This is a genomic window from Bacillus sp. FMQ74, assembly GCF_001875785.1.
In the GTDB taxonomy this organism is placed as follows: domain Bacteria; phylum Bacillota; class Bacilli; order Bacillales; family Bacillaceae; genus Bacillus; species Bacillus stercoris.
The window spans coordinates 173,014-261,273 of the sequence record NZ_MOEO01000006.1 but is presented as its reverse complement, the minus strand read 5'-3'; the positions used below and the strand labels follow the sequence as shown (position 1 = coordinate 261,273).

The following is an 88,260-nucleotide window of genomic DNA, read 5'->3' as shown; positions in this document are numbered from 1 at the left end:
TTTTACATTATTCCACTCATGTAATTTAATCATATTAAAGGTGATTTTTTCGGGATAATTACTGCTAATTAGAAAAATATATATTTAATGTTTTGCTTATATTTTATTTTTTAGAAGGGGGACAAGTTATATACAATCTTATTATTTAATAAAATGCATAAAGGAAATAGAGTATAAAAGAAGAATTTGGATGGTTTCCATATTTGTAATTGTATCCAGTCAGCCTATAAGCTCTCACGCTGAAGAATCAAATTATGTTGAAGATAATACACAAGACTTATATGGGTGACGATATGTAACGTAATTAATTTAAGTTTATCTACTTTCTTATCAAAAAAAGATAAAGGGAGATCGCTAAGAAAGTCACTAGGCTTTCAAAAGGGATATGAACCTACTTTAGGACAGAATACTACTACGAAAAATACGGAGAGGAGCCAATTCGTAAGGTTGAAGAAAACTTATACCAGAACACAGACCACGTTGATAAATAAAAAAGATTACTAGACGAGAATGATGATGAACTAGAGATGAGATAAAACCATATGTACGAGATATTGAGAATAACTAAACAAACCGAACCCCTATTTTCATACTTTTTCTGTTCAAAATTGACTGTTTTCCCCCCGCTTTCAACACGTTTTTTCAACTCTTTTCGTCAGTTAAAATAAAGATCTCCGAGAAAAGAAGGAAGATAAAATTGAGGAAAGACAGTCAGAACAAGGGCTACACATGAAAAAGACCCGGAAATCGGCAATGTTCATTCTACCGAAATCCAGATCTGATTAGGACTTAATGAGACGATTTTAATACAAGCCTCGCCACTGCTTCAACATGAGCCGTCTGCGGAAACATATCGACAGGCTGAATATAGTCCACGCGATAGTCCTTCGACAGCGTCTGCAAATCCTTCGCAAGCGTGGACGGATTGCAGGAAACGTAGACGAAGCGTTTCGGTTTGACTTTTTTGATCGTGTCCAGGAACGTGCTGTCACAGCCGGTTCTTGGCGGGTCTACGATGACGACGTCCGGGCGGAAGCCTTCTTTCGTCCATTTCGGGAGCCAGTGCTCGGCTGTTCCTGTTACATATGTGGCATTTGCCATGCCGTGTTTTTTGGCGTTTTTCTTGGCATCGTCAATTGATTCCTTGATGACGTCCATGCCGCGGACTTCCTTTGCTCCGTCCGCAACCCACATGCCGATAGTGCCGACGCCGCAATACGCATCAACGACTTTTTCTTTTCCGGTCAACTGCGCCGCTTTTTTCACTTCATCATACAGCTTGACGGTCTGTTCCGGGTTGAGCTGGAAGAAAGCGCGGGCGCTCAATTCAAAAGATACGTCGCCGAGCACTTCTTGAATTACTGTCTTTCCGGCGAGCGGTTTTGTTTTCTCACCAAAAATCACTGAGGTTTTCGCTCCATTTACATTCTGAATAATGGATTTGACCTCTGGCAATCGCTTTTGAATCGCTTTGACGATTTCTTCCTTGTGCGGAAGCGTTTCCTTTGCTGTTACAAGCACGACCTGTACTTCACCTGTTTCAAAGCCGACTCTTGTCACGATCGTGCGAACGTCGCCTTTTCGTTTTCTTTCATTATAAACAGACACATTGAAGTCCTCTAAAATGCGGCGGACGATGCCTGTTGTTTTGTTGGTTGCCGGATGCTGAACAATACAGTCTTTAATCGGCACAATGTCATGAGAATCAAGGCCGTATAAGCCGGCGATAATGCTGCCGCTTTGAGAGCGCCCGATCTGGAATTGGCTTTTGTTGCGGTAATTCCACGGGTTGTCCATGCCAATCGTTTCTTTGATTTCCATGTTCTCTACTTTAAACTTCGTATGGCGTTCAAGAGACTGAATGACGATGTCGCGTTTTTCCCGAAGCTGCTGGCTGTATGCAAGGTGCTGAAGCTGACAGCCGCCGCATTGTTCGTACACAGGGCAAGGCGGTGCCACCCGGTGCTCAGACGCTTTGCGGATTTTCTTAATGCGGCCCTCCGAAAACTTCGGCTGGACCTTTGTGGCCTGCACAACAACCTCTTCGCCAGGAAGCGCGCCGGGCACGAAGACGACTTTTTTCTTAAAATAGCCGACACCTTCTCCGTTAATGCCGAGACGCTTAATCGTCAGCGGAAAAGTTTGTCCGACCTTCAGTTCGACGGGCGCCTGTTTCTTTTGTTGGTTCACGTTGTTCTCTCCGTTTCTATATGAAGCTTTCTGCGGATGGCAGAAAGTGAAATGTTTTTTCACATCTAACTAGTATAACACGCTTCCCGGTATTCCTTCATATTTTTCAAAAACATTTCCATTTATGCTCAATAATCTAGCAAGTCAGCCGATACAGTTTATGACTATTTCATAAAAGAGGGATAAAATGAAGAAATTTCTAACCGCCGTCTGCGCATTAGGATTATTACTCAGTGCGGCAGGATGCGGAAACAGCAGCAGCGCAAACTCTGCAAAAACAGAAAAAGCATCAGAAGATGAAAGCAAAAATCTGGATTTGCTGAAAAAGAACTTTAACAGCATCACCAAAGAAGATTGGGAAAAAATCCACATTTCCAAAAAGGATCTGAACGGCGCGTTTGAAAAAATGACTGAAACCAATTCCAATGGAGAAAAAGTGATTAAAAATGTGGAGGTCAAAAACAATACGGTTGTGATCACCTTTAACAACTCGGACGGCAAATCGATGGAAAACGGTCTCTTGGCCATTGTCTTTGATCAGTTTCTTCGCGCATTGTATAAGCATTCGTCATATTATGACGGCAGCGAACCGACCATTCGATTTGTTGATTTGGACAACCAGCTGGTTCAGGATAGCAATAAACCGTTAGATACCGACAATGAAACAGATGACTCAAGCCAAGACAGCGGGAAAAAAATTCTCTCTAAGCCCGGAGAAACATCTACCGAGGACAATGGAGAGATTGTTACACTAGACAAAATTGCTGATGTCCAGAAACAAGCAGCTCTGAAGCCCTTAATGATCACTGTCGATCAAGTCAAATTGCTATCGCGCACAAATATCAGCCCTTTCCATCTGAAACTCTTTAAAAGAATGACAGATCAAAAAGTGTCTGAGCCGCTTCGTTATATTCAAATCACATATAAAGCCGAGAATACCGGAGACGCTCAAATTGATTGGCAGGGTATCGAATCTATAGAAACGGACGACGGACAAAAGCTGCATATTGCCGATAATAATATTCTAAAAGACAATGATCATGCTTTCGCCCCGCACACAGAAAACGAAGGTGTGATAGGAGCTGTATACAGCGGAAAAGCGGAAGATCTTCACCAATTGAAGATTACGTTTTCTCCTGTTAAAAACGGTACTTCAGGCCAAAGTATGACAGTGAAGCTTGATTAATCTCAGCGGCTGCCGAAAAGGCAGCCGTTTTTCTATTCTATACTCCTCCACAAATATAAAGACGCATAGCTTAAATAAGGCTCCCACTCCTTACTCATCGCCAGCATGACATCCTTTGCCGGCTTATCGTCCAGCTGAAAATGGCGTTTGATGGCATTCTGGAGGCCGATATCGGCAAGCGGGAATAAATTGGGACGGCCCAGTCCGAACATGAGGACGTTTTGCACGGTCCACGGACCGATACCCCTGATTTTGATCAGTTTTTTCATAATGTCTTCATCCGCCATATGCGGCAGCTCTGACAAGCTGAGTGTGCCTTCTGCGATCATCCTTGATGTATCAATAGTATATTCCGCTTTTCTCATGCTGAATTGCAGATCACGCAGATCCTGATAATCGAGTTCTGCAATCGTTTCCGGCTTTGGATAGCACCACACGCCATCCTTCTGCTCCCCAAACGCATGAACAAACCGTTCTGTTAGCGTGTAAGCGAAGGACAGATTGAGCTGCTGGTGGATAATGCATTTCATCATGCAGTTGTACACGCTGTAGTCCAGAACAAGCGGCGTCCCAGCATGCTCTTCAAAAATGGCGGACAGGCTCGTTTTTGAAAAATGATCCAGAACGTGCTGCAAATGATGTTCCCATTGAAAAATCCGCTTGATTTCCTTCATCATTTCTTCCTGATCCCTTTCCCCGCTGACGAGGAACTCAGGCTCGCCCGCATGGCCTAATGCCTGTACCTTTACAATACATACGTCCCCCGCTTGATTTCTGATCGGCACACGGACTTCCCTCGCCTCTCGATCAACAGCATTGAGGGGGTCTAAAGACAGCCTGTCCAGCACGCGGTCAAAATGATACGGAGGCGTGACAGATACTTTTTCCTTCCACATGTGATCCACCCTTTTTCCGTTTTTGTTTAGTATAACATGGCGCTGGAAACAGGCAGAGAGTACCGTATACTTTTCTCATAAAGACCGCATGATATAATGGCAGGTGGAGGGTTGTTTATGATCAACATTACCGCAATCACAACAGAGCATCAGCTGCTGAAAAATATACCGATTGAACGAGTGGAACAGCCTGATATTGCATGGTACTGGGTTGATTTTTACGGCCCGGAGGATACGGAAACGGCGTTATTGAGAGATTTTTTTCATTTTCATCCGCTTGCCATTGAGGATTGCTTCCAGCACATGCAGCGGCCGAAGCTTGACCATTATGACGGCTATCGTTTTTACGTGATACATGCGCTGAATAAGGAAACACTTGAGACAGAGGAAGTCGATATCTTTCAAGGCGAACAATTTGTCGTCACCTTTCATTTACACGAAACGCCCGGTATCGCTAAAGTCCGGGAGCGTTTGTATGCTTCACCGGACATATTGAAAAAAGGGCCCGGGCATATTTCTTATATGATTATGGATCAGCTTGTTGATGAATATTTTCCTCTCGTGTATAAAATTGAAGACCGGCTGAATGAAATCGAAGAAAGCCGTCCCCACAAAACGTATGGAACGCTGATGAACGAGGTGTTTGAGCTCAGAACAGACCTATTGCATTTAAGACGGACGATTATCCCGATGCGTGATTTGCTCTACCGGATTTTAAGCCTTGACCATGTGAAAGAGCAGCGGGAAACAAAAGCCTATTTCAGCGACATATATGATCATTTGTTAAAGTTGTCTGAAATTGTGGAATCCAACCGGGATATGACGTCCGACTTGCGTGACAGCTACGTGACGCTAAACTCAAACCGGATGAATGCGATTATGATGACACTGACGATCGTATCAACCATTTTCATCCCGCTCACCTTTATTGCCGGTGTATACGGTATGAACTTCGACTTTATGCCGGAGCTGCATTGGAAATACGGATATTTCGCTGTACTTGGCCTGATGGCCGCGCTTGTGATTGGAATGCTGATTTGGTTTTTACATAAAGGATGGTTCAATATTTTTAAATGAGGACAGCGAGCAGCTGTTCTTTTTTGTTGTAAGCCGATTGCTATGCATATTCTGTTCATATTGTTTATAATGGAAAAAATATTCAGGGAGTGATCAGATTGAAAATTGCTGTCATCGGACTCGGCAATATGGGACAGCCCATTGCCCGAAATGTTCTTCAGGCAGGCTACGAATTGACTGTCTATAACCGGACGAAACAAAAGACGGAAGAACTTGTCACAGAAGGCGCACAGGCAGCTGATACGCCGCGGCTGGCGGCAAAGTCCGCTGATATTGTCATGACAATGCTTGCAGATGATGATTCTGTAAGCGCCGTGACATTTGGAGAAGACGGGCTGCTTGAAGGATTAGCAGAGAATGGCATTCACATCTCGATGAGCACGATCAGTGTTGAATTCTCAGAAAAGCTCGCAGCGGCTCATGCAGAGAAAGGACAATCCTTTCTCGCCGCTCCTGTCCTTGGCAGACCGGATGCCGCAGCCAAAGCCGCGCTTCGCATCATAACAGCAGGTCCGGCGGAAGCGAAGCAAACCGCCAAGCCTCTGCTCGACAGCCTGAGCCAGCAGGTATTTGACGTCGGCGAAGAAAGCAAGATAGCAAATGCAGCGAAAATCAGCATCAATTTCTTGCTCGTGTCCATGCTGGAGGCGTTATCTGAATCTTTCTTAATGATGGAGAAGTACGGCTTAGAACAAAAACAATTTTTAGAAATTGCCAGCGCGCTTTTCGGCTCCCCTGTCTACCAAAATTACGGAACCATCATGGCCGAGCAGAAATTTGAGCCTGCCGGTTTCAAAATGTCATTAGGGCTGAAGGATACCAATTTGGCACTTGCCGCCGCAAAAAAGGTTTCTGCAAATCTTCCTCTTGCCGAGCTGGCCAAGAACCATTTTGAAAGCGGGATTGAGAAAGGCTTCGGGGATCTGGACTGGGCCGCACTGATTAAATGTATAAAATAAAGAAAAGCCTCTCCGTTTCAGGAGAGGCTCTTCTCATTACAAAGACGGCATCTTCATTTCTTTCTCAAACATCAGATCATCAATGCTTTTAAAAGTGTAGCCTTGTTTTTTCAGATCTGTGATCGCATCATCCAGTGCTTCAGCATTGTCTCTTGATACAGTGTGAAGCAGGTAAATAGCTCCTGGGTGTGCCTGCTTGATCATATGATCGTAGGCATATTTCTTCCCCTTCTGGTTATTGATTTTCCAATCAACAAAAGCGACCGACCAGAAAACGGTTTGATAGCCGAGGCGTTTCGTTTCTTTCAGTACGTACTCACTGAACACGCCGCGCGGCGGGCGCAAGTACAGGTTGTCCTGCTTTCCCGTAATTTTATAAACCTCTTCGTTGACTGAATCAAGTTCATCTTGAATCTGATCAGCTGTTTTCGTCGTTAAATCCGGATGGTGAAAGGAATGGTTGCCGATAATATGGCCCTCATCTGACATTCGTTTAATCAGCTGAGGCTGGTCCTTTACGAAATGCCCGGTGACAAAAAATGTTCCTGTTACGCGATGTTTTTTTAAGACATCAAGCACTTTTGGCGTATAGCCATTTTCATACCCGTTATCAAACGTTAAGTAAATCGTTTTTTCCTTTGTATTCCCTAAATAAAACGCATCATATTTTTCAATTAAACGGTTCAGCTGCTTCCCGGCATCTGGCGGCTGATGATTGACACTTCGTTTAAAGCCCCAATTAATCGGCTCATTCGGCACCGCTTCCGCCTGTGCTGCACCTCCGGCAAGCAATACGGCGGCGCAGCATATTGAACACATCCACTTCATGGCCAGCGCTCCTTCTGCATTTTTTCTTATTTTACAGATAGGGGCTTTGTTTTATACTGTTGCTTTATGCCAATATAAAAAACCGCGCGGGCGCGCGGTTTTATTCCCAATCTTTTTTAAAACGTTCGTATTTGGCTTCCAGGTCATCAAGCATGCTGATGAGCCTGTCTATATCTTCAACGTCGGTTGCTTCAGGGTCTAATGAATCGATGACGTTCATAAACATGTCAAGTCTGTTCTTTAAATAATCAATCTGCTGATCTTTATTGTTTACGGCGTTCCCCATGCTGTTCCTCCATTCATTTTTTATTATGGTAGCTCATTTTTTGCGGTTTTTCAATCGCCGCGCTACTTGCGATCTTGGCAAATCAGGTCTAAAATTAACTGTTGGCAGCGTTAGTATGCCCATTTATAAAGGAGTTAGATAGTCATGACACAAAACACGAAGCTGCGTCCGATTACGCCTGAGTTTGACCCTTGGGAAGCCTATATGGATGTTGAACAATACGGAGACATGCAGCTGACAAACGTTGAATTCACAACGACGACACTTTGCAATATGAGATGCGAGCATTGTGCTGTAGGCTATACATTGCAGCCTAAAGACCCGAATGCTCTGCCAATAGATCTTCTGTTAAAACGGCTGGAGGAAATCCCTCGCCTGCGCTCCATCAGCATTACAGGCGGAGAGCCGATGCTTTCGTTGAAATCAGTAAAGGAATATGTTGTTCCTTTATTGAAATACGCCCATGAACGGGGTGTGCGGACGCAAATTAATTCAAACCTGACCCTCGACATCGAGCGGTACGAATGGATCATTCCGTATCTCGATGTGCTACATATTTCTCATAACTGGGGTACAGTTGAAGATTTTGCTGAAATCGGCTTTGCCATGATGGACAGAAAACCGACCTTCGAACAGCGGGCGCGCTATTTTGAAAAAATGATTGAAAACAGCCGCACGCTCGTGGATGCCGGAGTAATGGTATCTGCAGAAACGATGCTGAACAAACGAACTCTTCCGCATATTGAGCATATTCACCGCCAAATCACAGAAGATATGAAATGTCAGCGTCATGAGGTTCACCCAATGTATCCAAGCGATTTCGCAAGCGCTCTTGAATCCCTCAGCCTGAAAGAGATGAGACAGGCCATTCACCGCTTGCTGGATATTCGTGATGAAAATACGTGGATGCTGTTCGGAACGCTGCCGTTTTATGCCTGCAGTCCGGACGAAGACGACCAAAAGCTGCTTCGCCGGCTTCGCGCGGCAAAAAACGTTACCGTGCGAAATGACCCTGACGGCCGTTCCCGCCTGAATGTAAACATTTTCGACGGAAACATTATCGTGACCGATTTCGGCGATACTCCGCCGCTTGGCAATATTCAGACGGACAGCCTCCCTTCCGCCTATGAAAAATGGAGAGAGACCAAGCTTGCGAAAGAACTGAGTTGCCACTGCCCGAATGTCCGGTGCCTCGGACCGAATGTTCTTGTCAAAAACAGTTATTATCAGGATACAGATTTCACAAAACGTCAAGCCAGGAGTTAGATGCGGATGGAAGAAACACTTACGGAGATTTTCCAGAATAAAATCGTCGATATTCTCCTCGTTGCCGTTATCCTTTGGATTGGTGTCTTTATCATCAACCGGCTGGTACAGCTGTTTTTTAAACGGACAGACTTTATTGAAGAAAAAAAGGAAAAAACGATTGAAAGCCTTGTCCGTTCTGTCACCCAATATACGGCGACGATTGGTTTTATCTTTTACGTTATTTCTTTATTTGTGCATGATTTCGGCAAGATATTAGCCGGAGCGGGCGTAGCAGGTATCGTGATCGGTTTTGGCGCCCAATCTCTGATCAAAGATGTGCTGGCCGGTGTCTTCTTAATATATGAACGCCAGCTGCACAAAGGCGATTATGTCACCGTCAACAACTTGTTTAACGGGACAGTGGAGGAGATCGGCCTTCGCTCGCTGCAAATTCGGGAATGGAGCGGCAAACTGCTCACCATCAGCAACGGCGAGGTCAGACAGATAGAGAACTATAATATCAATTTTATGCGGATTATCGAATCCTTTCTCATCAGCTTTAAAGAAGATCCAGACCGCGTGTACAGCGTGTTGGAAGAGGCATGTGACATGCTGAATGAAGAGCTTCGTGATTCATTGAAGCGGGATGAATTCGGCAATCCGACAGAACCGTTTCAAATCCACGGCATCACCGCTTTGAATAAAATCAATCGCGGCGTCGAATTTACGGTTAAAGGCATGGTGAAGGATGATGATTATTTCAGCGCCAGCCTTGCAGTAAGACGAATTCTCGTTCGCCAGCTCTACCAAAACAATGTGCAAATGCTTGAGGAAGCGGTCCGAATTGAGAGAACCCAATAAACAAAAAAACTGATTCCGAGTCGGAATCAGTCTTTTATTTATCTTAGCAGTGAGGAAAGCTGAAAGCCAAACGTGACATGATCTTGAACCGGAATCCATGCGCCGATTCCCTGTGACGTGACATTTTTCACGACGAGTTTTCGTTTATTTCCTTTCAGCACTAAGTACACTTCTCCGTAAGTCACTTTTCCTTTTTCATTCACAGCCGGTGCATATGCATGTAGATAACCGATTTTTTTAGGAGCGACTTTATAAATCTGATCCCGTTTTGTGCCAGCCCCGATGACCGTCTCAAATGCTAGCGGAAGGTTCGTTTTCTTCATCGCTTTTTGCATCATCATGCTTTTGACATCTTCAGCATTCGGAACTTTAGCTGTCAGGCCGCCCTTCACTTTGTACTGCTGTTCCTGGGCATAATGCATTTCAGCCGTTTCTTTCCCGCCGCGGTTATCTGCACGGTTTGTATTGATTTTTTTATATTCCCAGTTTGCGACTGTTTCATTTGATTCATAGCCGAGCGCCCATTTCCCGAGAAATATTGTCGCTCGGTACCCTACTGCAAGCGGTGTGCCGGATATGTTGGATTCATTCAGCATTTTGATGAGATGCGGGTTTTCAATCTCCACCTCAGAATGATCGAGCAATTCCTTTGCCAGCTTGCTTGGCTGAAGCATTGGCTGATCCTGTGAAGCATTCGGATACGTGTTTTCCTTTGAAATGCTTGCGACAGAATTAGGAACCTTAAACTGCTTTTTCGCGTGGATGGGCTGAACGCCGAAAAAACTAAAGAATAACAACACGATAAGTGTGGAATGAAATAGCTTTTTCATCATATCACTCTTTCTATGGCATTTTCCCTTAGTCTTTTCATCCCGCTTTGTTGTTATCCATCATTTTTTCAGGTTAAAGAAGGAAAAAGCCGATCGCCATAATGACATATGCGGCAAGCAGTGTAGCCCCTTCAAACCAGTTGGAATCCCCGTCATTTGATATCGCGATCATCAAGAGAACCGCTGATACCATCGCGACGAGCTCCGGCAATGTAAATACAAGCGGCATGCTTGTCGGAAAAAAGATAGAACAGATGACGAGCACCGGTGCGACAAACATAGCGATCTGCAGCGTGGAGCCGACTGCGATTTCAACCGCAACGTCCATTTTATTTTTGAAAGCCATAATAATCGCTGACGCGTGCTCCGCCGCATTTCCTACAATCGCCACGATGATGACCCCGATAAACAGCTCGCTCCAGCCGAACTGCTCAGCCACAGAGTGGAAGGTGTGGACAAGGTTTTCGGATATGTATGCCACGACAATTGTTGCCGCAAACAAAACAATCGTCGCAACCTTCCCAGACCATTCCGGCTCTTCCTCCTCTTCATGCTGGGCGGCATTGTTTGGCTGATAAACTCCGCGGTGCGTGACGAGTTTGAAATACAGCGCCGCGACATATAACAGAATCATAATGATGCTGATGCCGATGCTTAAATTGAGCTTGCTCGCGTCTCCCATTCCAATAGAAAATACTTCGGGAATCACGAAGGCGACAATGACGGCAAAAATCAAAAGCCCTGAGTTATGGCGCGCATCATGAATATTAAACTCTTGGCGCTTATACTTTAAACCGCCGACAAAAAACGATAGGCCCGCAACCAGCAGCAGGTTTCCCAGCACTGAACCGGTTAAAGAGGCAAGCACGATTCCTGTCAGGCCTTCCTTTAATGCAAAAAGGGAAATAATCAGTTCAACCGCATTCCCGAAGGTGGCGTTCAACAAACCGCCTATCCGTGGTCCTGCAATAATGGACAGTGATTCTGTCGCTCTCCCCATATAGCTTGCAAGCGCGATAATCGTCACACAGTAAACGGCAAAAAGAACCGCGGAAGGCCAATGCATCAAACTGCCAATCACAGAAAGCGGAACACCGGCCGCCACTAAAATAAAAAAGATACGATTCATGGTGAAATGGCTCCTTTTTTATGACTTGTTTTATTTTTATTCTTCTCAAAAACCTTCATGATTACACGAGGGCAAATGTTTAGCGTGATATAGGCTTTTTTCAGGTTGCCTGCTTTTGGAAAACGTTGTACGATCAACATAGATTCCACATAAGGAGAACGACACGATGTCACGATTTCATTTCTTTATCCTTGTCTTGCTTGTTTCCATTTCCGGGTTTTCACAAGGCATGCTGCTGCCTGTCATTTCAATCATTTTTGAAACAAATGGAGAATCCGCTGCTGTCAACGGCCTGCACGCGACCGGACTGTATATCGGCGTGCTTTTGGCTTCGCCGTTTATGGAAGCGCCGCTCAGAAAACTCGGATTCAAGCCGCTGATCGTCATGGGCGGAAGCATTGTTATTTTAAGCTTATTCGGATTTATTTGGCTTCAGTCTGTTTGGATCTGGTTCCTGCTTCGCCTGTTTATTGGAATCGGCGACCATATGCTTCACTTTTCTACGCAAACATGGGTAACCTCCCTGTCATCAAAACAAAATCGCGGAAGAAACCTGTCAATTTACGGGCTTTCCTTTGGCCTTGGATTTGCCGCGGGTCCGTTCATGGTGCCTCTTGTCAAGCTGAGCCCGTCGCTTCCTTTTATCGTGTCCGGCTGCATCAGTCTGTTTGCGTGGCTTTTTGTTTTCTTTCTACAAAATGCATACCCGCAAACCAGTCCTCATGAAACCAAATCAGACAATAGTTTCAGGCGGTTTTATCAGGCCATGCTGTTTGGATGGGTTGCCTTTATGCCTACATTTGGCTACGGCTTTCTGGAGACTGCGCTGAACGGAAGCTTTCCCGTTTACGCGCTCCGTTTGGGGATATCAGTAGACGCAGTAGCGATCATCCTTCCCGCATTTGCGATTGGAAGCATTATCTTTCAGTTTCCGCTCGGCATCCTCAGCGATAAATACGGCAGGCGGAATGTGCTGCTGGTGATTTTACTGACTGGGGCTCTTTGCTTTTTGATCGCCGGTGTATTCCCTTTGCCTTACGTGATCGGCTGCTGCTTTTTTATTGCGGGAATGGCTGTCGGATCAACCTTTACACTTGGCATCAGCTATATGACAGATCTTCTTCCGCCTCATCTCCTGCCGGCGGGAAACCTGCTTTGCGGCATTACATTCAGTCTTGGCAGCATTCTCGGCCCGATTGCCGGCGGCTGGTATATGCAGACCTTTGAAAGCGCAAACTTGTTCTACTTCATTACTCTCACGCTTAGTATTGTGTGGCTGGCCCTTGTGCTGGGCAAACCGAAAAGCTGGTCACCGGCTGAAACTTATTCTTCATCTTCTTAATCAAAAAGCCTCCCGACATGATGTCAGGAGGCTTTTATGCTAATGGTAGCCGTTTTGTCCGTTGGCGCTTCCGCTTGTTTTATGGCTCGATTTGCTTTTCGAATTTTGTTTGTTGTGGCTTCCGCCTTTTTTCGTATGCTTGGTCATCACGATATCCCTCCGACTTCTTTTTGAACCGAAGTTCGTTTATAGGGTGCGCTAATGGTAGGGATTTTCATCAGGAAGCTTTTTACGTTTATGTAAAAGAGCGTTGATTTCTCCGCCTAGGATAATTAAAATGCCGCTCAAGTAAAACCAAATCATCAAAACGATGATTCCCCCGATGCTCCCGTAAGTGGCGCTATAGTTAGCAAACGTGCTGACGTAAAACGAAAACAATGTGCTGACAATGATCCAGCCGAGGGTAGCAAAGACCGCACCCGGCATGACAAACCGGAGAGACAGCCTTTTGTTCGGTGCAATCACATACAGCGCGGAAAAAACAATCAGAAGCACAAGCGGGCTGACACCCCAGCGAATGGCGGCCCAGACGGATAAAAACAGATCCGACGCGCCGACAAAGTCAGAAGCGAGCCTTCCTATCTCCCTGCCAAATACCGGCAGAAGCAAAGCCACTAAAATCGTAAATACCATGGCAATCGTCAAAAAAATCGAGGTTAGACGAACAATGATAAAAGAACGGTTTTCTTCCACATCATACGCGTGGTTTAACGACCGGACGATCGCGTTCATTCCATTAGACGCAGACCATAATGCGGCGATAATCCCGAAGGACAGCAAACCGCCATTTCGATTATTTAAGGTTTGATGGGTAATGGATTCAACGAGAGACATCGCACTGGCGGGAGCATATTGTTCTATGACTCCTAAAACATCATCGGTAGAAAGCGGAAGATACGCGGTGAGCGTCAGCATAAAAATCAAAAACGGAAACAGTGACAATAGAAAAAAATACGCCAGCTCCGCTGATTTACTTTGTCCTTCGTGAAGGGTGTATCTGCTGAAAAGCTCTTTCAAAAAACCCATGTCGCCTCACCTCGCATGTTTAATCATTTTTTTGAAAAATGCTCTTTCGTTTCTTGCACAAGTTCCATCACTTGCGGCGTTGTTTTCTTCAGCTCTTTCACCTGCTGATTCACAAAGTCGACTTCCTTTGAAAGCGTTTGGGCGAGCTTCTTGGCCTCATCCACTTTTGTGATGACAGTGTTTTTTAACAGCTCCGGATTGCTTTTATACAGTGAAAGTTTATGCTTGCATGTCAGCCATCTCATGCCGCACGCCTGTCTTGTCGGCTTATGGAGCAGTGATAACGCCGCGCCTGCCGCAGCTCCGAGAAATATCCCTTTCAGCATTAAACGTTCGTTGTTCATGCAAATTCTCCTTTCACTCACAATTGTTTTTCTTTTTGAATCGACGCAAGCAAATGCTCACAGCCCGATTTGATTAATTGGCAGACCTCTTCAAAATTCCCTGTGTAGTAGGGATCGGGAACGTCGGCAAGATCTGAATCTTCAACAAAGTCCAAAAGCCTTTTGATATGCGAGGTGTTTTTAAATCCCGCCATGCTTCTGAGACTTCCGATATTTTCTGCATCCATAGCAATGATGTAATCAAAATCGTCCAGATCCTGTTCACTGACTTGACGCGCCAGCATGCCATCAAAGCTGATTCCTTCTCTGCGCAATATCTCCTGCGTTCCCTCATGAGGGGGGTTGCCGATGTGCCAGCCGCCAATACCGGCTGAGTCCGTCTTGATTTTCCCCTCTAATCCTTTTTTGGCTGCCAGGTCCCGAAAAATCGCTTCCGCCATCGGAGACCGGCAAATGTTTCCTAAACAAACAAATAACACGCTTATCATGTTGTGCAACCTCCCTATTCTTTGCCCCTATTTCTCTAAAAAGAAACCTTCATGAATATCTTAGTAGGATGTTCATTTTCTTTTCAACTGATGTCTTCACTTTTTTGGAATAAACAGCCCGCTTTTAGAATAGGGTTTTTTTCTGATGGAATTCTGTTAGAATAAAACATACCTATATTGCGCATAGAAAGGATGGAACCATTTGTCCAGCCCAAATACAGAAACATTAACTCAAATGATTGAAGAGATTTCCCAAAAGCTGAACATGCTGAACGTCGGCGTAATCAAAGCGGAGGATTTCAGTGATGAGAAGATCGAAGACCTCACGTACCTTCACCGCATGGTGATGAAAAAAGAATCATTCAGCCCGAGTGAAATGCAGGCGATTGCTCAAGAATTAGCCTCGCTTCGTAAATAATGGAGACTGGCCGGAAACTCGGCGAGTCTTTTTTATCATTTCCTCAAACCAATTTTCCTTAGAACAACAAAGTGTTCGAATAAGATTTGAAGGAGTACAAGCATGAAAACGTCACCTATCAAAACAGCATCCGGAATGTATATCAACTACTTCTTTCTGGGGATGGTCAATATCATTCTCGCATCCAATATGTCCTCTTTAACAAAACAATGGAATACCGATCCGACCGGCATCAGTTATGTCATTGCCGCTATCGGGTTTGGCAAACTGCTGACATACGGAATTTCCGGGGTTTTATCTGATAAAATCGGCAGAAAGCCGCTTGTTGTCGCTTCTGCGGGAATTATGGCCGTCTTTTTAGTCGGTATTCCTTTATCACCGAGCTATGAGCTGGCGTTTGTTTTCGCCTTATTAGCGGGAGTTGCAAATTCAGCGATGGACGCAGGAACATATCCCGCCCTGACCGAACTCTTCCCGGCTGCTTCCGGTTCGGCGAATGTCTTGGTCAAAGCCTTTATGTCTGTCGGGGCAGCGCTTTTGCCGCTTTTGATCACATTTTTAGCAGACCACAGCATGTTTTACGGATTTGCTTTTTATCTGCCGGCAGCGGTCTATCTCCTGAATATTATTTATTTATCAACGCTTTCGTTTCCTAAAAAACATAAGAAACCAACTGATAGCGGCCAACAGGAATCTTCCGTTTTCTTGTCTGAACCCGTTTTTCAGAAAGAAGGCACCGCACTGATTATCATCGGTTTTACATCCACGGCTTTATTTACGGTTTCTCAAATCTGGCTCCCGAGCTACGCGCAAAAGGCAGCCGGGTTAGCTGAATCAGCATCCGTACAATTGCTGAGCTATTATAGTATAGGGTCTCTGGCATCTGTTTTATTATTAGCCGTTTTGCTGAACAGATGGGTCAAACCTGTCTTCATAACGCTCTTATATCCTATTATTACTTTATGTACACTCGCAGTTATGCTGACGGTTCATACCCCAGTTGTGCTGGATATCACTTCCTTTTTCTTAGGCTTCTCTACTGCAGGTGTGTTTCAAATGACCATTACGTTAATGACAGAACTGTTCTGGAAGCGAAAAGGAACCGTTACCGGAATTGTAGCGACCGCTTCAAGCCTTGCATCGATTCTGCTTCCGATTGCAACAGGCCTTATCGCAAAAGCGGGTGGCATCGCCCATATTTTCATGTTCGACTTCGGCATTGCGGTCATCGGAACGGCTGCAGCTGCCTTCTTGTATTACAGGTACAAGAAACTGACAGGTGCTCAAGCCTAAGCAACAAAAAAACGGACGCCCAGGAGCGTCCGTTTTTCTTATTTCTCAAGCAATGCCAAAGATTCGCGGTTAAATGCCGGAATGTCGTCCGGTGTTCGGCTTGTAACCAGTTGATCCTGGCAAACAACCACTTCCTTGTCCACAACGTCGGCACCGGCGTTTTCCATGTCAACACGAATGGACGTATAGCCTGTCGCTTTTCGGCCGTCGAGCGCTTTCGCATTGATTAAAAGCTGCGGGCCGTGGCAAATGGCGAATACCGGTTTTTTGTCAGTCATAAACGCTTTTGTAAATTGGACGAAACGGTCGTCAGCGCGAAGCTGGTCTGGTGAAAATCCTCCGGGAATCAAAAGCGCATCAAAGTCTGAAGGGTTTACATCGTCAATGGACGCGTCAACTGACACTTCCGCTTTCCCCTGCTTGCCTTTTACTGTTTTTCCTTTTTCAGTTTCGATGACAGTCAGATCATGGCCCGCTTCTTTAAAAGCTTTCGCAGGCTCAGTGTACTCGCTGTCCTCAAAGTAATCTGTCAAAACAACTGCAATTTTTTTCCCCATGGTTCATAACCTCCCGCTTTAGATGTCTACATAAAACACTCTACCCCAGCCACACTAAAATAAACATTTTGCGAAGATGGACAAATGATAAGCATAAATACCCATTATTTGTCGTTTGAAGCTACTACATAGTACTCATTTTTCTCCCTTTTACAATAATCATAAAGAAACACCTACAAATAGTTACAAAATATTCTTACAATAGGAGCTGTAACACAAATTTCGTTGAAAGGTGGAGAACTGGTGAGAATACAGAAAAGACGAACACACGTCGGAAACATTCTCCGTATTCTTTTGCCCCCAATTATGATACTTAGCCTAATCCTCCCAACACCACCCATTCATGCAGAAGAAAGCGCGGCTCCTCAGGTGCATCTGAGTATTTTGGCCACGACTGATATTCATGCCAATATGATGGATTATGATTACTACAGCGACAAAGAAACGACGGATTTCGGGCTGGCAAGAACGGCGCAGCTGATCCAAAAGCACCGCGGGCAAAACCCTAACACCCTGCTTGTGGATAACGGCGACTTGATTCAAGGGAATCCACTGGGTGAATACGCGGTGAAATATCAAAAAGACGACATTATCTCCGGCGCGAAAACCCATCCGATTATCAGCGTCATGAATGCGCTGAAATACGACGCCGGGACGCTTGGCAATCACGAATTCAACTACGGACTCGACTTTCTCGACGGCACAATCAAAGGAGCCGATTTCCCGATTGTAAATGCCAACGTCAAAACAACTAGCGGCGAAAACCGTTATACGCCATATGTGATAAAAGAGAAAACGGTCACTGACGAACACGGCAATAAACAGAAAGTAAAAGTCGGCTACATAGGCTTTGTCCCCCCGCAAATCATGACATGGGACAAAAAGAATCTTGAGGGGCAGGTTCAGGTGCAGGATATCGTAGAATCCGCCAATGAAACAATCCCGAAAATGAAGGCGGAAGGCGCAGACGTCATTATTGCCCTCGCCCACACCGGCATTGAAAAGCAGGCGCAATCATCAGGCGCAGAAAACGCCGTGTTTGACCTTGCCACTAAAACGAAAGGCATTGACGCGATTATCTCGGGCCATCAGCACGGACTCTTTCCTTCCGCCGAGTATGCAGGTGCCGCTCAATTCGATGTGGAAAAGGGAACGATTAACGGCATTCCTGTCGTCATGCCGAGCAGCTGGGGCAAATATTTAGGCGTGATTGACCTCAAACTTGAAAAGACGGACGGCTCATGGAAGGTTGCAGATTCCAAAGGCAGTATTGAATCTATTGCCGGCACCGTCACATCCAGAAACGAAACGGTTACAAACACCATTCAGCAAACACACCAAAACACACTGGAGTATGTTCGAAAGCCAGTCGGCAAAACCGAAGCAGATATTAACAGCTTCTTTGCTCAGGTCAAAGATGATCCTTCCATTCAGATCGTGACTGACGCGCAAAAATGGTACGCCGAAAAAGAAATGAAGGATACCGAGTACAAGGACCTGCCGATTTTATCCGCCGGAGCGCCGTTTAAAGCAGGCGGCAGAAACGGAGCCAATTACTATACAAACATTCCAGCCGGAGATCTTGCGATTAAAAATGTCGGTGACTTGTATCTTTACGATAATACTGTTCAAATCGTCAAGCTGACAGGCAGCGAAGTGAAGGACTGGCTGGAGATGTCAGCAGGCCAATTCAATCAAATTGATCCGTCTAAAGGTGGCGATCAGGCCTTACTGAACGAGAATTTCCGCTCCTATAATTTTGACGTGATTGACGGCGTCACATATCAGGTCGATGTGACAAAACCGGCTAAATACAATGAGAACGGAAAAGTGGTCAATGCGGATTCATCCCGGATCATCAACCTTTCCTATGAAGGCAAGCCGGTCAGCCCAAGCCAGGAATTTCTCGTGGTCACCAATAATTATCGTGCGTCCGGAGGCGGCGGGTTCCCTCATCTGACGAGCGATAAAATTGTCCACGGCTCTGCGGTTGAAAACAGGCAGGTGCTCATGGATTACATTATTGAACAAAAAACAGTCAATCCAAAAGCAGACAACAACTGGTCAATCGCGCCTGTTTCCGGCACGAATGTGACGTTTGAATCCTCGCTTTTGGCCAAGCCATTTGCCGATAAAGCAGACGACCTCGCTTATGTAGGCAAGTCTGCGAATGAAGGCTATGGTGTGTATAAGCTGCAATTCGATGATGATACAAATCCAGATCCTCCTAAAGACGGACTGTGGGACCTGACTGTCATGCACACGAATGATACGCACGCCCATCTCGATGACGCAGCGAGACGAATGACGAAAATTAACGAAGTGCGCAGCGAAACAAACCACAACATTCTCCTTGATGCGGGAGATGTGTTTTCCGGTGATCTGTATTTTACAAAATGGAACGGTTTGGCCGATTTGAAAATGATGAACATGATGGGCTATGACGCCATGACCTTCGGAAACCATGAATTTGACAAAGGCCCGACAGTGCTTTCTGATTTTCTAAGCGGAAACAGCGCGACCGTTGATCCGGCGAACCGCTATCACTTTGAAGCGCCGGAATTTCCGATTGTCAGCGCAAACGTAGATGTGTCAAATGAGCCCAAACTGAAATCATTTGTCAAAAAGCCGCAAACCTTCACGGCAGGTGAAAAGAAAGAGGCCGGCATCCACCCTTACATTCTGTTAGACGTTGACGGGGAGAAAGTTGCCGTATTCGGACTGACAACAGAAGATACAGCCACCACCTCAAGTCCGGGCAAAAGCATCGTATTCAATGATGCCTTTGAAACAGCACAAAACACCGTCAAAGCGATTCAAGAAGAAGAAAAAGTAAATAAAATTATTGCTTTAACTCATATCGGGCATAACCGTGATCTAGAGCTAGCCAAAAAAGTAAAAGGCATTGACTTGATCATCGGCGGACACACTCACACCCTCGTAGACAAAATGGAGGTCGTGAACAACGAAGAACCGACGATCGTGGCACAGGCAAAAGAATACGGCCAATTCTTAGGGCGCGTTGATGTCGCATTTGATGAAAACGGCGTTGTGCAAACAGACAAATCAAATTTGAGCGTGCTGCCGATTGATGAACATACAGAAGAAAACCCAGAAGCAAAACAAGAGCTCGATCAGTTTAAAAGTGAATTAGAGGACGTAAAAAATGAAAAAGTCGGCTACACGGATGTTGCGCTTGACGGCCAGCGTGAGCATGTGCGCACGAAGGAAACAAATCTCGGAAACTTCATCGCGGACGGTATGCTGGCAAAAGCGAAAGAAGCAGCCGGTGCCAGAATAGCGATAACAAATGGCGGCGGCATCAGAGCCGGCATTGACAAAGGTGATATCACACTCGGCGAAGTGCTCAACGTGATGCCGTTCGGCAATACGCTTTACGTAGCCGATTTAACCGGAAAACAAATTAAAGAAGCCCTTGAACAAGGACTAAGCAATGTGGAAAACGGCGGCGGCGCTTTCCCTCAGGTAGCCGGAATCGAATATACCTTTACATTAAACAACGAACCTGGACACCGTGTGTTAGAAGTGAAAATTGAATTGCCTAACGGAGACAAAGTTGCTCTACATACGGATGATACCTACCGCGTGGCAACAAATAATTTTGTCGGCGCCGGAGGAGACGGATATTCTGTCTTTACAGAAGCCTCCCATGGTGAAGACCTTGGCTACGTTGATTATGAGATTTTCACCGAACAGCTGAAAAAACTAGGAAACAAGGTCTCTCCTAAAGTTGAAGGACGGATCAAAGAAGTATTCCTGCCGACAAAGCAGAAGGACGGCAGCTGGACACTTGATGAAGACAAATTTGCGATTTACGCTAAAAATGCCAACACGCCGTTTGTCTATTATGGAACACATGAAGGGTCACAGGAGAAGCCTATCAATCTTAAAGTGAAGAAAGATCAGGTCAAACTTTTGAAAGAAAGAGAGTCAGATCCTTCATTGACGGTGTTCAACTACTGGTACAGCATGAAGATGCCAATGGCGAACCTTAAAACCGCAGACACTGCAATCGGAATCAAGTCGACGGGAGAATTGGATGTGTCACTGGCAGATGTATATGACTTTACAGTAAAGCAAAAAGGAAAAGATATAAAATCATTCAAGGAGCCCGTTCAGCTTTCGCTTCGAATGTTTGATATTGAAGAAGCCCATAACCCTGCCATCTATCACGTCGATAGAAAAAAGAAAGCTTTCACAAAGACAGATCACGGATCAGTTGACGATGATATGGTGACAGGATATACAAACCACTTCAGCGAATACACGATCTTAAATTCCGGTTCGAACAACAAACCGCCGGCATTCCCGTCCGACCAACCGACAGGCGGTGATGACGGCAGTCATGGCGGAGGCTCCGACAAACCAGGCGGAAAACAGCCAACTGACGGAAACGGAGGAAATGATACGCCTCCCGGCACTCAACCGACTAACGGCTCTGGTGGAAACGGTTCGGGTGGATCAGGAACAGACGGTCCGGCTGGCGGCCTTCTTCCGGACACAGCCACATCCATGTACTCGATCCTGTTGGCAGGATTTCTGATCAGCGCACTCGGTACGGCAATGTACTTACATCAGAGGAAAAAACAGAATAGAGCGAATCAGGCATAAAAAAGAGCTGCTCGCTTAGCGAGCAGCTTTCTTTATTTAAACCCACTTCACAACATCTTCAACAGCAGATCTTGTTTTCGGGCGAGGATCTCTCACTCGGTAGCCGAATGCCACCATCACAGAAATATCGAAGCTTCCGTTTTCCAGAAGTCCTTCTTCTTCAAGAATGCGGTGAATGTGATCATACTGGAAGCCTTCAATCGGGCAGGAATCAACACCAATTTGCGCGGCGGCAGTCATCATGTTGCCAAGCGCGATATAGGTTTGTTTTGATGCCCAGTCAAACAATGTTCTGTCACTTTCAAGCAAATGCAAATCGTTTTTCTGGAATTCTTCTGTTTTGCTTAGATAGCCTTCGTACACGTCTTGAGGCATTTGTTTTACTTCTTTTAAATGACGTTTGATGTAGTCCGCATTATATTTAATATCCTTCGCTGTACGAGCGAGAATCAGGACGAAATGGCTTGCGGTAGGCAGCTGCTTTTGCGCGCCCCATGTGTATTCGCGAAGCTTCTCGCGGAATTCCGGATTTTGGACGACGACAAATTTCCAAGGCTCAAGGCCGAGTGAGCTTGGAGACAGTCTTCCTGTTTCTAAAATAAATTCAAAATCGCTGTCTGACACTTTTTTATTCGGATCAAATTCCTTTGTCGCATGTCTGAAATGGTATGCATCCAAAATTTGTTTCTTTAGATCTGCCATGTTAAACACCTCTCCTTTAGGTTACTCTCATCTCTATTGTAGCCATTATGATAAAAAGTAAAAGTACGCACATTTTTGTTGGATAGTATCAATTTTGATACCAAACAAAAAAGCGCGCTGCCGAAGGCAGGCGCCTCTTTCACTTTCCCCGCCTCGCAAAATCAACAAATCGGAATTTGTCGAGACGGTGTCTGCTTTCCGTATATTGAAACAAACTGGTATCCTCCAAAAAGACGTAGTTTCTCACCACGACCATATGGTCATAGCCGCGTAAATCGAGCAGCTCTCTGTCCTCGTCTGTACACGGCTCGGCGACAATTTCTTTTTGGGCGTAACTGATCGAAAGACCGAGTTCTCCTTCTATATATTCATATATGGAGTTTTCACAAATTTCTTTCGTCAGGTGAGGGACATGCTTTCTGAAAAAGTAATCCTTGTCCAAAATCACATGTTCCCCGTCAATCTTTCTAGACCTGATGACTTCCCAGATGTCGTCATCCGGATTGGCCCGGAGCTGTTTTTGGATCAGCTCTGACGGAGGCTCCAGCCCAAATTTGTGTACAGTTGTTTTCGTTTCTTTGCCAAGCGTTTGCGCGAGCTCCTTGAAGCTGACAAGACCCGAAACGGGAAACTGCATTTTTTCACGGTTGAGCACGACGGAGCCTTTTCCCCTGATTTTCTGGATATAACCGTTTTGCGCGAGCATATGAAGCGCCTTTCGGACCGTTTCTCTTGATGTACCGTACTGTGCGGTCAACTCATGTTCAGACGGAAGAATCTCCTCCGCTTTCCATCGGCCGCCTTCAATTTGCTGTGCGATGTCTTTATAAATTGTGATGAATTTATTCACCTTCATTATGGACCACCCAGCTTAGTTTAACACGGTTTGGTTAAACGATAAACAATGGACTCATACGGGCGGAGCGTCATGTTCTGAAGCCCTTCCCTTACATCATCGTTCGTCAACAACACCTCTGATTTCCATTCGTCAAGCGCCAAAGAGTCCGGCACTGTAAAGGACGCCTCTGTCCCATAAAAATTATTGATCACGAGCAGCTTTTCATTGCGGCCGTGTCTGAGATACGCAAAAATGTTTGGGTCATCCTTTGCGATTAACTCATACGTCCCCTCTGTCACGATGTCATACATTTTGCGAATCTGAATTAATTTTTGATAATGGTAAAACACCGAATTTTGATCTCTCAGCGCCGCTTCAGCATTAATTTCCCGATAATTGCCGGCAACCGGTATCCATGGAGTGCCCGTTGTAAAACCGCCATTCTCCGTAGCATCCCACTGAACGGGGGTTCTGGAATTGTCACGGGATTTCGCCTGTAAAATGGCTGTGATCTCTTGATCAGCCATTCCTTTTTCCTTAAAGGCGTGATACATGTTCAGCGATTCGACATCCCGATAGGAGCTGATGTCAGTAAACTTAGGATTCGTCATCCCCAGCTCCTCGCCCTGATAAATATAAGGCGTGCCCTGCATCATATGAATGGCCGTAGCAAGCATTTTCGCCGATTTCACCCTATACGCGCCATCATCCCCATATCTTGATACAACGCGCGGCTGATCATGATTGCACCAGAACAGAGCGTTCCATCCCCCTCCTGCGTGCATCCCCGTTTGCCAATTGGATAGGATCTCCTTCAGCTTCAAAAAGTCAAACGGCGCCAAGGCCCATTTTTCGCCGTTGGGATAGTCCACCTTGAGATGATGGAAGCTGAATGTCATATCAAGTTCTTTATTGTCAGGATTCGTATACCGGATGCAGTGGTCCACGGTTGTTGAAGACATCTCACCGACCGTCATGCTGTCATAATGTGAAAACACCTTTTCGTTCATTTCATGCAGATATTCGTGCACCCTCGGCCCGTCAGTGTAATAGGCACGGCCGTCTTCTCCATCTTCCGCATCCGGAAAGCGCTGATCTTTAGAAATCAGGTTGATGACATCAAGCCTGAAGCCGTCTATTCCCTTTTTAAACCAAAAATGCATCATGTCATAGACATGCTTTCTGACCTCTTCATTTTCCCAATTCAAATCAGCCTGCGTCACATCAAACAGATGCAAATAGTATTGGCCCGACGCTTCGTCAAGCTCCCATGCCGAGCCCCCGAATTTCGACTCCCAGTTTGTCGGAACAGAACCGTTTCCCTGAGGATTTTTCCATATATAAAAATCACGGTACGGGCTGTCTATTGAAGAGATCGCCTTGCGAAACCACTTGTGCTCTGTTGACGTATGATTGACAACAAGATCCATGACGACTTTCAAGTCTCTTTTATGCGCTTCGGATAGTAACCTTTCAAAATCCTCCATCGTTCCATATTCAGGATAAATCGAGTAATAATCACGAATATCGTACCCATTATCATGCTGCGGAGAATCATAAATTGGCGTCAGCCAAAGCACATCCACCTGAAGTGTTTTTAAGTAATCGAGCTTTTCAATAATACCGTTCAGGTCGCCGACACCGTTTCCTGTCGTATCGTTAAAGCTTTTCGGATAAATTTGATAAACCACAGCTTTTTTCCACCATGGCGTTTGTTCTGTTTTCATCTGTTTCCACCACCATATTTAAATTGAAAACGGGAAAAGGGAACGTTCAACACGTCCCGCTCCCAATTTGTTATTTATGTTTGAATCTCGCATACGCGTATGTTCCGGCAAACGGTACGATCAATACAATGGCCATCCCGATTGCAAACGCGCCCCAGTACTGGCTCATGATTGAGAAAATCCCCGGCACGCCGCCGACACCGACGGAGCTTGCCAGCACACCTTGAGAAGAAATATACATTCCGGCCAGCCCAGAGCTGACCATTGCGATGATAAATGGGAATCTGTATCGCAGATTCACCCCGAAGATGGCAGGCTCTGTAATGCCAAGATAAGCAGAAATCCCTGATGTGAGGGAGAGGCCTTTTTGTTTCTCATCCTTCACGATAAACATCATGGCCAGAGCCGCCGAACCTTGTGCGATATTAGAAAGCGCCAGCATCGGCCATAAAAAGGTGCCGCCGAGCTTTGATCCGATGAGCTGCAGGTCGACTGCAAGAAACGTGTGATGCATACCGGTAATCACGAGCGCTGAGTAGAAACCGCCATATAACAAACCGCCCAGTGCGGCAAAAGAACCGAACACCGAGATAAGCCCTGAAGTCAGTACATTACCGATCGCAAATGTAATCGGGCCGATAATAATAAAAGAGGCAAATCCTGTTAAGAGAAGCGTAATCGGTGCAACAACAAGCAGCTGTATGCCCTCAGGTGTGCGTTTTGTTAAAAATACCTCTATCTTCGCCAGCATATAAGAAGCTAGCAAAATTGGGAGCACCTGGCCCTGATAGCCGACTTTCTGCACCTCTAGGCCGAATAGATTCCATACCGGGATCTTTCCGCTTTGTTCTGCGGCGCCATATCCCCACGCATTCAGCAAATCAGGATGCACGAGCATAACCCCGAGCACAATGCCGAGAAGCGGATTGCCTCCGAACCGCTTGACGGCAGACCATCCGATTAACGCAGGCAGGAAGGTAAAGGCCGTGCCTGCAATCAGGTTAATCATATTAGCAAGATCTGCCCACTGCGGATACACCTGCACAATCGATTTTGTGCTGAAGAAAATGCCTTCCGCCGTTAAAATGTTATTGATCCCCATTAATAGACCCGCCGTGACAATTGCAGGCAATATTGGAATAAAAATATCTGCAAGCGTTTTCACAGCACGCTGCAAAGGATTCATATTTTTTTCTGAAGCCTTCTTCACTTCATCCTTTGTTGACTCGCCAATCCCCGTTTCTTTGACCAGTTCAGCATATACTTTGTTGACCGTTCCCTGGCCAATGACGACCTGAAACTGCCCGTTTGTCGAGAATGATCCCTTTACTACATCAATTTGATCAAGCATCTCTTGGTCAACCTTGCTTTCATCTATTAAAGCAAAACGCAAACGTGTAACACAATGAGTTGCCGCTGCAATATTTTCAGCACCGCCGACTGCTTCGACAATCTGACGTGCCGATTTGTTCAGTTCCCCCATGCCAACCCCTCCGTATCCGTTTTTATAACTTGTATATACAACTTATGATTATATTGTATTCATGTATATACATGTAGTCAACCATTTTTTATAGCGCTTTCATCCTAGTCTGGAATATATGAAACAGACAAGGTTACCCTAAAAGTCACAAGCACTTATTGAATATGACATTAAAAAGCAGGGTGAGCCTCTATGAATAAACGCGACAAAGCGCTTCAGCTCATCAAAGAGCTTGAAGACAATCAGGACAGACCGATTTCTCCCGATTTGAAGGAAAACCTCGATAATCTGACCTTATTAACAGAAGGCTGCTCAGACATCGTATTTAGACAATTTGACTTTGGAAACGGGCTGTGCGGATTTATTGTTTATATCGAAGGAATTGTAAAATCTGAACATATTCAGGATCACGCCCTCCGCCCTTTCTTAATGCATTTGACGGATCAAATAGATGAACATGAAAAGGCGCTGCAAAATACTCTATCCATTTCAAGTGTTGCAACAGAAACGAGTATGAGCAAAGTGGCTGCATCCATCATTGAGGGGAACGCGGTTTTATTTGCCGACGGGCACTCAAAAGGCCTGATCTTAAATATAAAAGGCGGACAAAGAAGAAGCATTGAAGAGCCGATAACAGAATCGACCATCAGAGGGTCAAGAGAGGGCTTCACTGAAAGCCTCAGGGTCAATACCGCTCTTGTGCGCTTTCGCGTCAAAACGTTTCAGCTTAAAATGATCTCGTTTAAAATCGGTACAAAAACCAAAACCGATGTTGTCTTGGCCTATATTGACGGGCTTGCCGATCCAAAGGTCATTGACAAAGCAAAAAAAAGAATCAAAAAGATAAAGATTGATGCTGTCTTAGAAAGCGGATATATTGAAGAGTTTATCGAAGACGACACGTACTCGCCATTCCCCCAGCTGCAATACACAGAAAGGCCGGACACCGTCGCCGCCCAGCTTCTCGAAGGCCGATTTGCCATTTTCACAGATAATACGCCCTTTGTCTTAACAGGCCCGATTACGTTTTGGCAGCTTATGCAGGCCAGTGAAGATTACTATGAGCGTTATTTGATGTCTAACTTAATCCGCTGGCTCCGCTATATGTTTTTATTCGTTGCTTTATATTTGCCGGCTATTTATGTTGCCGTTATTACATACCATCAGGACTTAATGCCGACAAACTTAATGTTCAGTGTGGCCTCTGCGCGTGAACCGATTCCTTTCCCCGCCATCATAGAAGCATTGATTATGGAAATTTCTTTTGAGGCTCTCCGTGAGGCGGGAGTGCGCCTGCCAAAAACCATCGGCCAGACCGTCAGTATTCTCGGGGCCCTAGTCATTGGGACAGCCGCTGTTGAAGCGGGAATTGTATCTGCCCCCATGGTGATCATCGTATCGTTAACAGGGATCGCGTCATTTACAATTCCGCGGTTTAACTTAGCTATCTCCATCAGGATGCTTCGTTTCCCGCTTATGTTTTTGGCGAGTATTTTCGGGATATTCGGCATTATGCTCGGTACGATTATCTTAGTGCTCCATTTATGCAAGCTGCAATCTTTCGGCATTCCTTATTTATCCGGGATTTCTCCGTTTAAACGAGATGAAGTAAAAGATATTTTTGTCAGGGCGCCTTGGTGGACGATGACCAGAAGGCCGGGCACGTATTCGCGCGGCAACGGACAGAAGGGAGCGAAAAGAGAGGACCCAAAAGATGAAGAAAACAATATATAAGTGTGTTGTGCCGCTTCTCATTTGTATCCTTCTTACGGGGTGCTGGGACCGGACAGAAATCAATGACATTGCATTTGTTGTCAGCTCAGCCATTGATAAGAAAAAAGATCAGTATCGAGTGGCCTTGCAGATTCCCTTGGTCGGTCAATTAGGCGGACAAACAGGGGGAGGCGGCGGAACTGCCGGTTCAAAAACATGGTATGTTGATTCAGCTTCCGGCACTACGATCAGAGAAGCGAACAACAAGCTGCAAACCTCCTTGTCACGGACAATCAATACGTCCCACAGACGTACAGTCATTATTGGAGAGGATATGGCGAGAGACGGCGTCGCCCCAGTCTTTGATATTTTAACGCGAAATCCGCAGAACAGATTAACGGCGCTAATTTTAGTCAGCCGGGGAGAAGCGCGGGACATTTTAAACACCGATGTCCAGCTTGAACAGTTTCCGGCGGAAATGATTCGGGAGCTGGCCATTATCGCAACGAGCCGCCCTGTTTTTTTAAGCAGATTCATGTCTGATCTAGTAGAAACAGGCAGTGATCCGTATGCACCGGTCATCTCTGCCTCTAAAACAAAACCTGGAGGGAAAGGCAAATCTAATTTGAAAATTGACGGGCTTGCGATCTTTAAAAAGGACAGATTGATGGATATTTTCAAAGATGAACACATGACAGCAGCCCTGATGTTGCTGAATCAAGCCCGCCAGCCAGAATTCATAGTAGACCTGCCGAATCAAATGGGGCAAGCATCCATTCAGCTTCAAAAGTCCAATGCATCCTTTCATGCCGCTGAAAAAAACGGAAAGCTGTCAATGACAATCGAGATTAGAGCTAAAGGAATTATTATGGAAAACCAATCAACCTATGAGACGAGAGAGAACGACCAGTATTACATCATTCAAAAAGCATTAAACAGAACCATAAAGAAAGACGTGATCAGCACCGTTCATCGTTTGCAAAAGCTAAAGGCGGACCCGGCCGGCTTTCAAGACCGGACCATCAGAAGCACGGCAACCACGAAGAATCTGCTTAAAAAGGAATGGGAAGAAGTATATAAGGACATGGAGGTTCACGTCGTCCCAATTGTGACGATTGAGCAGGGCGGTGTCCTATACAAAACGATCAGCCATTAATGGAGGTGCGTCAGCATGATCAGCTATATCGTACAGACATTGATTGTGTGCATTGCCATATACGCATATGAATGGAAGAATTTTCGTTCCGCTAACAATCTAACAAAATGGGCCTTCAGCCTGCTGATTGCAGGAAGTGCTTTTCTATGGATTTATATGAGAGTGAATCCCCTGCTTCCGCGGCTGGGGCACCTGTTTAAATATATTCCGTTTTGAACATGACAGAAAGGATGTGCTTTATGGACAAGACCTCTGCATACCAAGGATTATTTTTCGGAGCACTGTATACGTTAGCGGTCGGATTAAAGCATGCTCCGATTCTCATGATCGAATCAGCAAAACAAAATGCCTGGCACAGCTACATCCTCGGCGTTGTCATCGTGATTCCGGCACTCTGGCTCATGCATAGGCTGATGAAAAAGCATCAGGATGAAAATATCTATGAGCTGCTGAGCGATTCCTCACCAATCGCAGGCCGGATTATCATTTTACTGTTTTCTTTGTATTTCCTGTTAATCAATGCTCATGATATACGTTTTTTCATCAATTTGATTAACATTTTATTTCTCCCGAGAACACCAATGGCTGTTCTTGGCGGTGTTATTATATTTGTGGCGATCTGTATTGCCAGAGAGGGAAAAGAAACATTGACCAGAATGGCGCAGATATTCCTATTTCCATTCGGCATCCTGGTCTTGTTGCTTCCATTTACGCTGGCCACACAAATTGAGCTTCAAAACTTGACGCCTGTTTTTGAAGGTCTAATCCCATACCTTCAATCAGGCTATTACTCGTTTGGGACAATGGGGGAATTGATTATCCTTCCGCTTCTCTTCTCAAACCGGAGCGTCCCGTTAAAATACACCATTTTCGCGATACTGCTGGGCGCTTTATTGCTGGCCGTGATGTTATTTTCTTCAATTTCTGTCTTTGGTCCCAACCTGACATCTACTTTCTTTGATCCTGCTTATATGGTAATCAGGCAGATCCGCATTACGGATTTTCTGGATCGCTCAGACCTGATCATCGCGGCCTTTTGGATTCCGGTCATTATGGTAAAGATAGCAGGTTCCCTATATATCGTGGTATACGGCCTTTCGTTTTTACACTCAAAAATCGACCCGAAAGCCATGTATACACCAACCGGCATGTTCTCAGTCGTATGCAGCTTTTGGTTCTTCTTAAATACTAATCAGCTAATCGACTTTAACAGAATCAAGCCGGTCATTAATGTAGTGATTTCTCTTTTGCTGCCTTTACTCATTTATTTGATCATAAAAAGCAAAGCGTTGTTCGGCGCCAAAGCAAAACACTAGGAATTTTTAGCTTCTTTTGTTGGATAAACAGGATTCTGTTTAGTTTTTCTTATATCTTTCAGGTAGTACTGTTCAGATGTAAAGAATTCGGTATACAGCGCTTTTACCTTTCTGCTCAATAACAAGATCGCAATCACATTCGGGACAACAATAAAAACCAATGCTAAATCCAATATGCCCCAAATGGCTTTTGCTCCGCCTGCGGCACCTATGATAATGGCCGCTAAATAAACGAATTTAATCACGTGTCCTGCCAGCCGCCCGAACAGAAATTCAGCTTGCTTTACGCCGTAGAAAATGACAACCATTATGGTCGATATAACAAAGAAAACGAGAGAAACCGAGACGAAATACCCTCCTCCAGAACCAAAATAGTGCTGAAATGCAGCCGTCGTCAGTGCTGCCGGATCATTTGAGGCGTTCTTCCCTGTCCAGACACCAGATGCAAGAACGACAAAAGCGGTGGTCGTGCAGATGATCAAGGTGTCAATGACAATGCCGATCACAGACCAAAACCCTTGCCGCACAGGGTGATCAGTCATGGCTGCCGCGTGTGCAATCGGGGCTGTGCCCATTCCGGCTTCATTAGAATACAGCCCGCGGGCAAATCCCCAGCGAACGGTTTCAGCCAGAGCAGCACCAGCGAACCCTCCAACTGCTGAAGAAGAAGTAAACGCATTTGAAAAGATAAGAGAGAAAAACGCCGGCACTGATGATAGATTCATGAGAACAATCAGGAGACCGGCTCCCGCGTATGCCCCTGCCATAAGGGGCACGACAAACTCTGTTACTTTTCCGATCCGCTTTACTCCTCCGATCACCACTAACCCGATCAAAAACGCTATGCCGATTCCTGCGTATATTTTATTGAAAGAAAACGTCTCGGCAAGCGAGACTGAAACCGAATTTCCCTGAACCATAATGCTCGGGATCAGCTCCACAATCAGCGCAACAGAGAAGAATACGCCGAGCCATTTCATGCGCAGCCCTTTTGTTATGTAATACATCGGTCCTCCGACAAATTCACCCTGCTCATTTTTTTCTCTGTAATGAACAGCAAGAACACTCTCAGAAAACTTAATCGCCATGGCAAATAAGGCAATAAGCCACATCCAAAAAACCGCTCCGGGCCCTCCAAACATAATAGCGGCGGGCACACCGACAATGTTCGCTGCACCGATCGTTGAACTGAGGGCCGAGGTCAATGCCTGGAGTGGTGTGACCGTCCCCTCTCCCTTCGGCTTTTTTCCTACGCTTCCGATTGTCTGTTTGAAAATGTATAAAGGATAGCGAAATTGAAAACCTTTCAGCAAAATAGTGAAATACAACCCAGTCCCCGTCAGCAGAATGATTAGCGGCGGACCCCACAGCCAATCAGATATATGCTCTATCCATTCTAATAGTCGTTCCATCCCATCACCCTTTTTTCGTTTATGGGTCATTTCCCATAGATGAAAAAACATAAACCTTTAGACATAGAACTTGGAATATAAAAAGGATGGCTTCTCTCAATCGCCATCCTGCAGACAAGACAAATCAGCTGGAAGAAGGTCTATTTCGTCCAAGCCGGTCATATACTTTATTCTTATAAAAAGCGGATGTTGGCTTTGAAAACATGCCTTTTTTGTCAACAAGCTTATCAAGCTGCAATTGCTTTTCAGTTTTTTTTCTGATTAATTGCTCGCGTTCTTTTTCGTCATAGCACTTTTCGATTAAATGGTCGATGGTCATAAGCTCTTTTTTGAGCGCGCCCTCGTCCTCTGCCATTCCCGCGTTTTTCAAAATACGATAGCCCATGCGCAGCGATTCCGGCAAGTGTGCCGCGTCATCCTTCGGCAGCGGCTTTCCCATTCCCGGGAGGTTTTGAAAGTCTCCTTCTTTGATGGCGCGCTTAATTTTATCTTCAGACACAATATGGGAAAAATCCATCATTCCACCTCTTTTCATCTATTCCGTATATTTTATCATATAATGATCGGCATACCATTTTATTCCTTTATTTCTAGAAAGATACCTTGTTTTACATTTGGTAATATCAAAGCAAAACGTTGATTCGACGGCGTTTTTCGCCACTATCTCCATCATACGATTTTCACTTTTCTAATCTGCTGATTCGTGTTATATTGGATACGTTCGTTTTTTCTATCGTTTCGCTCGAACTGGATCGGAAAAAAGGAGTGTAACAATGAAAACATTTATAAAAGAAAGAGGACTGGCCTTCTTCTTCATCGCGGTCGTCCTGCTATGGATCAAAACGTATGTCGGTTATGTCCTGAACTTCAACTTAGGAATAGACAACACGATACAAAAAATATTGCTTTTTGTGAATCCTCTTAGCTCAAGCTTGTTCTTTCTTGGCTTTGGACTCTTGTTCAAGAAAAAATTACAGCGGACAGCCATTATAGTGATTCATTTTTTAATGTCTTTTTTACTGTACGCAAACATTGTGTACTACAGATTTTTCAACGATTTTATTACAATTCCGGTCATTATGCAGGCTAAAACAAACGGCGGCCAACTCGGTGACAGCGCATTTTCGCTGATGAGACCGACTGACGCCTTTTACTTTATCGACACGATCATCCTGATCATCTTGGCGATCAAAGTGAACAAGCCTGTCGAAACGTCAAGCAAAAAATCGTTCCGAATTATTCTAGCGTCTTCAATTCTGGTGTTCTTGATCAACCTGGCAGTTGCGGAATCAGACCGTCCTGAATTGCTGACAAGATCATTCGACCGGAACTATCTTGTGAAATACTTGGGAACATACAATTTCACAATTTATGACGCTGTACAGAATATCAAGTCCAACAGCCAGCGCGCGCTTGCCGATTCCAGCGACGTGACGGACGTAGAAAACTATATGAAAGCCAATTACGATGTGCCGAATAACGTGTATTTCGGCAAAGCGGAAGGAAAAAACGTCATTTACGTTTCACTTGAATCTTTGCAGTCATTTATCATCGACTATAAAATTGACGGCAAAGAAGTGACACCGTTCTTAAATAAACTGGCTCATGATAACGAAACGTTCTACTTTGATAACTTTTTCCACCAAACGGGACAAGGTAAAACATCTGATGCTGAATTTATGATGGAAAACTCTCTGTACCCGCTGGCTCAAGGTTCAGTTTTCGTAAACAAAGCGCAAAACACGCTGCAATCCGTTCCGGCGATTCTGAAGTCTAAGAATTACACATCTGCCGCGTTCCACGGAAACACGCAGACGTTCTGGAACCGTAACGAAATGTACAAAGCGGAAGGCATTGATAAATTCTTTGATTCTGCCTACTATGACATGAACGAAGAAAACACGAAAAACTACGGCATGAAAGACAAACCGTTCTTCAAAGAATCAATGCCGCTGCTGGAAAGCCTGCCGCAGCCGTTCTATACGAAGTTCATTACCCTGTCCAACCACTTCCCATTCGGAATGGATGAGGGGGATACAGACTTCCCGGCTGGAGACTTTGGTGACTCTGTCGTCGATAACTACTTCCAGTCAGCCCATTACCTTGATCAGTCCATTGAACAGTTCTTCAATGACCTGAAAAAAGACGGGTTATATGATAAATCGATTATTGTGATGTACGGAGACCACTACGGCATCTCTGAAAACCACAATAAAGCGATGGCGAAAGTGCTTGGCAAAGATGAAATCACTGATTACGACAATGCCCAGCTTCAACGGGTGCCGCTCTTTATCCACGCTGCCGGCGTGAAGGGCGAGAAGGTTCATAAATATGCCGGAGACGTCGATGTGGCTCCTACCATTCTGCATTTGCTCGGAGTGGATACGAAAGACTATCTGATGTCCGGGTCTGATATTTTATCGAAAGAACACCGTGAAGTGATTCCGTTCCGAAACGGAGACTTTATTTCACCGAAGTACACGAAAATATCCGGTAAGTATTACGATACGAAAACCGGCAAAGAACTCGATGAATCCGAAGTCGACAAGTCAGAAGACTCACTCGTCAAGAAGGAACTTGAAATGTCCGATAAAATCATAAACGGAGACCTGCTGCGGTTCTACGAGCCGAAAGGTTTTAAGAAGGTGAATCCTTCTGATTATGATTACACAAAACATGACGAAGATTCTTCCGAAACGTCAACGGATAACGAAGATAAATAAGAAAAAGCGGAGAGGTTGCCCTCTCCGCTTTTTTATTTGACAGCAGCTCTCAATTCCTCCGCTGCAAATTCCACATTCGGCCCAATAATGACTTGAAGCGATTGCCCGCCAGACTTGACAACCCCTTTTGCGCCTGCTTTCTTCAAAAGCGCTTCATCCACCAAAGCGGTATCCTTCACAGTCAATCGCAGCCTTGTTGCGCAATGATCAATGGTTTGAAGATTTTCTTTTCCGCCGAGCCCTTTCAGCATGATGTTTTCATTTACATCCTGAACAGTATTTTCATCAAGCACTTCATCCACATCGTCGTCTTCCCGTCCCGGCGTTTTTAAATTCAATGCCTTAATCAGTACATAAAACACGATAAAGTATACTGCCGCATAGCATAAACCTACCAAAAGCAGAAGCAGCGGTTTTTCTGCGATTCCGTAGCTGAGCACATAATCGATAGCTCCGGCTGAAAAAGAGAAGCCTGAGCGGATGCCGAGCCAGTTGACGATAAATAAAGATAACCCGGTTAAGATCGCGTGAACAACGTATAAAAGCGGAGACAAAAACATAAATGCAAACTCAATCGGCTCCGTAATCCCTGTGATAAACGCCGTTAAAGCGAACCCAATCATCATGCCCGCCGTCGCTTTCCGTTTTGACGGCTTCGCAGTCACAACCATAGCCAGACACGCCGCCGGAAGACCGAACATCATGATTGGAAAGAATCCTGTCATATATGTGCCTGCTGTCGGATCTTTTGCGAAAAAGCGCGCCAAATCTCCTGTCACTCCATTATATTCTCCGAATTGGAACCAGAAAATATTGTTCAGCACGTGGTGAAGGCCAAGCGGAATTAACAGCCTGTTGAAAAGGCCGAATATGCCCGCTCCGATGCCGCCGAGTCCCAGCATCCACTCTCCAAACGCGTTAATGCACGATTGAATCGGCGGCCAGACCACTCCGAATATGCCGGCTAAAATGATCGTAATGATGGCAGTTATAATCGGCACAAGCCGTCTTCCGCTGAAGAATCCGAGATACTCTGGCAGCTTTGTTTCCTTGAAGCGGTTATAGGTGTAACCGGCAATTAAACCGGCAATAATTCCCCCAAACACCGCCATGTTATTTGTTTTGTCAATTGTCTTTGTCGCCGCGTCAAGCATCAGATACGATATCGCCCCTGATAAACCCGCGGCCCCATTGCTGTCCTTCGAAATGCCGATGGCAATTCCGATCGCAAAAATAAGCGGCAGATGATCAAAAACCGCCGTCCCCGCTTGATAGACAAACGGGATATTAAATACATCCTCTCTGCCAAGCGCAAGGATGATTCCAACCGCAGGCAGAACCGCAATCGGAAGCATAAATGACTTCCCGAGTTTTTGTAAAAATGAAAGCATACCCATCCCCCTCATACCCTTTTTTTTCAAATATACCATATAAGATATCTAGTGATCTATACCAATTTTCCCAAGGCATTTCTTTTTTCCCAGGTCCGTGTGTTTCCTATTTTTAAGACAGTTGTGGTAAGCTTAAACTAGATTATTTAAAAAGAAAGCGGGAATGACAGATGATTGTAACAAACGATCAAGAATTAGAAGGCCTGAAAAAAATCGGAAGAATCGTCGCGCTTGCGCGTGAAGAAATGAAGCGAAAAGCAGAGCCCGGCATGAGCACAAAAGACCTTGACCTTATCGGAAAAGCTGTGCTTGATGAGCATGGCGCCGTTTCAGCTCCTGAGAAGGAATACGATTTTCCAGGTGTGACATGCATCAGCGTAAATGATGAAGTGGCTCACGGCATACCAAGCACATCAAAAATTTTAAAAGCAGGGGATCTTGTCAACATCGACATCTCCGCTGAATTTGGCGGGTTCTATTCTGACACAGGCATCTCATTTGTGCTCGGTGAAGGAGAAGAACGCCTTCATAAGCTTTGCCAATGCGCGGAAAACGCTTTTCAAAAGGGGCTTCAGCAGGCAAAAGCGGGCAAGCGCCAAAACCAGATCGGAAAAGCCGTATATCATGAAGCACGCTCTCAAGGCTTTACCGTCATCAAGACCCTGACCGGCCACGGAATCGGCCGAAGCCTGCATGAAGCGCCGAACCACATCATGAACTATTATGATCCGTTTGATAACGCGCTGTTCAAAAATGGCACAGTCATCGCGCTTGAACCATTTATTTCAACGAAAGCAGAAACGATTGTTGAAGCTGGAGACGGCTGGACGTTCAAGACGCCGGATAAAAGCATGGTTGCCCAAGTTGAACACACGATCGTCATCACAAAAGATGAACCGATTATCCTGACGAAACTGTAAAACACATTCCGGGCTTCCGGCAGGTTTAACCTCCTCCAATAGCAGGTAAAACATCATTATTCTGCACGAGGAGGTCTTGCAATGAACAGAGATCAAGAAAAAATCCAAATTGAAAACGAAATGAACGCGATGCATGGCACAATAAAAGAAGACATTTTAAAAGACTTTGAGGAATTTAAAGGCTACCTGAAAAAACAAGTCAACCGAGGCAAAAAGCTGGGATTGGATGACGGCAAGCTTGTAAAAAGCGCTGCGATCCTGGGAGACTACCTCGCAAAGCATGAAAAGCCGCAAAACGGTGAAGAAATGCTGCTGCAAGAGCTTTGGAGCGTTGCGGACGAAGATGAGAAAAAACATTTGGCACAGCTTCTGGTCAAATTGGTTGATAAACAATAAAACATGAGCCGGGCGATATATGCGCCCGGCTTTCTTGATATTGTCACAGCCCGGCTCTTCCAGATATGCTACACTACTATTATGTCTGTGAAAGGAGCCTCTATCTGCATGTGGTTTATGATTTTCGGCATCATTTTTTTCATTGAAGGCATCATAGTGACCGTTTACGGCGTAAAGAAAAAAAACGGGATGCTCACATATATCGGCATTGTTTTCGCCATTATGACATTTGGCGTTGTCATGCTCAAATTGACCGGCCATTAAATCATATTCGGCTTTTGCTCCGCATATACATACAGAAGAACATTCGCATATCTAGTGCGAAAGACTCAGTTTTCCCAACATCTCTTTTCAGCATCTTTTTATAGATGTTACAATGCCAATCGTTTCGAAATCAGATAGGGAAAGGAGTTTTCTGACATGCATTACGGCAGTAAAGGCTGGTATGTGGCAGAACTAAAAAAGCAGGGAATCACGCACCATGAGGGAAGAAAGCTTCAAAGCTATAAAACCTATTTTCTTGCTAACCTGCTTGAAGCAAAGAAAAAACAATCTTAAATATGGCAAAGCCGCGCACGTTAAGATGCGCGGCTTTTTTCTATTCAACCGGCAGCCTCCTGTCCTTTTTTTTCATAAAGGACGCTCTCCAGCTTTCCGATAGTGCAGCCTCACTTAAAATCCGTTCAATAGCGAGATTTTTTGCATCATGGTAGTTGATGCGGTTGACGAACTGGACGGATATGCCCTTCTCTCCTCTGGACAGCAATTCAAGCTTGGCGCCTGGTGACACCCTGCCCTCCTCCAGCACGCGAAAATAATAACCTGTATAGCCTGTTTGCTGGACCTTCAGCACCATTTCTTTCACGCCAAACTTCGTCGCCGCTTTACACATGGCTGGCACGGCTGGCTAACCTGAACAACAGCTTCATCAAGCTTGAACACATCCCCTTTACAGGCTGTAAAATAATTGATTATCATAAAAAGAAAAGGTGGTTTTTACATGCTTCAATACCGAATCATTGTAGACGGCCGGGTTCAGGGTGTGGGCTTTCGCTATTTTGTTCAAATGGAAGCTGATAAACGAAAACTGGCCGGCTGGGTCAAAAACCGTGATGACGGGCGTGTCGAGATTTTGGCAGAGGGTCCGGACAACGCCCTGCAATCGTTTGTTGAGGCTGTAAAGAACGGAAGCCCTTTCTCAAAGGTTACCGACATCATTGTCACTGAATCCCGCAGCCTTGAAGGCCATCATCGATTTTCTATTGTTTACTCGTAAGGCTTATCTTGATAAAAGTAGTTCGGCTTTACAATTGAGTTATCATAGGAGCGGTGGAAGATATGAGTGGCAGCGGGTGAAATTGGCGGAATCAGCCACGTCCAGTCCCCCGTCAGCTTTCTGCCCGCTTCTTCCTCCTGTTCTTCAAACCGTTTAAACTGGCTTGCCGCTGTATGATGGTCAACGATGCTGACACCCTGCTTTTTATAGGAGTGCAGCACAGCTTTATTCAATTCAACTAGCGCTTGATCCTTCCATAAATCGGTATTGTAATCAGCGGCGATGCCGATCACGGACGCTACTTTTTTGAGCTTGTCGTACCGCTTTTCATCTGCGAGGTTTCTCGCCCCGATCTCCGTGCCCATATACCAGCCGTTAAACGGTGCGGCATTATAATGAATGCCTCCAACCTCAAGCTTCATATCAGAAATGATAGGCACGCCGTACCACTTCAGCTCCAAGTCAGAAAACGCATCGATGTCAGGATGTGTGATTGGAACCTCGATCACAAGTGAACGCGGCAGCTCATACCAGACCGGCTGTTTGTCGCCTTTCATGCGAAAAATGAGCGGCAGCAGGTCAAAATCTGTTCGCTCTCCGCGCCAGCCGAGCTCTTCGCAGGCTGCTGTCAGGGAACAGGAAGCCGGGTCGCCGATTCTTTCTCCGCCTGACTCATATCCAGCGTACCGGATCAGCTGATGATTCCAGATCTCGACTTGCTTTTCACCCTTCTCTTCCGGAGGGAAAATCGTAATGGTCGGCCTGATCTTCCCGTTATTGGTGGCGGTTTCAATATGGTGAAAGAGGGCGTCACGCACTTCCTCCTTCGTCCGGACGTCTCGTCTGTCGATAACATTCAGCGAATTCCAGAACAATCTGCCGATGCAGCGGTTGCTGTTTCTCCAAGCCATTTTCGCTCCGTGCTCTAGCTCTTCCTTCGTATGTACATAGCTTCCGGTCAGGTCAATTTCACTTTTAATGTCCTTGAGACGGTCTTTCACTTCCTCCTCCTTTCCCAATTCCTGATAGCATGCGGCAATAAACGCTTTCGCTTCGTTCCAGAGTATTTCTTTTTCTTCCAACAAACTCTCCCCTTCACATCACTTCATGCTTTTCATTGTATCGTTTTTAAGCGGCAAGACAAATGATTTTTCTGCAACTTCCTGGAAAACAATAAAAAACACCCGCGTTGTACGGGTGTCAAATAGACGATAACCGATTTGCCAATACAGTTAAGTCACTTCGAAAGTTTTTGCCGGTCATCGGTATGCCATGCCCGGTCAATAACGCTTCAGGTTCAAGAGCGGCCAGCTTCAGAATGGACTCTGCGGCCGTCTCTGTGTCAGGCGTGAAATAAGCCGGCGGCCCGTGAAGCTCCTGTTTTTGAATCAAGACGTCAGCCATTTTCTCTTGTTCCACCGTAATAACAGCATCACCTGCCACAAGCACGCGGCCGTCATCGCGGAATAACGAAATATGGCCCGGCGTGTGTCCCGGTGTCGCGATCCACATCCACTCGTCAAGAAATGGAACTGAGCCGTCTTCCGGCAGTTCATGTACATGTGAGGAAATATCGATGGAATGCCGCGGAAACAGCGGCGACAGCTTGGCGACCAGCCCGCTCTTGCTGTCAGGACGAGCCGGAGGATACTCCTCTTTACCTGTTACATAAGGCATTTCCCGAGAATGGACATAAACAGGTACATCCCAATGCTCAAGGATCTCTTCGATTGCCCCAATATGGTCAAAGTGCCCGTGTGTGAGGATAATCGCCTTCAGCTGAAACCCTTCACCGAATCTTTGTTTGGCTTCATTGACAATCATGCCGGCTGATTGGGGCATGCCGGCATCAATTAAAACAAATGAGTGAGGTTCAGAAGGCAGCTGAATAAAATAGACATTCGCAATTTGCACAGTCAGGCCGTGCACCCCTCTTGCCGCTTCGAACCCCGTTCCGCTTCTGACTGAAGTCAGCGGCATATAAGGATCACTCATAATGACACCTCCGGAATGTTGTATGCCGTTAGTGTGTGTCATTACGCCTGAATTATCATACGGAAATAGAGATCGCACCGATCAATAGAGCGATAGCCGTCATGACGATCACTGCGAGAACCGCCCATTTCAATGCGAATTTTTGGTGGTCGTCAATAGAAACCCCGACAAGCCCGACAAGCAAATGAGTGGATGGCACAAGCGGACTCAGCATATGAATTGGCTGGCCGATAATAGAGGCTCTGGCAATTTCCACTTTATCCACACCGTATGCGACAGCTGTTTCTGATAAAATCGGCAGCACCCCGTAGAAATACGCGTCATTCGGCATCAAGAATGTAAAAATGCCGCTTGTTAAGGCAACAATCGCCGGGATCAATCCGCCCATTTGTTCCGGTATCATGGACACGAGCGAGATCGCCATTTCATCAACCATTTTCGTGCCTGTCAAAATCCCCGTGAACACCCCCGCGGCAAAAATCATTGAACCGATAGCCAGCACATTGCTGGAATGCGCCGCGATGCGCTGTCTCTGATGCTCGAGATTGGGATAATTCACAATCAGCGCAATACAAAACGCAATGACAAACAGTACGGTTAAACTGACTTTACCCGATACTAAACATCCTATTAAAGAAAGCGTTAATAATAAATTGAACCACCAAAGCTTCGGCCGCTTCCACTCATCTTCAACCGCAGCAGCCGGTTCATTGGCATTGGCCGGCTGTTTCAGTTCAATCACACCAAGGCGCTTTCGTTCCGCTTTTCCAAGCACATACGCAACCGCCACCATACAAAGCATCCCGCTTGCAATGACAGGAATCATCGGCCCTGTAAGCTCAGCTGGATCAACCCCCAGCGCACTCGCCGCCCTCGGCGTCGCACCGCCCCATGGAATTGTGTTCATGATTCCCATGCCGACTCCCGCGATTCCTGCCAAGATAATTGGCCGGATGCCTAGCAGCAAATAGAGAGGAAGCATGGCGCTTGTCGTAATCATGTACGTTGTCGAGCCATCTCCGTCCAAGGCGACGAGCATTGTAAGAACCGCTGTCCCGACAACAATTTTTAAAGGGTCTCCTTTGACCATGCTTAAAATTTTGCCAACCATTGGATCAAACAGGCCTGTATCAATCATAATTCCAAAATATAAGATCGCAAACATAATCATGACCGCAGTCGGCGCGACTTGCTGAATCCCCGAAATCATCATGTCCCCAACTTCAGTAAATCCAAATCCGGCGATAAGCGCAAACACAATCGGCGTCAAAACTAATGCTGTTAAAACAGAAAGCCGTTTTGTCATGATCAATGCCATAAACACAAGCATCATGAGAAAGCCTAAGATTGCTAACACATCCATTCCCCCTTAAATGAATCCGCTTACATTTTTTTCTCCCTTACTCCCCTTTTTGTCTTGCCTTTTTGCCATCGTATGGGAAAACCAACCGCAAGTAAATAATTTGGTTTTTTTGTATTTTTAATTTTTTAAAACCGTTTTGTTCTTTTTGATCAATTTTCGGCATGAAAAAAATCCCGGGATGCCGGGATCTTAATTTCCTGTCATGATGCTTTGATAAAAAGCAGATTGCTCTTCTAAAAACCGTTTCGTTTCCCTGCTGTTCAAATAAAAACTTTCCCAGTCCTGTTCGTTTATTTTCCGCTTCCATTCAGGTGAGGAGGTGACCTTCTTTAGCGCTTGATCCCAGTAAGAAATCTCTTCCTCAGACATATTTTTCGGGCCCAAAATCCCTCTCCAATGAGAAAAAACAAACGGGATTCCCTGCTCCTTCCACGTCGGTACATTTGGAAAACCGGGAAGTCTTTTATCAGACGTTACAGCGGCTAACGTGATATCGCCGTTTCGTTCATATGGTTTCGCTTCAGAAAGTGTCATGGAAGCCGCTTCTATCTCATGTCTGATCAGCGCCTGAATGAGCTGTTCACTGCTGTCATACTGTGAGAATTGAATGTCAAACGGGTCAATGCCGTACATATCTGCCGCTCTGACGAACGAGAGCTGATCATCATTGCCAAACCCCGGGGCAAAGCCAATTCTCACCTTGCCGGGATGCATGGTGATCTCATTCAGCACATCCTTGCCATTTGTTAACGCTGATCCTTTTGGCAATGCAACCGTCTGCCATTCCTTGGAGAGAATGGCGAGCGGAGTAAAATCGGCCATTTTTAATTTGCTTTGCCCGAGAAGATCATTGCTCAATATTAGGCTGGACGTCATGCTGATGGTTTGTTTGCTGCTTTTGTTGACATATTTCCAGCCTTTCTCTCCCCCGCCGCCGGGTTTATAGACGATATGAACATCACCCTTTACGATCTGCTTCTGCCTCAAAACTGATTGGATCGCCTGCGCTGTGACATCCCAGCCGCCAGAAGGTTCGGCGGGGACGACAATTTCTATCGGCCCGTCCGGCAGGTGCGGCGCAGCCGCCTGCCTAATATCACCCTGCATAAAGATCAATAGAAGAATCAATAATATTATAGATTTTTTCATATCTAATCCGCCGCCAAATAATATTTTCTCTCCGGCCTGCCGATAATCCCGTATTCAAGCTCGGCTCTTGCTTCTTCCTTTGACACAAGGTACTCGGCATAACGGCGGGCAGTTGTTCGTGACGCCCCCATTTTTTCCCCAAGTTCCTCCGCTGTCAATCCTTCTGACGCAGTCTGAAGCGCTTCCTTAATTTTTCGCAATGTAATCGAATTAATGCCAGTCGGCAAATCCTCTGCCGGCAAAGCTGTCTTCACACCATTCCCAAAAATATGATCGATCATGGACTGGCTGACCTCCGGCTGAGACATGAGCAGCTTCCTTTTTTCTTTATACTGAAGCAACACCTGCCTGAACTTGTCAGCCGTTACGGGTTTGATCAAATAGTGGGCAATCCCCGCCCTTAGCGCTTCCTGCAAATGACGGGTTTCTGTTGCCGCTGTGATAATCATAATGTCCACTTCAGGAAATCGGATTCGTATTTCAGGAATCAACGCGGTCCCAAGCTCGTCCGGCATATAAATATCCAGCAGAAGCAAATCAGCCTTGTTTTCCTTCAAAAGCGCCATTGTCTCTTTTGCGTTAGCCGCCTTGCCGATAATCTTGAATCCATCAAGCTGTTTAATCAATCTCTCATGGATTTGCGCAACTCGAAAATCATCCTCCGCAATCGCGATGTGAATCAAATGGATTCCCCCCTTGTTTCTCCTTCGGTATAAACACAGTGAATACCGCTCCGCCAGTTTTTTGATTCGACAGTTCGATCCAGCCGCCCAATTCACGAACTGAGTCTTTCACATTGGCTAGACCATAGCCTCTCTTCATCCCCTTTGAAGAATAGCCTCTCTCAAACACTTCTTCCATCTTATCTGGCGGCACACCGGGCCCTGTATCTGATACTTCAATGACAATGTCATGGCCCATATCCGTGATAAAAAACAAAACTTCCTTCACGCTTTGCTCCGCTACAGCTTCGAAAGCGTTATCAATTAAATTGCCAATGATCGTAATAAGATGGGACAAGCCGATATGTGCAGGAAGAGGCGCGAGTGAGCTGTTCTCATCAATAACCAGCTTGACCTTCTTTTCCGATGCCTTGCTTATTTTCCCTAACAAAATGGCCTGCACCTGCTGCGAATGAATGTTATGGAATAAAAGATCATGCTGTTCATTTTGTATCGCATATTCCTCTTTAATCAGATCAATGGCTTCATCATACTCCCCAAGTTCAAGCAGCCCTAAAATCGCATAAAGCTTATTTGAAAATTCATGAGTCTGCGCCCTGAGATCCTCAGAATATTTGCGAACCTCTGTCAATGTGTCAATCAGCTTCTTCAGCTCTGTTTTCTCCCTGAAGCTGACGACAATCCCATACGCCTGCCCGCCTTGATTCATCACTTTCGTATTGATAATAAACACTTGATCGTTGACGCTTATCTCCTGGTTCGGCAGCATTTCTCCTTGTTCAAGCACAGATATCAGCCCTGCTCCCGGCATGACGTCATCTATAGGAAGATGGATCACAGGCTCGGGCAGCTTTAACATCTCGGCCGCCGACACGTTCATCATGGTGACGATGCCTTCACGATTGGTGGCAATGATCCCTTCTCGAATCGCCAAAAGCATTGCGTTCCTCTCACGATATAGAGCCGCGATCTCATGCGGTTCAAGCCCAAGCGTATCCTTTCTGATGCTTTTGGCCAGCACGGCGGCGCCGGCAAATCCGAGCAGCAGCACAAGCACAGCAATCACGCTCAAATTTCTTAAATGTTTTTTGATGCTTTGCTCTGTCTCCGTTTGCAGAAAATCAACAGACACGCTGCCAATCACTTGGCTATATCCCTTCTGTTCTTTTATAATCGGCGCGCTCCCTCTGATCACTCTTCGTCCATCCGCTTTTGTTTCAGAAACATGTGAGCCGCCAAACAAAATTTCTCTGCTGCGCTCCAGTTTCTTTAATCCGCTTTTTCCAGAGGCGCTGCGAATGTCTCCTTTTTCGTCCAAAACATAAATGGCAAACGCGCCAGTCTGTTCTTTCATTTGTTCAATGACCTCTTGCGTCTCAGCCGCATGTCCGCCTTTTCTTTCAATGAGCTCTTTAGCTGGCGGCATATAGGAAATGGTTCTCGCCGTTTGAACCGCCAGCTGCTCTGCCTGTCTCCGTTCTCCCTGTGTATGCTGAACGGCTAACGTAATGGTCAGCACACCAATGACAAAGACCAGCAGAGCCGCAATCAGCCCCATTATTTTTGTTTGCAGGGAAAAATGGAACCGCTTTTTCACCACAGCACCAGCCGTCCTTTCTACCTAGATCATACCATTTTTCACAGGAAATTTTCTTATTTTTCAAAATCCATTTTCTTACGAAGGAGTGTAAATAAAAAAAGGCAGACCGCGTCTGCCTTTTTCTTTCTACCATATTCCTAATACTTTCCACCATAATCCGCCGATTACAAGCCATACGATGATATGAACAATCGACAGGATAAATCCGATGGACCACCATTTGCCTTGCGGAATGTAGCCTGCTCCGAAGAAGACCGGAGCCGCTCCAGAACCGTAGTGGGTCGTTGACCCGAACAGGTTACTGAAGAACGCGAGACTCAGCGCTGCTAAAAGCGGCGGTGCGCCCGCTGCCACGACGACAGCCAAAAATGCAGAATACATCGCACTAATGTGTGCCGTCGCACTCGCAAAGAAATAGTGTGAATAGAAATACACAACAATTAGGATTAAGAATGCTACAATCCAAGAGAATCCTGATACTGATGATTTCATGGCGTTACTGAACCAAGACACCATGCCTAATTCATTCAGGAAGTTGGCCAGCATGACAAGCGCCGCAAACCAAGTGAGCGTATCCCAAGCGCCCTGTTCCTTTTTGATATCATCCCAAGTCAGAACCTGTGATAATAAGAGAACGGCCAAACCGATCAATGCGGTTGTGGTTGCGTCGATGTTGAAGCTGCCGCCAAAAATCCACAGCACAAGCACTAAAAGAAACACGATAACCATGGAAAGTTCTGATTTTTTGAACGGTCCCATTTCTTTCAGTTTCTCTGTTGCGATTTTCGCTGCATCCGGTGTTTCTTTGATTTCCGGCGGATACAGTTTGTAAATCACAAGCGGCGTGATGATTAAGCTTACAAGTCCCGGTACAATCGCGGCAATTGCCCAGCTTGTCCATGTTAAGTCCACCCCTGCGACATCATGGGCCAGCTTGGCAATCAACGGGTTCGCCGCCATCGCTGTCAGGAACATAGCAGATGTGATCAGATTCCCCTGAAAACCGGTTTTTAATAAGAATGCACCGATTTTTCTCTCTGTTCCATTTGCCGGGCTTGATCCGAATGTTTCGGATAATGATCTGATAATAGGAAATATAATGCCTCCTGCACGCGCTGTATTACTTGGAATAGCAGGTGAAAGTATTAAATCACTGAATAGCAGTGAATAAGAAAGTCCAAGGGTTTTTTTCCCGAATTTCTGAACGAATACATACGAAATTCTCGCACCGAGCCCGGTTTTGATAAATCCCCGGGAAATAAAGAATGCGATAACGATAAGCCAAATGGTCTTATTCCCGAATCCGCTTAATGTATCCTCAATGGATAGTGTTCCAGTTAGTGCAGTAACCGCCAATGCAAAAATTGCAATTGCACCCATTGGCAAGGGCTTGGAGATAAAGCCGATAATTGTCGCGACAAAGATCGCAAACAAATGCCAAGCTTTAGGTTCAAGTCCGGACGGAGCGGGAATAAACCAGATGATTAGTCCCACAGCGACAGTAATAAGCAATGGAACAAGCTTTACTGCTGACTGTTTTCCTGCGTCTTTTTCTGAAGCCATAAATAGGTCTCCTCCTATATACTTGTTTTCCGATCCCCTTTCCCATTCTACTCCTTAACTAAGTTAATAAACATTTTAATTAATTAAAAAACACAAAGGTTAGCACCCTTTGTGTTTTTCACTTTCTTAATTTAATTTACCCGCACCCGCTTGATTTATAACATTTGATTTCACATTAGCAGAAGCATCAATCGATCCATGCAGAGACGGCGTCCAGCCGACAGAAGAGCTCAGCCCGTTTGCAGCTGATGCATTGATCTGTGTGCCGTTAAGCAACGTGCCGGAGTCATATAAAGCCGTTCCCCCGCTGAATACGCTGATCGTTTTAGCAGGTGACAGTCCCGGTACGTCAATGACATTGTTTTGGGCATAGATTTTAGATGACTTTCCAATTCCCCATGCATAGCTGAAAGGATAACTTGAAGAGCTTGTGCTTCCTTCATAATAGTTGTTGTATACGTGCACTTGCCCGAAGCGGACTCTCGGCGCGCGCTGGACAATATTTTTATAGCGGTTATGATGCAGCGTAATTTTTAATTTGCCGTCATCAGAGGTTTTGCTGTCACTTGATCCGAAAATGGAGCTTTTATCATGATCGTGATAATAGTTGTAAGACATCGTGATATAGTTAGCGCCGTTGGAAGCATCCGTTTGGCCGTCATGGTGCTGATATTCTCTTCCATAATATTTCGGTGATGTGCTGTCCGGGCGCGAGCCGTCATTAAATGTACAGTGATCAATCCAGATGTGTGTGCCGCCATTTATCGTGATATTATCGTATTGTGAGTTCCAGTTCCCTGAGCTTCCGTCAGTCGGATCCCATTGCGGAAAATAGTCATAGGCATCCTGGAATTCAATGTTGCGGATAATGACGTTATCACTCTTGATTTGGAAGTTTCCGCCCACGACTTTAGCGTTAGTCCCTGAACCGACGATCGTCGTGTTTGCAGGAATATCCACCATGACCCGTGCTTTTTGGTTTTTCTGAGAGCGTGCTCTCGCTTCTTCTTGTGTGCCCGACGGCTCTTTTTTGCCCCATGTGCTAGGATCATAGGCTTTCAAATATTTGTCCAAATCATACTCCGGATCTTTATAGTCATTTAGACCAAGCGGCTTCAGATTGTCATCCACGTTCATGTCAATCGTTCCCTTGATATAAATGATTTTTGGCGTTGTGTTCGTTTCCTTCCCTAATGCCGAGACAAGCTGGTTTCTGTTGCTGACGGTATACACATTTGAGGACGATGCTTTTGATCCGCCTGTCGTGCCCGTCGAGTACGCGCCCCAGCCATCATTGGAGCCCAACGTCTGGTGGCCTAAATCAGCTGCATTCGCGCCAGCTGGAGTCAATCCTAAAAACAGAGCCGTAGCTAACATCACTTTTTTCATTCACTATGTACCCCCATTTTCTATTTTGTGAGATTTTATTCCAATTTATCACAAAAATATAATAGCAAATGGAGGGACATCCAGAACCGAAAATGTTCCGCTATCCTATTGCGGCATTCTGCAAAATACCACCGCAAAGACCGCAAAAAAACCAAAAGGCCGACATTGGCCTTTTGGTTTTTTCCCTGCTTCATGCCCAAGATTTCACTTTTTCGTTATCTGTCACAAAGAGAAGCACCTTTCCTTCATCTAAGCGTTTTTCAAACTGAGCGGCTTCATCTTCAGAAAAACCGATTTCGTGAATTTTATTGCGGAGCTCGTCTCCTTTTTTATTAAAGATATTTCCGACCGCGTGCTTGAAACCTGTTTCTTTGGCTCCGATCGTGTTGGCGTTCGTGTTGTCAGCCAGGCGTTCCGTTCTGTCATCGTCGTGAGCTAAGACGTATACATCCTCTTTCGCCACACCCATTTGCTGTAATTCCTCTACATCCTTCATGAGCTGTTCGTCATTTGTATACTCTTTTACAACTGGTTTCATTTCGATATTCCTCCTTCTTGTTTTCTATATTTCCTTCATACCCGTTCGTCTTTACCTGAAACAGATTCCAGAACATTGAAGAGAAAAACAGGAAGAATGGTAGTAGCTATTTATTTTCCGTCCATGGTAAAGTGATAGGAACGGAACCTATTTTCAGAAAAATCAAAATCAAAGAGAAGCCGCTGCACGGAGCACACGACCATGAATTGCTGCCTTTATCCGTACGAGCAGGAGGTATGTCTAATGCAATACTTTTCACCAGAACAGCAATACAATGCTTGGATTGTAAGTGATTTAGTCAAACAGATTTTCCATAAGCGTGCCGGATGTTCACCAGGAATTCACGAGCTTGCGGTTTTTGCCGAGGAGCATTTTGATATCGATATCGACTTTGTTTTCTCGATTATTATGAATATCGGCGATATTGAGTTTGCGCTTGCGGACGAAATAGAAAAGAAATTGTCCGGTTATCTCAACACTCTCCTCCCATATGTCACTGCTGATATGTTCGAAACCTCTAAAGCCAACGCCCATGCGTTTTTGTCTCGAAGACACGGTAACGCTGCATACCACTTATTTGTGTCTGATGATGCTTTCATGAGAAAGCAGTAAAAACGCAGCTTTCTTTACTAAAAAAATATTGACATGGTAAGCCATGCTATTATAGTGTTACATGTGATAATGATTCTCATTACTAAATCTAAAAAAAGGAAGAATGACATGCGCACCTATTCTAACAAGCTGATTGCCATCATGAGTGTTTTATTGCTTGCCTGCCTCATTGTATCCGGCTGTTCATCAAGCCAGAATAACAACGAGAGCAGCGAAAGCAAGTCTAAGGATTCCAGAGTAATCCATGACGAAGAAGGAAAAACGACAATAAGCGGCACACCTAAGCGGGTGGTTGTGCTTGAGCTTTCATTCTTGGATGCCGTTCACAATCTCGGCATTACGCCGGTGGGCATCGCCGATGACAACAAAAAAGATATGATTAAAAAGCTTGTCGGCAGCTCCATTGATTACACATCTGTAGGCACACGCAGCGAACCAAATCTTGAGGTCATCAGTTCCTTGAAGCCTGATTTAATCATCGCTGACGCTGAGCGCCATAAAAACATTTATAAACAACTGAAACAAATCGCCCCGACGATTGAATTAAAAAGCCGTGAAGCGACATATGACGAAACAATCGACAGCTTTACAACCATTGCAAAAGCATTAAATAAAGAAGATGAAGGAAAAGAAAAGCTTGCCGAGCACAACAAAGTCATCAATGGTCTAAAAGCCGAACTTCCGAAAGATGAAAACCGCAACATCGTTCTCGGCGTTGCAAGAGCGGATTCCTTCCAGCTTCATACATCATCATCCTATGACGGAGAAATCTTTAAAATGCTCGGCTTTACACACGCTGTGAAGTCAGATAACGCCTATCAAGAGGTCAGCCTCGAGCAATTGAGCAAAATCGATCCTGATATTTTGTTCATCTCAGCCAACGAAGGCAAGACCATTGTAGACGAGTGGAAAACGAACCCGCTCTGGAAAAATCTCAAAGCAGTGAAAAATGGACAAGTCTATGATGCGGACCGTGACACCTGGACAAGATTCAGAGGCATCAAGTCTAGTGAAACAAGCGCCAAAGATGTGCTTACAAAAGTGTATAATAAATAGGACAAATGAGAAGCGAGGGGAAATCCTTGCTTCTTCGTTTTTGCAACCAGACGCAGTAAGGAAGTGAGACTGTTGTATCATTCAGCCAAACGGCGCTCATCATCAAGACTGATGATGTTCATCATTGCACTGATCATTTTTATATTTGGGCTTGGGCTGAATCTTTCAGTAGGAGCCTCAGACATCGGCATTATAGATTCATTGAAATATCTTTTTGTATGGGACGGTTCAAAGGAACAGCTCATCATCTCTACTCTTCGCCTTCCCCGCACATTAATCGGCGTTTTTGTAGGCGCCAGCCTAGCTGTAGCAGGGGCGCTGATGCAGGCTATGACGAGAAACCCTCTGGCTTCACCCCAAATTTTCGGTGTGAATGCGGGTGCATCGCTTTTTGTCGTTGCTTCTCTCGTCATTCTGCCGGCATCGCCCTATTCTTCTGTTATATTCGCTTTTGCGGGTGCGGCGGCAGGCGGCGCGATTGTGTATATGATTGCCTCATCCGGCGGCATGACACCTGTCAAACTGGCGCTGTCAGGAATGGCCGTGCACTTGTTCCTCTCCTCTATGACACAGGCCATCATTATTTTAAATGAGTCAGGAGAGGATGTTCTTTACTGGATGACAGGCGCAATCGACGGCAGCAATTGGCAGGACGTCTTGACCATCGCTCCGTTTTCTGTCATTGGCATCGGGCTTGCTCTCGTATTTTCCGGTTCTATTTCTGTTCTCGGTCTCGGAGACGAAACAGCAAAAGGGCTTGGACAAAATATGAATGGCATCCGGATTCTGATCAGTTTGATTATTTTAATTCTTTCCGGCGCTTCCGTAGCCGTCGCCGGGCCGATTGGCTTTGTTGGACTGCTCGTCCCGCATATTGTCCGCAAGCTGATCGGAGAACATTATCAATACGTGCTTCCGTTTTCGGCACTGTTCGGTGCCATTTTGCTGGTGTACGCAGATGTTCTGGCCAGATGGATTGCATTTCCTTATGAATCACCGGTCGGCATTGTCACCGCGATTATCGGAACGCCGTTTTTCTTATATTTGGCAAGGAAAGGGCGACATCTGAAATGAAGAAAACAACCAGAAAACAAAAACGCCCCTTGCTGGCGATACTCATATTGGCCATGATTTTGATCGTTCTGTCCGTCATCAGCATCGGAATCGGTGCATTATACATTTCACCTGAGGCAGTGGTGACGAATTTGCTGGGACTGGATCATTCCTTTGAATTTATCATCCAGCAATATCGTCTTCCCCGCATTATCTTAGCGATTTTGGCCGGTGCAGGTCTCGCTGTTGCCGGAGCGATTTTACAGGGTGTGATCCGAAATCCGCTCGCTTCCCCGGACGTTGTCGGCATTTCAAAAGGGTCCGGACTTGCGGCGATGGCTGTGATTCTCATCTTTCCTGAGTCGCCGGTATACGTGCTTCCGTTCTCCGCATTTGCCGGAGCAGCCATTATTGCTGTACTATTGTTAATGATAGCCCGAAAAAAGAGCATTCAGCCCTCTTCACTGGCTTTATCAGGCATTGCCTTAGGCGCGGTCTGCCACGCCGGAATGCAATATATGATGGTCAAGTTTCCGGGCGACGTGAATGCTGCACTCATTTGGCTGACAGGCAGCCTCTGGGGAAGAAACTGGGAAGAAGTCAAGCTGCTTGCGCCATGGCTTTTGATTCTTTTTCCGATCGTCTGCATTCTCATACCGAAGCTGGATCTTATGTCACTCGGTGATGAGCTTGCGCAGGGTCTCGGGGAAAACGCAAACCGGCTGAGATTCATCCTGATTTTCACCGCGGTTGCGCTGGCGGGAAGCTGTGTAGCCGTCGTCGGCTCAATCGGTTTTATCGGCTTGCTTGCTCCGCATATTGCCAGACGGCTTGCCGGAGAAAAAGCTAAATATTTACTGCCTGCATCGGCATTGATTGGTGCTATTATATTATTAATTGCAGATACTCTAGGGCGCGGCATCATGCCCCCGGTTGAAATACCTGCCGGAATACTGACAGCCGTGATCGGCGCGCCTTATTTCTTATATTTATTGAAATTCGAAGCGAGGAAACAGTAGGGAGAGGATACCATGGGAAAACTGGCTGCAGACCAGCTCACTCTTTCATATGACAGCACAGTGATTATTGACGGAGTCGACTTAAAGATAGAAGAAGGAAAAATCACTGCGCTCATCGGCGCCAATGGCTGCGGTAAATCAACAATCCTCAAATCGCTCGCCAGGCTGATGGCCCCGAAAAGCGGGACAGTGCTATTAGAAGGAAAAGACATCCACCGCCAGCCATCAAAAGAAGTCGCAAAAAAAATGGCCATTCTTCCACAATCTCCTCAGGCTCCTGAAGGATTGACGGTAGAGGAATTATGCTATTTTGGCAGACATCCTCACAAAAAGCTGTTATCCAAGCATACCCAAGAGGATCACGACATGGTAGAGTGGGCGCTGGAAGCAACGGGCATGATTGAACTGAAGGATCGGACACTTGATGCCCTCTCAGGCGGTCAAAGACAAAGAGCATGGATTTCCATGGCGCTTGCTCAAGGCACTGATTTGCTTTTGCTTGATGAGCCGACCACGTACTTAGACATTTCACATCAGATTGAAGTGCTTGAGCTGCTGAAAAAGCTGAACCGCGATCATGGCCGCACCATTGTCATGGTGCTCCATGATTTAAACCAAGCCGCTCAATATGCTGACTATCTGATCAGTGTGCTTGACGGAAAAATATATAATGCCGGAACTCCGGAAGATGTATTTACCCAGCCATTTTTCCGTGAAGTCTTCGGCTTGGAATGCTGCATCATGAGAAGCCCGATCGACCAGAAGCCAATGTGCCTGCCGACGGGACTGTGTCCGAAATTAAGGGCGAAATGAAATGGAGAGGTAGATCCTCTCCTTTTTATTTTGCCAGCTTACCTTTTGTATTTCCTCTCCTGTCCATGTTACAGTGGTGTCAACCAAGTGATAGGAGGATGAAAATGACAGCATCTCAGCAGCAAATTCAATTAGCAAGACGTCCGCAAGGTGTTCCTGTTCATGAAGACTTTCGCTTTGAAACCGTTCCGGTTCCTGAACCGAAGCAAGGGGAAGTGCTTGTCAAAACGCTATATATATCAGTTGACCCCTATATGCGCGGCCGTATGCAGGATACGAAGTCATATGTTGAGCCATTCGCATTAAATGAAGCGCTTTCTGGCGGGGTTATCGCTGAAGTTGTGTCAGACGGGAATCATCTGAAAAAAGGAGATATCGTCATCGGAAACCTCAGCTGGCAGGAATATTCCGCGGTAAGCGAGTCTGCCTTGCGTAAAATTGATACAAGCCTCGCTCCCGCTTCTGCCTATCTCGGCATTTTGGGAATGACCGGCTTGACGGCATACTTCGGATTGCTGGACATCGGGCGCCCGAAGGAAGGCGAAACCGTGGTTGTCTCCGGAGCTGCGGGAGCAGTCGGTTCAACAGTCGGGCAAATTGCCAAAATCAAAGGCGCGCGAGTTGTCGGTATCGCGGGCTCTGATGAAAAAATCGACTATTTAAAACAGGAGCTTCAGTTTGACGAAGCCATCAATTACAAAACAGCGAATGATATCCAAAAAGCGCTTCAAGACGCTTGTCCTGACGGTGTCGATGTGTATTTTGACAATGTCGGCGGACCGATTTCAGACGCGGTCATGAATCTGCTCAATGAATTTGCCCGCATTCCGGTGTGCGGCGCCATTTCTTCCTATAACGCAGAAAGCGAAGCAGATGACATGGGCCCTCGTGTCCAATCAAAGCTGATTAAAACCAAATCGCTGATGCAAGGCTTTATCGTCAGCGACTACTCCGATCGTTTTCCTGAGGGAGCAAAACAGCTGGCTGAATGGCTGAAGGCTGGTAAACTCCATTACGAGGAAACCATCATAGAAGGCTTCGAAAAGATTCCTGACGCGTTTCTCGGCTTATTTAAGGGAGAAAATAAAGGAAAACAGCTGATCAAGGTCAGCGATCCGAGCTGAAGATGAAAACGGGAGGGCTTTTTGCCCTCCTTTTAGTTTATTGAGGTCAGCTGCGAAAAATCAACGTAAGAAAACCATCTTCATCTGGTTTCGTATCTTCCAAAGTGAACCCCGCTGCTTGAAAGCAGGCTAAACTGATTCGATTATCTTCTTCGATGCATGCCACCCATTCCCGCACTCTTGTAAAATCAGGTTCGGTCAGCAGCTTTTGTAATATCCGTTTTCCGTACCCTTGAAGCCGGTACAGAGGATTGACGATCAATCCAATATACGTCCGCTCCTCCCCGAACTCAATAACGGCCATTCCTGCCGGCAGCTGCCCATCATACGCCATGATGACAGTATCGTGTACATCTTTATTTACTCGTGCATACCACTCATCTAATGGCAGCATCCCTTCCATTCTGCGCCTGGTATCCTCATTTTCAAACCAGTGTTCAAGGATTTTCAGCTCTGGCTCCTTCATTACTTGAAACCTGTCTATTGAAACCACCTTCCCACCTCCCGCGCGAAACTTTTCTATTATTTTACAACAAAAAAAGGGCTTTTCGCCCTTCTTTTTATTTCGTCTTCAGTTTTCCGCCTGCATACACAGCTTCACTCAGCTCAACACCAAGCTTCTTCGCCATTTTTTTCAGCTTTGATTCCTCCAATTTCGTAACAAGGCTCAGCACGTTGCCTTCTTTTCCGGCCCGGCCTGTTCGTCCTGATCTGTGGACATAGCCATCTTCATCAGGAATATCAGCATGAATCACGTATGGCAGGTTTTCAATGTCTAAACCGCGTGCGGCAATGTCAGTCGCCAATAAAAGCGGGAACTCTCCGTCTTCGAATGCGGCAATGATTTTAGCCCGCTCCATTTTTTTCGCTTCGCTGTGCAAAACGCCGAGTTCAACGTGGTGATATGCCAGCTTTTCCGCGTATACACTCAGGTTGCCGATGTCTCTCACAAATACGAGTGCCTGCATGCCTTCAAGCCTTGACAGCTTTTGCAGCAGCTTTACTTTGTCACGCTGGTCGCAAATGAGATATTGATGCTTCACTTTCCCAGCTTCCGTCTTGCTTCGCTGTACCTTCAACACCTCAGGCTCATGCGCCAATTCGCGGAGCACGTCCTCTGTTTCCTTTTTGAGGGTGGCTGAGAAACAAAGAAGCTGGCGGTCTCTCAATGTTGTTTTAATGATTTGCTTAATCGTTTCGCGATGCTCCGGCAGGACGAGCTGATCCGTTTCATCAAGCACGATCGTTTTTACTTCATGCATTTTGAGTTTCTTTGCTTTAATCAGTTCAAATACTCTGCCCGGCGTGCCGACAATGATATGCGGGTGTTTTTTCAGCTTTTCAACCTGCTTCTTCACATTCGCCCCGCCGATTAAGGAAGCGGCGCGCAGCTCTGAGCCCGCTTTCCAATCCTGAATCACTTGAAAAATCTGCATTACCAGCTCACGCGAAGGCGCTAAAATGACTGTCTGCGGATGCTTCTGGTCCGGCTTGACCCGCTCCAAGACCGGTAGCGCATACGCCAGCGTCTTCCCTGTGCCTGTCGGTGATTCTGCAATGACATCCTTTCCGTCCATGATCAGCTGGGCTGCCTGCTCCTGAACAGGGGTTGGCTTTTGAAAGCCGGAAGCATTCCAATTCTCTTGTATAAATGATTGTGCATTATGTAAAAATGGCCAAGTTTGCGTCATTTTTGTTCTCCTCAATTCCTGAAATCTATTCCATAGTATCTCAAAACCTCGCCCGGAACGCAATTTTTCTTTTTCTTTCCTATACCTTTCAACATTCCGAATCCTCCTTTATAATCAAAAGGGTGAATATTACACGCCGATGTGCGTGTTTGATAAACGATAGAGGTGTAAACATGAGTATTTTATCTGTAAAGGATTTAAGCCACGGCTTCGGTGACCGGGCCATTTTTAATAACGTTTCCTTCCGCCTGTTAAAAGGCGAGCACGTCGGCTTGATCGGCGCAAACGGTGAAGGAAAATCAACCTTCATGAATATTATTACCGGAAAGCTTGAACCTGATGAGGGAAAAGTCGAGTGGTCAAAAAATGTCCGTGTCGGCTATCTGGACCAGCATACCGTGCTGGAAAAAGGAAAATCCATTCGTGACGTTCTGAAAGACGCGTTCCATTATCTATTTGCGATGGAAGAGGAAATGAACGAGATTTACAACAAAATGGGTGAAGCAGATCCCGACGAACTCGAGAAGCTTCTTGAAGAAGTCGGCGTAATTCAAGACGCGCTGACAAACAATGATTTTTATGTTATTGATTCCAAAGTGGAAGAAATCGCCCGCGGCCTCGGTTTGAGTGATATCGGCTTAGAGCGCGATGTCACCGATCTGAGCGGCGGACAGCGCACAAAGGTCCTTCTCGCTAAGCTTCTCCTTGAAAAGCCGGAAATTCTGCTTCTCGATGAGCCGACCAACTATCTTGATGAACAGCATATTGAATGGCTAAAACGCTACCTGCAGGAATACGAGAACGCGTTCATCCTGATTTCCCACGACATTCCGTTCTTAAACAGCGTCATCAACCTGATTTATCACGTTGAAAATCAAGAGCTGACACGCTATGTCGGCGACTACCATCAGTTTATGGAAGTCTACGAGGTGAAGAAACAGCAGCTTGAAGCGGCCTACAAAAAGCAGCAGCAGGAAGTCGCAGAGCTGAAGGATTTCGTTGCCCGCAACAAAGCGCGTGTCAGCACGAGAAACATGGCGATGTCCCGCCAAAAGAAACTCGATAAGATGGATATGATCGAGCTTGCGGCAGAAAAGCCAAAGCCGGAATTCCACTTTAAGCCGGCGAGAACGTCAGGCAAGCTGATTTTTGAAACGAAGGATCTCGTGATCGGTTACGATTCCCCGCTGTCCCGTCCGCTCAACCTCCGCATGGAGCGCGGCCAAAAAATCGCCCTTTACGGCGCAAACGGGATCGGAAAAACGACGTTGCTGAAAAGTTTGCTTGGCGAGATCCAGCCGCTCGAAGGTTCGGTTGAACGCGGCGAGCACATCTATACCGGCTATTTCGAGCAAGAGGTCAAGGAAACAAACAACAATACGTGCATCGAAGAGGTATGGAGCGAATTCCCTTCTTATACGCAGTATGAAATCCGTGCCGCACTGGCAAAATGCGGACTGACGACAAAGCATATCGAAAGCCGCGTCTCCGTATTAAGCGGAGGCGAAAAAGCGAAAGTCAGATTGTGCAAGCTGATCAATTCGGAAACAAACCTGTTAGTGCTCGATGAACCGACAAACCACTTGGATGTCGATGCCAAGGAAGAACTCAAGCGCGCGCTCAAAGAATACAAAGGCTCGATTCTGCTTATTTCCCACGAGCCAGAGTTTTATATGGATATCGCGACAGAAACGTGGAACTGCGAGTCTTGGACGACGAAAGTGCTTTAATTTATAAAAAAACCCGCCTGCTGAAGGGCGGGTTTTTTACTGCTCATATTCGTCAGGTTCTGCCTTATCCATGGCAAACGTCCCCTCTACAGCATGAACCATCACTTGAAATGGCAATCGTAAATGAACGGACACATTCTCAGATTCTACAAGATAAATCCCCGCCGCATCAATGCCTGGCCGAAGCGGATGCCCTTTCCTGCACCAATTCGATTATGATGCATTATAACGAATAAAAAGACACTGCATCTTCGCAGTGTCTTTCGTTATTAATGACCCGCCTTAATTCCGGCAAGATGTTTACGTCCCATGAGAAGGACAAGCATGCCGACAAAAACAACGATACCGCCGACTGTATATGGTGTGCTTGCGGTGAAGTGTTCTGACAGCATTCCCGCAATCCACGGAGCGAGTGCCCCGCCGATGAAGCGCACTGAGCTGTAGGCTGAAGACGCGATTGAACGTTCAACAGGCGCAGAACCCATCACAGCGGTTGTCATGATCGTATTCACCATACCGAGGACAGCACCGGCGACAACGATACATGTAATAATCAAAGTCTGATGGTCTGTCCAGATCCCCATAATAACGAGAATGGCCGCAAAGGCGATAAAGAGAACGACGAGCGAACGCACTGTGCCCAGCGCTTTGTGCACGAGCGGCGCCGTAAAGACTGACGTAATCGCCAGCAGAAGGCCCCAGCCGAAGAAGACATATCCAAGACCGTGTTCATCTAAATCCAGTACGAACGGAGAATAAGCTAGCAAAATAAAAAATCCAAAGTTGTATAGAAATGCCGATACCGCCATCGTTAAAAGGCCTTTATATTTGAGTGCCTTCATCGCATCAAATACACCGACGCGTTTTACCGGTTTCGGCAGCTTCGGAAGCATGAAAGAAATCGCGATTAACGCAATAAACATCAGGACAGATACTCCGAAAAACGGTGCGCGCCATGAAATGCTTCCAAGCTCTCCGCCTGCAAGCGGTCCTACAGAAATCCCGAGACCGAGCGCAGCCTCATACAAAATAATCGCTTGAGCGCTGCCGCCGACTGACACGCCGACGATAACCGCAAGCGCTGTTGAGATAAACAAAGCATTACCTAATCCCCAGCCGCCGCGATAGCCGACTAGCTGAGCAATTGAACTTGAGCTGCCGCCAAGCCCCGCAAACACAATAATAAAAATAAGTCCAAGAATTAATGTCCATTTCGCGCCGATGCGGCTGGAAATGGCTCCTGAGAAAAACATCATAAATCCGGTAACAAGTAAATAACTTGTAAACAAGAGTGATACTTCACTAGGTGAAGCATGTAATTGTGCGGCAATGGCCGGAAGAATTGGATCGACCAGCCCGATTCCCATAAAAGAAATCACACAGGCAAACGCCACAGCCCATACCGCTTTCGGCTGGCTGAGCAAGCCTGTTTTCTGATTCACTTGTTTTGTCTTATCCATTTGACCTGACCTCCATCTTTATTCCATTAAAAGAAACGCTAAAAAAATAGCGTTTAACAAACTTTTCATTCGATTGATTGAATGCCACGTTCCGCTTTTTCTTTCATGCCCTGCAGATGTTCTTTAAAGCTTTGGAATGTGCGGATTTTCTCATCAATCAAACCCAGCTGGTGATTCAGGGTTTCCTGAATTTCCTCCAGTTTTTCTTTCCGTTCCTTAGGATCCAGTGACAACAAATACCCCTCTTTGTTTAACTCTAGCTGACGGCTGGTTTCCATGAAATGCTGAAGCTCCTGAAGGGAAAAACCGAGCACCTCTTTTGTGCTGATGACTTTCTCAAGCTCCTCCATATCATCCTCTGAATAAAGCCTTACACCGCCGTCTGTCCGTTTCGGCGCCGGAATCAAACCGATTTCTTCATAAAACCGGATGGTCCGCTTTGTCAGCCCGCTTCTTTTGGCCACTTGATCAATCTTCATCCATTCCAAGGTAAATCCCCCTTCGCCGTTTCTGTTACCATTATACACCTTTTGAACCTTAACGTAAACGTTAACTTTTAAAAAGCAATAAAAAAGACGAGCAGCATAAAGCACCCGTCTTTCACTTTCCTGTTTAAGCTAAACTTCCCGTCAATGACAGAGACTCTTTTTGAAGGCTTTCAGAAAGCACTCGATACGCGATCACTTTTTTCTTGTACTGTTTCACGACGTCGATATGGTCGTCGTAGCGGTATACAAACAGCTTTACATCATGTTTGCCTTTTCTCGTATCTATCACCAGCGGCGTGCCGCCGTTTTCCGGATGTAAATAACGCTCTTCGTCACCTGGGTAAATATAATATTTCTCCAGGAAGACAGCTTCGTTAAATTGATCAATCACTTTCTGCTTCTCTGTACCCTCGAGACGTTTTCCGTCTAGAGAGAGGCTCGCATTTTCGTCACTAAGCTTGGCGTGCACTTCAAATTTGCTGAGCAGCCATTCTATGACGCCTGTAGGAAGACAGGTTAATACGATTTTCACCAGACTCATGAGAATTAACATCACGATCGCCCATGTCATACTTCATCATCTCCGTTAATTTTCCATGTGCCGCTGACACACAATTCCATCCTATCATAAGCAGGCCGATTCGTTTTTGTACATTATGTGAAAAAAAGCGCGGCCTGCTGCGGCCACGCTTTTTAGCTTTCCAATTCTTCGATCATGAGGGACAATTCTGTCCAGCGGTCCATCGCAGCCTCAAGCTCTTCCGCCGTTTTCGCCTGCTCGGCCATCAGCTCTTGGATTTTGCCAAAATCACTGCCTGCTGCGGCGATGTCAGCTTCGAGCTGTTCATGTTTTTCTTCCAGCTGAGCAATTTTATCTTCGATGCCATCCCATTCCAGCTGGTCTTTGTAAGAAAGCTTTTTCCGTTTTTTCTTCGGCTCGGCTTCAGCCGGTTTTGCTTCAGCAGCCGGTTTTTCAGCTGTTTTTTTCGCTTTTGACGCTTCCATATAATCGCTGTAGGAGCCTTGGAAGCGGGAAATGACACCATTTCCTTCAAACACAATCAAACGGTCGACGACGCGGTCAAGGAAATAGCGGTCATGAGATACGGTAATGACGACGCCAGGGAACTGGTCGATGTAATCCTCAAGAACGCTTAATGTTTCAGTATCCAAATCGTTCGTCGGCTCATCGAGAAACAGGACATTCGGCTCCTGCATGAGAACCTGAAGCAAGTATAAACGGCGTTTTTCCCCGCCGGACAGCTTGCGGATATACGTCTGCTGCATTGAACGCGGGAAGAGAAAACGCTCCAGCATTTGTTCAGCTGTAATGATATCGCCATCCGCTGTTTTTACGACCTCCGCCGTTTCTTTTATATAGTCAATGACCTTTAACTCACCATTCATTTCACTATGATCCTGGGTATAGTAGCCGATTCTGACCGTCTGTCCGATCGTAATATCGCCGCCGTCCGGCGTATGACGGCCAGCAAGAGTGTTTAACAGCGTTGTTTTCCCGATGCCGTTCGGCCCGATGATTCCGATCCGTTCACCCGGTATGACAAGTTCATTAAAGCGGTCGACGAGCATGCGGCCATCATAAGCGATCATGACGTTCTCCGCTTCAATGACCTGTTTGCCGAGACGGTGCGAGCCAATCGCAAAATCGAGTGAACCCGATGATTGAGGGCCTTTCTGCTCTTTAAGCGCTTCTACCCGGTCAATTCTCGCCTTTTGTTTTGTGGATCGGGCTTTCGCTCCTCGTCTGAGCCAAGCCAGTTCTCGGCGCAGCAGGTTTTGCCGCTTCGTTTCCTTTTGCTCAGCCTGCGCTTCCCGTTCCGCTCGTTTTTCTAAAAACACTTCATAGTTGCCTTTATACGTGTAGAGGCTGCCTCGTTCTAACTCATAAATGCGGTTGGTGACACGGTTTAAGAAATATCTATCGTGCGTGACGAGCATAACAGAGCCGGGATATTGGCTTAAATATCCTTCAAGCCACTCAATCGTTTCATTATCCAAATGGTTTGTCGGCTCGTCTAAAATGAGCAGATCAGCGGGCTGAATTAAGTTTTTGGCAATGGCTACCCGTTTTTTCTGGCCCCCTGAGAGCTCGTTGACCGGCTTTGTTACATCGTTGACACCCAGCTTAGTCAGTACTGTTTTTGCCAGGGTGTTTGCATCCCATGCATTGTTCGCGTCCATTTTCGCCTGCGCTGCCAGCAGGTGTTTCTGGCGCTGTTCATTTTCGGGATCTTTCCCCAGTTCATGCAGCGCTTTTTCATATTCACGCAAGGTTTTCATCACAGCCGATTCACCGGAATAGATATGCTCCAGTACTGTTTGCCCCGCGGGCAGCTCCGGGTCTTGATGAAGAAATTCGACGTGCACGCTTCCGGATTTCGTGATTTCTCCTTCTTCGATAGATTCCAAGCCGGCAATCACTTTCAGCAGCGTTGATTTTCCTGTTCCGTTCGGCCCGATTAATCCGATTCTCTCATTCTCTTCAATATGAAAGGAGATATGGTCAAATAATGTTTTATCTCCGTATGTTTTATAAAGATTTTCCGCTTTTAATATGCTCATGGTTCCTATCAATCCTCACGTAAGTTCATGTGTACATTTTAAATCAGCCGCTGGAATAAAACTAGTAAAACGTCAGACGAATTTCATGAAAATGCAGCATAAGAAAAAGACCGGGGACGTTTGTCCCCGGTCTCTTACTCTTCCTCAAGCGCTTTTTCTGCCATTTTTGCAAGATGCTGCGCACTTCCTGAAATCTCCTGCATCGTGGCGGAAATTTGCTCAACGGCAACGGCTTGTCCGTCTGTATGCTGATTAATCGACTCAATGGATTCCTCGAGCCCTTTCAGCAGACTGTGGATTTTTTTCGTAATCTGGTCAATTTGGCCGACATTTTCTTTTGAATGCGTCGCTAGCTTTCTGATCTCATCTGCGACGACAGAGAAGCCTTTTCCGGACTCCCCTGCTCTTGCCGCTTCGATCGCAGCGTTCAAGCCGAGCAGATTGCTTTGGTCTGAGATGCCTTTAACAGTTACTGAAATATCGGCGATTTCACCGGCGCTTTCGCTTACTTTTTTCGCCTGAGAGGAAATGCCTGACATTTGAGTTGAAAATCCGTTAATTGATTCAGAAATATCGGAAATGGCCGCGGCCGTTTGTTCAACGACAGCCGATAAACTTTCCGCCACATCATGCAGCTTTGATGACTCCTCAAGACTCGTACCGAGGCCGACGCCTCCAATGACTCTTCCATTCTCGTCGTGGAGCGGGATGGCACGGGCGATCAATGGGAAGCCGAACAATTCTTTCGGGACCATGCTCGTTTTCTTCTGATTGCTGCGGATGGCATCTGTGATGATATCCCCTTCCTGCAGCGGATCGCCGGCTTTTACGTTCAGCGAAAAGGTTTTGGCCGGTATATTCACGAGCAGCTTTTCCGTATCATAAATGCCGATTGTAATATCATCCTGAACCAGGCTGTTTAAATAAGGGGCTACTTTGATAAATGCGTCCAGAATATCTGCGGTTTCTTTTTCTGTTTTTATGCTCAATTCCATTCACTCCTATTCATTAATAAGGGAAGCTGCGTTTTTCGTGCTGAACTGAGATCCATTTCAGCGTTGTAAATTCTTCAAGGCTCCACTCACCGTTCAAACGGCCGAGGCCTGATTGTTTTTCACCGCCGAAGGCTACATTCGGTTCATCATTAATGGTCGTGTCATTAACGTGAATCATGCCTGTTTCAATGCGTTTTGCAAAAGCCACGCCGCGCTCAAGATTTGACGTATGTACGGCACCGCTCAACCCAAACGGAGTTTCGTTTGCGATATCCACCGCTTCGTCTTCTGAATCAAACTTCATAAAGGAGACGACCGGCCCGAACAGCTCTTCCTTGGCAATGCTCATGAACGGTTTGACGTCTTTTAAGATCGTCGGTTCCACAATCGTCCCGTTAAATCCGCCAAGCTTCACCGGTACAGCGCCTTCTTCAATTGCTTGCTCAACAGACTTCATCAGCCCGTCTGTCTGTCTGCTGTTGATTAATGGCCCGATAATCGTATCAGGGTCCATTGGGTCGCCGACTTTCAGCGATTCCACTTTTGCCTGATAGAGCTCAAGGAACTTGTCATAAATAGATGAATGAACAAGCACGCGATTGGCTGACATGCAAATTTGTCCTTGATGTGTAAATCGGCTGAACACCGCCGCGTTGACCGCATATTCTATATCTGCATCCTCAAGCACGATGAAGGCGCTATTCCCGCCAAGCTCAAGAAGCGGCTTTTTAAAATGCTTCATCGCAAGCTGCCCGATGTAGCTGCCGACTTTCGTTGAACCGGTAAATGAGATAATCCGCGGCACTGGATGCTCAACGAAGCTGTCTCCAATTTCAGCAATGTCTGTAACAACAACATTCAGCAGCCCCTCTGGGATTCCCGCGTTTTCAAAAATTTTCGCAATCAGCGTTCCGCCGCATATCGGCGTTTCCTCATGCGGCTTTAACACAACGCCATTGCCGGCTCCGAGTGCAGGCGCCACTGATTTCACAGATAAAAAGAATGGGAAGTTAAATGGACTGATGACACCGACAACACCTGCCGGCACGCGATATAACCTGTTTTCCTTTCCGTCTATTGTTGACGGAAGAATTTTGCCTTCCATGCGGACAGGGAACGTTGCCGCTTCTTTTATGATGTTTTTGACAAGACCGATTTCAAAGGCTGCTTTGAGCCTTGTTCCGCCAAGCTCTTCCATAATCAAATAAATGATGGCTTCTTCGTTTTCTTCGATATACGTGACGGCTTTTTCTAAAATGGTTCTTTTCTCGAACGGATTGACCGCATCCCATTTTTTCTTCGCCAGCGCCGCTGCCCGGTACGCTTCATCTACATCGTCAGCAGTCGCTTTACGAAATGTTGTGAATGTTTTTTGAGTATAAGGATTTTTGTTTTCCAATACATTTGGGCTGCTGCCCTCCTGCCATTTCCCGCCGATATACTGTTTATTCAACTCTTCATATTGAAACATGGTCAGCATCTCCTTTTTAACCGCAAATCAAAATGTGGGCGAATCTATTTTTTCTATCGGTTCATCCTGCATAAAATTGAATATACTATTAGTAAAAATTACTATCCTATGATACGACAACGCTGTTTCGCTTCTATCATTTAAAGCGGAAAAATATTTTATTGACTGCGTCAAATTTCGACAATATAATACAACAAGAACTGTATATAATGATTAGAATATTTTGAATATTTTCGGGAGGAACTTTTGATGAGTTCATTATTTAGAAAAAAACCGATTGAAACATTGAGTGCGCAGAGCAAGTCAAAAAGCCTTGCCCGTACGTTAAGCGCATTTGATTTAACCTTGCTCGGTATCGGTTGTGTCATCGGTACAGGGATTTTTGTCATTACAGGAACAGTGGCAGCGACCGGTGCAGGTCCCGCCCTCATCATATCGTTTATTTTAGCAGGGCTCGCCTGTGCGCTGGCTGCATTCTGTTATGCTGAGTTTTCGTCTTCCATTCCGATTTCGGGGAGCGTGTACTCATACTCATACGTGACACTTGGAGAGCTGCTCGCCTTTTTGATCGGATGGGATCTCATGCTTGAATATGTCATTGCACTGTCGGCGGTTGCCACCGGCTGGTCTTCCTACTTTCAATCACTGCTTGCCGGCTTCAATCTTCATCTTCCGGCTGCACTGACAGGAGCGCCGGGAAGCACGCCGGATGCCGTATTTAATCTTCCGGCTGCAGTGATCATTCTCCTTATCACTGCGATTGTCAGCAGAGGCGTCAAGGAAAGCACACGCTTTAACAACGTCATCGTACTGATGAAAATCGCGATCATTTTATTGTTCATTATTGTCGGCATCGGCTATGTGAAACCTGACAACTGGTCTCCTTTTATGCCATTCGGGATGAAAGGCGTCATTCTGAGCGCTGCCACTGTTTTCTTCGCATACCTTGGGTTTGACGCGGTTTCTAACGCTTCAGAGGAAGTGAAAAATCCACAAAAAAACATGCCCGTCGGCATTATTTCAGCTCTAGCCGTCTGCACGGTTCTGTACATCGCGGTATCGCTTGTGCTGACAGGCATGATGCCTTATACCAAATTGAATGTCGGAGATCCGGTGTCCTTCGCGCTGAAATTCGTCGGACAGGACGCTGTTGCCGGGATCATTTCTGTTGGTGCGATTATCGGGATTACGACGGTGATGCTCGCTTTGCTGTACGCTCAAGTCCGCTTGACATTTGCCATGAGCAGAGACGGCCTTCTGCCTGGCTTGTTCGCAAAGGTGCATCCGTCATTTAAAACGCCGTTTCGCAACACATGGCTCACAGGGATCGTTGCAGCGGGAATCGCCGGCTTTATTAACCTCGGAACGCTGGCTCATCTGGTGAACATGGGAACACTTGCCGCGTTTACGGTTATTTCCATTGCTGTCATTGTGCTAAGAAAGAAACATCCTGAAATCAAAGCGTCCTTCAGAGTGCCATTCGTTCCGATTGTGCCGATTATCAGCGCAGGCATCTGCCTCTGGTTCATGTACAGCCTTCCCGGCGTCACATGGCTTTCATTTGTCATCTGGATTGCTGTCGGAACACTGGTTTACTTCCTATATTCGAGAAAACACAGTTTATTAAACAATTAATCTCTTTTCAGCCGGCGGTGCCTCACCCATCCGCCGGCTTTTTCCTTTTTTTATGTGCTATACTTTGAGTACATATGAGAAGGGGAGACACACAGATGAAACAATACCGCACTTTATTATTTGATGTAGATGATACCATCCTTGATTTTAAAGCGGCAGAAGCTTTAGCCCTGCGTTTGCTGTTTGAAGATCAAAACATTCCTTTAACAAATGACATGAAGACGCAGTATAAAGCCATCAATCAAGGTCTCTGGAAAGCCTTTGAAGAAGGAAAGATGACACGGGATGAAGTCGTGAATACGCGTTTTTCCGCTTTGCTCAAGGAGTACGGTTACGAGGCGGACGGCGCTTTGCTTGAGCAAAAATACCGCAGCTTTCTTGAAGAAGGACATCAGCTGATTGACGGTGCTTTTGCTCTCATCTCAAATCTGCAGCATCAGTTTGATTTGTACATCGTGACAAACGGCGTATCTAACACACAATACAAGCGTCTCCGTGATTCAGGGTTATTTCCGTTCTTCAAGGACATTTTCGTTTCTGAAGACACAGGCTTCCAAAAGCCGATGAAAGAATATTTCGATTACGTGTTTGAAAGGATTCCCCAATTTTCAGCAGAGCACACATTAATCATTGGGGATTCATTGACTGCTGACATCAAAGGCGGCCAGCTCGCCGGGCTTGATACTTGCTGGATGAACCCTGAGATGAAGCCGAATGTGTCAGAGATCATGCCAACCTATGAGATTCGTAAGCTTGAAGAGCTATATCACATTTTAAATATCGAAAATACCGTCAGCTGCTAATCGGCTGACGGCGTTTCTTTCATAAGAGTCTTTTTTCCTCTTGATAAATTCTTCACCTTATGAATAATATGATGGTATGCTTTGGCTATATATGTAAGGAGGAGACTCAATTGGCTATCGCCGCCCCGTTAAAAGAAAAAACAGTTCAAAAACCCGGCACCACGGTGTATCCGATTTTGATTATTATCGGAATCTGCCATATGCTCAACGATTCGCTGCAGGCCGTGATTCCGGCCATGTTTCCTATTTTGGAACGCTCCATGAGCCTGACGTTTACACAGCTCGGCATCATCGCTTTCACATTAAACATGGTGTCATCCGTGATGCAGCCTGTCGTCGGCTGGTATACCGATAAAAGGCCGCGGCCGTACGCGCTTCCAGTCGGTTTGACCGCCAGCATGCTTGGCATTTTGGGTCTTGCCTTCGCCCCGTCATTCATCACGATCTTATGCTGTGTGTTTTTCATTGGATTAGGCTCGGCCATTTTCCATCCAGAGGGCTCTCGTGTAGCGTATATGGCCGCCGGCACAAAACGCGGACTCGCCCAGTCGATTTATCAAGTGGGCGGAAACTCAGGCCAAGCGATGGCGCCGCTGATCACCGCGCTGATCCTAGTCCCGCTCGGGCAATTCGGCGCTGTTTGGTTCACACTTGTCGCCGCGCTTGCTGTTATGTTTCTCATGTATATTGCGAAATGGTACGCCTCACGTCTTGGCAGCCTCGCCCAGAAATCAGGCAAGCAAAAGAAAACGGCTGAAAACACGGCCATCACCAAATCTGTTGTATCTGCTCTTATTATTATTATATTTCTCATTTTTGCGCGTTCCTGGTATACGAGTGCGATCGGCAATTTTTACACGTTTTACGCGATGGATACATATCACGTAAGCATTCAGCAGGCACAAAGCTATATTTTTGTCTTCTTGCTGTTTGGCGCGATCGGCACGTTTCTCGGCGGCCCGCTTGCAGACCGTTTTGGAAAACGCTTCGTGATCGTCGGTTCGCTGTTATGCTCGGCGCCGCTGGCGATTTTGCTGCCATTTGCTGGCCCGGTTCTCGCCTATGGTGTGCTCGCATTGATTGGCGTGGTTCTGATGTCGAGCTTTTCCGTAACGGTTGTCTATGCACAGGAACTAGTTCCTGGAAAAATCGGCACAATGTCCGGGTTAACCGTCGGTCTTGCCTTCGGGATGGGCGCGATCGGCGCTGTGGCGCTGGGCGCTCTGATTGACGCAGCGGGACTGACCCCGACGATGCTCGCCATTGCCTTTCTCCCTGTCCTCGGCATCCTTGCCTTCCTATTGCCAAGTGACCAGAAGCTGAGAGAATGGCATAGCTAAAAAACCCTGCCCAGCGGCAGGGTTTTTTTAATCCAGCTGTATAAAATGAGTGTCAGGCACTGCGTGCTTCGGGATAAATCCGTCCGCAAAGTCTGGAAACGCAGACTGTATTTCATCAATCCATTTTTTCAGATTTAATATATACGGCATATAAATCATCTCAATTGTCGCTTCGTCTTCAATTCGGTAGTACCAGCAAAGATTAAACTCTTTTTCTGTCACAAGTGTAAACCCGGAGAAATGATAAAAAATCAGCGGCGTTTCATCTATATGCACGCGGCCGTCCTTTTGCCCGACCTTATAGTTTTCGATATTCCAAAGCGCTGTATTGGCTCCTATTGATTTGACAACATGAACACCCTTAAACTGCGCCGGCCATTTCTCCACATATCTTTGATCACCGTATGTCTTTCGTTCCGTATCCATTTCGACTGTGCAAAATGCAATACAGTCCTGTCTCCACTGCCATACCGCTTCATATGCTTCCTTTGTATTACCGGCACCGACAAAGCCTGTGTTAAAGCGTCCGGTTCGCTCGTAGTAGGACATGAAACGCGGCGAGTTACGATGATCGGTCAAATACAGAGACGCCGTTGGGTTTTCTGCAAAAATACGTGCCGCATCAGAAAAGAAAAATAGATCCGTATCCATATGGGCAAAGTATTCAGCGTCATCCCACTTGCTCATCACATGAAACAAAAAGGCGGGTTTTAACGTCCAGCAATATTCATGAAACGTTCTGTTGCTTTTTGCTTTCAGCAGCTCCGGGTCTTCCATTTCATGCAGCTGCACAAAGGTGACATGCTCCCATGGAACGTGCTGAAGCAATTCGTACGCTTTTTGGTCGACACACAGCACATATAAATGGAAATCATCGCAATGCTCATGGAGAGAATGAATCATAGGCATGAGCTTAAAGATATGTGTCCTTGACACTATCGTTGAAAAATGAAATGTACTCACTTATACCACATCCAATGATCTAAGATCCACGTGCAGCAAATCGTTGACAAGCGCATACAGCGCGTTGGCAAAATCGTTCACGCCTAGCTTTTTCTTCGCTTTTGGCAGAAGCTTGCGGACAGTTTGTAAATCAAAGCTTTTCGCCGTCACCCTTGGGGATTTCTTTCGCCAATCCGGATCAATATTGCGCTCTTTAACAACATGCAGAAGCTCAAGAAATAGATTGAGCAGCATATCATATTTCTGTGATTCCAGCAGCTTTTGAATATCAGTCATGATTCTGTTCGTCATGTCAGGCGGGAACGGCCCATTAAATGCAAGATGAACGTCTAAGGAGCGGATATTGTTGTATTTATCGCACATATAGGCAATGTTTGCCCGAATATCGTCTACAGACTTACAATTGCTTGGATGTTCCTGATGAACACTGACAATATCGCGACGAAGCCTGAAGGTCAATCCGGCCTGATGAAGCCTGATCCCGAGGTCATAATCCTCAAACCCGTACCGCACAATGCCCTCGTCAAATAAACCGAGGTCAACTACATGCTTGCGTTTAACAGAGGAATTATTCGTGATGAAAAAGCGCCATGGCATATGATAGCCTTCCAGATCATCTCCGTACTCATCTAAAATCTCCTTGAGCACGTCAATAAAGTCGGTATTAAGGTCAAAGCTTTTATCAAGAAAGCTTCCGTTTTTAATGTCCGCTTCCTCCAGCAGCTTTTGTTTGTCTTTTTTCGGCATTTCATCTGTGAGCTTTGCGAGCTGTTCCTTATGTTCTTCTTCAAATCGTTCATAATAAAAACTGTAGATCCGCTTCCAAAACAACCCGCACACAACGAGATTCTCTTCATTCTCATGGGCTTTAATATGTTTTGCCACAAGGTCCTTTGCCGCAAGCATATCGCTGTCATGGAAAATCAGGATATCTCCTCTGGCATTGCGCAGCGCCTGGTTTCGACCGTACGCAATACCCTTGTTTTCCTTAATCCGGGTAAAGATCAGCGGAAAATCCGCTTGAAATGACTCAAGCATTGAGAGCGTCCCGTCCTCAGAGCCATTGTCCGCTACAATGACTTCGAATTCTTCATCACACTCCTGCTGGTTTAATGACAGAAGGCTGTTATAAAGACGCTCCTTTGAATTATATGCAGGAATAATAACGCTTGCTTTCACTTCATTTCACTTCCTGTATTTACTCATTTATTTGTTGTCATCTTTTGAAGCAAAACCGTTAAATTCAGGGTCTAATGTTTTGATATGTTCAATGATATGCGGCAGTGTCTTTTGATATAGTTCATGCACAAACGGCAGGTCTGTGCGGGTTGTTTCATGAATCTGTTTGATTTCATTGATGCTGACGATTCGGTATCCGCTGAAATGATAAAAAATCAGCGGGCTGCCATCCTCCAGCACGATCCGGCCATCCTCCCACGAAAACGTATGCTGCCCATAATTCCAATGACCAATGTTCACGCCGGGTGTCGTAATATCACAAACATTCGGAAACAGCCCAGACATATAATCCAAATAGCCCTGGTCACCGAATTTTCCTTCACCCGGCGCATTTTTGCATTCCTCAAGACAGCGTTCCTTCCACCACTCCAAGCAATCCGTGCCTGCATCATCATGCTTGAAACTGATAAACCCGGAATTATATCTGCCTAAAAGACGCTGCAGCATGTCAATCTGTTCTTTCCCAAAAGAAGGAATGACAATATCCCCCCGCGAAAGCAGCACCGAACAGTCCGGCTGGTTTTCAAAAATCGGTGATGGATCTGCGTAGAAAAAGAGATCCCCGTCAATGTACGTCACACGCTCCAGCTCGGGATTGCTGTTCAGCACAGCTTGCAGAAAGATCGGCTTCATCGTCCAGCAATACTCACTTTGATCTCTAGTTTCCTTCAGCTTTAGAAGCATTTCATTTTCAAGAGCGGCCACCGGCACAAGGTTCAGCTGCTTCATTTTCAGCTTCTGTAACACGCGGTGCGTATCTAAGTCCATGCACAGCGTAAAAATGGGACTGTCTTGATCAACTTGCTCTAACGACTTAAACAAAGCGACTGCCTGATATAATCTTCCTTTTGATAAAACGGTGCAATACGCGCTGGCCACAGTCATGTTCACCTCGTTTCACATTACTTTTTGAAGAATTCTGTATACCACTCAATCGTTTTTTCAAGTCCTTCATCAATGGTGTAGGCCGGTGTCCAATTCAGCAGCTTTCTCGCTTTTTCCGCGGATAAATATTGATGTTTGATTTCATTGCTTCCCTGATTCAGCACCTTAGGTTTCAGATTACTGTTCATTTTCTTCAATATTTTCTCTACCAGTTCAAGGACGGTCAGCTGGATCTCATTGCTAAAGTTAAAGGCCTCTCCGGCAAGATTGTTTTCTTCCATTTTTTCCGCAAGAAGCAAATAAGCCTGAACGGCATCTTCAATATAGAAGTAGTCCCGGACAAAGGTGCCGTCGCTGCGGATTTCCGGCGCTTTCCCGTTCAGCACAAGCTGAATCGTCTGAGGAATGATGCGGTTGAAGTTTAAATCCCCGCCGCCGTATAAGTTTCCGCAGCGCGTAATACAGACCGGAAGCCCGTACGTGTGAAAATAGGTGTGGCTGATCAGATCTGCGCAGCTTTTTGAGACGTCGTACGGGTGCTTGCCCTGCAGCGGCATGTTTTCGTCGTACGGAAGGTTTTCTTGATCGCCGTAAGCTTTATCACTTGAAGCGACAATGACCCGCTTAATTAACGGATGCTTGCGGCAGGCTTCGAGAATATTCCATGTGCCGAGAATATTCGCTTCAAAGGTAGAAATCGGGTTGCGATTTGCCACCCCGACAATCGCTTGTGCAGCGAGGTGAAAGACAGTGTCGATCTCATACTCGCCAAGCGCGCGTTCAATGACAGCCAAGTCTTCAAGAGAGCCCCGCACGATGTTCATTTTCTTGATATGGTCTCCCTGATACAGATTGGATTGGGGCACATGATCCCTGACAAGCCCCGTCACGTTTGCGCCCTGTTCGATCAGCTCTTTCACCAAATAGCTTCCTAGAAGACCTGTACACCCTGTAACAAATACGTTTTTATTTTTCCAGAAACTCAAATCGGTTCACCATACCTTCCATACTTGTTGTCCTTGATCCCACATCTTGTTGACTTCTAAGAGGTTTTTATACGTATCGATGGCCGTCCAAAATCCATAATGGCGGTACACGGCAAGCTCTCCGTCTTTGGCAAGGTTCTTCAGAGGTTCATCTTCGAACATTGTGTTCCCGTCCTTCGGCAAATAATCGAAAACCTTCGGGCTGAGAACGAAGAATCCGCCATTGATGATTCCGTCACTTGATGTCTTCTCAGAAAATGTTTTCGCCATGCCGTCCTCAACCGTCAAGGTGCCAAACTGCGAGACTTTGTCAATGCCGGTGACAGTCGCGGCAGCACCTTTTGTCTGATGATAGCTGATGAGATGGAAAAGATTGATATTGGCCAGCCCGTCCCCATAGGTGAGCAGAAATGTTTCATCACCGATATAGTCTTTCGCCTGCAAGATTCTTCCGGCTGTCAGCGTATCTTCCCCAGTCTCCAAAAACGTAATTTTCCACGTTTCAGGCTGCCCTAGCATCTGTACCTCTCCCGTAGCGCTGTCGAGTGTCAGGCTGTTGTGCTTCCATTCATAGTCGAGAAAGTATTCTTTGATTTTTTCGCCTTTATAGCCCAAAAGCAGAATAAACTCGTTTACTCCGTAGTACTGATAGATTTTCATAATATGCCATAGAATCGGTTTGCCGCCTATCATGGCGAGCGGTTTAGGAATGTCATTCGTGACTTCACTCATTCTCGTTCCTTTTCCGCCGCAGAGAATGACCGCTTTCATCTCTACCCCTCATCTCTATGAATATTGAGTTCGAAACCTGGTACATCTTTACAATCCATCAAGGCATTTCCCCGATAATTTGTCCGATTTCAATACCGGTTTCAAAATCTACTGTAATGATATGAGAGAAAGACGGCCTTGGTGACCAAATGGAATCTATTTTTTCAAGTTGGTTGTATAACCAAAAAAAGAGCCTTGAGCGAAGGCAATGCGCCCGCTCAAGGCTCTTTTTCATCTTATTTGATTTCTTTTTCCTTGCCGTAATGATAGTCTGACGGATCAACGGCTGTGAAGTCATTTAGTTTATGGAACCTCAGCAAGTCTTTGTACAGGACACTGTCTGAAAGGCTCAGCTGCTGGTTCACTCTTGTTTTCAAATTCTTCGTTTCTTCATTCGCTTTCAGTTTTTCACCAGTCTTCGTATCATAAATGACATTGTCGACTGATGTGTACTTCGGCGTTACGAAGTCTCCGTTTCTGAATGCCACTGTATCGTCGTGGTCTTTAGAGAATAAGTCAGTACCAAAGTTGATATATTTCTGAGAATCAATTCCTTCTAAGTGCAGAAGTGTCGGCATGACGTCAATTTCGCCGCCATACGTATGGTTCACTCCGCCTTTTTTGCCAGGAACGCGGATCATCAGCGGCACACGCTGGTTCTGTGCGTTTTGATAATCTGTGATCTCTTTTCCAAGAATCTCTTTCATCGCTCGGTTATGGTTTTCTGAAATACCGTTATGGTCACCATAAATCATAATGACTGAGTTGTCATATAGGCCGGCTTCCTTCAGCTCCTTGAAGAATTGCTCAAGCGCTTCGTCAAGGTAACGCGCTGTTTGGAAGTAGCTATCAACTGTGTTATCGCCAGTTGTCGCTTTTTTAAGAGACGCGTCTTTTTCATCCAGGTTAAACGGATAATGGTTTGTCAATGTAATCAAATGCGCGTAAAACGGCTGTTTAAGAGACTCAAGCTTTGGAATCGATTCTGTAAAGAACGGCTTATCCTTCAGTCCCATATTAATGACATTTTCATCTGACATATCATACGTGCTTGCGTCGAAGAACTTGTCGTACCCGATATGTTTGTAAATCTGGTCACGGTTCCAGAACGATTTGTAATCACCATGCAGGACGGCGCTTGTATAGCCTTCCTTCTGGTCTAAAATCGCCGGAAGCGACTGGTACGTGTTTTCGCCTTTCGTCACAAACGCGGAGCCTTCTGGAAGGCCGAAGATCGAGTTATCCATTGTCAGCTCGGCGTCAGATGTTTTTCCCTGGCCTGTCTGATGGAAGAAGTTATCAAAATACGTCACATCTTCTCCGCCGTGCGCAAGTTTATTCAAGAAAGGCGTTACCTCTTCACCGTTCAGCTTGTAGTCAATCAGGAATGACTGGAAGCTTTCGAGGTGAATCTTAATGATGTTTTTGCCTTTTGCAGCACCGAAGTACTCGGTGTTCGGTTTCGCATAATGAGACGTTGTGTAATTCTCGACGCTTGTTAAATCATCGCTGCTTGCATAGGCTCTTTGCGTTTCTGTTTGAGCCGTCTGTACACCGTCATAAATGGTGTAGTTGTAAAGACCTAAATACTTCACGATATAATTGCGGTCAAACGTTCTTGTCAGCAGCTGCGGACGGTCTTTTTCCGCATAGTGCAGGTTAATGAAAAACAGTGCGACCCCGGAAAGGATCACTAAAGATGCAAAGCGTTTTTTCATTTTGTATTCTTTTAATTCAGGTCTCCAGATCAATACGGCAATCAAAATGATAATATCTAAGAAATAGAAAATATCATGACCGGCCATGATACTGAAAATCCCGTCTCCCATGTTTCCAACGTTTCCGGATTGCTTAATGTTCGGGAACGTCAAGAAATCGTCAAAGAAACGATAGAATAAAATATTTGCATATAACACAAATGTCATCAAGAAATCGATAATCAGCATAATAATGGCTGATTTACGCCCTTTCGCCAGCAAAGCCAGTCCTAAAAAGAAGACGGCGCTTGAGAATGGGTTAAATATCAGGAGGATCTCCTGGGTTGTGCCTTTTACCCCAAGATTAAACTCAGTCTTGTAGGATAAATACGTTTTTGCCCAAAACAGTATAACAGCCAGCACAAAAAAGCTAAGTTTGTAAGAAAAAAGTTTCTTCATGGCAACCTCTACTTTCTTAAACACTTTAAGTTCTTCATTCATATTTACCTGCTCTTTATATCCTGCCTTCTCATTTCTTCTTTCCAAACAAAATCAAGGCATCACACAACAATAAATACACCGCGGCAAGCCGGAATATTTATGTTTTGCACCATACCATTTTTATTACAACCATTTGGAAACCAATCACTGGACGAAAGAAACCTTCATTTCGTTTCACTTTTTTCCTCAGAAATAAAAAAAGGTTTTCTTTTGTCATGTGTGCCTTTGAAAAAAGAAATAGATACCGAGTATAAGAATAACATAAACTAGCAAAAACGAAAAATAGGTTTTGCAGACAGCCCGCTCTTCCGGCGGACTGAAGTTATTGTATGCACTAATGTTTAGCGCGATCACCATTTTTTCGAAAGGACAAAAAAGACTGGATGTCTCCAGTCTTCTTTATCTATATCCCTGCCCAGACATCTTTGGCATACATACCGGTATCCTGCAGATGACTCAGCCAGTTTTGCGCTTCTTGTCCCCCGGTTCCATGAACAGACTGATACGCTTTTTGAAGTGCCGCCTCCACATCCGGGGCCATTTTGCTGCCGTCACCGCATACATAAAGCCTGCCTCCGCGGCCAAGAATCGATATTAATGTTTCTGCATGTTCAGCCATGAGATGCTGGACATATGTTTTCGGCATGCCTTCTTTTCGGGAAAAAGCTGTATGGACAGTGACTACACCGTCTTTTTCAAACTGCTCAAGCTCATCTCGGTATATAAAATCACGATCGTTCCTGCATCCAAAATAGAGATGAGCTTCACCGAGCGTTTTCCCCTCCCGCTTTAAAACTTCACGGGCTTGAAGGAAACCACGGAATGGCGCTACTCCCGTTCCCGGTCCGACCATAATGATTGGGGTTTCAGGGTCTTCCGGAAGCTGAAACCGGGATTCCGGTGTACGGACAAACATCACGACATCATCACCGGCTTGACGCTCAGCTAAATCATTTGATGCCACGCCCCTGTATTCGCCACGGCCGCTCCACGCAGGGCCGCGCACGACACCGACTGTGATTGATGCTTGCCCAGGATTCACTCTTGGAGAGCTTGAAATCGAATAATATCTCGGTTTTAACGGACGTAATAGCTCTAAAAATCGTTCAAACGGCATGTCGCATGCTTCGTACTTTTCAAGCAGATCCAGCATGGAAATTCGTTTTTTCAATATTTGTTCCTGATAAACACCCTCTTCTGTCAGTTCTTCTAATTCATGCCTATGCGGCGGACACACTGTAAATGCCGCCAGTTCACGTATTTGCGCTCTTGTGGCTGCTTCCTGCACCTCGACGCTGTAGCTGAGAAGATCATGCAGGCTGACAGGACGGCCCAATGGCAGATGCCCCGCACTGCGGCCGCTTGCCGACAATGTCACTTGGTCGGTTCCCTTCAGACCGAATCTGTGGAGAATCCGGCTGACATTGGTTTGGCTGTTTTTTGGCAATACGCCAAGGTGGTCGCCCTCTTGATATTCAACATCCGGCGGCAATGCAATTTCGATATGGCGGGTGCTTCGATCGCTGTCCGCGGACTGAAGCTCACGATTTTCGGCAATGGATGCGTGAGCCGCTTCATACGATCGGGCCAGCGGGGACTCGCCCAGCCCTCTGACAAACTGAAGGCTCAGCGTGCTTCGTTCCTTATCGGCATTTTCATTAAGCTCCAGTCCGAATGCTTTGATGGCGTCTGCCCACATTCTTTTTTTCCACTCATCAAGCTGCCCTTCGAAATCACCGCTGACATCTCCCTCTCCGCGCTTAGAAAACCGAGTCGCGCCTTTTTCCGCAAGCTGCTCATCAATGAATCTCGGCACGTCTTGATACGTGCTCGCCCAGTTATGGTCGCCGCAGCCAAATACCGCGTAATGGACGCCCTCAAGCTCACTCGGTTTGATTTCTTGGAGCCACTGGACAAACTGTCCCGCGTTGCTTGGCGGTTTTCCGTTATAGGACGAGGTCACAATAACAACCGCTCCCTCTTTCGGCAGCTTGCCAATCTGATCGTTCAGGGGTGACACTTCGGTCCTGACGCCGTGAAGACTGGCTGTATCCGCAAGCTCCCGGGCGACGCCTTCTGCGGTGCCGGTATCAGAGCCGTACAGCACGAGAAGCGGGCGGTTGTTAAGGCCGATGACCGATCCGCCCTTTGTCTCCGTTTCTTCTTTTTGCTTATCAGGCCCCGGTTTTTCTGTTGCCTGGATGTCAGCATGAATGGCTTCCTGATGACGGTTTTGAACCCTGATGCGAAAATCGCCGGGCTTGAGCGTTAAGGTTTGTTTGATATTAAGCTCATAATTCTCATGATCAATCAGCGTGAAATATTTTAAAATCATGCCCAGCACAAGTGTGGCTTCATGAAGGGCAAACTGCATGCCGATACAGGCCCGTTGCCCATTTCCGAACGGTTTGTACGCATGATGAGGCACTTGGTCCTGATGTTCGAACCGTTCCGGCCGGAATTCCTCGGCGTCCTTTCCCCAAGCGTCTCGATCACGATGAAGCTGCGGAATCAGCACAGAAATTCTGTCCTTCGTCGTGATCGGGAACTTCCCGCCAATGACTGTGTCTTCTTTTGGATAAAGGCTAAAAGCCGGAGCTGTCGGCCATAAGCGCAGTGATTCATTTAAAATCATCCGTATGTATTTCAGCTCGAGAACTTGTTTATAGGTCGGCGCTGCGTCAGTCAGCACCCAATCGACCTCTTCATACGCCTTTTTCAGTTTGTCAGGATGCTTCATTAAAAAGTAGATCGCAAAGGACAGCAGGCCGCTCGTTGTTTCATGGCCGGCAATCAAAAACGTAATGATTTGAAAGCGGATATTTTCGTCGTCGAGCTTTTCCCCCGTTTCCGGATCTTCCACATTCAGCATGCGGGCAAGCAAATCTTTTTCATCCTGGTCTCCATTCGACCTGCGCTCCGCAATAATGCTGTCGACTAACGAAAACATCGTTTGGATATCATGGTGGAATTGCCGCTTTGTTCTGACCATAAGCTTATCTTGAACATCAAGCCGCTGCATTTGGTGCATCGCTTCATCAAGCGCCCGCACCATGCTGTTGATAAACGGGTGGGGCGTTTCTCTGTAGTAGCTGTTAAAGCGATAGTTAAACCCGCACAGCCCAATGGTGTCGAGCGTCAGCCGGGTCATATCTCCCGGGACATCGACTGCTTCATTCGGGTTGAGCCTGGCCCATTTTTGAATGAGCTGAACAGCGATATCAACCATTTTTTCATGATAGTCCTTCATGGCCCGCTGGCTGAACGTCGGCATCAGAATGTTGTGCGCTTTTCTCCAGTTAGGCTCATGCGTCCAGCTCGTAAACAATCCGTCACCGGAAAACGCGCGAACCTTCTCCAAGGCGCCTTCAATGCTTTTATCAAACCGTTCTTCATCACAAACCTCTTTCACCAATTCATGGCCAGACACCACAATCGTCGTTCCCGCGGGTGTATGGATTTGAAAAATCGGACCCTGTTCTTCCGCTAGCTTGATCAGCGAAAGCGTCGGTTTGTCTTTATCAATTAAAGGCAAATTGCCGAGCGGCCCAAACGTCTTCGGCTGGGGAATCGGGCTTGTTTCCTTCATCGAACCATTCCTTTCCGTATGAAATGCCTTCTATTTGACTACATTTCCCTTTCATGGTCATGATTATTCCATTCTCCCAATTGACGCATGATCGCTGTTTTTTCTATACTTGAGAAGCTGTACAATACGCGAATAAGGTGAGTTCATATATGGATTTTGAAATTCGGTTTTTATCCTTTTATGTCATACAGGTGGAAGGCAAGGACGAGCAGGCAAACAAGCAGTTCAAGCACTTCCAGACCCTTGATACGGGTGAATTTGAAGAAAGCGAGCTGAAGGACTTTCTCGACGGGGAGCTGAAAAAAATCGTCAAACGGAAAGCCGACCGCCATCCGCAGTCCGAGCAGGTGCCGACGAAAATCGGCCATTTTATCGTCGAGCCCGGCCACGAGCTCGATTCCAACCCGAACTACAACATGTTCAATCGTGCGCGCCTGGCGGAAACAAAAGAGGACTTTAACGAGCTGAGCGAGCAGTTCGTCCGCACGTACCTCGACACGAGTGCAGTCCGCGGCGGTGTGTTCCTCGTCGCTTCGGCCGTGCCGAGAAAATACTTTGACGAGTCATTTGTCTTCATTATGAAATGTGATTTTGAGCCGAAGGTCGCCCGCATCTCTGACGCGTCTTCTCTCATTAAAAAAGTCGAAATGGCGATCACGACAAAAAACATGAAAAGCATCCAATACCCGTACATGCCAGAGGAAGGAATGATCGAGGAAGGTGAACTGAAAATCCACCAGGCCTCACACGCCCGCTATTTTGAGGACTTTCTGAAATTCGTCGAGTACGGAGAATCAATGCCGGAAATCATGAAAAATCAGGTCATGAACATGGTACAGGAGCACGTCTACGAGACATTTGAAGACAACAGCGAAGAACTCAAGCAGTTCGAGCACGACATTGAGATTTGGGAAGCAAGCGAAAAACGGGAAATCCAAGAGCGCCTCGACACCCATCAAGTGATCGAAGCCACCGCCCAAATCATCGAGCACACACCAGAGGCCCAGCTGAAAATGAAAGTCGGAGAAACAGAGATTAAAGGATTGCTAGCGGATTTTGGCGATTCCATTCATCTCGCAAAAGTAAACGGGCGCTATGTCGCGCTGATTGAAGCCGAGACGATTTCGTTTGAGAAAGGCAGTTCTCCGGTGGAGTTTTATAAACCTGAGGGGCTGCATGAGGTGATTGAGCGGATAAAAGGGAAAAATATAAATGACGATTAACGTTTGTTGAAAATAATAAAAGAGAGAATATTCCAGTATTCTCTCTTTCTTTAAATAACCATATATGAATTAACGATCACAAGCAATTCCATCGCCATCACGGTCAAGATGTTTTGCATATCCCGGTTCACCAGAATGGATAGGTGCAACACCAGCTTGCCGTGCTGCGGTACAATTTTTGTAATAGACATTCGTCTGTTGTTCTTGTGCCTCTGCTTGTTGTATCTCTTTCTCTTGCTTACGCTTTTCTTGTGCTAGTCGCGCTTCTTCCTCTTGCTTGCGTTTTTCTTCTGCTAATCGCGCTTCTTCCTCTTGCTTGCGTTTTTCTTCTGCTAATCGCGCTTCTTCCTCTTGCTTGCGTTTTTCTTCTGCTAATCGCGCTTCTTCCTCTTGCTTGCGTTTTTCTTCTGCTAGTCGCGCTTCTTCTTTCTTACGTTTCTCTTCTGCTTGCTTTTTTGCTTTTTCTTCTTGCTTACTCTTATTATCTTGTTGTTCACTATCTTCATGTTTGCTTTGATTTTCTGTCTGTTCTTCCTTTTGTTCGTTCTTTGAAACAGCTGTTTTATCACTTGATTTTACAGAATTAGCTTCTTTATCGTTTTCTCCAAAAAATGCGTTAAAGATTAACAGTAATATTAGCAGGTAAACCAATGAAGCAATAGCTCTCTTCCACCACTTACCACTTCGGAACCCTAGTATTTTTTGATACCATTTCCTCTTCTTCTGCTGTAGGGGAATATTTGCATCATTTAAAATAGAAACAAATTCTTTGCCAGATAGATTTATAATTAAACTTTTTCCTGTCTCCGTAACATTGATAACTGTTTTTATTGCAAATCGATCAATAACCGCATGAGAAAAATATTTAAAATCCCACTTATTTAATAGTTTGGCTTTTCTTTCTTTATTATTAAATTCATATAAGTACACCGCTTGATTGTCGAGTACAATAAAATTACCCTTACTTTGTCTATCCTCTTGAAAAAAGCCTTCCGCTATCAAGGAAGCACCTTTATGTTTTTCACGCAATAATCGTTCACCATTTTTCGACAGATTTAGATTGTCCCTCTTCATTAGAAATGAAGTAATTTTAACATTTCGATTTTGTAAATCAATTAATTTTTCAGCATGTAAAAAATAATCAAAATCATGTGTAACTGTCGTTAGAATTTCTTTTGATTGATTAGCTATTATGTATTCTAAAATCTCTATAAATTCTTGGCTATCATCGTTTTTCTTAATATCATGGAATGTACGTTTTGAATGGCCTATTTTAAGGCTTAAAATCCAACTATTTTTATCTTTTCCATTAGTCCTTACTTCAATATCATTAATTTGTGAATATTCATAAGTCATCTGTTCGTGCTTGGAAACAAAGAAAATGGATTGTGTAGTAAGTGCTAATACTCCTTTTAATTCTCTACCACTTTTTTTATCACATTCAGCTTCGATAATCTTTAGAACGCTTTCCTGCGACGATAAGGTTGCGATTTCTGCTTCTTGTAATAATCTTTCATACTTTGTTACTAAGGTTTTTTGACCTATTGTAGGGCGTTTACCTATCCACTTTTGCATAATGTCCCCCTATTTTACATAATGATATTCTAACAGAAACTTATATTTTTTGACTTAATTTTACCAAATACCGGATGATTTTACATCATTTATTGTTATCAATTTCTAGATAATTTAGTTAAACACTTGTGTCTTTCTAAACAAAAAAGTCCAGAAATCACTTTCTGGACTTTTCCTATTTAATATTCTTCCCTCAACACCGCATAGCACTCCCCAATCAGTTCTTCCGCTCCCGGCTCTCCTTTCAGCCCGCGGCGGACGATTTCTGAGGATAGGTTCTGGACTTTGAGCGCTCTTGGGGCTCTTCTTTTGTAGTACGCCTGTAATGCTGTTTCGTGGTCGGCGTGTTTTTGGAGTTCTTCGGCGAGGACGATGGCATCCTCGATCGCCATTGCCGCTCCTTGCGCCAGGGTTGGCGCACCGGCGTGGGCGGCGTCTCCGCCGATGACAACACGGCCTTTGTGCCATGGCTCCTGCACGGCGACCTGCTCCAGTTTGTTAAAGATGACAGGATGCTGTTTTGACATGTGTTTTGTGACAAAATCCAGCCCCGGAAAACCAGAAAGAATCTCTTTTACTCTATCAAACCGGGTATCTTCCTCATCCCAGTAATCGCTCGTGCAAGGCTGGAGGACGAAGATATAGCCAGCGTGTTCCGCCAATGGCACGACGCCAATTTGTGTATCTCCGCTTCTGTACATCAATGTCGCGTCCTCAAATGTAAAATCAGGAAGTTCAATATAAAAGCGCCACGCTCCCATGCCGAGATGCTCTTTTTCCGTCTCCTTTTGCAGCATTATATCGCGAATAGCGGAGTGAATGCCGTCAAAGCCCGCCAGAATGTCAGCCTGCAGCTTTTCTCCATTTTCACATACGGCAGTGACCGATTCAGCTGTTTCTTCATAAGCGACAACCTTTTTCCCCCACTTGATGTCTACACCCGCTGCCTCGGCATGCTTCATGAGAATGTCATTTAACGTTTTGCGCAGGATATTATTGCGTCCCGGAAGTGAATCGTCTAAAAAAGATTCACTGACTTGAAACAGCAAATCCCCCTGTTCATCAAACGTTTTAAACCATTCTGTTTGAAAGCCGTGCTTACAGCACTCTTCGAATACGCCCAGTTCTTTCAAGACCGCCAGCGCGTTTTGCGGCTGGAGAATTCCCGCTCCTGTTTTGCGGTTTTCTGAAGCCGCTTCACACAAGGTGACGGAAAACCCTGCCTTACGGAGAGAAATGGCCGCTGACAAGCCGCCGATTCCGCCTCCTGCTATTAACATATGTTTCATATAAATAACCACCTTTTCAGCTCTATATGTATTAGTTAGGCACCTAACTACATTACCTTACTATGGCCTAAGAAAAGCTGTCAATCATCTCCAAGCCAAGTTGCGTTATGGTTTTCCCTCCTTTATAATCGTGTCACAACGGATCTACGGGAGCTAATTGCGATGGAATTAAAACATTTACCGAAATATAAGCATATAACAGAACACGCCGAAACGTATGCCAATATTGACGCCGGCTCTCTTGAATTGTTTTTGTCTCTATTTGATATTTCAAAAAAAATGAATCATGTGATGGAGCATTACTTTGCTGGCCGAGGGCTGTCAGAAGGAAAATTCAAAATCCTGATGCTGCTCTTTGATGCCAAGGATCATAGGCTAAGTCCGACAGAGCTTGCCAAGCAGTCAAATGTCACGAAAGCGACGATTACAGGCCTGCTGGACGGGCTGGCGAGAGACGGTTTTGTCAGCCGCAGGCATCACACAGAGGATAAACGAAAAATCAGCATTGAACTGACAACGGAAGGCAAAGCACGCCTTGAGCAATTTCTGCCCGGCCATTTCAGCAAAATATCCGCTGTCATGGAAAACTACAGCGACGAGGAAAAAGACATGTTCGTGAAGATGCTTGGTGATCTCTTTGAAAGGCTGAGCGTATTTAAAGACTAAAAAACCCGTCCCACTAGGACAAGCTACAGCATCTTTTCTTCTGCAGCCGATACGCATTCGGCTGTTTTTTCTTTATGACCGTAACAATATGCCGCGATGACACATGCAATGTGCACAAGCTCAAAAGGCTCCTTCAATAGCACGCCTGACAAAATGACAGACGCACGACTCCACCATCCTTTTTGTGTATGACAAAAAGCGCCTATCCAAAGACAGGCGCTTTTTCATTAATCATCACTGCTCAAAATGCCGAAGAAGCGGAGCAGGTTGATGAACAAGTTGATAAAGTCAAGGTACAGCGATAACGCCATAACCGGAATTAAGTCTTCCGTAATGTGGCGGTGTTTGATTTGGTTCAAATCATACAAAATGTAAAGGGAAAAGACGATGGTTCCGATCACGGAATACGCCATCATCGCCGCTGAGTTTAACGGGCTGAAAATGTTGAAAATGCCAACCACAACAAGGGCGAGCACCGCTACCAGCAGAAATGACCACAGGAAGGATAAATCCTTCTTCATTTTTGCGCCGATTGTGCCTAAGACGGCAAAAATGACAAATGTAGAACCAAAGGCTTCAAGCACGACATAGGCGCCGGCGATGGAAGCGTAATGGCTGACGATTGGAAATAAGGTAATGCCGGAAACGAACGCGAATGTATATACAAACGCATACCCGACCGCTTTTCTTCTGCGCATCCAGAAGGCCAGAATAATCATCGCCACTTCAAGAATAGAAAGCGGCAGCATCAAAGCGACAGGAACAAATTGGCCGATAAAAAGGCCGACAGTCGCGATCAGCAAAGTGAAGACAAAGACTGTCAAAATGCGTTGCATGATCGATTGCTTACTCTCGTGAACCGTAGCTTGCATGTCAAAAATCCTCCTAAAAAATGATCTTAAAGGTCTATTATATAAAAATTGGATGAAATATGTATATGTTTTAAGGAGAATTTAATGAAAACAAACGCCCTTTACGTTGTCATTTCGATTCTTTCCTTTTCAGCGAAAAACGGTGCTTTTCTATTTTCTCAATTTGGGTAACCTGAGAATCATGAACCGTAATCTGAACGGTGCCGAAATCGAGTGTTTCCAGTGAGCTGATTATTTTTTCAATCACTTCCGGATCAATCGTTGATTTTGAAACCAAAAGACCTTACCCCCTGTTGAATAGGATTTAATTCACAGTATTCTTATAAGAATTATAATATTATGTTTTTTTTGATAAATCAATGGTGATTTCTGTTCAAATCAAAAAGGCATATGATCACCCGGTGACGGACAATCATATGCCTGGAAACTTCCTATTTGTTTTCTTCCAATTCCTCAACAGTACAGCGGACACCCATGTTTTCTAATGCCTGCTTCAGCGTGCCGTACGTTTCATATTCACTAAAATCAAGCCCCAATTGAATCGATGTTTGGGCCACATCCGGGCGAATCCCTGAAAATACGGCTTTGACGCCTAATAAGAAAAGTGTTTTAGACAGGTTGTACAATTGCTGCGCCACCATGGTATCCACAATCGGAACACCCGAAAGATCAACGACGAGGCTTGTGATTTTTCTCTCGACACAGCGGACCGGCACTGTTTCTAAAATGATCTGTGCCCGTTTTGTATCAACTGAGCCGATAAGCGGCAATATCCCGATTCCATCGGCAATGGAAATGACCGGGCAGCCAAGCTCTGAGATCAGTTCCTGCTGAGATGTAAGCCTCATCAGCATGAATTTTTGGTACTGCTCGGAGAATTCAATAATCAGCTTATCGAACGACTGATTCACAATGCGGTTCCATCGGTCTGCATCTTCATTTGTGACGATCTCCTGATTCTCTTTTATAAATGTGACGACTGCGTCCCAGAATGAGATTCTAGAATTGGATATGGCTTCTACGACCTCATGCACTTGAACATCCTGCTCTACCCTGTTTTTCGCAACGGTTTGCGCCCATTTCGCCATATTTTCTTGAAAATCGGTTTGATCCTCCAGAAATGCGCTTGCGATTGTTATATTGGTAAACGTATGCTGCTCGGTTAAAAGCGTTTTCGTTTCTTCACTTAAATGGTCGGCGGAATATAGATCCCCTTTTAGCTGGCAGCGTAAACTGAACCACTTCTCAGTAATATCCGCAGTGTTGTCTATGATATATTGATATAATAATTGATCGATATTCACGGTCTGTCTCCTTTTTCGTAATAGAAGCACTTTCATTATAAAATGATAAATCGAAATTGTGAATAAGACTAGGGAAAAATCAAATGAATCTGCTCTCTGAGCGCATTCCAGTTCATATACATAGGCGAATGCACCAATAAGAGTCCGCCCGCATAAACTGCAGTGTACAGTTTACAATGAGAAAGGACGATATCACATGTATTATGTTGATCCTTATATGTTTGCGGGGCATTTTTATGAGCCTTGGCCTGCTTTTGAATATGAATATCGTTATCCATGGCCTGGCATTGGCAGCGGCGCTGTTCCGGGATTCGGCGGCGGCTCCGGACCTGGTATTGGTAGCGGTGTCGTTCCGGGCTTTGGCGGCGGCTCCGGCCCCGGTATTGGCAGCGGTGCCGTTCCAGGATTCGGCGGTGCGCCGCAGGGACCTCCTCCTTCCCAAATACCAGCGAAACCCCCAAAACCGCAGAGTTCTCAAGGGGCCGTTTTGTTAGTTGAACCAATCACCATTCGTCCTTGCCTTTTCCGGTTTACCTATGTTTGGTTAACCAATGGCCGCTCATTTTGGTTCTACCCGATTATCCTTGGCAGAAGATCCGTCGGCGGCTTTTATTGGGAGTCCTCACGGCGCCGCTGGGTTTATTTCGCCTTAGACACAAATCAGATCGATGTTGTGAGCTGCTCATTTTAATCAAAAATCAGCCGCCTTCCCGGCTGATTTTTTTATGTTACTTCGGCCGTAAACAGGTTATAGTATAATTATCATTGCAACTTGGAGGTTTCCCTATGATCAAACAAATCGGCACTGTAGCTGTATATGTTGAAGACCAGCAGAAAGCGAAACAATTTTGGACTGAGAAGGTAGGCTTTGATATTGCAGCCGACCACCCGATGGGACCTGAAGCAAGCTGGCTGGAGGTTGCGCCAAAAGGTGCTCAGACTCGTTTAGTCATTTACCCGAAAGCCATGATGAAAGGCTCTGAGCAAATGAAGGCTTCTATCGTGTTTGAATGTGAAGACATCTTCGGTACATACGAAAAAATGAAGACAAACGGTGTAGAATTTCTCGGTGAGCCCAATCAAATGGAGTGGGGCACCTTCGTTCAATTTAAGGACGAAGACGGAAATGTATTTTTATTAAAAGAATAAATTGTTGCGCACGGCGGTTCGATACCGTCCTGCGCTTTCTTTGACATTGAGAATGAATTTCATTTACAATTATTCATATGTGAGAATGATTGGAGTGAGACAAATGTTTGTACAGTTGAGAAAAATGACGGTTAAAGAAGGCTTTGCAGATAAAGTCATAGAACGTTTCAGTGCTGAAGGAATCATTGAAAAACAAGAAGGTTTAATTGATGTGACAGTGCTTGAGAAAAATGTGCGCCGCGGTGATGAAGAAGTTGTTGTCATGATTCGCTGGGAATCAGAGGATCACTGGAAGCAATGGGAAAAAAGCGATGCGCATATCGCCGGTCATAAAGCAAACAAAGGCAAACCAAAGCCTGACTATCTGATCAACACTGAAGTGAGCATGTACCATGTACGTGCTGTCAAACAAGGGACATACAATCAATAAAAAGCTTGCGCCTAGCTGCAAGCTTTTTTTCAAAGAGTCATGTTGATCTGCTTTGTTCGTAGGTTACGGTATACAGCGGATTATTTTTGTGCCACTCCGCAAATAACACATCCTCCGCCTTATCAATGTTCTTCTTTTTCAATTCTTGCTTCAGCCACTGTTCATCCACACCTGCTTCCTTCAAATTATCCTGAACAATCTCTCCATCTATGATTAAAGTGATCGGCAGAGAAACAGACTTCGAAGGAATCTGCAAATCCTTATTTATCGGTTTGTCAAAGTCGGATTTGGGGAGCACGCTGACCATCCCGTTTGTTTCAAGAAT

General features: G+C 45.7%; 84 protein-coding genes and 2 pseudogenes (1 of these 86 only partly in view). 35 read left to right on the top strand and 51 right to left on the bottom strand.

Annotated elements, in window-relative coordinates:
• Positions 1-789: 789 nt before the first annotated feature.
• On the bottom strand, positions 790-2,190 hold the full coding sequence (gene rlmD / locus BLL41_RS13895) for a 23S rRNA (uracil(1939)-C(5))-methyltransferase RlmD (protein WP_071578304.1): 1,401 nt from the start codon (positions 2,188-2,190) through the stop codon (positions 790-792).
• A gap of 187 nt (positions 2,191-2,377) precedes the next feature.
• Here rlmD and BLL41_RS13890 point away from each other — a divergent pair, with 187 nt between their 5' ends.
• Positions 2,378-3,376 carry a hypothetical protein gene (locus BLL41_RS13890; protein WP_071578303.1) on the top strand — a complete coding sequence of 333 codons (999 nt, stop codon included), beginning with the start codon at positions 2,378-2,380 and terminating at the stop codon, positions 3,374-3,376.
• A 32-nt stretch (positions 3,377-3,408) separates the two neighbouring features.
• Here BLL41_RS13890 and BLL41_RS13885 read toward each other — a convergent pair whose 3' ends face one another.
• Positions 3,409-4,272 carry a DNA-3-methyladenine glycosylase family protein gene (locus tag BLL41_RS13885; RefSeq protein WP_071578302.1) on the bottom strand — a complete coding sequence of 288 codons (864 nt, stop codon included), beginning with the start codon at positions 4,270-4,272 and terminating at the stop codon, positions 3,409-3,411.
• A gap of 117 nt (positions 4,273-4,389) precedes the next feature.
• On the opposite strand from BLL41_RS13885, the gene corA reads away from it, so the two are divergent.
• On the top strand, positions 4,390-5,349 hold the full coding sequence (gene corA, locus BLL41_RS13880) for a magnesium/cobalt transporter CorA (RefSeq protein ID WP_071578301.1): 960 nt from the start codon (positions 4,390-4,392) through the stop codon (positions 5,347-5,349).
• 98 nt (positions 5,350-5,447) lie between these two features.
• Positions 5,448-6,308 (top strand): NAD(P)-dependent oxidoreductase, encoded by an 861-nt coding sequence (locus BLL41_RS13875; RefSeq protein WP_071578300.1) that lies wholly within the window; start codon positions 5,448-5,450, stop codon positions 6,306-6,308.
• Positions 6,309-6,344: 36 nt separating this feature from the next.
• On the opposite strand, the gene pdaA is transcribed toward BLL41_RS13875, so the two are convergent.
• Both pdaA and BLL41_RS13865 read right to left on the bottom strand, forming a co-directional pair.
• Positions 6,345-7,136: a delta-lactam-biosynthetic de-N-acetylase gene (gene pdaA, locus BLL41_RS13870; RefSeq protein WP_069149179.1), complete on the bottom strand. Its 792-nt coding sequence runs from the start codon at positions 7,134-7,136 to the stop codon at positions 6,345-6,347.
• Between the two features lie 100 nt (positions 7,137-7,236).
• Positions 7,237-7,422, bottom strand: a complete 186-nt coding sequence (locus BLL41_RS13865; RefSeq protein WP_003223132.1) for an SE1561 family protein — start codon at positions 7,420-7,422, stop codon at positions 7,237-7,239.
• A gap of 144 nt (positions 7,423-7,566) precedes the next feature.
• Between BLL41_RS13865 and yfkAB the strand changes: the two genes are divergently transcribed.
• Positions 7,567-8,688: a radical SAM/CxCxxxxC motif protein YfkAB gene (gene yfkAB, locus BLL41_RS13860; protein ID WP_071578299.1), complete on the top strand. Its 1,122-nt coding sequence runs from the start codon at positions 7,567-7,569 to the stop codon at positions 8,686-8,688.
• Positions 8,689-9,531 (top strand): mechanosensitive ion channel protein MscC, encoded by an 843-nt coding sequence (mscC, locus tag BLL41_RS13855; protein ID WP_083428017.1) that lies wholly within the window; start codon positions 8,689-8,691, stop codon positions 9,529-9,531. It abuts the gene before it with no gap.
• 38 nt (positions 9,532-9,569) lie between these two features.
• On the opposite strand, the gene BLL41_RS13850 is transcribed toward mscC, so the two are convergent.
• The gene (locus tag BLL41_RS13850) at positions 9,570-10,364 is read right to left on the bottom strand and encodes a YfkD famly protein (protein ID WP_080488094.1); all 795 of its coding nucleotides are present in this window, start codon (positions 10,362-10,364) and stop codon (positions 9,570-9,572) included.
• 70 nt (positions 10,365-10,434) lie between these two features.
• Positions 10,435-11,490, bottom strand: coding sequence for a calcium/proton exchanger (cax, locus tag BLL41_RS13845; RefSeq protein ID WP_071578296.1), 1,056 nt, complete (start codon positions 11,488-11,490; stop codon positions 10,435-10,437).
• Between the two features lie 166 nt (positions 11,491-11,656).
• Between cax and BLL41_RS13835 the strand changes: the two genes are divergently transcribed.
• Positions 11,657-12,832: an MFS transporter gene (locus BLL41_RS13835; protein ID WP_071578295.1), complete on the top strand. Its 1,176-nt coding sequence runs from the start codon at positions 11,657-11,659 to the stop codon at positions 12,830-12,832.
• A gap of 198 nt (positions 12,833-13,030) precedes the next feature.
• Here BLL41_RS13835 and BLL41_RS13825 read toward each other — a convergent pair whose 3' ends face one another.
• From BLL41_RS13825 to yfkJ, 3 genes are read right to left on the bottom strand one after another with little or no spacing between them, the layout of a single operon-like run.
• Positions 13,031-13,858, bottom strand: a complete 828-nt coding sequence (locus BLL41_RS13825; protein WP_071578294.1) for a YihY family inner membrane protein — start codon at positions 13,856-13,858, stop codon at positions 13,031-13,033.
• 23 nt (positions 13,859-13,881) lie between these two features.
• Complete coding sequence (locus tag BLL41_RS13820) at positions 13,882-14,202, bottom strand: hypothetical protein (protein ID WP_003233665.1); 321 nt, start codon at positions 14,200-14,202, stop codon at positions 13,882-13,884.
• A 17-nt stretch (positions 14,203-14,219) separates the two neighbouring features.
• Positions 14,220-14,690, bottom strand: a complete 471-nt coding sequence (gene yfkJ / locus BLL41_RS13815; protein ID WP_071578293.1) for a protein-tyrosine-phosphatase — start codon at positions 14,688-14,690, stop codon at positions 14,220-14,222.
• Positions 14,691-14,892: 202 nt separating this feature from the next.
• Here yfkJ and BLL41_RS13810 point away from each other — a divergent pair, with 202 nt between their 5' ends.
• Both BLL41_RS13810 and BLL41_RS13805 read left to right on the top strand, forming a co-directional pair.
• Positions 14,893-15,108: a DUF1128 domain-containing protein gene (locus BLL41_RS13810; RefSeq protein WP_003243712.1), complete on the top strand. Its 216-nt coding sequence runs from the start codon at positions 14,893-14,895 to the stop codon at positions 15,106-15,108.
• Positions 15,109-15,210: 102 nt separating this feature from the next.
• Positions 15,211-16,401: an MFS transporter gene (locus BLL41_RS13805; RefSeq protein ID WP_071578292.1), complete on the top strand. Its 1,191-nt coding sequence runs from the start codon at positions 15,211-15,213 to the stop codon at positions 16,399-16,401.
• Between the two features lie 38 nt (positions 16,402-16,439).
• Here the strand turns inward: BLL41_RS13805 and yfkM are convergent, their stop codons facing one another.
• Positions 16,440-16,958, bottom strand: a complete 519-nt coding sequence (gene yfkM, locus BLL41_RS13800; RefSeq protein ID WP_071578291.1) for a general stress protein 18 — start codon at positions 16,956-16,958, stop codon at positions 16,440-16,442.
• Positions 16,959-17,201: 243 nt separating this feature from the next.
• Between yfkM and BLL41_RS13795 the strand changes: the two genes are divergently transcribed.
• Complete coding sequence (locus BLL41_RS13795) at positions 17,202-21,590, top strand: multifunctional 2',3'-cyclic-nucleotide 2'-phosphodiesterase/3'-nucleotidase/5'-nucleotidase (RefSeq protein ID WP_083428016.1); 4,389 nt, start codon at positions 17,202-17,204, stop codon at positions 21,588-21,590.
• 36 nt (positions 21,591-21,626) lie between these two features.
• Here BLL41_RS13795 and BLL41_RS13790 read toward each other — a convergent pair whose 3' ends face one another.
• From BLL41_RS13790 to treP, 4 genes are all read right to left on the bottom strand, one after another.
• Positions 21,627-22,292, bottom strand: coding sequence for an NAD(P)H-dependent oxidoreductase (locus BLL41_RS13790; RefSeq protein ID WP_071578290.1), 666 nt, complete (start codon positions 22,290-22,292; stop codon positions 21,627-21,629).
• A gap of 139 nt (positions 22,293-22,431) precedes the next feature.
• Positions 22,432-23,148 (bottom strand): trehalose operon repressor, encoded by a 717-nt coding sequence (gene treR / locus BLL41_RS13785; protein WP_071578289.1) that lies wholly within the window; start codon positions 23,146-23,148, stop codon positions 22,432-22,434.
• A 20-nt stretch (positions 23,149-23,168) separates the two neighbouring features.
• Entirely contained in the window at positions 23,169-24,857 is a 1,689-nt protein-coding gene (gene treC, locus BLL41_RS13780; RefSeq protein ID WP_071578288.1) for an alpha,alpha-phosphotrehalase, read from the bottom strand.
• A gap of 70 nt (positions 24,858-24,927) precedes the next feature.
• Positions 24,928-26,340, bottom strand: a complete 1,413-nt coding sequence (treP, locus tag BLL41_RS13775; RefSeq protein ID WP_071578287.1) for a PTS system trehalose-specific EIIBC component — start codon at positions 26,338-26,340, stop codon at positions 24,928-24,930.
• Positions 26,341-26,532: 192 nt separating this feature from the next.
• Between treP and BLL41_RS13770 the strand changes: the two genes are divergently transcribed.
• From BLL41_RS13770 to BLL41_RS13755, 4 genes are read left to right on the top strand one after another with little or no spacing between them, the layout of a single operon-like run.
• Positions 26,533-28,074 (top strand): spore germination protein, encoded by a 1,542-nt coding sequence (locus tag BLL41_RS13770; protein ID WP_071578286.1) that lies wholly within the window; start codon positions 26,533-26,535, stop codon positions 28,072-28,074.
• Positions 28,055-29,209, top strand: coding sequence for a Ger(x)C family spore germination protein (locus BLL41_RS13765; RefSeq protein ID WP_071578285.1), 1,155 nt, complete (start codon positions 28,055-28,057; stop codon positions 29,207-29,209). Before BLL41_RS13770 ends, BLL41_RS13765 begins: the two co-directional genes overlap by 20 nt.
• Before the next feature lie 15 nt (positions 29,210-29,224).
• A complete protein-coding gene (locus tag BLL41_RS13760; protein ID WP_003233686.1) occupies positions 29,225-29,425 on the top strand; it encodes a hypothetical protein in 201 nt (66 codons plus the stop codon).
• Positions 29,426-29,448: 23 nt separating this feature from the next.
• A complete protein-coding gene (locus BLL41_RS13755) occupies positions 29,449-30,525 on the top strand; it encodes an endospore germination permease (protein ID WP_071578284.1) in 1,077 nt (358 codons plus the stop codon).
• On the opposite strand, the gene BLL41_RS13750 is transcribed toward BLL41_RS13755, so the two are convergent.
• The 3 genes from BLL41_RS13750 to BLL41_RS22410 form a co-directional block, all read right to left on the bottom strand.
• Positions 30,522-31,937, bottom strand: coding sequence for an alanine/glycine:cation symporter family protein (locus tag BLL41_RS13750; RefSeq protein WP_071578283.1), 1,416 nt, complete (start codon positions 31,935-31,937; stop codon positions 30,522-30,524). The genes BLL41_RS13755 and BLL41_RS13750 overlap by 4 nt on opposite strands.
• A gap of 124 nt (positions 31,938-32,061) precedes the next feature.
• Positions 32,062-32,454, bottom strand: a complete 393-nt coding sequence (locus BLL41_RS13745) for a DnaJ family domain-containing protein (protein WP_071578282.1) — start codon at positions 32,452-32,454, stop codon at positions 32,062-32,064.
• A gap of 18 nt (positions 32,455-32,472) precedes the next feature.
• Positions 32,473-32,610 (bottom strand): hypothetical protein, encoded by a 138-nt coding sequence (locus BLL41_RS22410; RefSeq protein ID WP_083428015.1) that lies wholly within the window; start codon positions 32,608-32,610, stop codon positions 32,473-32,475.
• 100 nt (positions 32,611-32,710) lie between these two features.
• Here BLL41_RS22410 and ltaS point away from each other — a divergent pair, with 100 nt between their 5' ends.
• Complete coding sequence (gene ltaS, locus BLL41_RS13740; RefSeq protein ID WP_071578281.1) at positions 32,711-34,660, top strand: lipoteichoic acid synthase; 1,950 nt, start codon at positions 32,711-32,713, stop codon at positions 34,658-34,660.
• A gap of 32 nt (positions 34,661-34,692) precedes the next feature.
• Here ltaS and nagE read toward each other — a convergent pair whose 3' ends face one another.
• The gene (gene nagE, locus BLL41_RS13735; RefSeq protein ID WP_071578280.1) at positions 34,693-36,051 is read right to left on the bottom strand and encodes an N-acetylglucosamine-specific PTS transporter subunit IIBC; all 1,359 of its coding nucleotides are present in this window, start codon (positions 36,049-36,051) and stop codon (positions 34,693-34,695) included.
• 170 nt (positions 36,052-36,221) lie between these two features.
• Here nagE and map point away from each other — a divergent pair, with 170 nt between their 5' ends.
• The 4 genes from map to BLL41_RS13715 all read left to right on the top strand — a co-directional run bounded on the left by map (position 36,222) and on the right by BLL41_RS13715 (position 37,925).
• Positions 36,222-36,971, top strand: coding sequence for a type I methionyl aminopeptidase (map, locus tag BLL41_RS13730; protein ID WP_071578279.1), 750 nt, complete (start codon positions 36,222-36,224; stop codon positions 36,969-36,971).
• Positions 36,972-37,052: 81 nt separating this feature from the next.
• A complete protein-coding gene (locus BLL41_RS13725; RefSeq protein WP_071578278.1) occupies positions 37,053-37,367 on the top strand; it encodes a DUF3243 domain-containing protein in 315 nt (104 codons plus the stop codon).
• Between the two features lie 108 nt (positions 37,368-37,475).
• On the top strand, positions 37,476-37,631 hold the full coding sequence (locus tag BLL41_RS13720; RefSeq protein WP_071578277.1) for a hypothetical protein: 156 nt from the start codon (positions 37,476-37,478) through the stop codon (positions 37,629-37,631).
• Between the two features lie 156 nt (positions 37,632-37,787).
• A complete protein-coding gene (locus BLL41_RS13715) occupies positions 37,788-37,925 on the top strand; it encodes a YflJ family protein (RefSeq protein WP_071578276.1) in 138 nt (45 codons plus the stop codon).
• A gap of 40 nt (positions 37,926-37,965) precedes the next feature.
• On the opposite strand, the pseudogene BLL41_RS13710 reads toward BLL41_RS13715, so the two are convergent.
• Positions 37,966-38,321, bottom strand: a pseudogene (locus tag BLL41_RS13710) (MOSC domain-containing protein); the annotation flags it as partial.
• 46 nt (positions 38,322-38,367) lie between these two features.
• Between BLL41_RS13710 and BLL41_RS13705 the strand changes: the two are divergent.
• Positions 38,368-38,643, top strand: a complete 276-nt coding sequence (locus BLL41_RS13705; RefSeq protein WP_071578275.1) for an acylphosphatase — start codon at positions 38,368-38,370, stop codon at positions 38,641-38,643.
• Here BLL41_RS13705 and nosA read toward each other — a convergent pair.
• The 10 genes from nosA to BLL41_RS13655 all read right to left on the bottom strand — a co-directional run bounded on the left by nosA (position 38,634) and on the right by BLL41_RS13655 (position 48,923).
• A complete protein-coding gene (gene nosA / locus BLL41_RS13700; protein ID WP_071578274.1) occupies positions 38,634-39,725 on the bottom strand; it encodes a nitric oxide synthase in 1,092 nt (363 codons plus the stop codon). The two genes, BLL41_RS13705 and nosA, sit on opposite strands and share 10 nt — an antisense overlap.
• A 118-nt stretch (positions 39,726-39,843) precedes the next feature.
• Entirely contained in the window at positions 39,844-40,638 is a 795-nt protein-coding gene (locus BLL41_RS13695; RefSeq protein WP_071578273.1) for an MBL fold metallo-hydrolase, read from the bottom strand.
• A 55-nt stretch (positions 40,639-40,693) separates the two neighbouring features.
• Entirely contained in the window at positions 40,694-41,995 is a 1,302-nt protein-coding gene (gene citM, locus BLL41_RS13690) for an Mg(2+)/citrate complex secondary transporter CitM (protein ID WP_003242978.1), read from the bottom strand.
• A 43-nt stretch (positions 41,996-42,038) separates the two neighbouring features.
• On the bottom strand, positions 42,039-42,164 hold the full coding sequence (locus tag BLL41_RS23100; RefSeq protein WP_003233716.1) for a hypothetical protein: 126 nt from the start codon (positions 42,162-42,164) through the stop codon (positions 42,039-42,041).
• A 26-nt stretch (positions 42,165-42,190) separates the two neighbouring features.
• Positions 42,191-43,150: a tripartite tricarboxylate transporter substrate binding protein gene (locus BLL41_RS13680; protein ID WP_071578272.1), complete on the bottom strand. Its 960-nt coding sequence runs from the start codon at positions 43,148-43,150 to the stop codon at positions 42,191-42,193.
• A gap of 2 nt (positions 43,151-43,152) precedes the next feature.
• Positions 43,153-43,833 carry a two-component response regulator CitT gene (gene citT / locus BLL41_RS13675; RefSeq protein WP_071578271.1) on the bottom strand — a complete coding sequence of 227 codons (681 nt, stop codon included), beginning with the start codon at positions 43,831-43,833 and terminating at the stop codon, positions 43,153-43,155.
• Positions 43,805-45,433 carry a two-component sensor histidine kinase CitS gene (yflR, locus tag BLL41_RS13670; protein WP_071578270.1) on the bottom strand — a complete coding sequence of 543 codons (1,629 nt, stop codon included), beginning with the start codon at positions 45,431-45,433 and terminating at the stop codon, positions 43,805-43,807. Before yflR ends, citT begins: the two co-directional genes overlap by 29 nt.
• Positions 45,434-45,559: 126 nt before the next feature.
• A complete protein-coding gene (locus BLL41_RS13665; RefSeq protein ID WP_040083848.1) occupies positions 45,560-46,996 on the bottom strand; it encodes an anion permease in 1,437 nt (478 codons plus the stop codon).
• Positions 46,997-47,122: 126 nt separating this feature from the next.
• A complete protein-coding gene (locus BLL41_RS13660; RefSeq protein ID WP_071578269.1) occupies positions 47,123-48,385 on the bottom strand; it encodes a pectate lyase in 1,263 nt (420 codons plus the stop codon).
• A gap of 190 nt (positions 48,386-48,575) precedes the next feature.
• Positions 48,576-48,923, bottom strand: a complete 348-nt coding sequence (locus BLL41_RS13655) for a YflT domain-containing protein (protein WP_071578268.1) — start codon at positions 48,921-48,923, stop codon at positions 48,576-48,578.
• Positions 48,924-49,166: 243 nt separating this feature from the next.
• Here BLL41_RS13655 and BLL41_RS13650 point away from each other — a divergent pair, with 243 nt between their 5' ends.
• The 6 genes from BLL41_RS13650 to BLL41_RS13625 all read left to right on the top strand — a co-directional run bounded on the left by BLL41_RS13650 (position 49,167) and on the right by BLL41_RS13625 (position 54,600).
• Positions 49,167-49,535: a DUF3212 family protein gene (locus tag BLL41_RS13650; protein WP_071578267.1), complete on the top strand. Its 369-nt coding sequence runs from the start codon at positions 49,167-49,169 to the stop codon at positions 49,533-49,535.
• Between the two features lie 108 nt (positions 49,536-49,643).
• Complete coding sequence (gene yfmC / locus BLL41_RS13645; protein WP_071578266.1) at positions 49,644-50,591, top strand: Fe(3+)-citrate ABC transporter substrate-binding protein YfmC; 948 nt, start codon at positions 49,644-49,646, stop codon at positions 50,589-50,591.
• A gap of 72 nt (positions 50,592-50,663) precedes the next feature.
• Positions 50,664-51,665, top strand: coding sequence for a Fe(3+) dicitrate ABC transporter permease FecD (gene fecD / locus BLL41_RS13640; RefSeq protein WP_071578265.1), 1,002 nt, complete (start codon positions 50,664-50,666; stop codon positions 51,663-51,665).
• Positions 51,662-52,663, top strand: coding sequence for a Fe(3+)-citrate ABC transporter permease YfmE (yfmE, locus tag BLL41_RS13635; RefSeq protein WP_071578264.1), 1,002 nt, complete (start codon positions 51,662-51,664; stop codon positions 52,661-52,663). The genes fecD and yfmE overlap by 4 nt, the downstream gene beginning before the upstream one ends.
• A 12-nt stretch (positions 52,664-52,675) precedes the next feature.
• Positions 52,676-53,476, top strand: a complete 801-nt coding sequence (yfmF, locus tag BLL41_RS13630; protein ID WP_071578263.1) for a Fe(3+)-citrate ABC transporter ATP-binding protein YfmF — start codon at positions 52,676-52,678, stop codon at positions 53,474-53,476.
• Between the two features lie 104 nt (positions 53,477-53,580).
• Complete coding sequence (locus tag BLL41_RS13625) at positions 53,581-54,600, top strand: NADP-dependent oxidoreductase (RefSeq protein ID WP_071578262.1); 1,020 nt, start codon at positions 53,581-53,583, stop codon at positions 54,598-54,600.
• A 46-nt stretch (positions 54,601-54,646) separates the two neighbouring features.
• On the opposite strand, the gene BLL41_RS13620 is transcribed toward BLL41_RS13625, so the two are convergent.
• The gene (locus tag BLL41_RS13620) at positions 54,647-55,093 is read right to left on the bottom strand and encodes a GNAT family N-acetyltransferase (protein ID WP_071578261.1); all 447 of its coding nucleotides are present in this window, start codon (positions 55,091-55,093) and stop codon (positions 54,647-54,649) included.
• Positions 55,094-55,160: 67 nt separating this feature from the next.
• Positions 55,161-56,291 carry a DEAD/DEAH box helicase gene (locus tag BLL41_RS13615; RefSeq protein ID WP_071578260.1) on the bottom strand — a complete coding sequence of 377 codons (1,131 nt, stop codon included), beginning with the start codon at positions 56,289-56,291 and terminating at the stop codon, positions 55,161-55,163.
• A 173-nt stretch (positions 56,292-56,464) separates the two neighbouring features.
• Here BLL41_RS13615 and BLL41_RS13610 point away from each other — a divergent pair, with 173 nt between their 5' ends.
• Both BLL41_RS13610 and BLL41_RS22400 read left to right on the top strand, forming a co-directional pair.
• On the top strand, positions 56,465-58,021 hold the full coding sequence (locus BLL41_RS13610) for an ABC-F family ATP-binding cassette domain-containing protein (protein ID WP_014663168.1): 1,557 nt from the start codon (positions 56,465-56,467) through the stop codon (positions 58,019-58,021).
• The gene (locus tag BLL41_RS22400) at positions 58,000-58,257 is read left to right on the top strand and encodes a hypothetical protein (RefSeq protein ID WP_083428014.1); all 258 of its coding nucleotides are present in this window, start codon (positions 58,000-58,002) and stop codon (positions 58,255-58,257) included. Before BLL41_RS13610 ends, BLL41_RS22400 begins: the two co-directional genes overlap by 22 nt.
• A gap of 33 nt (positions 58,258-58,290) precedes the next feature.
• Here the strand turns inward: BLL41_RS22400 and BLL41_RS13600 are convergent, their stop codons facing one another.
• The 6 genes from BLL41_RS13600 to yfmT form a co-directional block, all read right to left on the bottom strand.
• The gene (locus BLL41_RS13600) at positions 58,291-59,481 is read right to left on the bottom strand and encodes an MFS transporter (RefSeq protein WP_071578259.1); all 1,191 of its coding nucleotides are present in this window, start codon (positions 59,479-59,481) and stop codon (positions 58,291-58,293) included.
• 65 nt (positions 59,482-59,546) lie between these two features.
• Positions 59,547-59,969, bottom strand: a complete 423-nt coding sequence (locus tag BLL41_RS13595; protein ID WP_040083865.1) for a MerR family transcriptional regulator — start codon at positions 59,967-59,969, stop codon at positions 59,547-59,549.
• A gap of 124 nt (positions 59,970-60,093) precedes the next feature.
• Entirely contained in the window at positions 60,094-60,540 is a 447-nt protein-coding gene (locus BLL41_RS13590) for a YfmQ family protein (protein ID WP_071578258.1), read from the bottom strand.
• 122 nt (positions 60,541-60,662) lie between these two features.
• Entirely contained in the window at positions 60,663-62,552 is a 1,890-nt protein-coding gene (locus BLL41_RS13585; protein ID WP_071578257.1) for an ABC-F family ATP-binding cassette domain-containing protein, read from the bottom strand.
• 134 nt (positions 62,553-62,686) lie between these two features.
• Positions 62,687-63,091, bottom strand: coding sequence for a methyl-accepting chemotaxis protein (locus BLL41_RS23335; protein WP_371261920.1), 405 nt, complete (start codon positions 63,089-63,091; stop codon positions 62,687-62,689).
• A 469-nt stretch (positions 63,092-63,560) separates the two neighbouring features.
• A complete protein-coding gene (gene yfmT, locus BLL41_RS13575) occupies positions 63,561-65,018 on the bottom strand; it encodes a benzaldehyde dehydrogenase (RefSeq protein WP_071578255.1) in 1,458 nt (485 codons plus the stop codon).
• A gap of 249 nt (positions 65,019-65,267) precedes the next feature.
• On the opposite strand from yfmT, the gene bcaP reads away from it, so the two are divergent.
• The 3 genes from bcaP to BLL41_RS13560 all read left to right on the top strand — a co-directional run bounded on the left by bcaP (position 65,268) and on the right by BLL41_RS13560 (position 68,796).
• Entirely contained in the window at positions 65,268-66,653 is a 1,386-nt protein-coding gene (bcaP, locus tag BLL41_RS13570; RefSeq protein ID WP_071578254.1) for a branched-chain amino acid transporter BcaP, read from the top strand.
• Positions 66,654-66,748: 95 nt separating this feature from the next.
• Positions 66,749-67,456 (top strand): YjjG family noncanonical pyrimidine nucleotidase, encoded by a 708-nt coding sequence (locus BLL41_RS13565; protein ID WP_071578253.1) that lies wholly within the window; start codon positions 66,749-66,751, stop codon positions 67,454-67,456.
• Positions 67,457-67,566: 110 nt separating this feature from the next.
• Entirely contained in the window at positions 67,567-68,796 is a 1,230-nt protein-coding gene (locus BLL41_RS13560) for an MFS transporter (protein ID WP_071578252.1), read from the top strand.
• Positions 68,797-68,823: 27 nt separating this feature from the next.
• Here the strand turns inward: BLL41_RS13560 and BLL41_RS13555 are convergent, their stop codons facing one another.
• The 7 genes from BLL41_RS13555 to cypD all read right to left on the bottom strand — a co-directional run bounded on the left by BLL41_RS13555 (position 68,824) and on the right by cypD (position 79,427).
• On the bottom strand, positions 68,824-69,759 hold the full coding sequence (locus BLL41_RS13555) for a hypothetical protein (RefSeq protein WP_071578251.1): 936 nt from the start codon (positions 69,757-69,759) through the stop codon (positions 68,824-68,826).
• Positions 69,760-70,938 carry a glycosyltransferase family 2 protein gene (locus BLL41_RS13550; RefSeq protein WP_071578250.1) on the bottom strand — a complete coding sequence of 393 codons (1,179 nt, stop codon included), beginning with the start codon at positions 70,936-70,938 and terminating at the stop codon, positions 69,760-69,762.
• A 27-nt stretch (positions 70,939-70,965) separates the two neighbouring features.
• Positions 70,966-71,877, bottom strand: coding sequence for a putative nucleotide-diphospho-sugar transferase (locus BLL41_RS13545; protein WP_071578249.1), 912 nt, complete (start codon positions 71,875-71,877; stop codon positions 70,966-70,968).
• Positions 71,878-71,900: 23 nt separating this feature from the next.
• A complete protein-coding gene (locus BLL41_RS13540) occupies positions 71,901-72,869 on the bottom strand; it encodes a GDP-mannose 4,6-dehydratase (protein WP_071578248.1) in 969 nt (322 codons plus the stop codon).
• A gap of 6 nt (positions 72,870-72,875) precedes the next feature.
• Positions 72,876-73,640, bottom strand: a complete 765-nt coding sequence (locus BLL41_RS13535; RefSeq protein ID WP_071578247.1) for a glucose-1-phosphate cytidylyltransferase — start codon at positions 73,638-73,640, stop codon at positions 72,876-72,878.
• A gap of 236 nt (positions 73,641-73,876) precedes the next feature.
• Positions 73,877-75,796: a lipoteichoic acid synthase LtaS1 gene (ltaS1, locus tag BLL41_RS13530; protein WP_071578308.1), complete on the bottom strand. Its 1,920-nt coding sequence runs from the start codon at positions 75,794-75,796 to the stop codon at positions 73,877-73,879.
• A gap of 445 nt (positions 75,797-76,241) precedes the next feature.
• Positions 76,242-79,427: a bifunctional P-450/NADPH--P450 reductase gene (cypD, locus tag BLL41_RS13525; protein WP_071578246.1), complete on the bottom strand. Its 3,186-nt coding sequence runs from the start codon at positions 79,425-79,427 to the stop codon at positions 76,242-76,244.
• 149 nt (positions 79,428-79,576) lie between these two features.
• Here cypD and BLL41_RS13520 point away from each other — a divergent pair, with 149 nt between their 5' ends.
• A complete protein-coding gene (locus BLL41_RS13520; RefSeq protein WP_071578245.1) occupies positions 79,577-80,650 on the top strand; it encodes a DUF3900 domain-containing protein in 1,074 nt (357 codons plus the stop codon).
• A gap of 69 nt (positions 80,651-80,719) precedes the next feature.
• Here BLL41_RS13520 and BLL41_RS13515 read toward each other — a convergent pair whose 3' ends face one another.
• On the bottom strand, positions 80,720-82,225 hold the full coding sequence (locus BLL41_RS13515) for an excalibur calcium-binding domain-containing protein (protein ID WP_071578244.1): 1,506 nt from the start codon (positions 82,223-82,225) through the stop codon (positions 80,720-80,722).
• Between the two features lie 179 nt (positions 82,226-82,404).
• The gene (locus BLL41_RS13510) at positions 82,405-83,514 is read right to left on the bottom strand and encodes an FAD-dependent oxidoreductase (RefSeq protein WP_071578243.1); all 1,110 of its coding nucleotides are present in this window, start codon (positions 83,512-83,514) and stop codon (positions 82,405-82,407) included.
• A 162-nt stretch (positions 83,515-83,676) separates the two neighbouring features.
• Between BLL41_RS13510 and yetL the strand changes: the two genes are divergently transcribed.
• Positions 83,677-84,180 (top strand): transcriptional regulator YetL, encoded by a 504-nt coding sequence (yetL, locus tag BLL41_RS13505; RefSeq protein WP_071578241.1) that lies wholly within the window; start codon positions 83,677-83,679, stop codon positions 84,178-84,180.
• Between the two features lie 23 nt (positions 84,181-84,203).
• Here the strand turns inward: yetL and BLL41_RS23330 are convergent.
• The 4 genes and pseudogenes from BLL41_RS23330 to BLL41_RS13485 form a co-directional block, all read right to left on the bottom strand.
• Positions 84,204-84,344 (bottom strand): annotated as a pseudogene (locus BLL41_RS23330) (DMT family transporter); the annotation flags it as partial.
• A gap of 63 nt (positions 84,345-84,407) precedes the next feature.
• Entirely contained in the window at positions 84,408-85,052 is a 645-nt protein-coding gene (locus BLL41_RS13495) for a Bax inhibitor-1/YccA family protein (RefSeq protein WP_041056996.1), read from the bottom strand.
• 109 nt (positions 85,053-85,161) lie between these two features.
• Positions 85,162-85,329 carry a YezD family protein gene (locus BLL41_RS13490; protein WP_014476089.1) on the bottom strand — a complete coding sequence of 56 codons (168 nt, stop codon included), beginning with the start codon at positions 85,327-85,329 and terminating at the stop codon, positions 85,162-85,164.
• 154 nt (positions 85,330-85,483) lie between these two features.
• Complete coding sequence (locus BLL41_RS13485; protein ID WP_071578237.1) at positions 85,484-86,356, bottom strand: STAS domain-containing protein; 873 nt, start codon at positions 86,354-86,356, stop codon at positions 85,484-85,486.
• 196 nt (positions 86,357-86,552) lie between these two features.
• On the opposite strand from BLL41_RS13485, the gene BLL41_RS13480 reads away from it, so the two are divergent.
• The 3 genes from BLL41_RS13480 (at position 86,553) to hmoA (ending at position 87,935) form a co-directional block, all read left to right on the top strand.
• Positions 86,553-87,047 (top strand): hypothetical protein, encoded by a 495-nt coding sequence (locus tag BLL41_RS13480; protein ID WP_071578235.1) that lies wholly within the window; start codon positions 86,553-86,555, stop codon positions 87,045-87,047.
• Between the two features lie 95 nt (positions 87,048-87,142).
• Entirely contained in the window at positions 87,143-87,505 is a 363-nt protein-coding gene (locus BLL41_RS13475; RefSeq protein ID WP_024573448.1) for a VOC family protein, read from the top strand.
• Positions 87,506-87,608: 103 nt separating this feature from the next.
• Positions 87,609-87,935, top strand: a complete 327-nt coding sequence (hmoA, locus tag BLL41_RS13470; RefSeq protein WP_040083993.1) for a heme-degrading oxygenase HmoA — start codon at positions 87,609-87,611, stop codon at positions 87,933-87,935.
• Between the two features lie 37 nt (positions 87,936-87,972).
• Here the strand turns inward: hmoA and BLL41_RS13465 are convergent, their stop codons facing one another.
• Positions 87,973-88,260 carry the final stretch of a DUF421 domain-containing protein gene (locus tag BLL41_RS13465; RefSeq protein ID WP_071578233.1) on the bottom strand. 408 nt of this gene lie beyond the right edge of the window, so the window shows 288 of its 696 coding nt (coding positions 409-696); its start codon lies off the right edge, out of view — the gene reads right to left on this strand; it ends in the stop codon at positions 87,973-87,975.

Bases quoted from the DNA above. Each gene is read 5' to 3' on its own strand.
- mscC (WP_083428017.1), top strand. From the start codon at position 8,689: ATGCGGATGGAAGAAACACTTACGGAGATTTTCCAGAATAAAATCGTC.
- BLL41_RS13890 (WP_071578303.1), top strand. From the start codon at position 2,378: ATGAAGAAATTTCTAACCGCCGTCTGCGCATTAGGATTATTACTCAGT.
- yfmT (WP_071578255.1), bottom strand. From the start codon at position 65,018: ATGTTTCAATATGAAGAGTTGAATAAACAGTATATCGGCGGGAAATGG.
- BLL41_RS13665 (WP_040083848.1), bottom strand. From the start codon at position 46,996: ATGGCTTCAGAAAAAGACGCAGGAAAACAGTCAGCAGTAAAGCTTGTT.
- BLL41_RS13695 (WP_071578273.1), bottom strand. From the start codon at position 40,638: ATGAGTGATCCTTATATGCCGCTGACTTCAGTCAGAAGCGGAACGGGG.
- BLL41_RS13750 (WP_071578283.1), bottom strand. From the start codon at position 31,937: ATGGAACGACTATTAGAATGGATAGAGCATATATCTGATTGGCTGTGG.
- BLL41_RS13565 (WP_071578253.1), top strand. From the start codon at position 66,749: ATGAAACAATACCGCACTTTATTATTTGATGTAGATGATACCATCCTT.
- nagE (WP_071578280.1), bottom strand. From the start codon at position 36,051: ATGCTTTCATTTTTACAAAAACTCGGGAAGTCATTTATGCTTCCGATT.
- BLL41_RS13715 (WP_071578276.1), top strand. From the start codon at position 37,788: ATGCATTACGGCAGTAAAGGCTGGTATGTGGCAGAACTAAAAAAGCAG.
- yfkM (WP_071578291.1), bottom strand. From the start codon at position 16,958: ATGGGGAAAAAAATTGCAGTTGTTTTGACAGATTACTTTGAGGACAGC.
- BLL41_RS13475 (WP_024573448.1), top strand. From the start codon at position 87,143: ATGATCAAACAAATCGGCACTGTAGCTGTATATGTTGAAGACCAGCAG.
- BLL41_RS13590 (WP_071578258.1), bottom strand. From the start codon at position 60,540: ATGACATGGGCGATCGTGATGTTAATTCTCATGAGTCTGGTGAAAATC.
- BLL41_RS13705 (WP_071578275.1), top strand. From the start codon at position 38,368: ATGCTTCAATACCGAATCATTGTAGACGGCCGGGTTCAGGGTGTGGGC.
- BLL41_RS13495 (WP_041056996.1), bottom strand. From the start codon at position 85,052: ATGCAAGCTACGGTTCACGAGAGTAAGCAATCGATCATGCAACGCATT.
- BLL41_RS13520 (WP_071578245.1), top strand. From the start codon at position 79,577: ATGGATTTTGAAATTCGGTTTTTATCCTTTTATGTCATACAGGTGGAA.
- BLL41_RS13835 (WP_071578295.1), top strand. From the start codon at position 11,657: ATGTCACGATTTCATTTCTTTATCCTTGTCTTGCTTGTTTCCATTTCC.
- corA (WP_071578301.1), top strand. From the start codon at position 4,390: ATGATCAACATTACCGCAATCACAACAGAGCATCAGCTGCTGAAAAAT.
- BLL41_RS13720 (WP_071578277.1), top strand. From the start codon at position 37,476: ATGTGGTTTATGATTTTCGGCATCATTTTTTTCATTGAAGGCATCATA.
- BLL41_RS13510 (WP_071578243.1), bottom strand. From the start codon at position 83,514: ATGAAACATATGTTAATAGCAGGAGGCGGAATCGGCGGCTTGTCAGCG.
- BLL41_RS13850 (WP_080488094.1), bottom strand. From the start codon at position 10,364: ATGATGAAAAAGCTATTTCATTCCACACTTATCGTGTTGTTATTCTTT.
- BLL41_RS13755 (WP_071578284.1), top strand. From the start codon at position 29,449: ATGGACAAGACCTCTGCATACCAAGGATTATTTTTCGGAGCACTGTAT.
- BLL41_RS13610 (WP_014663168.1), top strand. From the start codon at position 56,465: ATGAGTATTTTATCTGTAAAGGATTTAAGCCACGGCTTCGGTGACCGG.
- pdaA (WP_069149179.1), bottom strand. From the start codon at position 7,136: ATGAAGTGGATGTGTTCAATATGCTGCGCCGCCGTATTGCTTGCCGGA.
- BLL41_RS23335 (WP_371261920.1), bottom strand. From the start codon at position 63,091: ATGTCAGGCATTTCCTCTCAGGCGAAAAAAGTAAGCGAAAGCGCCGGT.
- BLL41_RS13790 (WP_071578290.1), bottom strand. From the start codon at position 22,292: ATGGCAGATCTAAAGAAACAAATTTTGGATGCATACCATTTCAGACAT.
- BLL41_RS13615 (WP_071578260.1), bottom strand. From the start codon at position 56,291: ATGACGCAAACTTGGCCATTTTTACATAATGCACAATCATTTATACAA.
- BLL41_RS13660 (WP_071578269.1), bottom strand. From the start codon at position 48,385: ATGAAAAAAGTGATGTTAGCTACGGCTCTGTTTTTAGGATTGACTCCA.
- BLL41_RS22410 (WP_083428015.1), bottom strand. From the start codon at position 32,610: ATGATGGAGATAGTGGCGAAAAACGCCGTCGAATCAACGTTTTGCTTT.
- BLL41_RS13725 (WP_071578278.1), top strand. From the start codon at position 37,053: ATGAACAGAGATCAAGAAAAAATCCAAATTGAAAACGAAATGAACGCG.
- BLL41_RS13820 (WP_003233665.1), bottom strand. From the start codon at position 14,202: ATGAACAACGAACGTTTAATGCTGAAAGGGATATTTCTCGGAGCTGCG.
- BLL41_RS13760 (WP_003233686.1), top strand. From the start codon at position 29,225: ATGATCAGCTATATCGTACAGACATTGATTGTGTGCATTGCCATATAC.
- ltaS1 (WP_071578308.1), bottom strand. From the start codon at position 75,796: ATGAAGAAACTTTTTTCTTACAAACTTAGCTTTTTTGTGCTGGCTGTT.
- BLL41_RS13655 (WP_071578268.1), bottom strand. From the start codon at position 48,923: ATGAAACCAGTTGTAAAAGAGTATACAAATGACGAACAGCTCATGAAG.
- BLL41_RS13680 (WP_071578272.1), bottom strand. From the start codon at position 43,150: ATGAAAAAATCTATAATATTATTGATTCTTCTATTGATCTTTATGCAG.
- BLL41_RS13825 (WP_071578294.1), bottom strand. From the start codon at position 13,858: ATGGGTTTTTTGAAAGAGCTTTTCAGCAGATACACCCTTCACGAAGGA.
- treC (WP_071578288.1), bottom strand. From the start codon at position 24,857: ATGAAAACAGAACAAACGCCATGGTGGAAAAAAGCTGTGGTTTATCAA.
- cax (WP_071578296.1), bottom strand. From the start codon at position 11,490: ATGAATCGTATCTTTTTTATTTTAGTGGCGGCCGGTGTTCCGCTTTCT.
- BLL41_RS13600 (WP_071578259.1), bottom strand. From the start codon at position 59,481: ATGGATAAGACAAAACAAGTGAATCAGAAAACAGGCTTGCTCAGCCAG.
- yetL (WP_071578241.1), top strand. From the start codon at position 83,677: ATGGAATTAAAACATTTACCGAAATATAAGCATATAACAGAACACGCC.
- ltaS (WP_071578281.1), top strand. From the start codon at position 32,711: ATGAAAACATTTATAAAAGAAAGAGGACTGGCCTTCTTCTTCATCGCG.
- BLL41_RS13865 (WP_003223132.1), bottom strand. From the start codon at position 7,422: ATGGGGAACGCCGTAAACAATAAAGATCAGCAGATTGATTATTTAAAG.
- yfmE (WP_071578264.1), top strand. From the start codon at position 51,662: ATGAAGAAAACAACCAGAAAACAAAAACGCCCCTTGCTGGCGATACTC.
- bcaP (WP_071578254.1), top strand. From the start codon at position 65,268: ATGAGTTCATTATTTAGAAAAAAACCGATTGAAACATTGAGTGCGCAG.
- BLL41_RS13480 (WP_071578235.1), top strand. From the start codon at position 86,553: ATGTATTATGTTGATCCTTATATGTTTGCGGGGCATTTTTATGAGCCT.
- BLL41_RS13745 (WP_071578282.1), bottom strand. From the start codon at position 32,454: ATGGATTTTTCCCATATTGTGTCTGAAGATAAAATTAAGCGCGCCATC.
- BLL41_RS13515 (WP_071578244.1), bottom strand. From the start codon at position 82,225: ATGCAAAAGTGGATAGGTAAACGCCCTACAATAGGTCAAAAAACCTTA.
- BLL41_RS13585 (WP_071578257.1), bottom strand. From the start codon at position 62,552: ATGAGCATATTAAAAGCGGAAAATCTTTATAAAACATACGGAGATAAA.
- BLL41_RS13765 (WP_071578285.1), top strand. From the start codon at position 28,055: ATGAAGAAAACAATATATAAGTGTGTTGTGCCGCTTCTCATTTGTATC.
- yfkJ (WP_071578293.1), bottom strand. From the start codon at position 14,690: ATGATAAGCGTGTTATTTGTTTGTTTAGGAAACATTTGCCGGTCTCCG.
- BLL41_RS13805 (WP_071578292.1), top strand. From the start codon at position 15,211: ATGAAAACGTCACCTATCAAAACAGCATCCGGAATGTATATCAACTAC.
- BLL41_RS13650 (WP_071578267.1), top strand. From the start codon at position 49,167: ATGCAATACTTTTCACCAGAACAGCAATACAATGCTTGGATTGTAAGT.
- BLL41_RS13885 (WP_071578302.1), bottom strand. From the start codon at position 4,272: ATGTGGAAGGAAAAAGTATCTGTCACGCCTCCGTATCATTTTGACCGC.
- cypD (WP_071578246.1), bottom strand. From the start codon at position 79,427: ATGAAGGAAACAAGCCCGATTCCCCAGCCGAAGACGTTTGGGCCGCTC.
- BLL41_RS13535 (WP_071578247.1), bottom strand. From the start codon at position 73,640: ATGAAAGCGGTCATTCTCTGCGGCGGAAAAGGAACGAGAATGAGTGAA.
- yfmC (WP_071578266.1), top strand. From the start codon at position 49,644: ATGCGCACCTATTCTAACAAGCTGATTGCCATCATGAGTGTTTTATTG.
- BLL41_RS13625 (WP_071578262.1), top strand. From the start codon at position 53,581: ATGACAGCATCTCAGCAGCAAATTCAATTAGCAAGACGTCCGCAAGGT.
- treR (WP_071578289.1), bottom strand. From the start codon at position 23,148: ATGAAGGTGAATAAATTCATCACAATTTATAAAGACATCGCACAGCAA.
- BLL41_RS13770 (WP_071578286.1), top strand. From the start codon at position 26,533: ATGAATAAACGCGACAAAGCGCTTCAGCTCATCAAAGAGCTTGAAGAC.
- yfmF (WP_071578263.1), top strand. From the start codon at position 52,676: ATGGGAAAACTGGCTGCAGACCAGCTCACTCTTTCATATGACAGCACA.
- BLL41_RS23100 (WP_003233716.1), bottom strand. From the start codon at position 42,164: ATGCCGAAAATTGATCAAAAAGAACAAAACGGTTTTAAAAAATTAAAA.
- hmoA (WP_040083993.1), top strand. From the start codon at position 87,609: ATGTTTGTACAGTTGAGAAAAATGACGGTTAAAGAAGGCTTTGCAGAT.
- yfkAB (WP_071578299.1), top strand. From the start codon at position 7,567: ATGACACAAAACACGAAGCTGCGTCCGATTACGCCTGAGTTTGACCCT.
- treP (WP_071578287.1), bottom strand. From the start codon at position 26,340: ATGGGGGAACTGAACAAATCGGCACGTCAGATTGTCGAAGCAGTCGGC.
- map (WP_071578279.1), top strand. From the start codon at position 36,222: ATGATTGTAACAAACGATCAAGAATTAGAAGGCCTGAAAAAAATCGGA.